General features: G+C 41.6%; 110 protein-coding genes and 1 riboswitch (2 of these 111 only partly in view). Of the genes, 69 read left to right on the top strand and 41 right to left on the bottom strand.

Going from position 1 to position 115,343, the window contains the following annotated elements; all coding sequences use genetic code 11:
- The 3 genes in view from mltG to dapF are tightly spaced (each overlapping or abutting the next) and all read right to left on the bottom strand, a layout consistent with a single transcriptional unit that may run on beyond the window.
- Nucleotides 1-42, bottom strand: partial view of an endolytic transglycosylase MltG gene (gene mltG, locus DCK90_RS03040; protein WP_108244693.1) — the start only. 1,002 nt of this gene lie to the left of the window's left edge; the window shows 42 of its 1,044 coding nt (coding positions 1-42); its start codon is at nt 40-42; the stop codon falls past the left edge of the window.
- Entirely contained in the window at nt 32-565 is a 534-nt protein-coding gene (locus DCK90_RS03035; protein WP_108244692.1) for a GNAT family N-acetyltransferase, read from the bottom strand. The genes mltG and DCK90_RS03035 overlap by 11 nt, the downstream gene beginning before the upstream one ends.
- Nucleotides 553-1,335 (bottom strand): diaminopimelate epimerase, encoded by a 783-nt coding sequence (gene dapF, locus DCK90_RS03030; RefSeq protein WP_108244732.1) that lies wholly within the window; start codon nt 1,333-1,335, stop codon nt 553-555. Before dapF ends, DCK90_RS03035 begins: the two co-directional genes overlap by 13 nt.
- Nucleotides 1,336-1,469: 134 nt before the next feature.
- Between dapF and DCK90_RS03025 the strand changes: the two genes are divergently transcribed.
- The 8 genes from DCK90_RS03025 (at nt 1,470) to DCK90_RS02990 (ending at nt 12,669) form a co-directional block, all read left to right on the top strand.
- Complete coding sequence (locus DCK90_RS03025; protein ID WP_108244691.1) at nt 1,470-2,870, top strand: S1C family serine protease; 1,401 nt, start codon at nt 1,470-1,472, stop codon at nt 2,868-2,870.
- 130 nt (nt 2,871-3,000) lie between these two features.
- A complete protein-coding gene (locus tag DCK90_RS03020; RefSeq protein ID WP_108244690.1) occupies nt 3,001-4,449 on the top strand; it encodes a glyceraldehyde-3-phosphate dehydrogenase in 1,449 nt (482 codons plus the stop codon).
- A 107-nt stretch (nt 4,450-4,556) separates the two neighbouring features.
- A complete protein-coding gene (locus tag DCK90_RS03015) occupies nt 4,557-5,162 on the top strand; it encodes a tRNA (guanine-N1)-methyltransferase (protein WP_108244689.1) in 606 nt (201 codons plus the stop codon).
- A gap of 97 nt (nt 5,163-5,259) precedes the next feature.
- Nucleotides 5,260-5,937 (top strand): tRNA (guanosine(37)-N1)-methyltransferase TrmD, encoded by a 678-nt coding sequence (trmD, locus tag DCK90_RS03010; RefSeq protein WP_108244731.1) that lies wholly within the window; start codon nt 5,260-5,262, stop codon nt 5,935-5,937.
- Nucleotides 5,938-6,058: 121 nt separating this feature from the next.
- Nucleotides 6,059-6,409 (top strand): 50S ribosomal protein L19, encoded by a 351-nt coding sequence (rplS, locus tag DCK90_RS03005; RefSeq protein ID WP_014031354.1) that lies wholly within the window; start codon nt 6,059-6,061, stop codon nt 6,407-6,409.
- A gap of 621 nt (nt 6,410-7,030) precedes the next feature.
- The gene (locus tag DCK90_RS03000; RefSeq protein WP_108244688.1) at nt 7,031-9,250 is read left to right on the top strand and encodes an NADP-dependent isocitrate dehydrogenase; all 2,220 of its coding nucleotides are present in this window, start codon (nt 7,031-7,033) and stop codon (nt 9,248-9,250) included.
- A gap of 145 nt (nt 9,251-9,395) precedes the next feature.
- Entirely contained in the window at nt 9,396-11,771 is a 2,376-nt protein-coding gene (locus tag DCK90_RS02995) for a TonB-dependent receptor (protein ID WP_108244687.1), read from the top strand.
- A 4-nt stretch (nt 11,772-11,775) separates the two neighbouring features.
- Nucleotides 11,776-12,669, top strand: a complete 894-nt coding sequence (locus tag DCK90_RS02990) for a DUF4249 family protein (protein ID WP_108244686.1) — start codon at nt 11,776-11,778, stop codon at nt 12,667-12,669.
- A gap of 6 nt (nt 12,670-12,675) precedes the next feature.
- On the opposite strand, the gene DCK90_RS02985 is transcribed toward DCK90_RS02990, so the two are convergent.
- Nucleotides 12,676-13,995: a GntP family permease gene (locus tag DCK90_RS02985; protein WP_108244685.1), complete on the bottom strand. Its 1,320-nt coding sequence runs from the start codon at nt 13,993-13,995 to the stop codon at nt 12,676-12,678.
- Nucleotides 13,996-14,052: 57 nt separating this feature from the next.
- On the opposite strand from DCK90_RS02985, the gene DCK90_RS02980 reads away from it, so the two are divergent.
- Nucleotides 14,053-14,289 carry a DUF6095 family protein gene (locus tag DCK90_RS02980; protein ID WP_108244684.1) on the top strand — a complete coding sequence of 79 codons (237 nt, stop codon included), beginning with the start codon at nt 14,053-14,055 and terminating at the stop codon, nt 14,287-14,289.
- Here DCK90_RS02980 and DCK90_RS02975 read toward each other — a convergent pair.
- Nucleotides 14,286-15,002, bottom strand: coding sequence for a DUF4294 domain-containing protein (locus DCK90_RS02975; RefSeq protein WP_108244730.1), 717 nt, complete (start codon nt 15,000-15,002; stop codon nt 14,286-14,288). The genes DCK90_RS02980 and DCK90_RS02975 overlap by 4 nt on opposite strands.
- Nucleotides 15,003-15,104: 102 nt before the next feature.
- Here DCK90_RS02975 and DCK90_RS02970 point away from each other — a divergent pair, with 102 nt between their 5' ends.
- Together DCK90_RS02970 and DCK90_RS02965 are read left to right on the top strand one after the other, a co-directional pair.
- Nucleotides 15,105-16,193 carry a M42 family metallopeptidase gene (locus tag DCK90_RS02970; protein ID WP_108244683.1) on the top strand — a complete coding sequence of 363 codons (1,089 nt, stop codon included), beginning with the start codon at nt 15,105-15,107 and terminating at the stop codon, nt 16,191-16,193.
- Between the two features lie 82 nt (nt 16,194-16,275).
- Nucleotides 16,276-16,824, top strand: coding sequence for an NUDIX hydrolase (locus DCK90_RS02965; protein ID WP_108244682.1), 549 nt, complete (start codon nt 16,276-16,278; stop codon nt 16,822-16,824).
- Here the strand turns inward: DCK90_RS02965 and hisS are convergent.
- On the bottom strand, nt 16,808-18,196 hold the full coding sequence (hisS, locus tag DCK90_RS02960) for a histidine--tRNA ligase (RefSeq protein WP_108244681.1): 1,389 nt from the start codon (nt 18,194-18,196) through the stop codon (nt 16,808-16,810). The genes DCK90_RS02965 and hisS overlap by 17 nt on opposite strands.
- A gap of 36 nt (nt 18,197-18,232) precedes the next feature.
- Entirely contained in the window at nt 18,233-18,706 is a 474-nt protein-coding gene (locus DCK90_RS02955) for a DUF6495 family protein (protein WP_108244680.1), read from the bottom strand.
- A 196-nt stretch (nt 18,707-18,902) separates the two neighbouring features.
- Here DCK90_RS02955 and DCK90_RS02950 point away from each other — a divergent pair, with 196 nt between their 5' ends.
- The gene (locus DCK90_RS02950) at nt 18,903-19,328 is read left to right on the top strand and encodes a DUF4168 domain-containing protein (RefSeq protein WP_159075748.1); all 426 of its coding nucleotides are present in this window, start codon (nt 18,903-18,905) and stop codon (nt 19,326-19,328) included.
- A gap of 76 nt (nt 19,329-19,404) precedes the next feature.
- Here DCK90_RS02950 and rplI read toward each other — a convergent pair whose 3' ends face one another.
- From rplI to rpsF, 3 genes are read right to left on the bottom strand one after another with little or no spacing between them, the layout of a single operon-like run.
- The gene (gene rplI, locus DCK90_RS02945) at nt 19,405-19,857 is read right to left on the bottom strand and encodes a 50S ribosomal protein L9 (protein ID WP_108244678.1); all 453 of its coding nucleotides are present in this window, start codon (nt 19,855-19,857) and stop codon (nt 19,405-19,407) included.
- Nucleotides 19,858-19,870: 13 nt separating this feature from the next.
- Nucleotides 19,871-20,167 (bottom strand): 30S ribosomal protein S18, encoded by a 297-nt coding sequence (gene rpsR, locus DCK90_RS02940; RefSeq protein WP_106145737.1) that lies wholly within the window; start codon nt 20,165-20,167, stop codon nt 19,871-19,873.
- 4 nt (nt 20,168-20,171) lie between these two features.
- Nucleotides 20,172-20,510 carry a 30S ribosomal protein S6 gene (gene rpsF, locus DCK90_RS02935; RefSeq protein ID WP_014031369.1) on the bottom strand — a complete coding sequence of 113 codons (339 nt, stop codon included), beginning with the start codon at nt 20,508-20,510 and terminating at the stop codon, nt 20,172-20,174.
- A gap of 234 nt (nt 20,511-20,744) precedes the next feature.
- Here rpsF and DCK90_RS02930 point away from each other — a divergent pair, with 234 nt between their 5' ends.
- A complete protein-coding gene (locus tag DCK90_RS02930) occupies nt 20,745-21,437 on the top strand; it encodes a LytR/AlgR family response regulator transcription factor (protein WP_108244677.1) in 693 nt (230 codons plus the stop codon).
- Here the strand turns inward: DCK90_RS02930 and priA are convergent, their stop codons facing one another.
- Genes priA through nadC form a run of 4 tightly spaced genes read right to left on the bottom strand, consistent with a single transcriptional unit; the run spans nt 21,438 to nt 26,166 of the window.
- Nucleotides 21,438-23,897 carry a replication restart helicase PriA gene (priA, locus tag DCK90_RS02925; RefSeq protein WP_108244676.1) on the bottom strand — a complete coding sequence of 820 codons (2,460 nt, stop codon included), beginning with the start codon at nt 23,895-23,897 and terminating at the stop codon, nt 21,438-21,440.
- Between the two features lie 3 nt (nt 23,898-23,900).
- On the bottom strand, nt 23,901-24,350 hold the full coding sequence (locus DCK90_RS02920) for a DUF2147 domain-containing protein (RefSeq protein ID WP_108244675.1): 450 nt from the start codon (nt 24,348-24,350) through the stop codon (nt 23,901-23,903).
- Nucleotides 24,325-25,308 (bottom strand): YihY/virulence factor BrkB family protein, encoded by a 984-nt coding sequence (locus DCK90_RS02915; protein ID WP_108244674.1) that lies wholly within the window; start codon nt 25,306-25,308, stop codon nt 24,325-24,327. The genes DCK90_RS02920 and DCK90_RS02915 overlap by 26 nt, the downstream gene beginning before the upstream one ends.
- Nucleotides 25,309-26,166, bottom strand: a complete 858-nt coding sequence (gene nadC / locus DCK90_RS02910; RefSeq protein ID WP_108244673.1) for a carboxylating nicotinate-nucleotide diphosphorylase — start codon at nt 26,164-26,166, stop codon at nt 25,309-25,311.
- Nucleotides 26,167-26,258: 92 nt separating this feature from the next.
- Here nadC and rlmH point away from each other — a divergent pair, with 92 nt between their 5' ends.
- Nucleotides 26,259-26,732, top strand: coding sequence for a 23S rRNA (pseudouridine(1915)-N(3))-methyltransferase RlmH (gene rlmH, locus DCK90_RS02905; protein WP_108244672.1), 474 nt, complete (start codon nt 26,259-26,261; stop codon nt 26,730-26,732).
- Nucleotides 26,733-26,832: 100 nt separating this feature from the next.
- On the opposite strand, the gene serA is transcribed toward rlmH, so the two are convergent.
- Nucleotides 26,833-28,725, bottom strand: a complete 1,893-nt coding sequence (serA, locus tag DCK90_RS02900; protein ID WP_108244671.1) for a phosphoglycerate dehydrogenase — start codon at nt 28,723-28,725, stop codon at nt 26,833-26,835.
- A gap of 159 nt (nt 28,726-28,884) precedes the next feature.
- On the bottom strand, nt 28,885-29,337 hold the full coding sequence (locus tag DCK90_RS02895; protein ID WP_108244670.1) for a methyltransferase family protein: 453 nt from the start codon (nt 29,335-29,337) through the stop codon (nt 28,885-28,887).
- 61 nt (nt 29,338-29,398) lie between these two features.
- On the opposite strand from DCK90_RS02895, the gene DCK90_RS02890 reads away from it, so the two are divergent.
- The 4 genes from DCK90_RS02890 to DCK90_RS02875 all read left to right on the top strand — a co-directional run bounded on the left by DCK90_RS02890 (nt 29,399) and on the right by DCK90_RS02875 (nt 34,525).
- A complete protein-coding gene (locus tag DCK90_RS02890) occupies nt 29,399-29,980 on the top strand; it encodes a non-canonical purine NTP diphosphatase (RefSeq protein WP_108244669.1) in 582 nt (193 codons plus the stop codon).
- 146 nt (nt 29,981-30,126) lie between these two features.
- Nucleotides 30,127-31,887, top strand: a complete 1,761-nt coding sequence (locus DCK90_RS02885) for a DEAD/DEAH box helicase (protein WP_108244668.1) — start codon at nt 30,127-30,129, stop codon at nt 31,885-31,887.
- A 75-nt stretch (nt 31,888-31,962) separates the two neighbouring features.
- Complete coding sequence (locus DCK90_RS02880; protein WP_108244667.1) at nt 31,963-32,745, top strand: carboxypeptidase-like regulatory domain-containing protein; 783 nt, start codon at nt 31,963-31,965, stop codon at nt 32,743-32,745.
- 97 nt (nt 32,746-32,842) lie between these two features.
- A complete protein-coding gene (locus tag DCK90_RS02875; protein ID WP_108244666.1) occupies nt 32,843-34,525 on the top strand; it encodes an alpha-amylase family glycosyl hydrolase in 1,683 nt (560 codons plus the stop codon).
- 3 nt (nt 34,526-34,528) lie between these two features.
- Here the strand turns inward: DCK90_RS02875 and DCK90_RS02870 are convergent, their stop codons facing one another.
- The 3 genes from DCK90_RS02870 to DCK90_RS02860 are packed head-to-tail and all read right to left on the bottom strand — an operon-like array spanning nt 34,529 to nt 36,138.
- The gene (locus DCK90_RS02870) at nt 34,529-34,909 is read right to left on the bottom strand and encodes a VOC family protein (protein ID WP_176620249.1); all 381 of its coding nucleotides are present in this window, start codon (nt 34,907-34,909) and stop codon (nt 34,529-34,531) included.
- 3 nt (nt 34,910-34,912) lie between these two features.
- Nucleotides 34,913-35,440, bottom strand: coding sequence for an SRPBCC family protein (locus tag DCK90_RS02865; RefSeq protein WP_108244665.1), 528 nt, complete (start codon nt 35,438-35,440; stop codon nt 34,913-34,915).
- Nucleotides 35,441-35,484: 44 nt separating this feature from the next.
- Nucleotides 35,485-36,138: a TrmH family RNA methyltransferase gene (locus tag DCK90_RS02860; RefSeq protein ID WP_108244664.1), complete on the bottom strand. Its 654-nt coding sequence runs from the start codon at nt 36,136-36,138 to the stop codon at nt 35,485-35,487.
- Nucleotides 36,139-36,232: 94 nt separating this feature from the next.
- Between DCK90_RS02860 and DCK90_RS02855 the strand changes: the two genes are divergently transcribed.
- The 8 genes from DCK90_RS02855 to purB all read left to right on the top strand — a co-directional run bounded on the left by DCK90_RS02855 (nt 36,233) and on the right by purB (nt 44,982).
- Complete coding sequence (locus DCK90_RS02855; RefSeq protein WP_108244663.1) at nt 36,233-37,915, top strand: CocE/NonD family hydrolase; 1,683 nt, start codon at nt 36,233-36,235, stop codon at nt 37,913-37,915.
- A 65-nt stretch (nt 37,916-37,980) separates the two neighbouring features.
- Nucleotides 37,981-38,988: a glycoside hydrolase family 43 protein gene (locus DCK90_RS02850; protein ID WP_108244662.1), complete on the top strand. Its 1,008-nt coding sequence runs from the start codon at nt 37,981-37,983 to the stop codon at nt 38,986-38,988.
- An 83-nt stretch (nt 38,989-39,071) separates the two neighbouring features.
- Nucleotides 39,072-39,521 (top strand): DUF305 domain-containing protein, encoded by a 450-nt coding sequence (locus DCK90_RS02845; RefSeq protein ID WP_108244661.1) that lies wholly within the window; start codon nt 39,072-39,074, stop codon nt 39,519-39,521.
- A 40-nt stretch (nt 39,522-39,561) separates the two neighbouring features.
- Nucleotides 39,562-41,319 (top strand): FAD/NAD(P)-binding protein, encoded by a 1,758-nt coding sequence (locus DCK90_RS02840; RefSeq protein ID WP_108244660.1) that lies wholly within the window; start codon nt 39,562-39,564, stop codon nt 41,317-41,319.
- A gap of 231 nt (nt 41,320-41,550) precedes the next feature.
- On the top strand, nt 41,551-42,306 hold the full coding sequence (locus tag DCK90_RS02835; RefSeq protein ID WP_108244659.1) for a DJ-1/PfpI family protein: 756 nt from the start codon (nt 41,551-41,553) through the stop codon (nt 42,304-42,306).
- Nucleotides 42,307-42,327: 21 nt separating this feature from the next.
- Nucleotides 42,328-43,023: an SIR2 family NAD-dependent protein deacylase gene (locus DCK90_RS02830; protein WP_108244658.1), complete on the top strand. Its 696-nt coding sequence runs from the start codon at nt 42,328-42,330 to the stop codon at nt 43,021-43,023.
- A complete protein-coding gene (locus tag DCK90_RS02825; RefSeq protein WP_108244657.1) occupies nt 43,020-43,592 on the top strand; it encodes an adenylosuccinate lyase in 573 nt (190 codons plus the stop codon). The genes DCK90_RS02830 and DCK90_RS02825 overlap by 4 nt, the downstream gene beginning before the upstream one ends.
- Nucleotides 43,593-43,638: 46 nt before the next feature.
- A complete protein-coding gene (gene purB, locus DCK90_RS02820; RefSeq protein ID WP_108244656.1) occupies nt 43,639-44,982 on the top strand; it encodes an adenylosuccinate lyase in 1,344 nt (447 codons plus the stop codon).
- 23 nt (nt 44,983-45,005) lie between these two features.
- Here purB and DCK90_RS02815 read toward each other — a convergent pair whose 3' ends face one another.
- The 5 genes from DCK90_RS02815 to DCK90_RS02795 all read right to left on the bottom strand — a co-directional run bounded on the left by DCK90_RS02815 (nt 45,006) and on the right by DCK90_RS02795 (nt 48,097).
- Nucleotides 45,006-45,821 (bottom strand): mechanosensitive ion channel family protein, encoded by an 816-nt coding sequence (locus DCK90_RS02815; RefSeq protein WP_108244655.1) that lies wholly within the window; start codon nt 45,819-45,821, stop codon nt 45,006-45,008.
- 138 nt (nt 45,822-45,959) lie between these two features.
- Nucleotides 45,960-46,499: a DUF4252 domain-containing protein gene (locus DCK90_RS02810; protein WP_108244654.1), complete on the bottom strand. Its 540-nt coding sequence runs from the start codon at nt 46,497-46,499 to the stop codon at nt 45,960-45,962.
- A gap of 113 nt (nt 46,500-46,612) precedes the next feature.
- Nucleotides 46,613-47,152: a DUF4252 domain-containing protein gene (locus DCK90_RS02805; RefSeq protein ID WP_108244653.1), complete on the bottom strand. Its 540-nt coding sequence runs from the start codon at nt 47,150-47,152 to the stop codon at nt 46,613-46,615.
- A 14-nt stretch (nt 47,153-47,166) separates the two neighbouring features.
- On the bottom strand, nt 47,167-47,601 hold the full coding sequence (locus DCK90_RS02800) for a hypothetical protein (RefSeq protein WP_108244652.1): 435 nt from the start codon (nt 47,599-47,601) through the stop codon (nt 47,167-47,169).
- A complete protein-coding gene (locus DCK90_RS02795) occupies nt 47,588-48,097 on the bottom strand; it encodes an RNA polymerase sigma factor (protein WP_108244651.1) in 510 nt (169 codons plus the stop codon). The genes DCK90_RS02800 and DCK90_RS02795 overlap by 14 nt, the downstream gene beginning before the upstream one ends.
- 213 nt (nt 48,098-48,310) lie before the next feature.
- Between DCK90_RS02795 and DCK90_RS02790 the strand changes: the two genes are divergently transcribed.
- Nucleotides 48,311-49,819 (top strand): S41 family peptidase, encoded by a 1,509-nt coding sequence (locus DCK90_RS02790; protein ID WP_108244650.1) that lies wholly within the window; start codon nt 48,311-48,313, stop codon nt 49,817-49,819.
- 32 nt (nt 49,820-49,851) lie between these two features.
- On the opposite strand, the gene DCK90_RS02785 is transcribed toward DCK90_RS02790, so the two are convergent.
- Complete coding sequence (locus DCK90_RS02785) at nt 49,852-51,714, bottom strand: TonB-dependent receptor plug domain-containing protein (RefSeq protein ID WP_108244649.1); 1,863 nt, start codon at nt 51,712-51,714, stop codon at nt 49,852-49,854.
- Nucleotides 51,715-51,783: 69 nt separating this feature from the next.
- Nucleotides 51,784-52,010: riboswitch (cobalamin riboswitch) on the bottom strand.
- A 55-nt stretch (nt 52,011-52,065) separates the two neighbouring features.
- On the opposite strand from DCK90_RS02785, the gene DCK90_RS02780 reads away from it, so the two are divergent.
- From DCK90_RS02780 to DCK90_RS02755, 6 genes are all read left to right on the top strand, one after another.
- Nucleotides 52,066-53,217 carry an ABC transporter substrate-binding protein gene (locus DCK90_RS02780; protein ID WP_108244648.1) on the top strand — a complete coding sequence of 384 codons (1,152 nt, stop codon included), beginning with the start codon at nt 52,066-52,068 and terminating at the stop codon, nt 53,215-53,217.
- Nucleotides 53,218-54,249, top strand: coding sequence for a FecCD family ABC transporter permease (locus DCK90_RS02775; protein ID WP_108244647.1), 1,032 nt, complete (start codon nt 53,218-53,220; stop codon nt 54,247-54,249).
- Nucleotides 54,249-55,028 (top strand): ABC transporter ATP-binding protein, encoded by a 780-nt coding sequence (locus DCK90_RS02770; RefSeq protein WP_108244646.1) that lies wholly within the window; start codon nt 54,249-54,251, stop codon nt 55,026-55,028. The genes DCK90_RS02775 and DCK90_RS02770 overlap by 1 nt, the downstream gene beginning before the upstream one ends.
- 61 nt (nt 55,029-55,089) lie before the next feature.
- The gene (gene rmuC / locus DCK90_RS02765; RefSeq protein WP_108244645.1) at nt 55,090-56,403 is read left to right on the top strand and encodes a DNA recombination protein RmuC; all 1,314 of its coding nucleotides are present in this window, start codon (nt 55,090-55,092) and stop codon (nt 56,401-56,403) included.
- Between the two features lie 10 nt (nt 56,404-56,413).
- A complete protein-coding gene (locus DCK90_RS02760) occupies nt 56,414-56,779 on the top strand; it encodes a 6-phosphogluconate dehydrogenase (protein ID WP_108244728.1) in 366 nt (121 codons plus the stop codon).
- Nucleotide 56,780: 1 nt separating this feature from the next.
- Nucleotides 56,781-57,326, top strand: coding sequence for an acyl-CoA thioesterase (locus DCK90_RS02755; RefSeq protein ID WP_108244644.1), 546 nt, complete (start codon nt 56,781-56,783; stop codon nt 57,324-57,326).
- Here the strand turns inward: DCK90_RS02755 and pgl are convergent.
- Both pgl and zwf read right to left on the bottom strand, forming a co-directional pair.
- Entirely contained in the window at nt 57,307-58,032 is a 726-nt protein-coding gene (pgl, locus tag DCK90_RS02750; protein ID WP_108244643.1) for a 6-phosphogluconolactonase, read from the bottom strand. The genes DCK90_RS02755 and pgl overlap by 20 nt on opposite strands.
- Before the next feature lie 83 nt (nt 58,033-58,115).
- Complete coding sequence (zwf, locus tag DCK90_RS02745) at nt 58,116-59,648, bottom strand: glucose-6-phosphate dehydrogenase (RefSeq protein ID WP_108244642.1); 1,533 nt, start codon at nt 59,646-59,648, stop codon at nt 58,116-58,118.
- Between the two features lie 165 nt (nt 59,649-59,813).
- Here zwf and gndA point away from each other — a divergent pair, with 165 nt between their 5' ends.
- From gndA to DCK90_RS02710, 7 genes are all read left to right on the top strand, one after another.
- Complete coding sequence (gene gndA, locus DCK90_RS02740) at nt 59,814-61,223, top strand: NADP-dependent phosphogluconate dehydrogenase (protein WP_108244641.1); 1,410 nt, start codon at nt 59,814-59,816, stop codon at nt 61,221-61,223.
- 18 nt (nt 61,224-61,241) lie between these two features.
- On the top strand, nt 61,242-61,757 hold the full coding sequence (locus tag DCK90_RS02735) for a DinB family protein (RefSeq protein WP_108244640.1): 516 nt from the start codon (nt 61,242-61,244) through the stop codon (nt 61,755-61,757).
- Entirely contained in the window at nt 61,754-62,605 is an 852-nt protein-coding gene (locus DCK90_RS02730; RefSeq protein WP_108244727.1) for a ChaN family lipoprotein, read from the top strand. The genes DCK90_RS02735 and DCK90_RS02730 overlap by 4 nt, the downstream gene beginning before the upstream one ends.
- A gap of 76 nt (nt 62,606-62,681) precedes the next feature.
- Complete coding sequence (locus tag DCK90_RS02725; RefSeq protein ID WP_108244639.1) at nt 62,682-64,712, top strand: S9 family peptidase; 2,031 nt, start codon at nt 62,682-62,684, stop codon at nt 64,710-64,712.
- 69 nt (nt 64,713-64,781) lie between these two features.
- Entirely contained in the window at nt 64,782-65,312 is a 531-nt protein-coding gene (locus tag DCK90_RS02720) for a YybH family protein (RefSeq protein WP_108244638.1), read from the top strand.
- Nucleotides 65,313-65,325: 13 nt separating this feature from the next.
- Nucleotides 65,326-66,174, top strand: coding sequence for a helix-turn-helix domain-containing protein (locus DCK90_RS02715; RefSeq protein ID WP_108244637.1), 849 nt, complete (start codon nt 65,326-65,328; stop codon nt 66,172-66,174).
- Complete coding sequence (locus DCK90_RS02710; protein WP_108244636.1) at nt 66,171-67,268, top strand: serine hydrolase domain-containing protein; 1,098 nt, start codon at nt 66,171-66,173, stop codon at nt 67,266-67,268. Before DCK90_RS02715 ends, DCK90_RS02710 begins: the two co-directional genes overlap by 4 nt.
- A 104-nt stretch (nt 67,269-67,372) precedes the next feature.
- Here the strand turns inward: DCK90_RS02710 and DCK90_RS02705 are convergent, their stop codons facing one another.
- The 4 genes from DCK90_RS02705 to DCK90_RS02690 form a co-directional block, all read right to left on the bottom strand.
- Nucleotides 67,373-68,776 (bottom strand): TolC family protein, encoded by a 1,404-nt coding sequence (locus DCK90_RS02705; protein WP_234414583.1) that lies wholly within the window; start codon nt 68,774-68,776, stop codon nt 67,373-67,375.
- Nucleotides 68,777-68,789: 13 nt separating this feature from the next.
- Nucleotides 68,790-72,062, bottom strand: coding sequence for an efflux RND transporter permease subunit (locus tag DCK90_RS02700; protein ID WP_108244634.1), 3,273 nt, complete (start codon nt 72,060-72,062; stop codon nt 68,790-68,792).
- Between the two features lie 20 nt (nt 72,063-72,082).
- Complete coding sequence (locus tag DCK90_RS02695; protein ID WP_108244633.1) at nt 72,083-73,165, bottom strand: efflux RND transporter periplasmic adaptor subunit; 1,083 nt, start codon at nt 73,163-73,165, stop codon at nt 72,083-72,085.
- 148 nt (nt 73,166-73,313) lie between these two features.
- Nucleotides 73,314-73,715 (bottom strand): hypothetical protein, encoded by a 402-nt coding sequence (locus DCK90_RS02690; protein WP_108244632.1) that lies wholly within the window; start codon nt 73,713-73,715, stop codon nt 73,314-73,316.
- A 246-nt stretch (nt 73,716-73,961) separates the two neighbouring features.
- Between DCK90_RS02690 and DCK90_RS02685 the strand changes: the two genes are divergently transcribed.
- The 3 genes from DCK90_RS02685 to DCK90_RS02675 all read left to right on the top strand — a co-directional run bounded on the left by DCK90_RS02685 (nt 73,962) and on the right by DCK90_RS02675 (nt 75,754).
- Nucleotides 73,962-74,546 carry a Crp/Fnr family transcriptional regulator gene (locus DCK90_RS02685; RefSeq protein ID WP_234414580.1) on the top strand — a complete coding sequence of 195 codons (585 nt, stop codon included), beginning with the start codon at nt 73,962-73,964 and terminating at the stop codon, nt 74,544-74,546.
- Nucleotides 74,547-74,611: 65 nt separating this feature from the next.
- Nucleotides 74,612-75,052 carry a carboxymuconolactone decarboxylase family protein gene (locus DCK90_RS02680; protein WP_108244631.1) on the top strand — a complete coding sequence of 147 codons (441 nt, stop codon included), beginning with the start codon at nt 74,612-74,614 and terminating at the stop codon, nt 75,050-75,052.
- 114 nt (nt 75,053-75,166) lie between these two features.
- Entirely contained in the window at nt 75,167-75,754 is a 588-nt protein-coding gene (locus DCK90_RS02675; RefSeq protein WP_108244630.1) for a hypothetical protein, read from the top strand.
- A 40-nt stretch (nt 75,755-75,794) separates the two neighbouring features.
- Here DCK90_RS02675 and carB read toward each other — a convergent pair whose 3' ends face one another.
- Both carB and rpmH read right to left on the bottom strand, forming a co-directional pair.
- A complete protein-coding gene (gene carB / locus DCK90_RS02670) occupies nt 75,795-78,647 on the bottom strand; it encodes a carbamoyl-phosphate synthase large subunit (protein ID WP_108244629.1) in 2,853 nt (950 codons plus the stop codon).
- 94 nt (nt 78,648-78,741) lie between these two features.
- Nucleotides 78,742-78,900 carry a 50S ribosomal protein L34 gene (gene rpmH / locus DCK90_RS02665; protein WP_072882462.1) on the bottom strand — a complete coding sequence of 53 codons (159 nt, stop codon included), beginning with the start codon at nt 78,898-78,900 and terminating at the stop codon, nt 78,742-78,744.
- A 169-nt stretch (nt 78,901-79,069) separates the two neighbouring features.
- On the opposite strand from rpmH, the gene DCK90_RS02660 reads away from it, so the two are divergent.
- The 4 genes from DCK90_RS02660 to DCK90_RS02645 all read left to right on the top strand — a co-directional run bounded on the left by DCK90_RS02660 (nt 79,070) and on the right by DCK90_RS02645 (nt 81,338).
- Nucleotides 79,070-79,585: a hypothetical protein gene (locus DCK90_RS02660; RefSeq protein WP_108244628.1), complete on the top strand. Its 516-nt coding sequence runs from the start codon at nt 79,070-79,072 to the stop codon at nt 79,583-79,585.
- A gap of 171 nt (nt 79,586-79,756) precedes the next feature.
- Nucleotides 79,757-80,086, top strand: a complete 330-nt coding sequence (locus tag DCK90_RS02655) for a PadR family transcriptional regulator (protein WP_108244627.1) — start codon at nt 79,757-79,759, stop codon at nt 80,084-80,086.
- Between the two features lie 3 nt (nt 80,087-80,089).
- Nucleotides 80,090-80,614 carry a permease prefix domain 2-containing transporter gene (locus DCK90_RS17080; RefSeq protein ID WP_234414578.1) on the top strand — a complete coding sequence of 175 codons (525 nt, stop codon included), beginning with the start codon at nt 80,090-80,092 and terminating at the stop codon, nt 80,612-80,614.
- A 64-nt stretch (nt 80,615-80,678) separates the two neighbouring features.
- Entirely contained in the window at nt 80,679-81,338 is a 660-nt protein-coding gene (locus DCK90_RS02645) for a peptidoglycan DD-metalloendopeptidase family protein (RefSeq protein WP_159075747.1), read from the top strand.
- Nucleotides 81,339-81,355: 17 nt separating this feature from the next.
- Here the strand turns inward: DCK90_RS02645 and DCK90_RS02640 are convergent, their stop codons facing one another.
- Both DCK90_RS02640 and DCK90_RS02635 read right to left on the bottom strand, forming a co-directional pair.
- Nucleotides 81,356-82,324 (bottom strand): lytic transglycosylase domain-containing protein, encoded by a 969-nt coding sequence (locus DCK90_RS02640; protein ID WP_108244625.1) that lies wholly within the window; start codon nt 82,322-82,324, stop codon nt 81,356-81,358.
- Nucleotides 82,325-82,371: 47 nt separating this feature from the next.
- A complete protein-coding gene (locus DCK90_RS02635; RefSeq protein ID WP_108244624.1) occupies nt 82,372-83,034 on the bottom strand; it encodes an alpha/beta hydrolase in 663 nt (220 codons plus the stop codon).
- 163 nt (nt 83,035-83,197) lie between these two features.
- On the opposite strand from DCK90_RS02635, the gene DCK90_RS02630 reads away from it, so the two are divergent.
- The gene (locus tag DCK90_RS02630) at nt 83,198-83,491 is read left to right on the top strand and encodes a GNAT family N-acetyltransferase (RefSeq protein WP_108244623.1); all 294 of its coding nucleotides are present in this window, start codon (nt 83,198-83,200) and stop codon (nt 83,489-83,491) included.
- 49 nt (nt 83,492-83,540) lie between these two features.
- On the opposite strand, the gene mtaB is transcribed toward DCK90_RS02630, so the two are convergent.
- Nucleotides 83,541-84,869, bottom strand: coding sequence for a tRNA (N(6)-L-threonylcarbamoyladenosine(37)-C(2))-methylthiotransferase MtaB (mtaB, locus tag DCK90_RS02625; protein WP_108244622.1), 1,329 nt, complete (start codon nt 84,867-84,869; stop codon nt 83,541-83,543).
- A 455-nt stretch (nt 84,870-85,324) separates the two neighbouring features.
- The gene (locus DCK90_RS02620; RefSeq protein ID WP_159075746.1) at nt 85,325-86,461 is read right to left on the bottom strand and encodes a BspA family leucine-rich repeat surface protein; all 1,137 of its coding nucleotides are present in this window, start codon (nt 86,459-86,461) and stop codon (nt 85,325-85,327) included.
- A gap of 514 nt (nt 86,462-86,975) precedes the next feature.
- Here DCK90_RS02620 and DCK90_RS02615 point away from each other — a divergent pair.
- The 9 genes from DCK90_RS02615 to DCK90_RS02575 all read left to right on the top strand — a co-directional run bounded on the left by DCK90_RS02615 (nt 86,976) and on the right by DCK90_RS02575 (nt 96,631).
- Nucleotides 86,976-88,274, top strand: coding sequence for an alpha-L-fucosidase (locus DCK90_RS02615; RefSeq protein WP_108244620.1), 1,299 nt, complete (start codon nt 86,976-86,978; stop codon nt 88,272-88,274).
- Nucleotides 88,275-88,282: 8 nt separating this feature from the next.
- Complete coding sequence (locus DCK90_RS02610) at nt 88,283-88,699, top strand: putative quinol monooxygenase (protein ID WP_199912639.1); 417 nt, start codon at nt 88,283-88,285, stop codon at nt 88,697-88,699.
- Between the two features lie 358 nt (nt 88,700-89,057).
- Entirely contained in the window at nt 89,058-90,077 is a 1,020-nt protein-coding gene (locus DCK90_RS02605; protein ID WP_159075745.1) for a hypothetical protein, read from the top strand.
- A gap of 77 nt (nt 90,078-90,154) precedes the next feature.
- On the top strand, nt 90,155-90,979 hold the full coding sequence (locus DCK90_RS02600) for a helix-turn-helix domain-containing protein (protein WP_108244618.1): 825 nt from the start codon (nt 90,155-90,157) through the stop codon (nt 90,977-90,979).
- A 103-nt stretch (nt 90,980-91,082) separates the two neighbouring features.
- Nucleotides 91,083-91,910: a 4,5-DOPA-extradiol-dioxygenase gene (gene ygiD, locus DCK90_RS02595; RefSeq protein ID WP_108244617.1), complete on the top strand. Its 828-nt coding sequence runs from the start codon at nt 91,083-91,085 to the stop codon at nt 91,908-91,910.
- Nucleotides 91,911-92,105: 195 nt separating this feature from the next.
- A complete protein-coding gene (locus DCK90_RS02590) occupies nt 92,106-94,151 on the top strand; it encodes an amidohydrolase family protein (protein ID WP_108244616.1) in 2,046 nt (681 codons plus the stop codon).
- A 106-nt stretch (nt 94,152-94,257) separates the two neighbouring features.
- A complete protein-coding gene (locus tag DCK90_RS02585) occupies nt 94,258-95,007 on the top strand; it encodes a DUF6090 family protein (RefSeq protein WP_159075744.1) in 750 nt (249 codons plus the stop codon).
- Between the two features lie 329 nt (nt 95,008-95,336).
- Complete coding sequence (locus DCK90_RS02580) at nt 95,337-95,906, top strand: Crp/Fnr family transcriptional regulator (protein WP_199912638.1); 570 nt, start codon at nt 95,337-95,339, stop codon at nt 95,904-95,906.
- 104 nt (nt 95,907-96,010) lie between these two features.
- Nucleotides 96,011-96,631, top strand: coding sequence for a hypothetical protein (locus DCK90_RS02575; RefSeq protein ID WP_159075743.1), 621 nt, complete (start codon nt 96,011-96,013; stop codon nt 96,629-96,631).
- 43 nt (nt 96,632-96,674) lie between these two features.
- Here DCK90_RS02575 and DCK90_RS02570 read toward each other — a convergent pair whose 3' ends face one another.
- Nucleotides 96,675-97,853: a GlmU family protein gene (locus DCK90_RS02570; RefSeq protein WP_108244612.1), complete on the bottom strand. Its 1,179-nt coding sequence runs from the start codon at nt 97,851-97,853 to the stop codon at nt 96,675-96,677.
- An 81-nt stretch (nt 97,854-97,934) separates the two neighbouring features.
- Nucleotides 97,935-98,207, bottom strand: a complete 273-nt coding sequence (locus DCK90_RS02565; protein ID WP_108244611.1) for a type B 50S ribosomal protein L31 — start codon at nt 98,205-98,207, stop codon at nt 97,935-97,937.
- A gap of 160 nt (nt 98,208-98,367) precedes the next feature.
- Here DCK90_RS02565 and DCK90_RS02560 point away from each other — a divergent pair, with 160 nt between their 5' ends.
- The 8 genes from DCK90_RS02560 to DCK90_RS02525 all read left to right on the top strand — a co-directional run bounded on the left by DCK90_RS02560 (nt 98,368) and on the right by DCK90_RS02525 (nt 105,556).
- On the top strand, nt 98,368-98,889 hold the full coding sequence (locus DCK90_RS02560) for a DUF4199 domain-containing protein (protein ID WP_108244610.1): 522 nt from the start codon (nt 98,368-98,370) through the stop codon (nt 98,887-98,889).
- Between the two features lie 42 nt (nt 98,890-98,931).
- Entirely contained in the window at nt 98,932-99,879 is a 948-nt protein-coding gene (locus DCK90_RS02555; protein ID WP_108244609.1) for a glycosyltransferase family 2 protein, read from the top strand.
- A 57-nt stretch (nt 99,880-99,936) separates the two neighbouring features.
- A complete protein-coding gene (locus DCK90_RS02550) occupies nt 99,937-101,643 on the top strand; it encodes a phospho-sugar mutase (protein WP_108244608.1) in 1,707 nt (568 codons plus the stop codon).
- A 3-nt stretch (nt 101,644-101,646) separates the two neighbouring features.
- The gene (locus DCK90_RS02545) at nt 101,647-103,473 is read left to right on the top strand and encodes an ABC transporter ATP-binding protein (protein ID WP_108244607.1); all 1,827 of its coding nucleotides are present in this window, start codon (nt 101,647-101,649) and stop codon (nt 103,471-103,473) included.
- A gap of 74 nt (nt 103,474-103,547) precedes the next feature.
- Nucleotides 103,548-104,090, top strand: coding sequence for an RNA polymerase sigma factor (locus DCK90_RS02540; protein WP_108244606.1), 543 nt, complete (start codon nt 103,548-103,550; stop codon nt 104,088-104,090).
- A gap of 33 nt (nt 104,091-104,123) precedes the next feature.
- Nucleotides 104,124-104,657 (top strand): hypothetical protein, encoded by a 534-nt coding sequence (locus DCK90_RS02535; protein WP_108244605.1) that lies wholly within the window; start codon nt 104,124-104,126, stop codon nt 104,655-104,657.
- Entirely contained in the window at nt 104,650-105,090 is a 441-nt protein-coding gene (locus DCK90_RS02530; protein WP_108244604.1) for a hypothetical protein, read from the top strand. Before DCK90_RS02535 ends, DCK90_RS02530 begins: the two co-directional genes overlap by 8 nt.
- Before the next feature lie 112 nt (nt 105,091-105,202).
- Nucleotides 105,203-105,556: a DUF6515 family protein gene (locus DCK90_RS02525; RefSeq protein ID WP_108244603.1), complete on the top strand. Its 354-nt coding sequence runs from the start codon at nt 105,203-105,205 to the stop codon at nt 105,554-105,556.
- A 60-nt stretch (nt 105,557-105,616) separates the two neighbouring features.
- Here DCK90_RS02525 and DCK90_RS02520 read toward each other — a convergent pair whose 3' ends face one another.
- Nucleotides 105,617-106,648 carry a WD40/YVTN/BNR-like repeat-containing protein gene (locus DCK90_RS02520; RefSeq protein ID WP_108244602.1) on the bottom strand — a complete coding sequence of 344 codons (1,032 nt, stop codon included), beginning with the start codon at nt 106,646-106,648 and terminating at the stop codon, nt 105,617-105,619.
- Nucleotides 106,649-106,707: 59 nt separating this feature from the next.
- Here DCK90_RS02520 and DCK90_RS02515 point away from each other — a divergent pair, with 59 nt between their 5' ends.
- The 3 genes from DCK90_RS02515 (at nt 106,708) to DCK90_RS02505 (ending at nt 109,840) form a co-directional block, all read left to right on the top strand.
- On the top strand, nt 106,708-107,919 hold the full coding sequence (locus DCK90_RS02515) for an RsmB/NOP family class I SAM-dependent RNA methyltransferase (protein ID WP_108244601.1): 1,212 nt from the start codon (nt 106,708-106,710) through the stop codon (nt 107,917-107,919).
- Nucleotides 107,920-108,041: 122 nt separating this feature from the next.
- On the top strand, nt 108,042-108,884 hold the full coding sequence (locus DCK90_RS02510) for an SDR family NAD(P)-dependent oxidoreductase (protein WP_108244600.1): 843 nt from the start codon (nt 108,042-108,044) through the stop codon (nt 108,882-108,884).
- Nucleotides 108,885-108,937: 53 nt separating this feature from the next.
- Entirely contained in the window at nt 108,938-109,840 is a 903-nt protein-coding gene (locus DCK90_RS02505; protein ID WP_108244599.1) for a helix-turn-helix domain-containing protein, read from the top strand.
- A 226-nt stretch (nt 109,841-110,066) separates the two neighbouring features.
- On the opposite strand, the gene DCK90_RS02500 is transcribed toward DCK90_RS02505, so the two are convergent.
- Nucleotides 110,067-111,659 (bottom strand): amidohydrolase, encoded by a 1,593-nt coding sequence (locus tag DCK90_RS02500; RefSeq protein ID WP_108244598.1) that lies wholly within the window; start codon nt 111,657-111,659, stop codon nt 110,067-110,069.
- A gap of 237 nt (nt 111,660-111,896) precedes the next feature.
- On the opposite strand from DCK90_RS02500, the gene purL reads away from it, so the two are divergent.
- Nucleotides 111,897-115,343, top strand: the 5' portion of a protein-coding gene (purL, locus tag DCK90_RS02495; protein ID WP_108244597.1) for a phosphoribosylformylglycinamidine synthase. 213 nt of this gene lie beyond the right edge of the window; the window shows 3,447 of its 3,660 coding nt (coding positions 1-3,447); its start codon is at nt 111,897-111,899; its stop codon lies off the right edge, out of view.

Raw genomic sequence — 115,343 nt, 5'->3', positions numbered from 1 at the left:
TCCGAGGACGGCCGTTGCCCAAAGTACTTTCTTAAGATTCATTTGTATTGATCTTTTGATACATTATTTCGTTCTTGAACCCTTGATTGGTTCTTATCCATTCCTTTTTAACGCCGATTTCTTCGAATCCCATTTTTTGAAACAAATGGATACTTGCCTCATTATCCTCTAAAATATTGGCGTAGAGTTGATGCATGTCCAAAGCTGAAAATGCATAATCGCACAAGAGCGACAAAGCTTCTGCACCAGCACCTCTATTTCTATCACCGGGCTCTACAATTATAATTCCGATTCCGGCCCGTCTGTGTTTAGGATCAAAATCGAACAAATCGATAAGCCCTATACATTCATCTTTCTCATTACTAATACATAATCTCAATTGCTTCACATCGTAGATATCTCTGTGGGCATTGTCCAAATACAATTGGAGCACCTTTTTGGAATAAGGTTTTAGCGTGCCGCTTACCTCCCAGACCGATGTATCGTTTTCCAATTTGTACAGAAAATCGAGATCGGTGGGCTCCAAGGCCCGCAAATAGACTTGTTTTCCTTTTAGATTGAGCATTCAATGGTTCCTTTAAATACCTGTATTGCAGGTCCTTTTAAAAAGATATTGCTGTACTTCCCATCCTTCTTCTCAAAAGAAATGGTCAAATCACCACCAATGGTATGGATATGGACTTCACTGGCAGCGGTTTTACCTGATTCGTGCATGGCCAAGGCCACGGCCGTTACCCCTGTACCACATGAAAAGGTCTCCCCTTCCACTCCCCTTTCGTAGGTTCGCACATCAAAAGCATTGTCGCTGGTCTGTTCCACAAAATTGATGTTGCTCCCAGACTCACCGTAAATTCCATAGCGGAGTCTCTTCCCTTCTTTTTGCACATCAAATTGCTTCAGTTCCTTCACCAATTGTACATGGTGCGGGGAGCCGGTATCCAAAAAACTATGGTTTTGTTTCTCGTGTATCTTATCTACATCTATCATTTTTAGATTGACGATGTCCCCCGCTACGGTAGCTTCATGAAGCCCATCTACCGCATTAAAAGTGGTCTTTTCTTCTATCACTCCCAAATAATGGGCAAATGCTACCAAGCAGCGGCCTCCATTGCCGCACATAGTGCTTTCGGCTCCATCTGCGTTATAGTAAACCATCTTAAAATCAGACACATTGTCATTTTCGAGCAGAATCAAACCGTCCGCTCCTATGCCAAATCTTCGGTCACAAAGCTCTGCCACAAGTTTGGTATTGTTTTTGGGAAATATATCCTGACGATTATCAATAATCACAAAATCGTTTCCCGTTCCTTGATATTTAAAAAACTGTAGTTCCATATACATCTACAAAGGAACAAATATATGGGATTCTTTAAGGTTTTTTTTGTAGTTAAAACAGCGTTAAACCGACCTAGCCAAAAATTGAAAACTTTTAATTTTGATAAAGCTTAATGTTAAATTGTTAATGAATTATGAAGAAAATAGCTAGTTTATTCCTTGTTTCCGTATTTGCAGGTGCAATTACGCTTGGAGCTTACAAATTATTTTTTGAGAAAGAAAGCTACAAATGGGTCACTGCACAAGAGGAAACGCCTTTTGTGACCACGAGTAACTTGGACACCTCTGCAAGAGGAGCCGGAATCAATGAGGTAGATTTCACCTCTGCGGCCGAAAAAACGGTAAATTCTGTGGTTCACGTTAAAAACATGACCATGAGCAGTAGAGGTTCATCCAATATTGCCGAGTTCTTTTATGGTTATGAACGTAAATCGACCCCGCAGGTAGGGACAGGTTCCGGGGTGATCATTTCTCCTGATGGTTATATTGTGACCAACAATCACGTAATCGCCAACTCAAGTCAACTTGAGGTGGTTCTCAACAACAATAAATCGTATGAAGCAGAAGTAATCGGAACCGATGCAGACTCCGATATCGCCCTGTTAAAAATAGATGCCGAAGACGCTTTGCCTTACTTGGCATTTGGAGATTCCGACAACGCTAAAATTGGTGAGTGGGTGCTTGCCGTTGGTAACCCGTTTAACCTCACCTCTACCGTAACCGCAGGTATTGTAAGTGCAAAAGCACGATCGCTTGCTCCTTCCGGTGCCCAATCCTTTATACAGACCGATGCAGCAGTAAACCCCGGAAATAGCGGCGGGGCCTTGGTGAACACCAATGGTGACCTTATAGGCATCAATACCGCTATTACTTCACAGACCGGCTCCTATATTGGTTATGCCTTTGCGGTACCGAGCAACATTGCCAAAAAAGTTGTGGAAGATATTATGGAGTTCGGAAATGTACAAAAAGGTCTTCTGGGAATTTCTGCAGCCAACACAAGGTCTCCATTGGCCATTGAAAAAGGGCTTGATGAACTAGAGGGAGTATATGTAGCAGGGGTTGAAGAAGATTCGGGTGCCGATGAAGCCGGTTTACTAGAAGGTGACATCATCAAAAAAGTGGATAACGTAGATATTGGCAAGTTCTCCCAACTTACAGGATACTTAAATTCAAAGAGGCCTGGCGATGTGGTGCAAGTGACATTGGACCGTGATGGTGAAAATCTGGTAAAAAATGTGACGTTGAAAAAACAGAACAGCGTTATTTTACCTGCTACATCTTTCAGGGTAAAAAACTTGACCAAAGAAGATAAAAAGAAGTTCGGTGTATCCAAGGGCGTTAAGATCATTGATGTTCCCCAAGGCTACTCTAGATATGGTTTGACCAACAAGGTTATTATTGAATTGGATGGTGAACCCATCGAGAATATTGATGATGCAAAAAAACAATTTGGCCAAATATCAAGATATGGACGAACCAGTTTCACCATGATCAATGAAAATGGTGAAAAAGAGCACATGATACTTCAGTAAAAAGTGCTAAAAAAACACTTAAAAGCGTCTTGAAAAGGACGCTTTTTTTTATATCCAATATGTTTTACGAAAACGTTTGAAATATATAATTTAGCCAAGAAATTAATGATCACAACCGCAACCATCATCCATGAACGACAATTTATCTTACGAAAAAGAACTTGCCTTTCAGGCAGATAGACGTAAAGCCACTACAGAATTTATAAAAATCATAAGCGACCTTTGGTACGATAAAGCCATTGAGGTGGTTCTCTTCAAAAATCAAATTATAGACAAGAACGTGAGCGACATCATCAACCTGCACGAATATGCGGGTGAGTTTGTCCAAAAACCTATGTCCATTTTTGATTCTGTGGAAATCTTACGGGCCATTAACGACCTTAACCTCCCTCCGGCCAAACTCGATATTGGCAAGCTGACCTACGAATACAATTCCAACCAAAACGCCCATTTAAATGTAAAGGCCTTTGTGATTGACAAACTTAAAGGCGCTCAAACCTCCAAAGCCATTGAACCAAAAGATGTGGTACTCTATGGTTTTGGACGTATTGGACGTTTGGTCGCACGCGAACTTATGGCCAAAACGGGCCGAGGCAGTCAATTACGGTTACGTGCCATCGTAGTCCGGGGTGAGATGAACAGGGAAGTTCTGGAAAAAAGAGCAGCCCTTCTTAAAACCGATTCGGTTCACGGACCATTTACCGGAACGGTGGATGTGGATGTGGAAAAACAAGCACTCATCATTAATGGTACCACGGTGAAAATCATCAACGCCAATCAACCTGAAGATATCGATTATACCAAATATGGCATTGGAGATGCTTTGATTATTGATAACACAGGGGCATTTAGGGATAACAAAGAACTATCCCGTCATTTAAAATCGAAAGGAGCCAGCAAGGTATTGTTGACCGCTCCGGGAAAAGAGGTCCCCAATATTGTCCACGGTGTAAACCATAAGGATTTTGACCCGGACAAGACAAAAATATACTCTGCTGCGTCATGTACTACCAATGCCATTACCCCTATCCTAAAGGTAATTGAAGATTCTTTGGGCATCAAAAAAGGGCATTTGGAGACCATACACGCCTATACCAACGACCAAAATTTGGTGGACAATATGCACAATAAATACCGTCGTGGCCGTGCAGCCGCACTCAACATGGTGATTACGGAAACAGGAGCGGGCTCTGCAGTCGCCAAGGCGCTACCATCGCTAAAAGGGAAACTGACCTCAAATGCCATTAGGGTTCCGGTTCCCAACGGTTCCTTGGCCATTCTTAACCTAGAAGTCAAAAACAAAACATCGAAAGAAGGCATAGATACCATCATTAAAAAATATGCGTTGGAAGGCGATTTGGTGGAGCAGATAAAATATGCGCTGAGCAACGAATTGGTCTCTTCGGATATTGTAGGCACCACAGCGCCATCCATTTATGATAGTAAGGCCACTATTGTAGCTCCCGGCGGAAAAAATGTGGTATTGTATATTTGGTACGATAACGAGTATGGTTATTCGCATCAAGTTGTACGATTGGCAAAATATATCGCAAAAGTTAGGCGTTATACGTATTATTAGTGGGGGACGAATTGTTCTTTGAACTGATTTTCTTTTTTTAAATTAGGTATATTGATGTAATTTCGCCTCACCCTTAATCTAAATTTAATACGAGAACATTATTGAACATGAAGCATTTACGCATTTTATTTGCCTTAGCCTTACTCATCCCAGCCCTGTCCGTACACGCACAGGAAGATGAATCAACAGAAGAAACTGACAACACCCTAAGGGGTCAGTTCGAAGAATTGGAACGTAAGTCGGGCAACTATCGGGCCAAAGGCATCCAATATGAGGTAGTTAAAATATCTGAACTGCACAAAACAAAAGAAAATGTCTTTGATTCTATCGATGCAGCCAATAAAACTATCAAGGACCTATCGGCAACCATCACCTCAAATGATGCCGAAATAGAAAGCTTAAATGGCAAACTGCAAGAAACCACCAATAAATTAAACAGTGTAACCGAGGAAAAAGACAGTATTTCTTTCTTTGGTATGCTTATTAGCAAAGGAACATACAATTTAATATTGTGGTCCATTATTTTTGGACTGTTGTTGCTCCTTTTGTTCTTTATCTATCGATTTAGAAATAGCAACTTTTTGACGCAGCAGGCCAAATCTGCACTTGCCGAGTTAGAGGATGAGTATCAAAACCACAGGAGAAGAGCACTTGAACGAGAGCAGAAAATAAGTCGACAGCTACAGGACGAACTGAACAAACAAAAAAAATAAGAATTAAGGCTTCCATTTCGGAAGCCTTTCTTTTATATAGCAGTTATTGCCAGCATTCACTACTTTTGCGGCAAATCAATACACAACAACAATGTCCATGCGGATAGACATTATCACCGTACTTCCCGAACTTCTAAAAAGTCCTTTTGAGGCTTCCATCTTAAAACGGGCCATAGAAAAGGATTTGGCAGAGGTGCACCTTCATAATTTGAGGGATTACACCACCGGAAACTATAAACAGGTTGATGATTACCAGTTTGGCGGTGGAGCTGGAATGGTGATGATGATAGAACCTATCGATAAATGCATTTCTCAATTAAAATCGGAAAGAGAATACGACGAAGTCATTTACATGACACCAGATGGCAACACCCTGAATCAGGGAATGGCCAATGAAATTTCCATGAAAAAGAACATTATTGTGCTTTGCGGACATTATAAAGGTGTGGACCAACGGGTGAGGGACATGTTCGTGACCCGTGAAATTTCTATTGGTGACTATGTGCTTTCCGGTGGTGAACTTGCCGCTGCCATTTTATGCGATGCCGTGATTCGATTGCTCCCTGGAGTATTGAATGATGAAACCTCTGCCCTGACCGATACGTTTCAGGACAATTTATTAGCACCGCCTGTGTACACCCGACCTGCAGAATATAAAGGAATGGAAGTCCCCAAAATCCTGTTGAGCGGCAACTTTCCAAAAATTGAGAAATGGCGGGAGCAACAAGCCATGGAGCGTACCCAAGAAAGAAGGCCCGACCTTTTGGAAAAATAAATCAAAAAGGCAAAAAACAACTTGCTATTTCTAAATATTAGATTACTTTTGCAATCTCAAAATCAACCTCTGACGAAATCCGTGTAAGTTGGTCTTGCAAAAACATTTAAAAAACATACAAATGGAATCCTTAATAAAATTTGTTGAAGACGAATTTGTTCCAAAAAAAGAATTTCCAAAATTCTCAGCTGGTGACACCATCACTGTGTATTACGAAATCAAGGAAGGTGAAAAAACTCGTACCCAGTTCTTTAAAGGTGTAGTAATACAACGTAGAGGAAGCGGTGCAACAGAAACTTTTACTATCCGCAAAATGTCCGGTACTGTAGGTGTGGAAAGAATTTTCCCAGTAAACATGCCAGCTTTGCAAAGAGTTGAAGTAAACAAAAAAGGTAAAGTACGTAGATCCAGAATCTTCTACTTTAGAGGTCTTACCGGTAAAAAGGCCCGTATTAAAGAAGTTAAAGGATAATCAATATCCTGTACAACATGAAAAGCGCCCATTTTGGGTGCTTTTTTTATGAACAATTGTTAATAACCTCGGTTCATATTATGTTGATTTTTAATGACTTGTAAAATTGCAAAAATTAATTTTCTGTTCTACTTTAGATGAAGATATGATTGTGATACCATCACGAACATATCGATTTAAAGTTGACGTTCTTTAAAACTGTGGATTCCCTTTTTAATTGGTAACACTACTGATCACAAAAGGAATTTTGACTTGGGAGGTGCTTTGGCAAAACCCAATGAGAAATAATAGATTTTATGTGCGGATGGAAGAGCAATTTCCCATTTTGATAAAATTTAGGAATGTAACAGTACACTTTGCGTAATGTAGATTAGTTGAAAAATTAAGAACATTGCAAAGCAAACGTCGAAAGGGCAAAAGATGTAATCAAATAGGTTACAGTTTTGGTACCACCAAACAAATCTTGAGTCCATTCTGAAAGCCATCTCCTTGGTAAAAACAAGGAAATGGCTTTTGTTTTTTAACAAATTATCACCAAAAACCCACACTTTTAGTCACTTCCGTTCGTTCTTCACCGTCCATATATCGTATATTTGCAACCGCTCAAACAAATACATATAAATGGCTAAACTTTATTATACCAAAACAGACGAGGCACCCGCCTTAGCAACATTATCCTTCTTACCCATTGTAAAATCATTCACCGAAACAGCCGATATCGAAGTAGAGACCAAGGACATTTCTTTGGCAGGTAGAATCGCCGCTATGTTTCCGGAATTATTGACCAAGGAACAGCAAATACCAGACGATTTGTCCATTTTGGGCGAACTTGCCAAGACTCCTGAGGCCAACATCATAAAACTTCCGAATATCAGTGCTTCCATTCCGCAGTTGAAAGAAGCCATTGAGGAATTACAAAAAAAAGGCTACAACCTGCCCAATTACCCCGACGAGCCTAAAACCGACGAGGAAAAAGCCATAAAGGCGAAATATGACAAAATAAAAGGTAGCGCTGTAAACCCAGTACTCCGCGAAGGAAACTCGGACAGACGTGCTCCAAAAGCAGTAAAAAATTACGCAAAGGCACATCCGCACACTATGGGCGAATGGTCTTCGGATTCCAAGACCCATGTGGCCACCATGTCCCACGGTGACTTTAAATCGAACGAAAAATCGTTGACGCTATCCAATGCAGACGAAGTCCGTATCGAATTGGTAGGTACAGACGGCAACACAACCGTGCTAAAAGATAAGCTGGCCCTTCTAAAAGGTGAGGTTATCGATGCCACAGTAATGAGCAAAAAAGCATTGGTTGAATTCTTGACCGAAGAAATCGCCGACGCAAGGGAAAAAGGCATCCTACTTTCTTTGCACTTTAAAGCCACCATGATGAAGGTCTCCGACCCCATCATTTTTGGACATGCTTTGGAAGTATATTTTTCTGAACTGTTTAAAAACTATAGCGACACTTTCGAAAAATTGGGAATCAATCCTAACGATGGATTGGAGACCCTGTTCGATAAAATTGGAAAACTACCGGAAGACCAACACAAAGAAATCGAAGGAGCTATCAAGGCAAGTATCGAAAACGGACCTGATTTGGCCATGGTAAATTCCGATAAAGGCATTACCAACCTTCATGTACCAAGTGATGTTATCATCGATGCCTCCATGCCTGCCATGATCAGAAACTCTGGTAAAATGTGGGATAAGAACGGAGAGCTTCAGGACACCAAAGCTATCATTCCCGATAGCAGCTACTCTGGAGTATACCAAGCTACCATCGATTTTTGTAAAGAACACGGTGCTTTCGACCCAACAACCATGGGAACAGTTCCCAATGTAGGTTTGATGGCCCAGAAAGCAGAGGAATATGGTTCTCACGATAAAACTTTTGAAATAGAGCAAGCAGGCACCGTAAAGGTGGTAAACGCTGCTGGTGAAACATTGATAGAGCATGTGGTAGAAGAAGGTGATATCTGGAGAATGTGCCAAGTTAAGGATGCGCCTGTTCAGGACTGGGTCAAATTGGCCGTTTCAAGAGCAAGGGCCACTGGAACACCTGCCGTTTTTTGGTTGGATGAAAACAGGGCACATGATGCCGAATTGATCAAAAAAGTGAACGTTTACCTAAAAGACCAAGATACATCTGGATTGGATATCAGGATTCTTTCCCCTATCGAAGCCACCAAGTTCACCTTGAAGCGCATGAAAGAAGGAAAAGATACCATCTCCGTATCCGGTAACGTATTGAGGGATTACTTGACCGACCTCTTCCCTATTTTGGAAGTTGGGACCAGCGCAAAAATGTTGTCCATTGTTCCTTTGATGAACGGTGGTGGATTATTTGAAACAGGTGCCGGTGGTTCTGCCCCAAAACACGTGGAGCAATTCTTGGAAGAAGGCCACTTAAGATGGGATTCCCTTGGTGAATTCTTGGCCTTGGCCGTTTCTTTGGAATTCTTCGGAGAAAAGAACAATAACCAAAAGGCACAGGTGCTTGCCGATGCACTGGACAAAGCAACCGAAGAATTCTTGAACCAGGATAGGTCACCATCTAGAAAAGTAAATGAAATAGATACCCGTGGAAGCCACTTCTACCTTGCATTGTACTGGGCGGAGCAATTGGCCAAACAGGACAAAGATGGGGAGCTAAAAACCATATTCTGCAAAGTGTACGATGCAATGTCCTCCAACGAGGATAAAATCGCTCAAGAACTGATAGACGCACAAGGCTCGCCAGTTGATATCGGAGGATATTATCTTCCAGACCCAGAAATGGCATCAAAAGCGATGCGACCCAGCGAAACTCTAAACACTATTTTGAGTTCCATTGGATAGTCAAAACAAACATACCTAAGAGTAAAAGGCAGCCGATTCATGGCTGCCTTTTATTTTACCCTTTACCAATGTTAAAATAAACTTCCGTAACTACATTCGTTTTTTCACCATTAGATAAATGTGTACTTTTAAAAAAATCAATCGAATGCCCAGACATCATCTTGCATTTTTGCTAGCCCTGTTTGGGCATTTTTTTGTGATCCAGGCCCAAGAGAGGTACACCCTTAGCGGCACAATCTTCGAAGCATCCAGCAACGAGTCCTTGATAGGGGTCACAGTGGCCGTTTCCGAGCTTACAACCGGGACTACCACCAACGAGTACGGTTTTTATTCCATAACGCTTCCCGAGGGAGAATATCAAATCATAGTGAGCTATCTCGGTTTTCAGGAAATTGTACAAACCATTACTCTGAACAAGAATGTGAAGCTAGACTTCAATTTGACCGAAAAAACAGAAGAACTTCAAGAGGTCGTGGTCACGGACAATGTGGAAAAACTGGATATCCGCAAACCCCAAATGAGCGTTACCTCATTGACATCCAACACCATAAAGGAGATTCCCGTGGTGCTAGGTGAATCCGATGTTATAAAATCGCTATTACTTTTACCTGGTGTTACTAGTGCAGGAGAGGCATCTTCTGGATTTAATGTTCGTGGTGGCGCAGCGGACCAAAACCTTATCCTACTAGATGAGGCCACCGTGTTCAATTCCTCCCACTTGTTCGGTTTCTTTTCCGTATTCAATCCTGACGCGATTAAGGATGTAAAACTTTTTAAGGGCGGAATCCCTGCAAGATATGGTGGACGGGTCTCCTCAGTACTCGATATCTTTCAAAAAGAAGGGAACAGCAAAGAGTTTAAAGTAAACGGGGGTATTGGTGCGGTCGCGAGCAGATTATTGATAGAGGGGCCCATTCAAAAGGACAAAACTTCTTTTCTAGTCGGCGGAAGGGCGTCCTATGCACACCTATTTCTTCCTTTATTCGATATAGACAACAAGGCCTATTTCTATGACCTTAACACCAAGATTACCCATAGAATCAATGAGAATAATAGTGTTTTTCTCTCCGGATACTTTGGTAGAGATCTTTTTAACGTCAGCGACCGTTTTGTGAACGAATATGGAAATGCTGTGGGTAATTTGAGATGGAACCACTTGTTTTCCGATAAGCTTTTCTCCAACCTTTCCCTTATTTATTCCGATTACTATTATGGCCTAGAGCTTGATTTTGTGGGCTTTGAATGGAACTCTGGTATCCAAAACTTTAACCTAAAGTATGACCTAAAACACTACTTGAACAACAAACTCCAGTTGAATTACGGGATAAACAGTATCTATTATGTATTCAATCCAGGGAAGATAATTCCCAACAGCCCAGATTCAGGTATCGTTGAAGATCAACTCACCAAAAAATACGCCAACGAAAATGCCGCCTATATTGATATAGAACATGAAATCACGGAAAACCTAAGCGTAGAATATGGACTAAGAGCAAGTCAGTTCAGCAGATTTGGGCAGGACGAGTTCTTTGTTTATGCCGATGACAATCCTGTGGATTTTGACCCTTTTACCCAAACCTATGGAGAAGCGAACCCCATAGACACCATTAGTCCTGGCCGTAGCGAAACCATGAAATCATTTTTTAATCTGGAGCCGAGGATTTCCATGTCCTATACGTTTAAGGAAAATAACTCCATAAAGGCAAGTTACACCCGGTTGGCACAATACTTACACCTAATTTCCAACACAAACTCTCCCACCCCCTTGGATGTATGGACACCCAGCGGTCCGTTTGTGGAGCCACAGCTTTTGGACCAATATGCCTTTGGTTATTTCAGGAATATCCAGGAAGGTGCATATAGTTTGGAAGCAGAAACATTCTACAAGACCATCCAAAATAGAATAGATTATATCGACGGCGCCAACCTTATTGCCAATGATGCGATAGAACAAGTCATATTGAACGGCGAGGCCAGAGCTTACGGTTTGGAGCTTTTGATTCGAAAAAATGAAGGTCGATTTACAGGCTGGTTGGCCTATACCCTATCGAAATCTGAGCAAAGGACTCCTGGAAGAACCACTTTGGAAACCGGAATCAACATGGGACAATGGTACAACACCCCATACGATAAAACGCACGACCTTTCCGTTTATGGCAGTTTTGAGCTTAATGAAAAATGGAGCTTCAATGCTAATTTTATCTATCAGACGGGGCAGCCGACCAATTATCCAATCGGTCAATTTGAATTTGAGGATATGACCGTGCCATACTACGGACTACGGAACAAAGAACGCTTACCTGATTACCACAGATTGGATATTTCTGCCATTCTGACCCCAATACGAAATAAGCGGAAAAAAGTTCAATCCGAATGGATATTCAGTATTTACAATGCGTACAGCCGCAAAAATGCAGCATCGATAAACTTTAGGGAAAATGAGGACACGGGAAGGAACGAAGCCATTCGGACATCTATTTTCGGAATCATCCCTTCCGTAACCTATAATTTTAAATTTTAACACCATGAAAAAGTTATTGGCTTATCTATTTATTGCGCTAATATTCGGTTCCTGTGAAGATGTTGTTGATGTCGGTTTATCGGAAACAGAGTCCAAGTTGGTGGTAGATGGTCTTTTGCGCGTGGACAAGGAACAGGAATTCATCAATGTGCGCTTAGGCCTAAAAGCCAGTAGTATTTTTTTCGAAGAAAATCAACCCGTGCAGGCAGAGAGCGTGATGATATCGTATGGCCAGTTGAACAGCGAAGGTGCCTTTGATGCTCTATCCACATCATCCTTGGTGGAAGAAACACCCGGCTCCGGAATTTATATCCCAGACCCGAATTTGCCTACGGACCAACGAATACGATCTTCGGCCGCTGAACTGGGGACCGTTTTTATATTAGAAATCAATTATCAAGATAGATACTACTTTGCCCAAACAGAATACGTACCGACCGTTCCTTTGGATAATCTGGAACAAGGAGACGAAGTCTTTTTCGATGAAGATCAAACTGAAATCATCGTGACCTTCACGGACGATGGCGAAGCGGACAATTTTTATGTATTCGATTTTATGTTCGGTGAATTTCAAACGGTAGAGGACGAATTCTTCCAAGGACAACAATTCCAGTTTTCCTTTTTCTATGATGACAAGACCGAACCCGGAGACCAGGTGACGGTCAGTATTTTAGGGGCAACACAAGGTTTTTACAATTATATGGACCTAGTGCTTGAGCAAACAGGAAATGGCGGAGGGCCTTTTCAGACACCTGTGGCCACGGTTCGAGGCAATGTTTTTGATATTACTGGAGCGGAGAGCGTTACCGTAATCGATGATGTGGAGAATCCCAATGATTTTGCACTGGGTTACTTTGCCGTAGTACAAGAATATAAACGCAACCTTATTATTGAATAGCGCCTTTTAGACAAACGCATAGATTATCAAAATCATCAAAATACCAACTACACCCTGAACCAAGGTCCCCAAAGTGTGTCCACGCAACGCTGTTTTAACCTTCATATGGGAGAACTGTGAAACCACCCAAAAATAACTATCGTTGATATGTGAAACCGTCATGGCCCCTGCTCCAATTGCCAGAACAGCCAAGGCCTTATCAGTAATGGAAACCAAACCAAAAGTTTCCAATAGCGGTGCAATGATGGCAGATGTGGTAATGATGGCAACCGTGGAGGAACCTTGAGCCGTTTTGAGCACTGCTGAAATTGCAAAAGCAATTAAAAGTCCTCCCATTCCAGTGCTGGACTCCAAATTAATGATGGATGCAATGTCCATAGTTCTCAAAATAGCACCAAACGCCCCTCCTGCTCCAGTTATGAGGACAATGGCTCCCGCTTGCTTGAACGCTTCGGGCACCCATTCCTTTTTCTCTTCCGAAGGAACCTTTTTGCCCAACGCAAAAGCAAAGAAAACCCCGATCAACAAGGCGATTACCGGACTGCCCAAAAAGTTGAAAACTAAGAAGACTGTACCTTCTCCAAAGGGATGGGTCGGATAGTCCACAACAGATTTCATCGCAATCAGAACTATCGGAACCAGTAACGGTAAAAAAGCTTGAAAAGGTTTCACGGTGGACGTAACCTCCTTCAAGTCCTCCTTTTCTTCGAGCATTTCTTCTTCCTGTAAAGATTTCCCTATAAATTTTGCCCAAAAATATCCAGAAATGGAAACAGGTATGGCTACCAAGAGTCCGAAGATCAATACCATTCCCAAATCCGCATCTAGCATGGCAGCAGCGGCCAAAGGACCCGGTGTAGGAGGCACAAACACGTGGGCCGAATAAAGTCCTGTGGCCAGGGCAATGGCAAAAACAAGTACCGGAATCCCTGTTTTTTTACTGATGGCCTTATTTAATGAAGAAAGTATAATGTACCCCGAATCGCAATACACGGGAATCGAAATCACAAATCCAGCTAAATTGATGGCCAACGGAGAATTCTTTAACCCGATAAGTTTTAAAATACTATTGGCCAATACCTGTGTGCTTCCCGTTTTTTCTAAGTAAATACCGATTACCGTCCCGAATGCAATGACCAATCCAATGCCTGAGAGGGTACTTCCAAAGCCCTCTGCCATAGTGGACATGATAGTTGCCGGTGCAATTCCCAACAGAAAACCTGAAGCCACAGCAGCAATGGTCAGTGAAAAAATAGGGTGCATTTTAAATTTTACAGTGGCAACAATAATAAAGAGGACAACAACGCCAAGAACAAGAATTTCCATGGTCAATTTTTAGTGCTATATCCTCTAAATATAAGCTAATATTCCTACTTTGGCCTTATGAAGCGAACCAACAAAGAACTTCTGGTAAAAGGAGTAAAATCATTTGGCTACACCGTACTTGCCATGTTTATGGGGCCATTTTTGATTTATGAAGCATTTAAAAATGAAGGACATCCCTTTTACTGGCCCGTTTTGATTTTAGGAATTGTTTGCGCCATTTTGGCTATTTGCCTAGGGTTTAGGTCGGTGGGCATTGTAATGGATGCTGTTTTCGGAAAAAAACAAAAAGATTAATTTCCCGTATTGGGTGATTGGTTCTTCCATTTGTTTGAAAGTTGGGCATAATCGTAGTCTAAGACAGATTTTTGCCGCTCCAACCTACTGGCCGCAAAGGCCCGCTGCAATATATCCTCTATCAAATAATCCTCGTGCACCTCTTCCGGACGAAACTCTTCCTTCAAGCTGATTTTAAACAAACTAGCAGTGGTATTGTACCAAAACGCACGCCACCCGTTCCTCAGATCTTTGACCAGATCAAAGGCGGTGGTTCCTGTTTGACGATGAATTAATTTTACCAAAATCTGACCTTCCGTTCGGGTCAATTTTTTAAGTTCCTCGGAGAATTCCCCTTCGATATATTTTTGGACCTTCCGAGTGTAACGCCTTTGGTGCCTTGGTTTTTTAATGTGTTGAAGACTATCGTTCAGTTCCACCAATCGTTCGGCCGCCAATTTGGCGTATGGGTATACCTTCAAGGTTTTTCTTCTAAGAATGTAGTAACGTAATTTATCCTCTCGACTGGCAAAGTCAAGTTTTCCGAAAATATAGACCTCCTCCAACTCAATGGAGCTCATCAAAATGGAATCCCCTTCGAACCTAACATAGTAGTCCTCTATGGAATCGTTGGCAATCGAATCCATCGGAGTTTTAATAGAGTCTTTCGATTCTTGGGCCCATCCGAAACCATTAATCGTTAAGAAAATAACTAAAAAACAGATACGTAGCATCATATTTCTTTGTCAAAAGTCTTGCCAAAAGTAAGTATAAAGGTATGATTTGGCTATTAAATAAAAGTGAATATTCTTAAGTTTGTGTTCTAAATCAGATACATGTCAAAAGAGAAAATCATTAACGAAAAATCCCTTGAATTTTTAGAAAAATACCTGAACAATCCATCTCCAACAGGATATGAATGGGAAGGTCAGAAAATTTGGATGGACTACGTAAAGCCGTATGTAGATGAGTTTATCACGGATACTTATGGCACCGCCGTAGGTGTAATTAATCCAGATGCAAAATATAGGGTGGTCATCGAAGGGCATTCCGATGAAATTTCTTGGTACGTCAACTATATTACCGATGATGGATTGCTTTATGTAATCAGAAATGGTGGTAGCGACCATCAAATTGCTCCATCAAAATGGGTGGACATCCATACTAAAAACGGTATTGTGAAAGGAGTATTTGGATGGCCTGCCATTCACACCAGGAACAAGGAAAAAGAAGAGTCTCCAAAATTGGACAATATTTTTATCGATATAGGTGCCAAGGATAAGGAAGAAGTAGAAAAAATGGGCGTTCATGTGGGTTGTGTTATTACCTACCCCGACCAATTCCATATTTTGAACAAGGACAAATTTGTTTGCCGTGCCTTGGACAACAGAATGGGTGGTTTTATGATTGCCGAGGTTGCGCGCCTGCTCAAGGAGAACAAAAAGAAACTTCCTTTTGGATTGTACATTACCAACTCGGTCCAAGAAGAGATTGGGCTTCGTGGTGCTGAAATGATTACGCAGACCATTAAACCCAATGTGGCCATTGTAACCGACGTTTGCCACGATACCACTACCCCGATGATCAACAAAAAGACCGAGGGAGAGACCAAAATTGGCGATGGACCAGTGATTTCCTATGCTCCTGCGGTGCAGAACAAATTACGTGAGCGTATCTTGGAAACAGCTGAATCAAATAAAATTCCATTCCAGCGTAATGCATCATCTCGCTATACAGGAACGGATACCGATGCTTTTGCCTACAGTAACGGCGGTGTAGCCTCAGCTTTGATATCGTTACCGTTGCGCTACATGCATACCACGGTAGAAACAGTACATAAGGATGATGTGGAGAACGTTATCCGTTTGATTTATGAGACATTGTTGAATATTAAGGAGGGAGAAACCTTCAGTTATTTTGATTAACTGATTATTATCCATCATACGGATATTAAAATTTGTTGCCTCGAAACTTCTTCGGGGCGACTTTTTTTTATCTTTATGTGATATGGATGAGCACGTTGACATTTTGGACGAACATGGAAAACCAACAGGGGAATCCTGTTTAAAATCTGAAGCACACCGCAAAGGTTTGTTGCACCCTACCGTTCACATATGGCTGTACACCTCAGATGGCCGTGTTTTAATTCAACAACGTGGCAAAGATAAATCTACGCACCCTTTACTTTGGGATGTTTCTGTGGCCGGGCATGTTTCCGCCGGGGAAGAAATTGTTGCTGCTGCCATTCGTGAAGTAGCGGAAGAAGTTGGACTTACCATTTCAGAATCGGATTTGGAACCTTTGGGCACTTTTAAGGCCATTCACAAATTATCCGAGGACTTTATTGATGCTGAACTGCACCATATCTTTCTGTGCCAGCTCAGCATTTCCCTCAACCAGCTCATTAAACAGGAAAGTGAGGTTGAAGATTTAGCCTTGGTTCCTCTATTCAAATTTGCTGAGGAAACCTGGGGCTTGGCCAGTGTCGGCAAGTACGTACCGCACGGACCGACCTATTATAAAACTATCATCAAGGAAATTAAAAGTCGGACTTGATTTTTTCCGCAAATGCTTGAAGCGAGTCCAACTGATAGTCAAATTGGTCACCCGTCTTCATATTTTTGACCACAAATCTACCGTCGGTCAACTCTTGGTCCCCTAAAAGAATCACATAGGGCACTCCTCTTTTGTCGGCATATTTGAACTGCTTCTGCACTTTGGTGTCCGTAGGGTACAAATCTGCCCTAAGCCCCTCTTTACGCAGTCCTGAAACCAGTTTTAAGGCCGCTCTCCCTTCTTTTTTTCCAAAGTTGAGGCAAAGTACGTCCAATGAAGTATCCAAGCTGTCAGGGAACAGGTTCAATTCTTCCAAAACCAAATAAATACGGTCCAATCCAAAACTGATGCCTACCCCGCTCACATCTTTCAGACCAAAAATACCGGTAAGGTCATCGTAGCGGCCACCACCACCAATAGAACCCATTTGTACGCCTTCGGGAGCAGCTACCTCAAAAATGGCACCGGTATAATAATTAAGCCCACGGGCAAGAGTAACATCCAATGTATGGCTGGCCGATTGAAGCCCAACCATGTCCACGGTGGAAATAATCTCTTTCAGTTCGGAGACACCCAACATTCCAATTTCGGAATCGGCAAGGATAGATTTCAGTTTTTCCAATTGTTCGAACGCGGTTCCCGTCATCTCAAAAAGAGGCTGAGCCTTAGCAATGGCGGCTTCAGAAATACCTTTTTCCATCATCTCGCTCTTCACCTTCTCCTCGCCTATCTTGTCCAATTTGTCCAAGGCCACGGTAAAGTCCACCAACAAATGTTTGGCACCGATTACTTCTGCGATTCCTGATAGTATCTTTCTATTGTTGATTTTGATCGTGGCCCCTTTCAGGCCCAAATCAGTAAAAACGGCATCGTACAACTGCACCAATTCAACTTCTTGAAGTAGCGAATCTGCACCTACCACATCGGCATCACATTGGTAAAACTCACGAAAACGCCCTTTTTGCGGACGGTCTGCACGCCACACAGGCTGGATTTGATACCGCTTGAACGGAAAGTCAATCTCATTCTGATGCATCACCACATATCGTGCAAATGGGACGGTAAGGTCGTAGCGGAGTGCCTTTTCAGAGATTTTCGGGGTCAATGAAGCTGAATTCTTTGAACTGTAGGTCACATCATCCACTTTGGAAATAAAATCACCCGAATTCAATATCTTGAAAATCAAGCGGTCGCCTTCATCCCCATATTTGCCCATTAGCGTCTCCGAATTCTCAAAAGACGGGGTCTCAATAGGTTGAAAACCATAAGTTTCGAAATGCTTTTTTATGGTTTGGATGATATAGTTACGTCTGGACACCTCTGCAGGTGAAAAATCGCGGGTTCCTTTAGCTATGGATGGTTTGTTCGCCATGTGATTTTAAATTCTCGTGCAAATATACGCTTTTGGTCAGTGTTCCATAATCTGGTCAAACCACTGGTACAACTCTCCTTTAGTGATAACGGCACCTTGTTTAATGATTTCAAACTTGTCCACATTTTTATCTTCCCCATAAGCCTTGGAAGCCGATAGATATTCCACAAAATCAGATTGGTAGTTACGCTTGAACCAGCCAAAACCTATCTCGGTCCTCAAATCGATTTCAGGGTTTAAAATCTTGACAGAGAGCAACTTCATTTCCTTCTCCGTAAGATGGAAAAGATGCATATGTTTTTCCGATACATTTTCAAGATACTCGACCTTGTTCAATACACCTTCCCAGATAAGGTCGCTAAAAACGTCGATTTCTTCCTCTGCCACCTCTGGTTTTTCCCTTTTTAGGTTTTCCCACTCATCGGCTGTGATGGATTGGGTTGCCAAAAAGTTGATAAACTCCGGGTGTAGCTCTTCTAATTGCTCTTTTGTCAAACGTCTGTACTTCATCCTGCAAAAATAAAAAGGCTTATGATAAGCACCGAATTTATGGCGGAGAATTATTCGATTGTACCTTCAGCTTTAAGTATATATTAACCTCTATTCTTTGGTAAGCCCTTATAAATACTTTAGCTTCGGAAATTAACATGTATTAAAAGAAGATAAAATGACATTTTTAAAATCGATGAAAACGTTCATGGTTTGCATGGCAACCCTTGGTGCGACCGTTTTTTCCCAAATCAACGCGCAAGAGCAGGTAGAGGTTAGCGACACAGAACTGAACAAGATAGCTTCTGCTTTCCAGGATATCCAGAAAGTGAATATGGAAGCACAGCAAAAAGTAATGAAAACTGTGGAAGAAAGTGGTTTTGAAGCCAATAGGTTTAACGAAATGTACCAAGCAGCGGCTTCTCCCGAAAAAACTGTGGATGCCAGTGACGAAGAAAAAGAGCGTTTTGGCAAGTTAATGAACGAAATACAGGAGATGCAGGTAGGTTTTACCCAGCAAATCGAGCAAATTATAAGTAATGAGGGGTTAAGTATGGAAAGGTACCAAACCATAGCCATGGCATTGCAAAGTGATACCGAACTTCAGGGACGATTAAGAGCGGCTTTGGAACAGCAGCAATAGCCTGTTGGTCTTAAATAATATCATAAAAAAACCCGAGCAAATTGCTCGGGTTTTTTTGTTTAATGTATTATGAAGTTTAGTTAGCTTCCGCAACTACTTCAAAAGGGAATTCTACTACAACTTCCCTGTGCAATCTAATAATAGCCTCGTAAGGACCAGTTCTTTTGATAGCCCCACCTTTAATATTGATGAATTTCCTATCGATTTGTTGTCCTTCTTTGTCCAAAGCAGCAGCAAGGTCGATATTGGTAACAGAACCGAACAATTTATCTCCGGCACCTGCCTTTGCAGCAATCTTAATCTCCAATTGCTTCAATGCATCGGCAATTTTGGTAGCCTCGTCAATAACTTTTTTCTCCTTGTGAGCTCTTTGCTTAAGGTTTTCTGCCAAAACTTTTTTGGCCGAAGGTGTAGCCAAATCGGCCAAACCTTGAGGGATAAGGAAGTTTCTGCCGTAACCGTTCTTTACGGTAACGATATCATCCTTAAATCCCAAATCCTGTACATCTTCTTTTAGAATAAGTTCCATTCTCTGGTGTTTTTTATTTCAACATATCGCCAACATACGGCATTAACGCTAGGTGACGGGCACGTTTAACGGCCTGTGCCACTTTTCTCTGGTATTTCAAAGAAGTACCTGTTAGTCTTCTTGGAAGCAATTTACCTTGCTCGTTCACCAACTTCATCAAGAAATCAGGATCTTTGTAGTCAATATACTTGATACCTGATTTTTTGAACCTACAATACTTCTTTTGCTTGTTGGTCTCAATGTTAAGCGGGGTCAAATACCTGATTTCCCCGTCTTTTTTTGCTTTTGCTTGTTGCTCAATAGATGCCATACCCTTATGCCTTTGCTTTTAGTTTGTTTCTTCTTTTCTCCGCCCAAGCAATTGCATGCTTGTCCAATTTAACGGTCAGAAAACGCATAATGCGCTCATCTCTTCTAAATTCCAATTCGTAAGGGCCGATGGCCTCACCTGGAGCTTGGAATTCGAACAAGTGGTAAAATCCACTTTTCTTGTGCTGAATGGGATAGGCCAATTTTTTAAGTCCCCAATCTTCTTTGGAGACCATTTTGGCACCATTCTTAATCAAGAAATCCTCAAATTTCTTGACTGTTTCCTCTATCTGTGTTTCAGACAGAACGGGATTCAAAATGAAAACAGTTTCGTAATGGTTCATTATAATATATTTTTAAAGGAGCGCAAAATTAATAATATTTCTTTCTCCTTGCAAGAAAAGTAAAAAAACTTCGTTTAAGTACATGAGTTATCAACATTAAAAACCTTTTAAACCTAAATAACACATATGGCAATTTACACAACAAAATAGACCATGTTTACATCTTTTGTTGCTCTTAACCGTGTTTTTTATGTACTTTGCCGATGATTTAAAACCCTACAAATCACCCCATTCATGAAATTAAAAAGTATAATTGTAGACGATTCTTCCATGCAGCGCATGGCCGTTGCGAAATTGGTCAACAATCACCCACACCTAGCTTTGGTTGCTGAGTACAGCAATGCCATTGAAGCCAAAAATGGCCTAAAAAACCACGATATCGATCTTATCTTTTTAGATGTTGAAATGCCGATTATCAGTGGTTTTGACCTATTAGAGGCCCTAGAGAACCCACCACAGGTTATCCTTATTACCGGTAAACCTGATTATGCACTTAAAGCGTTCGATTACGACGTTACCGATTACCTTCACAAACCCATAACCTTGGCCCGTTTTGAAGCTTCCGTAAAAAGAGCCGTTGCCAAATACGAGCAAATGAACAGGGTAGATGAAGACGAGGAACACATCTTTGTAAAGAGTAACCTGAAAAAACGCAAGGTTATCTTGAACGATATTAAATGGATAGAAGCGTTGGGTGATTACATCAAATTGGTGACCGATGAAGCCAATATTGTAATCCTTTCCACTATGAAATCTTTCGAAAAGCAATTGCCTGACGAAAAATTTCTACGTATTCATAAATCTTACATTGTGAATCTGGAGAAAATCGAGAAATTCAACAGCAAAAATGTTGAGGTAGGGGGCAGACAGATTCCTTTAAGTAGAAACAAAAAGACAGAACTGGCGGAAGCCCTGGCAAACGTATAATTATATGTGGTCCACATTGTAGACCAGTCTTACACTTTTATACTTGGAAATAGCATTAAAGGATTTCTCAATTCTTTTAATGCTATTTTTTGTTTGTGCCAAAGGCTGTTTTTGAGGAATCTTGATCATTATATTTTTCAGATAATCCCTTCGGATTCGAGCCACAGGAGGGTACTCTGGACCAAGAATGTTACGGCCGAGCACATTTCGCAAAGAACCCGCCAACCAATCCGAAGCCTCGTTCAATTTATTGAAATCCTTGTCCTTTAAAGTAATTTTAATGAGCCTCACCAAAGGCGGATACTTAAACTGTTCCCTCTCGTAAAACTGTTCCTCAAACATTTTATCGTAATTGTTCGTGGTCACCTGCTGTAGAATTTGATGGTACGGATTGTAGGTCTGAATAAGCACCTTGCCCCGTTTTTGGGTACGCCCTGCCCTACCGGCCACCTGCGTCAACATTTGAAAACTACGTTCATGAGCACGAAAATCGGGAAAATTGAGCATGGAATCAGCGTTCATTATACCTACCAAGCTTACATTTCTAAAATCCAATCCTTTGGTCACCATCTGTGTGCCCACCAAAATATCCATTTCTTGATTTTCAAAAGATGAAATGATTTTTTCATAAGCATATTTGCCACGTGTGGTGTCCAAATCCATACGTCCCACCGAAACATCGGGAAACAACTGCTCTAACTCCTGTTGGATCTGTTCCGTACCAAAACCTTTGTTGTCCAAAGTTGAACTACCACAGGCCAAACAGGCCTGTTGCAATGCCATATGGTAACCGCAATAATGGCAACGCAGTTGATTTCTGTGTTGGTGATAGGTTAAACTGACATCGCAGTTTGGGCATTGTGCCACATGGCCACAGGTAGTGCATTCGACAACCGGAGCAAAACCCCTCCTATTCTGAAAAAGAATAATCTGCTCCCCTTCTTCCAATGCTTCCGTAATCGCTTTGATAAGGATTTCCGAAAAATGCCCTTTCATCCTACGTTTACGTGTGGCCTCCTTGATATCCACCAAGTTGATGTCCGGCATCAATACTTCACCATATCTCTGAGAAATGCTGGCGTAGCCATATTTACCGGTTTTAGCATTGAACATACTCTCAATACTTGGTGTGGCAGAGCCCAAGACTATATGAGCCTTGTGCAATGAAGCCAAAACCACGACGGCATCCCTGGCATGGTAACGAGGAGCAGGATCAAATTGTTTAAAGGAAGTTTCGTGCTCTTCATCCACGACCACTAAACCCAACTTGGTAAACGGAAGGAATAAAGATGAACGTGCACCAATTACAATCTGCGCCTTTTCAGCGTTCTCCAACACGTTGTTCCACACCTCTACCCTCTCGTGAATACTATATTTTGAATGATAAACGGATACTTGATGGCCAAAGTAATGCCTCAGTCTATTGATCAATTGTGAGGTCAATGCTATTTCCGGGAGCAAATACAAGGCTTGTTTGCCTTCCTCCAAACATTTTTGAATCAGTTTTACATATACTTCTGTTTTTCCCGATGATGTAACTCCATGCAACAAAACAGGTTTTTTCTCTGAAAAGCCATCATTGATAGCTCCCAAAGCCTGATGCTGATATTCATTTAAATCCACATGTTTGGATGCTTCGGAACGCTCATCGAACTCTACCCTATCTTTTCGGATATGGTATTCATCCAGAATGTGTTTGTCGATAAGTGATTTTATCACCGCTCTGGATGCCCTGCTCTCTTCTTCCAATTCGGCAATGGCAATGGGTTTGTTTCCTTTTTTTGATTTCAGTTGAAAAAGGGACAGTACTACTTGACTTTGCTTGGGTGCCCGGGTAAGTTCGTTCAATAGGTCGGCCAACTGTTCCTCATCATCATATTTTTCCGAAAGCTTTACATATCGGACCAACTTAGGCTTGTATTGTTCGTATAATTCTTCTTTTTGAAGCACAACCCCTTTGTGGACAAGCGTATTGATGAGCTTCAATACATTTTTCTTATCAACGATATCGCTGACCTCGGAAATTTTTAAAGCGGTTTGATGCTGAAGCGCCTCGAAGACCAAAAATTCGTCGTCGGTAAGTTCTGCTTCGTCAACATCAGCTTTTTTATTGGGCAAAATCAGTGTTTCGCTTTCCAACATAAAAGCACTCGGCAGGGCACTCCTAATGACTTCTCCCAAAGTGCACATGTAATATTTGGCCACCCATTCCCAATGCTTCAACTGCACTTGGGTCACAACAGGTTGTTCATCAAGAATTTGATAAATTTCTTTGGGTTCGTAGGCTTCGGGGGCATTCTGGTGCACCCTATAGGCTAACGCAGTATATATTTTTGATTTACCAAAAGGAACGGCCACGCGCATTCCTCCCTCTATATAATCCGCTTCAGCCTGGGTAATTTTATATGTGAAGAGTCTTTCCAAAGGAATGGGAAGAACAACATCCAAAAAATAATCCATACATTAATTCTCTTCTACCCTATGCCATGTTTGGGTGCGGTGCAAAAATGCCAAATATCCTCTTACCTTCAATCGATTTTCGTTATCCTCATCCAACCATACCTTTCCCCGAAAAGTCATTGCCTGTTCTGGGTCAAATAGACTATCGCCTTTGTAGACACCATCTTTATGTTCCTCAAAATCATCCATGATCTTCATGCCGAGAATCGGTTTGTTCTTCTTCTCGCCATCACATTTAGTACATAGGGCACCTTTTTTACCTTCTTCCAAAATTTTTACCACCTTGGCATGGAGCATCCCATCCTCCTTATAGATTTCGATAATGGCCTTTTCCACGCCATTTCTATCATCGATGGTCTTCCACTTTCCAAAAACGGTTTGCGAGCATGTTATCTGGCAAAACAGAAAACACAGTGGATATATCCAATTATTCCTCATTTTTCTGCCTTTCATGACGTTTTTTTAGTGAGTTTAAGGTTGCGTTCAGTTCAAAACCCAATAATAAGATATTGGAATTTAACCAAATAAACACCATTAAAATCAATAATCCGCCCAATGCTCCATAAAGTTCATTATATCGGGCAAATTTATCTACGTAAATACCGAAAAGATAGGACGTGAGGAGAAACAAGAGAGTTGTCATTAAGGCTCCTGCTGAAAAAAAACGGGCATTTCTCCCCTCAGCAGTTCCAAAATAGTACAGTATCGCAGTTGTTAAATAAGATAGAAACAAGAAAAACAGCACTTTGGCGATTTGTATGCCCACTGTATCCCCTTTTTCCACATCGTAGTCCACCAGTCTTCTTCCGAGATACTCGCTGGTGTATTCCACAATGTAAAATTCGAAATACACAAAGGCAACGGCCCCCACAATCAATAAAATGGAAAGAATCAATCCCACCATAAGCGCATAGGCATATTGACGAAAAAAGTTACGGGTAAGCTCTACGTGGTACGAATTCTCGAACCCTCCAAAAATGGCATTTACGCCATTGGCTACCAAAAAAATGGACAAAATAAAAGCGGATGACAATAAGCCTCCCTGCTTTTGGTCTTTGATCTGTTGATATATCTCCCCAAAATAGTCACTCGTAGCCGAAGGCAAGAAAGACTCCAAAAAGTCCAAAAATTGGGCGTCAAAATTAGCATTGCCGACACTTACATACGGAATTATAAAAGGAATCAGCGTCACCATAAAGATAAGCAACGGAAACAATGCCAAAAACAGGCTAAAAGCGATGGAACTGGCTCTTGATGAGAGAGTTCCTTTTACGATTCCAACCAGATACATTTCAACAAGGTCATACAAAGAGAGCCCTTCAAAAGCTTTGAGCTTTATCTTTTTCATGAATCGGACAAACCAATTAATGACAGGTATTTTTTCTAACTGCTCTTCGATGCCTGCTGACATTTAAACGGCTTTTAGGCTTAAATCCATATTGTAAACGGAATGGGTGAGGGCGCCAGAGGAAATATAATCCACGCCACATTCGGCATATTTCCGAATCGTGTCCTCGGTGATTCCCCCCGAAGACTCGGTAAGACACCTATCTCCTATTCTTTTGACGGCCTCTCGGGTCTCGTCGTAATCAAAATTATCCAAAAGGATACGGTAGACGCCTTCGGATTTCAATATTTCATCTACCTCTTCCAAATTTCTGGCTTCTACTATAATTTTTAGGTCTTTCCCGTTTTCTTTTAAATATTCCTGTGTTTTTTGAATGGCCTTTGTAATTCCTCCTGCGAAATCAATGTGATTATCCTTCAACATAATCATATCATACAAGGCAAACCTATGGTTCTCTCCTCCTCCAATCTTTACAGCCCACTTTTCCAAGGCACGTATACCCGGAGTAGTCTTGCGTGTGTCCAAAATTTTGGTCTCAGTTCCATCCAGAAGGGACACAAAATCTTGGGTCTTGGTAGCAATGGCACTCATACGTTGCATAGCGTTGAGCACGAGCCGTTCTGCCTTTAAAATGCTTTGGGAGCTGCCCTCCACATAAAAAACGATGTCTCCGTACTTCACCTGCGCACCGTCATCCAGTAAAACCTCCATAGTCAGGTCTGGGTCGATATAGTTGAATACTTTTTTGGCAAATGCTACCCCAGCGATCACACCTTCATCTTTTACAAGAAGTTTTGCCTTTCCTTGTGCGGACGGGGGAATGCAAGCCAAGGAGCTATGGTCTCCATCACCAACGTCCTCTCTTACGGCATTGGCAATGATCAAATCCAGTTCGTTTTGAAATTGTTCTTCGGAAATCATCCAATTGAGCTTTTAACGAAAATAGTAAAAACATTGTTCGTTGTCCATGACTTCCGTGCCCATAATTTAAACCGAAACGTTTATTTTTGGGCATGCAGATTACTTTGATTGCCATTGGAAAAACCGATAAGTCTGAACTTGAAGAACTTATAACTGTTTACGAGAAACGGCTAAAGCATTATATTAAGTTTCAAATTGACATTATTCCGGACATAAAAAACCGTAAAAATCTTTCCGAAGCTCAGCAAAAGGATAAGGAAGGTGAACTTATTTTAGGACAGCTTCAACCTACGGACACTTTAATTTTACTCGACGAAAAAGGCAAACAATACAGTTCGATGGACTTTGCCCAATTTCTTCAAAAAAAGATGAACAGCGGCATTAAAAACTTGGTTCTTGCTATTGGAGGCCCTTATGGATTTAGTTATGCCGTCTACGCCAAGAGTTCGGGCAAAATAAGTTTGTCCAAAATGACCTTCTCCCACCAAATGGTACGATTGTTCATTGTGGAACAAATTTATAGGGGATTCACCATTCTCAGGAACGAACCCTATCATCATCAATGAATTGGATAAAAGACCGCTACGCTTTAAGAGACAAGACAAAAGACTTTTTCCTGATTATTTGATCATTACATCTTGGCTCTTTACCCTTATGTCTAAGAAACTAGTAAAGCACCCTAAACTTGATGGTGTTCTCAATTTTCTTGAGCGCCTTGATTACGTCTTTATCATATTCCTTGTCCAAATCGGTGATCACATAACCCACTTCACTATCGGTAGAAAGATACTGACCAGAAATGTTCAGCCCGTATTGTGCCAATATCTCATTGATTTTGGCCATAATGCCGGGAACATTTCTATGAATATGCAAGAAACGATGAGCTTTGTTCTGTTTGGGCAATCGAATATTTGGAAAGTTCACTGCATCTACGGTATTTCCCGTATTGATGTAATCCATGATTTTATTAGGCACAAAGTCCGCGATGTCACGTTGTGCCTCCTCGGTACTACCACCAATATGTGGGGTAAGTATAACGTTGGAAAGGCCTTGCAAAGGGGTTTCGAACTCACCGTTGCTACGTGGCTCGGAAGGATATACATCTACTGCCGCGCCACCCAATTTTCCGCTTTTTAGGGCAGAGGCCAAAGCATCAATATCAACAACAAAACCTCTGGATAGGTTGATGAGCTTTGCTCCATCCTTCATTTGGTTGATCTCACGCTCACCAATGAAGTTTTTATTGGCTTTATTGTCATCCACATGCAGGGTAACCACATCGGAAACATTCAGCAAATCTTCCAAGGTGTTACATTTTACGGCGTTTCCAATAGCCAACTGGTCATCAACATCATAATAATAGACTTTCATTCCCATGGCCTCGGCCAAAACCGACATTTGCTTACCAATGTTACCGTAACCTACAATTCCAAGGTTTTTACCACGGACTTCTTGTGATCCTGCCGCAGTCTTGTTCCATTCACCGTTGTGGATTTCAGTACTTCTTGGGAAGATACTGCGCATCAACATAATAATCTGCCCTATCGCAAGCTCCACTACGGAACGGGTGTTGCTATATGGTGCATTGAAGACAACAACGCCCTTCTTTTTACTGTAATCTAAATCTATTTGGGTGGTTCCGATGCAAAATGCACCTACCACCAATAGTTTATCGGCCGCATCCAAAACTTTTTGGGTCACCTGTGTTTTGGATCTGATTCCAAGTACGTGAACTCCTTTGATGCGCTCAATAAGTTCATCTTCGGAAAGACTGGTTTTGATCAGCTCTACTGAAAATCCTTCTTCCGAAAGATTGTCAAAAGCTGCAGTGTGAACATTTTCCAGTAAAAGGATCTTAATTCTATTCTTGGGGTATGATAAGTTTCTTGGCAAATCGTTTATGTATAAAAATTCATCTAAATTCGGTGTCACGTGGTCGGCATTATTCGTCGCCTTTTCGCGATGCACGTTTTCGGTGTAGGCGAAAAACTTATGGGCAATTCCGGCCTCGCGCATTACATAATCGCTGTAGCCGTCGCCAATTACTTGGACCTCGCCTTCCAAGCCCAAATTCTTTAAACATTCTATTTTTCCGTTGTGTGCGGCCAAAACATTTGTTTCGTCAAAACCGATAATATTTCCGTCGGCATCAAACTTAAATGTGTTGGCATACACCCTGTCGGATGGAATGTTGTATTCTTCAACAATGGGATCGATAAATTCCTTGAAGCCGCAAGAAATCACATAGATGTCTTCTGCAAACTCATGAAAAAACTGCTTGTTCGACTCTATCGATTTTGAGATTTTTTGCCGGAGCTCTTTTACCAAGTCCTCTAAATCACTCTTATTGGCGCTTAACAACCGAATTCTTCGCTCCAAGGATTCCGTGAAAGAAATATCCCCATCTATTCCTAAATTGGTGATTTTCTGTATCTCCGCCACAATTTCATCTCTTTTTGGATTGCCTTGAAGGGTCATTTCAGCCAAAACATCCAACGCCTCAACACGTGTGAGCGTACTATCAAAATCGAACACATATTTGCGTCCTGTCTCTACCATGGGTCGTTTCAAAAAAAATTAAAGTGTAAAATTAAACATTAATTCTATCCTTAGAATCGGAAGTTGCTAAAAACCTTACACATTTACGGATAAATCAAAAAACTATTACGATTTGTTTTAAATGAGACCCAAAAAAGTGAATTTTTCAATTTCCTTTTCTTAAAACCACCGTCTTGTGAGCTTGCAATAGATGTTATATTCTTGACCAAAGACTTTTTTAAGAGCCTCTTCTTCGGGTTTGATCTGAAAATGGTTCATGTAAGAAACAAAACCCGCTGCAACCAAAGTATTGAACGCGTTTCCCAGATGGAGACCATAGGCCAACAAAAAAAGCAACATGCCCAAATACATGGGGTTACGCGTAAAATTATAGATGCCATTGGTGACCAATTCGGATGCTTTACTTGGATTCAATGGGTCCGTCGTAGTTTTTTTTATTACAAACTGAATCACGGAAATCAAAATTACTGCTATACCAAGACCAAAAAGCACCATCATAAGCCAGTGTTTCCCGAAAAAATCGAACTCACCAACCGGTAAGAATCTGTCCAAAACATACATAAAACCTCCAAAAATCAACATCACCAAAGCAGGTGGCACTTTCATTTTCATAGAAACTTGGTTAAAACTCGAAATTACTACTTTTGAAACTCAAAATAGAACCCTTTTTGATTTGAAATTAGTTTTTGCCACGCATAATGACCATAAGTTGAAGGAAGTTCAACAATTGCTTCCCAAAACCATTGAACTATTATCCTTAAAGGATATTGAGTGCTTCGACGAAATTCCAGAAATCGGAGATACCCTTGAGGAAAACGCCAAAATCAAGGCGGATTTTGTAACCCGCACCTATGGTTTGGATTGCTTTTCGGACGACACAGGTTTGTTGGTCGATGCCTTGAATGGAGCTCCAGGAGTCTACTCCGCAAGATATGCAGGGGAACAAAAGAATGCCGAGGATAATATGACTAAGTTATTATCCGAGTTGGAAGGTGAAAACAACCGCTCAGCACACTTTAAAACCGTGGTTCATTTAAACCTAAAAGGCGAAAGTTTCACATTTGATGGCATTGTTGAAGGACAAATTACCTCGGAACAGTATGGAGAAGGTGGTTTTGGCTACGACCCCATTTTTAAACCTGATGGTTACGACAAAACCTTTGGGGAACTGTCTCCCGAGACCAAAAACGCTATCAGTCACCGAGGTAGGGCCGTACAAAAATTGGTGGAGTTCTTAAAAAAGAAGGCAACTTAGCTTGCACCGATCAAAATAAGTGTACCTTTGCCGCTTTATTAACGCCGCCGGTATGGGCAAGGTGTTGTGATGGGCTTGAACGGGAAATACTAAAAATCGCTCTATACAACACAAACATATTTGCGATTTAAGGTATTTACACCGCTATGACAAAATTTGAAGCCTTGGGGTTGGACAAACCCCTATTGGATGCTATTTCCGACCTTGGATTTGAATCCCCCTCTGAAGTACAAGAAAAATCAATCCCAATTTTATTAGATCAAGAAACCGATTTGGTTGCCTTGGCTCAAACAGGAACGGGTAAAACCGCTGCGTTTGGATTTCCAATGATCCAAAAGATCCAATCGGAAAGCAGAACCACCCAAGGATTGATTCTATCTCCCACTAGGGAACTCTGTTTACAGATTACCAACGAATTAAAACTTTATTCTAAATACGTAAAAGGACTCAATGTTGTCGCTATTTATGGTGGCGCCAGCATTACTGAACAGGCCAGACAGATAAAAAGAGGGGCTCAGATTGTTGTTGCCACTCCTGGTCGAATGAAGGATATGATCGGCCGAAACATGGTAGACATTTCCAAAATTGATTATTGCGTATTGGACGAAGCCGATGAAATGTTGAACATGGGCTTCTATGAAGATATCAAGGACATTTTGTCCAACACTCCGCAAGAAAAATTCACTTGGCTTTTTTCAGCGACCATGCCCAAGGAAGTGGCCACAATCGCTAAAAAGTTCATGCACAAACCTGTTGAAATTACTGTGGGAACAGTAAATGCAGGTGCTTCAACTGTACAGCACGAGTATTATGTGGTAGGCGGTCGTGACCGCTACGCTGCCCTTAAACGTTTGGCAGATGCCAATCCAGGAATTTTTTCTGTAGTGTTCTGTAGAACCAAAAGAGACACTCAACGTGTTGCCGAAAAATTGATTGAAGATGGTTATAATGCCGGTGCCTTGCATGGAGATTTAAGCCAAAATCAGCGTGATTTGGTGATGAACTCGTTCCGTAAAAAGCAGGTGCAGATGTTGGTCGCTACCGACGTTGCCGCCCGTGGTATCGATGTGGATGATGTAACCCACGTAATCAACTATCAATTACCTGACGAGATCGAAACCTACACCCACCGAAGTGGACGTACGGGACGTGCCGGGAAGTCTGGAATTTCCATGGTCATCATTACTCGTTCGGAATTGAGAAAAATCAAGGCCATTGAAAGTAAAATCAAGCAGGATTTCATCAAGAAAAATATTCCTGATGGTATTGAAATCTGCGAGATTCAATTGTACCACTTGGCCAACAAAATCAAGGACACCAAGGTCAATCAAGAAATTGACAGCTACCTTCCTGCCATTAACGATGTTTTGGAAGGTATTGATCGCGAAGAGCTTATCAAAAAAATATTCTCCGTAGAATTCACTCAATTCTACAATTATTATAGCAAGACCAAAGACCTTAATAGTCAAGATGCCGATAGAGGAAATGGTACATCCAAAGGTGATATACCAACGGAAGGTTCCGTTCGATACTTTATCAATGTTGGGGAGCGCGATGGTTACGATTGGATGAGCCTGAAAGATTTCCTTCGTGATACCTTAAACTTGGAAAAAGAAGATGTCTACAATGTGGATACCAAGGATTCTTTCTCCTTTTTTAATACAGATGCCCAGCTTACTGAATTTATCCTTCAGACCTTCACCGACTTTAAATTGGAAGGACGCTTCATAAATGTGGAAGTTTCCAAAAATCCAGGCGCTGGCGGAGGTGGAAAAGGTGGCAAAAAACGTCGTGGTCGTAAAGGCGGTGGCGGCGGTAACCGAAGAGGTGGTAACAAGTCATATAAAGGAGGAAAAAAAGGAGGCTACGGTAAAAAAGGAGGTAAGAAAAAACAGGGCTTTTATTAGTTAATTCTATATTAAATGGTAAGTCCCTCCTATTTATTTTTCTTTGTTTAGTATTTTTATACCTACAAAGATTGCATGAGAAGAGTACTACTTATACTATTGTCCCTATTTCCATTACTTGGTGTATCGCAAATTGAAGGCGATGAAGCTCAAGAGGTAAGGGATTTTACCGCTACGGTAATCAATGCCCAAACGGAATATCCCTTGGAAAGTGTGCACGTGGTTAACCTTAATCAAGTTAAAGGAACCATTACCAATCAGGATGGAAAATTTACCATTCCTGCTGCGGTAAATGATACGCTATACTTCTCCTATCTCGGTTTTAAAACTCAAAAAGTGAGGGTCACCAACGATATGTTCCGATTTGGAGATACCGAAATTGCCCTTACCGAACTGGCCTATGCACTCGAAGAAGTGGTGGTAACCCCGTATCAACTTACCGGATATTTGGAAATAGATGTAAAGAACCTTCCGGTAAACAATGCATATCAGTATAGTATCTCCGGATTGAACACCAGTTACGAGGCTGGTAACAAAAGTCCAAGTGCCGTTACCAAAGTGCTGGGCGCTATTCTTAACCCTGCCGACTTGTTGCGTAACCTTTTTGGCAAAAAACCAAGGCAGATGCGCAAGCTTCGCCAAATTAAGGAAGATGACAATATCCGAGATCTTTTGGCCTCAAAATTTGACAGGGAGACCCTTACCGAGCTCCTTCAATTGGAAAAAGTGGATATTGAGGACATCCTAAACAACTGTAACTATTCAAAATCCTTTATTAAAACAGCGAACGATCTTCAAATTTTAGATGCGATTTCGAGCTGCTACGAAGAATATAAAGTACTTAACCGTACTCAATAATCACCACGATAATATTAGTCTCGGGTTGTTTAAAGTGGATATAAATAAATTTTATATTTACCAAGGCATTTTATAGCTTTAAACAAATTCCCAATTCATGAAAAAACTCCTTGTTGTTTTGTTCTCGATACCCTTATTTATTGGCTGCAAAAAAGTTAAAAAAGAGCAGGAAATTACACAGGTAGTTGTGGAGGAAGCCCCAAAAAAGGAGGTGCCCTTTGTTTGGAAAGGTGCCAATATTTATTTCTTGTTGACCGATCGCTTCAATAATGGAAACCCCAACAACGACATCAACTTTGACCGAACCGAGGAAACCGCTGTTCTGAGGGGATTTGAAGGAGGAGATATCCAAGGAATTACAAAAAAAATTGAAGAAGGATATTTTACGGATCTGGGAATCAACGCAATCTGGTTTACACCGATAGTAGAGCAGATTCATGGTGGGACCGACGAGGGAACTGGGAAAACTTATGGCTATCATGGCTATTGGACAAAAGATTGGACCGCTATCGACCCTAATTTTGGAACAAAAAACGACCTTTCCAAACTCGTAAAAACAGCACATAGCAAAGGAATTCGGGTGATTATGGATGTAGTCCTCAACCATACCGGGCCCGTTACGGACAAAGACCCTGTTTGGCCAGACGATTGGGTAAGAACCGGACCCACTTGTGAATTTACAACCTATGAGAACACCACGGAATGTACGCTTGTAGCAAATTTACCCGATATTCTTACCGAATCCGACGAACCCGTAGAACTGCCCGATGCTCTCTTGGCAAAATGGAAAGATGAAGGCCGTTTGAGCAAGGAACTCGATGAACTCCAGTTGTTTTTTGAACGTACGGGCTACCCAAGGGCCCCACGCTACTACATTATCAAATGGCTTACAGATTACATTAACGAATTTGGGGTTGACGGCTTTCGAGTTGACACCGTAAAACATGTCAATGAAAATGCTTGGGCCGACCTCCATAAAGAGGCGGACTACACTTTTGAAATGTGGAAAAAGAAACATGAAAACAGCGTATTGGACGACAATCCTTTTTACATGGTCGGGGAAGTCTACAATTATGGCATATCCAGTGGAAGAGATTTTGATTTTGGGGACAAGAAAGTGGATTTCTTTGATTATGGATTCAAAAGTCTTATCAACTTTGAGCTAAAGTATGATGCGGACAATGATTATGAAAGCATTTTTAAAAAATACAGTAAGTTACTCCATACCAAATTACAGGATAAAAGCGTACTCAATTATTTGACCTCACATGATGATGGTGCTCCGTATGATAAGGACAGAACAAAACCATTTAGAACCGCCAACGTGCTGTTGCTAACCCCAGGGGCATCACAGATATATTATGGTGATGAAACAGCACGCAGCTTGACCATTGAGGGAGCAGAAGGCGACGCTACCCTACGCTCCTTTATGAACTGGCAGGATTTGGACAGCTTGCCCGAAACCAAAAAAATACACGAGCATTGGCAAAAGCTGGGGCAGTTTAGGGCCAATCACCCCGCTATCGGTGCCGGCAAGCACAAACGTTTGGCCAAATCACCCTATGTATTTTCCAGAACATATGAAAAAGGAGATTACCGTGATAAGGTGGTGGTTGGGTTAGATTTGCCAAAAGGTAAAAAGTCACTATGGGTAAAGGGCTTTTTTGGGGACGGTACCATATTGTACGACACCTACTCCGATACCGAGGTTACCGTAGCCAATGGAAAAGTTATTCTGGAAAATGATTTTGATATTGCCCTGCTGGAACTGGTTGAGTGATCTTTATTGTCTAGAATGAAGTGCAATTCGATTGCCCTCTGAATCCAAAAACACGGCCATATAACCTATTTCCTTGTTTATTTGGGTCTTGGACTGAACAATTTTTCCGCCGTTCTGTTCAATACGGTCAAGTTCGTTCTGAACATCCAAGCTATTAAAGTATATCAATGTTCCCACACTATCACTGGGTTTGTACCAATCCTTGTTTTGGATTAACGAACCTGCAGCCCCAGGTTTTCCATGATCCGCAGGAAACCAGCCCATTTTTGTGCCCCCAAAATCCTGTAAACTTATCTCTACCTTAAAAACGGCTTCATAAAACGTTTTGGCTCGTTCCATATCTGCAACCGGAATCTCAAACCAACCAACCATATTGTATTCCATAACTCAATTGCTTTCTAAAATTTCTTTCAAACTTGCCAATCCTTCTTCAAAATCCTTTCCCACGGCCTTATCCATGCTCATGAACAGCATCATAATACTCATTGGGAATACATTCTTTCCTGAAAAACCCCAGATAACCTTGGTTCTATCACTGCCGACCTCTACGGTTTCTATATAAGCATCCGATGTGGATTTAAACGGCTTTAAAAACCTGAGTTCGGTTTCAATACGTTTGCCTTCAACAATTTTGGTTATTTCCTGCTCCCCTTCTCCTACTTCTTTATTCCCTTTCCAATAGCTAATTGCACCCACTTGACCATCTGTTCCTGTAAATTCCTGATGCATATTGGGGTCACGTTTTCCCCATGGCGACCACTTATCCTGATTTTTTAAAGATTTGAGATATTCAAAAACAACATTTTTGGGCCGTTTAATTTCGATGGAACGGGAAACATTATAGTTTTTTGGTGCAATGGCGGCCAGCAGAAGTACCAAGGCCAGTACCGCTACGATAATATAAAGGACTAACATAATTACGTAATTGATTGATTAACAACTAAAAGTACAAAAATAATTTACTCTACCAGATATCTTTTTATGATACCATTGACGTCCTTTATCGATTTTTTGGTCCAATCCAATCGTTTTTCAAGCATCTCTATATCAGATAATTGCCAATCCACATGGGAATTCCGCACTTTTTGGGCCAGTTGCTGTATGATGATAGCTGCGGATACGGAAACATTCAAACTCTCCGAAAAGCCCACCATCGGGATTTTTAAAAACCCATCTGCTTGTTGCATAACCTCTTCGGACAATCCCTTTCTCTCAGTTCCAAAAAAGATGGCGCATTTTTGTTTCGGAAAAAAATCGGGAAGCAATGTGGAATCGTTGTGGGGCGTGGTAGCGATAATTCGATAACCATCTTCCCTCAATGTAGAAATACAATCCGTAACCGTTTTATAACGATACACATCCACCCATTGTTCGGCTCCCATGGCAATATTCTTGTCCAAACGTTTGCCAAAACGATTTTCTACCACATGAAGGTCCTGCACGCCAAAGGCATCACAGCTGCGTAGAATGGCACTGGTATTGTGTAGTTGATACACATCTTCAACTGCAATGGTAATATGTCGCGTTCGTTGTTGAAGAACATCCAAAAAACGTTGTTTGCGTTCTTCTGTGAGGTAAGTTTCCAGATATGTCAACAAATCATCATCAAACATAAAACCAAGATAGGAAAAATTGGAATTTCTATTTCTTGAAAGATGGAATTGCTATCTTAGGTTCTGCCATTAATTGACAAGCATTAAAAACTTAATGAGAAAACTCATATTTATCCTGATTTTCCTTTGCGGTTTCTCTGCAATATTTGCCCAAAATTCGATACAAAACAACAATGTTTACAATATTCAGGACAGCGTATCCATACCAACCCGTGACTATATTGATATTTCTGCAACAATAGTCCAAAACAAAAAGAACAAGACGCCTCTGCCCGCAATACTATTTTACACCACTTATCACCAGGGGGAATCGGACCAATACTTTGCTAAACTATCTGCGGACAAGGAATATGTTGGTGTGGTTGCCTATGCACGTGGAATAAGGACGGATGTAAAGAATTATGCGCCTTATGAACATGAAGCTACAGATATTTATGATATCATTGAATGGATAAGCAAGCAACCGTGGTGCAATGGAGATGTTGGTATGTACGGCGGAAGCTACACCGGTTTTTCGCAGTGGGCAGCCATGAAGAGCCCCCACCCTGCATTAAAAACAATTGTTCCACAAGTAGCTGTGATGCCTGGTTACGACACTCCCATGGAAAACAACGTACAAATGAATCTAGGCCTCTACTGGCCCCATGCCAATATCTACAAAAAGGAGCCTATAAGAAGAAGTCTGCCTTTTGAATGGTTTGAAAACGGCATTGCTTTTAAAAGCATGGACAGCTTGGCCGGATATAAAAATTTTATTTTTCAAAAGTGGTTATCACACCCATCATATGATGAGTACTGGCAATCCATGGTACCTACACCAGAAGAATATGCCAATATCGACATACCCATTTTAACGACAACCGGCTACTATGATGACTCACAAGTCGGGGCTCTCCAGTACTTTAAAAATCATAATAAGTACAATATAAATCCTGAACACTATTTGGTGATAGGCCCATATGATCATTGGGGCGCCCAACGAAAACCATCCCAAGACCTGATGGGCTATAAAATCGATAGCGTGGCCAACATCAATATGATGGAATTGGCATATAGCTGGCTGGATTATATTTTAAAGGGCAAAACCAAGCCAGAAATTTTAAAGGACAAGGTAAACTACCAGGTAATGGAAACCAATCTCTGGAAACATGCGCCTTCCTTGGGAAAAATAAACAACGATACCTTGACACTTTATTTGGATGATACTTCTTTGAATACCCAGAAACCCCAGAAGAAGTCATTCAAAAAACAAACCGTGGACTTTGCCGATAGAGAAAATCAAAATAACTATTACACGCCTCAAATTATTTTTGATTCTCTTGATGCAAGCGGGGGACTTATCTTCAAAACCTTGCCTTTTGAAACAGAATTTTCTATAAATGGCTCATTTAGCGGAAACTTGTCCGTGACCATGAATAAAAAGGATATGGATGTTTCTTTGGCCCTGTACGAGCTGAAGCCTGATGGTAATTACTTTTTTCTTACGCGGTATGTCGGTAGGGCAAGTTATTCCCAAGACCCTACAAAAAGGAATCTCTTGGTTCCGTATCAAAAAGAAAATATAGCTTTTGCCAATACACGATTTGTAAGTAAAAAAATTGGTAAAGGCAGCCAACTTGTTATATTGCTTAATATTAACAAACATCCTTTTGAGATTATAAACTACGGTTCTGGCAAACCTGTTTCGGAAGAAACCATAAAAGATGCGCATGAACCATTGCAAATAGACTGGCATAATGATAGTTACATAAAAATACCTGTATGGAAAAATCATTAAAGACCCGTTGACAAACAACAAACAAGAAAATCACTAGTACTACTTATAAATATTAAAAAACAACCATGCACCTCAAAATTATTCTAACCACACTCCTTGCTGTATTAACCTTGCCTCTAATAGCCCAAAATCAAGAACAAAAAGGCAACAACCCAATTTTTGATGGCTGGTATGCCGACCCCGAAGGAATCGTCTTTGGAGATACCTATTGGGTCTACCCCACCTTTTCGGATGATTACGATAAGCAACTTCATTTTGATGCCTTTTCCTCAAAAGATTTAGTAAATTGGGAAAAGCACGAACGTATTTTGGACACAACCAAAATCAAATGGTTGAGACAGGCACTTTGGGCTCCTTCAATCATTGAAAAAGATAGCAAGTACTACCTATTCTTTGGTGCCAACGACATTCAACGGCCCGGAAGAAGCTCCTACGACCCCAATAACGACATCAACCATTATGGAGGCATTGGTGTGGCCGTTGCGGATAACCCTGCCGGACCTTTTGAAGATTATTTGGGTGAGCCATTGATTTCCGGCTTCTATAACGATGCACAACCTATCGACCAATTTGTTTTTAAGGATGTGGACGGCACCCATTATTTCTTCTATGGTGGATGGAGCCATTGCAACTTAGGAAAACTCAACGAAGATTTCACGGGCTTTGAGCCTTGGGACGATGGAAGCCTGTTCAAGGAAATCACCCCAGAAGGTTATGTGGAAGGTCCGTTTATGTTTCTGCGCAATGGTATGTATTATTTTATGTGGTCCGAAGGAAACTGGACCGATAGAAGTTACAAAGTGGCCTACGCTATGGCAGATAAGCCAACGGGGCCTTACAATCGTATCGGTACCGTCTTGGAAACAAATGAAGGAGATATCGCCACGGGTGCAGGGCACCATTCCGTAATCAATAAACCGGGAACGGATGAATGGATCATAGTCTATCACCGCAGGCCCATTCCCAACAAAGACCGTGACCATCGCGTAACCTGTATGGACAAAATGGAATTCAATCCAGATGGCACTATAAAACCGATTAAGATAACTTTTGAGGGAATAGGGGCAAACTAATTAGTTTATATCAGTTTTATTGGTGGAGGAAAGGTAAAATCTTTCACAGGAAAGGATTGTAAAAACAACTCAATAAAATTGATATGAAAAATTATACCAAATTTACATTGATGCTTATCTGCTCGGCTATATCAATGTACATTACCATGTATTTCAACACCTATGAACTGAGCCATGTTTTTTTTAGTTGGACAAGAATGTACATGACTTTTATTGGTATAGGAGGTATGGCCATTATTATGTTCTTGTTCATGAAAAACATGTATTCGAACAAAACGAAAAATCTAACGATTGTTCTGGGCAGCTTAATACTGATGTCTGTTTCCACATATTTGGTAAGAAAACAAGTTCCCATTGAAGATGTTAAGTGGATGAAGGCCATGATTCCCCATCATTCCATAGCCATTTTGACGAGTACCAGGGCTGAGCTCAAAGACCCTGAAGTAAAACAATTGGCCCAAGAAATTATTGAAGCACAAAGAAAAGAAATCAAGGAAATGAAATTGATGATCAAACGCCTTGACAATGAATAACAACTAATATAAAATATATCTAAAAGTTGGTAGAAACTAAATGGCCGATAAACGCAACCTTGGAATAATAGGAGTTGGTCCACGGGGTGGACACGCCTTGGAGTGCTTGGTCGCTCAATTAATTAAGAAAAATAGTTTTAAAAACTTTAATTTTACCCTCTTTGAGGCCTCCGGGAATTTTGGTGATGGCCATGTGTACGACACCACCCAATCCGGTTCCAATTGGATAAACATCACCGAACGCATCTTGGAACTCAATGAAAGAAAAGAAATCAATGAAAAAGGATTGTCCGTTCCTGCGTTCCCTTCCTATCATGACTGGATAGACCATAATATATCCAAGGAAGTTGATGCCTATCCTCCTCGCCGTAAAATCGGTAAATATCTAAATCAAAGGTTCTGCTCGCTAATTGACCCCTTAGTAGAAAAAGGATACGCCACCTTACATATCGAAGAAGTGCATGAGCTTCAATTCGTAGAAAACAATAAAATCAACATTTGTACAAGCAATAATATCTACAGTGATTTTGACGAAATTTTGCTAACAATTGGGCATCAACCCACCAAAATTTCCGAACAACTTGCCGAATGGAAGGATCATGTAGACAACCACAACGGAATCAGTCTCTTCCAAGACGCCTATCCTCTTTCTAATATCCTATCATGTAAACATCTTGATTCGAAAAGTGTTGTTGCGATAAGAGGTTTTGGTCTTACCATGATTGATGTGGCGAGGCGAATCGGTAAAGAATTTGGAGATTTTCAAATCGAGAACGAAAAAACCCGGAAATGCACTTATGTTCCGACCCAAAAGATTAAAAATCTATTGGTTCCTTTTTCGTTGGATGGTCTACCTCCCGTTCCAAAATCCTTAAATAAAAAAATAGACGATTGGTTTGCACCTTCGGCAACTCAATTGGAAAATTTTGAAATCCTAATCGGAAACAGAAAGACACAGAAAACCGCTGAGAATATTGATTTTCTGCTTGATGCATTCGCCCCGATTGCTGCTGAGATTTTCTTGAAACTGCCAAAGAGTATCAACCCACAACAACTTGAACAACCCAGAATAGAAAGCATCATTAAAAATTGGTTACAAAATCCTACTTTGAATGACCCTGCTATTGTGTCCCAAAACGAATCTGTGGATTCCATGATGAACCTATTTGTGGATATGGCCACTGGCCAGCAAGCAATCAGTTTGGATTTTTGCATTGGACAGGTTTGGCGGCATTGCCAACCTTCGATGTACAAACAACTTTCTTACAATGCATGCTCGGACAATGTGTTTGCCGAGATTGTAATGTTGGATGAGTCTACAAAAAGGTATTCCTACGGACCACCTGTGGAGGCTATTCAACAATTGATTGCTTTAAATAAGGCCGGAGTGTTGAATTTGGATTTTGTGAACAATCCAAAAATTGAAATGGTAAATGAAGGTTGGAGATTAGCAAATTCCAACAAGTTAATAACCGCCAACATTATGGTTGACTCAGTTCTGGACCAGCCCAAAATTAAGGAAGTAACATCTTCCTTAGTAAGAAATATGCTTTCGGACGGGATGATACAAGCGGTTCATGACGAACTAGGTGTTGTAACGGATAATCACGGGTATGTATTGGACTCCTCCGAGAACACCTTGCCCATTGCGTTACTAGGTCGGTTGGCCAAAGGGACTGTTATTGGTGTGGATGCGATACTGGAATGTTTTGGGCCGCGAATCACACAGTGGGCGGAACAAGCTGCAAATAATCATAGTGCATGGATTCAAATGCAAAAATCGGAAGATAACGGATAAAAAGCTGGTAGATTTGGTAAGGCTGAAACTTCATGCAAATCAAAATGTATCCAACAAAAAACCTGAATCCACGAAAATCATTCAAAAATTTGATGGAGCTTATTTGGACACCGCATGCAGATTTTAAAAAATTTATACTTTTCTAAAATGTTCTTAAACCAGTTTAATTTTTATTCAGGTTTTGATAGGTAGCTTTGTGACAGATAAATTAAACCCAATCAAAATAGATATATGAAAACTCCTCTGGTTCTATTGCTCGCTGTTTTACTTTCTAGCTGTAATACCAATAAGTCAAAAAACTCAGTTAATGGCGAAGAATCCGAAAATCAGTCCACCACAATCCAATCGGATACATTGACCAAACACCTAAAACCATTCAAAGAAGACTTGCCCACCATTGGACTTTTAATGTATAACGGAGTGCTTCAAAGTGAAGTTGTAGCAACCTCTGACGTATTTGCAAAACCGACAGCAGATGGAGAACAACTCTTTAACGTAATCACAATAGCCGAGACAGAAAACCCGATAACCACCGAAGAAGGCATGCATTTTATTCCCGATTACACGTTTGACAATTGTCCTAAATTGACCGCATTGTTTGTTCCCAGTGCCTACGATATGTATGCTCAAGTACACAATGAAAAAATTGTGGAATTCATCAAAAGAAAAAATGAAGAAACCCAATACACCGTAAGTAATTGTGCCGGCGCGCAGCTGATTGGTAAATCCGGAATTGCGGACGGCAAGAAAATTGTAACTTGGATAGGTGGTGGTGAACAGCTTCAAAAGGATTATCCCAACCTAAAAGTTCAGAACGATAGTTTGGTAACTTTTGTAAAAGATGGTAAGTTTTACTCCTCCAATGGTAATTTGGCCAGTTATATATCGGCATTGAATCTTTTGGAAACGATGACAAGTAATGAGCATCGGGCATTTGTTGAAAGCTATTTATATTTGGACCGTCTTCAAAACTGGAAAGAAGACTAGTTTTGAAAAAAAGCCAAAAATATGTCCAAACCAAAAATTGTAGTACTCACAGGAGCAGGAATGAGCGCCGAAAGTGGGCTTAAGACCTTTCGTGATGAAAACGGGCTTTGGGAAGGGCATGATGTAATGGAGGTTGCCTCTCCACAAGGGTTTGCCAAAAATCCGGAACTCGTTCTTGAATTTTACAATCAACGAAGACGACAATTATTGGATGTTTCTCCGAACAGGGGACATTTATCCCTGGCAGAACTGGAGCAACGTTTTGATGTGAGCATCGTTACCCAAAATGTGGATAATCTTCACGAACAGGCCGGTAGCTCGCACGTAGTACACTTACACGGGGAATTGTTCAAGGTTAGAAGTACTGTGAATGAAAACCATGTTCTAGATTGGAAAAAGGACTTGGTGTTAGGCGATCTAGACGATAATGGTCATCAATTGCGACCACATATCGTATGGTTTGGTGAAATGGTCCCTATGTTGGAAACTGCGGCCGAGATTACCCAACAAGCAGAGGTTTTGATTATCGTGGGCACTTCAATGCAGGTCTACCCTGCGGCAAGTTTGATTCATTATGCGCCAAAACAAACACCGATATACTTTATTGACCCCAAACCCAATATCAGGTCTGTAGATTTTGATAACCTTACTGTAATACCGAAAACAGCCTCCACCGGAATTCCCGAGCTCGTAAGCCAACTTAACCGCAATACATGACCCGGGAGCAACTCCATATAGTCCTTGATTCCGGTAGAATTTCCAAACAGCAAATTGATGGGTTGGTCCTTCAATTGGAAGATGAGCCCCTGTTGGTCAAAGTGCTTTATCAGAAGGTTTTGATTGAGGACAAAGAGGGTACGTTCAATGCCAGTTGGACCTTTGACCACTTGATGCGAAAAAAACTGAACCTTATCCTTCCGTTTATGGATGACTTCGTCAATGGCCTTTCAGAATTAAAATCCGAATCCTGTATCCGACCCATCGCCCATGTGTGCGAAATGTTATGTGAGGCCTATTTCAAAAAAAAGAATCCAGAGTTTGTTCAAAATATGACCAATGACCACTTGGAAAAAATAATGACCGCTTGCTTTGATTGGCTCATTGGCCCCATGAACATGGCACCTAAGGTTTTTGCCATGACAAGTCTGTACTATCTAGGTCTGAAATTTGATTGGGTCCATCCCGAACTCAAACTAGTTCTGGAAGAAAGCTATGCCAATGGCAGCACTGGATACCAAAACCGGGCAAAAAAAACTCTGGATAAGTTGGCCAAAATGGGTGTCTAAACCGCAACGTTTAAGTATCTTTGACCCTTTCAAAATTTTCTGTACCATGTCGCTGACACAACTGAACGCCATTTCGCCGATTGACGGTAGATATAGAAACAAGACCAAAGCCTTAAAAGACTATTTTTCGGAAGAAGCCCTTATCAAATACCGTGTACTGGTAGAGATTGAGTATTTTATCGCGCTTTGCGAGATTCCTTTACCACAATTGGCTGATTTTAATACGGCGTTATTCCCGGAGCTACAGAAAATCTACCAAGAGTTTTCTACGGAAGATGCACAGGCCATCAAGGATATAGAAAAAACCACCAACCACGATGTCAAAGCGGTGGAATACTTTATCAAACAAAAGTTTGATGCGCTAAACCTTCAAAAATATAAGGAGTTTATCCACTTTGGACTGACATCGCAAGACATCAACAATACAGCTATTCCATTATCTATCAAGGAAGCTATAAACGATGTATACATACCGTCCTATCTGGATGTTTTTGAAAAGTTGAAAGAGCTTGCCAAGGAATGGGAAAACATTCCCATGTTGGCCAGAACGCACGGTCAACCGGCGTCCCCTACCCGTTTGGGCAAGGAAATCGATGTTTTTGTAGAGCGTTTCAAGGAACAGTTCAATTTATTGAACGATATACCCAGTGCGTCAAAATTTGGAGGTGCTACTGGAAACTACAATGCTCACAAAGTTGCTTATCCAACCAATGATTGGAGAGCCTTTGGAAAAAAGTTTGTGCAGGAAAAGCTAGGCTTGCACCACTCTTTCCCGACGACGCAAATTGAACATTACGACCATATGGCCGCTTTGTTCGATTGTCTTAAGCGCATCAACACGATTTTAGTTGATTTGGATAGGGATTTTTGGACCTACATATCCATGGATTACTTCAAACAGAAAATCAAAAAAGGAGAAGTCGGTTCATCTGCCATGCCGCACAAGGTAAATCCAATCGATTTTGAAAATTCAGAAGGAAATTTAGGATTGGCCAATGCCATTTTTGAGCATTTATCGGCTAAACTGCCTATATCTAGATTGCAACGTGACCTTACGGACAGTACGGTACTGCGTAATGTTGGAGTCCCTTTTGCACATACCATTGTTGGGTTTCAATCTACTTTAAAAGGGTTGAACAAGTTGGTATTGAACCAAGCCAAGTTTGAACAGGATTTGGAGGACAACTGGGCCGTTGTTGCGGAAGCTATCCAGACCATATTAAGAAGGGAAGGCTACCCAAACCCATATGAAGCTTTAAAAGGTTTGACACGTACCAACGAGAAAATCAATCAGAAATCCATCGCTGATTTTATTGAAACACTAGAAGTTTCGGATGAGATCAAAGCCGAACTGAAACAAATCACCCCAGCGAATTACACCGGGGTTTAATGTCTTTAGTGAAGGGAGGATAATCAACCTTCTTTTTGCACCTGTACGCGATGCGGGTAAGGAATTTCGATACCTGCTTCGTCAAGGGCTATTTTACAATTTTCGTAGGTGTTAAAATACACATCCCAGTAATCCTCTGGCTTGCAGAAGGGACGAACGGCAAAATTCACGGAGCTGTCAGCCAATTCCAACACATTGACCGATGGGGCAGGGTCCGTGAGTACTTTTTTATTTGAGGTCAATACTTTCAACAGCACTTCCTTTGTCCTTTTAATGTCCTCATCGTATCCTACTCCGATTACTGTGTCGACCCGCATTTTACCCTCTGCTGTATAATTGATGATGTTTCCGTTGGCAATGGCGCCATTTGGAATTATCGCGAGCTTGTTTTGGGGAGTTATGAGCTTCGTGGTAAATATTTCGATGCCCTTTACCCTACCCAATACATCTTGTGCCTCGATAAGGTCTCCTATTTTATACGGTTTAAAAATCATGACAAGCACCCCGCCAGCAAAATTGGATAGGGAACCTTGAAGTGCAAGGCCGATGGCAAGACCGGCAGCGGCTATTACCGCGGCAAAAGTGGTGACATCCACTCCCAGTCTGGAAATTACTATGATTATCAAGAATACTTTTAGCGCCCAGGAGAACAGGTTCAGTAAAAATTTCTGGAGGGATTGATCATATTTGCTTTTGGACATGACCTTTCGGGTTCCTTTGATGATTTTGTTCACCACCCACATACCCACCAAGTAAATGATGAGTGCGGTTACGAGCTTAGGGCCAAATTCTTTTGACAGCTCAATTCCATAATCGAACCATTCTTGTGCTTTTTCCATGAGGTTTTGGTTTTGTTAGTTTTCTTATAATGAGACACTAAGATACTAAACAAGGTCACTCGTTTATTCGTTTAAAACATTGGAAAAACAAAAAGGGCGACAAACGTCGCCCTTCAAAATTTTATATTTTGATAAATCCTAGCCTTTTAGAAAATCCCCAATTTCGCCCAGCCCTTCACCTTTGTAGTCGGATTTTTGAATGGCCTGCATCAATTGGATAATATGCGCTGGGTTCATGTTTTTACCCAGTACGCGGACAAGAGCAAAGCCTTTATCCTCGCTATCTCCGTAAATGATCACCTCATCAATGGCATCTTCATCACCTAGATACTTAATGACTCCCTTGCCATATTTTGAATTGATTTTCATCAACTCCACAAAGTCATCTCCCTTGAGTATCTCGCGTACTTTTTTCTTTTCCGATTCATATTCGACCTGGTTCTCGGAATTCTTTTTAAAAGCCAATAGATTGAATTTTCTGAGGGATTCGATGGCTTCCTTTTGCGTTGGGTTCAATTCCTCCTCGTTCAGCTTTAAAATACTTGCCGGAACATCTATGGAAAGAAAGTTAGGATTCTCCGAATTGTCCACATAATATTCCTGTAAACTTGGCTGAGAAGCACATGAAGCGAAAAGTACCGCCCCGGCCACCAACATGGTTTTAATGATCTGTTTCATCTTTTCTATGTTTTTGATTGATTCTGAAATCTAAAAATCGATTGACAATAATAAGTTGGGAGTTTCTGTGTTTTGTTACAATTCCCTACCTACTATTGTCAACCGTAGTATGCTTAATTCTTCTTGCCAGCTTCGTTAAGCTCTTCGGGCAAGTTCATCTTTTTGGTCAATGAGCCAATTTTGTTCAGGTCAATATCCCCTGTAAGTGATAGGATTACCGTTTCAAACTTTCTACCATTTGCCTCTACATCGCCCAAGCCTGTTACGAACATCAACAGTTCGCTCACGTGGTCGGCATCACGTCCTTCTTTAATGTAGAATTTCACATTGGCATCTTTGTCCTTCACTCGCATCAACTCTTCCATTTTAGAAGACCTTAGATAGCTATCCACGGAAGATTTCATATCACTACCGATTTTTTTGTCCTCTGTAGTAAACACCTTCAAACTTTTTAAGCTACTTGCAATATCCATAAAGTCCTGTGCTTCGGGGTCATCCACCTCCACATCGATTTTTGCAAGCAGATTAAACATGCTTTTGTTTACCACTACGGATGTGACCTCATCCAAATCTTCAAACTTGTCAAAAAGGGATTGTGAAAACCCTGTCAAAGGCAAAGCTGCCATTACTGCGATTAAAATATACTTCTTCATCTTGTTTCGTTTTTTTAATTGTTGTTGTAAATTTTCTCTTTTGCTTCTTCGAACTCTTTTAGATAGGCCACCTTTTCTGTGCCCTTGTTAAAATTTTCCGCTAAGAGTTCAAAAGCCTTTTTGGTTTCTTGGTAAGCGTATGCTGCTTTTTGTTCCTCCAAACGTTTTGTTTCTTGGTACTGATTACCAAAATAAATACCGAAGGTCAAAACTACTGCCGCCGCAACGGATAGCCACTTGTAATAGTTTACTCTAGGTTTTAATGGAACCTGCTTGGTGTACTTTTCTTCCTTCGCCATGGAAAAGTAACTGAACATAGGCCTGTACTGTTCCAAGTGAGGTGCGACCTCGTCTTGTGCAAAATACTCCCTAAGTGTTCTTTCTTCCTCCACTGTCGCAGTGGCCTCGAAATACTTTTCCAATATTTTTTCTATGTTACCCAATTCCATAGCTGTGTTTTTTTATTAATTCGTCCCTTACTGTTTTTCTCGCCCTCGACAGTGCCACGCGCACCGCTGTGGGTTTCATATCCAAGAGTTCGCATATCTCTTCGAACTCATATTGCTCTACATCCCGTAGCTGCAATATCATTTTTTGTTGTTCTGGCAGTTTCTTCATAATTCGTTCCATCCAACTTATGCTGTCCTCTGCTTCCAATTGCTTTTGTAAAGAGGTGGTTTCATCGCTATAATTGCTATGGACCAATTTTAGGTTTCCTGCTTGCTTGGACTTTAAACGGTCCAAACAAAAGTTTTTGGTCATCGTCATGGCAAAGGCCTCTACATTTTTGTACTTTGACATGGACTCGTTCTTTGACCAAAGCTTCAACAAAATTTCTTGGGTGGCGTCTTCAGCTTCTTCCCTGGAAACCAACAGTCGCTTTGCGAGCCTGTACAGTTTGTCCTGAAAGGGCAAAACCACATTTAAAAATTCTGTTTGTTTCATTTGGTTGTCTTAGTTGTTTTTGTGTCGTTACTACCGACCTACACTATCCAGACGATACATATCGAAAATTGTTACAAAAAATTTGCTATCTGCCTATATAAACCTATTTTGCAAAGGAAATTTGCATGGTTTACCATGTAATTTTACTCAATCCAACCTACACCTCTGATAAATTTGGAACAAAATTTGAGTAAATTCAATAAAAATTAAGCTATGAAAAAGTATTATTTCCTGTTTTTAGGATTGTCCTTGTTGCTGGCATCCTGTAGCAATGATGACAACGGCATTAAACCTGGTCCAACCCCCGACCCGGACCCAACTGCAGATGTTGCTGCTCAGAACTTTATGTGGCAGGCCATGAACCTATGGTATTTTTGGCAGGGCGATGTTCCCGATCTTGCTGATGATAGGTTCTCCACCAATGCCGAATACACCGCATTTTTAGAATCTTATCCCGACCCAGAGAATTTTTACTACAGTATATGTAATGATCATGAGAGAATAGTTGGGGAAGAAGCTGCCATAGACCGATTCAGTTTTGCTAACGAAGATTATAAAGAACTTGTAAACAGCCTCTCTGGTATTTCTCAAAGTAATGGCCTGGAATTTAGATTGTCTTATATTGGAAATACCAACGATGTCTTTGGTTACGTACTTTACGTTTGGCCCGGTTCAAATGCATCAACCAAAGATATACAAAGAGGTGATTTTTTTACTAGGGTAGATGGCATTCAATTGACAGATAGCAACTACACCGAACTCTTATTTGGCAACAACAGCACATATACCTTGGGCATGGCCACAGTTGAAAACGAAACTATTTCCAACAATGATAAAGAAGTTCAACTTACCAAAATAGAGAACCAAATAGAAGACCCTATCTTGATTGCGGAAACTCTGGATGTGAACGGCACTAAGGTTGCTTATTTGATGTACAATCGCTTTTTAAGCAGTTTTAATGAAGATTTGAATGATGCTTTTGCAAAATTTAAGACGGATGGTGCTACAGAGTTGGTGTTGGACATGCGTTACAATCCTGGTGGCAATGTAAACACTTCTCGCCTTTTGGCCAGTATGATCTATGGTACCAAAACACAAGAAGTTTATATTAGGCAACGTTGGAACTCAAAAGTCCAAGCAGCATTTAGCGATGCTTCCCTCACCGACTATTTTGAAAGCAACACTCCCCCTCCTGCTAACAGCCCTATAAACTCATTAAACCTGAATAGAGTATTTGTTATTGCAACAAATGGTTCTGCTTCGGCAAGCGAATTGGTCATGAACGGCCTTGAACCTTATATAGATGTTATCCACATTGGTACAACCACTCGCGGAAAAAATGAATTTTCCATTACATTGGTCGATGATCCAGACCAAGACCTCCCTTTTCTTTATTCTTCCAGTAGAGAAGGTGACATAAATCCAAACAATAGTTGGGGAATACAACCCCTTGTTGGGCGGAACGAGAATGCAGATGGATTCTATGATTACACGAGCGGTCTAGTTCCAGATATTACCCTTGGTGAAGATTTGACCAACCTTGGTGTTTTGGGTAATGTAAACGAGCCGCTTTTAGCCCGTGCCCTTCAAGAAATTTCTGGTGGTTCTGCGAAAATAGATTTTACTGTGAGAATGCCTGCTGAGTCTTTTACCTCTTCTAGGTTGCACACTCCCGTGAAAGACAATATGTATTTGGACAAGCCATTGAAATTTAACAAGTAATTAAAAAAGCGGCCAATTGGCCGCTTTTTTTTTTAAAGGTTTAGGTTGAGACCCACCCTAAAGTTTCGTCCTCGGGTCGTGAATCCGAGCAACTCCCTGTAATCTTCGTTCAACAAGTTATCCGCATTCAAGAATACATTAAGTTTATTCTGTATCAGTTCGTGCCTAACGGAAAAGTTCAATAATGAAAACGGTTCCAAGGCAATGTCCGAGTACGTTGCAAAGTCTGTGTCAAAACGCTCGCCCGTATACGCATAGGTTAGAGAGGCATCCGTACTTGCACAAAACTGGTACCATAAAGATACATTGGCCTTGTGCTTTGGAATACGAATAGCATTGTCACCTTTTCTTTCTGTAAAAGTATAGTTGGCGTTGACACTAAAATTATTCAAGGGCAACCAAGTAGCTTCTACCTCTACCCCATTGGCATCAATTTCATCGGCCACATTAATGCTCATAAAATTGGCATCGTATCCAATGGCATTGGTTTCATTTCTATCAAAATAAACTGTGCTGATTCGGAAAGTACTATCAAGTTTAAATTCAATACCCCCTTCAATGGTCGAGTTTTCTTCAGGCTCCAATTCTGGATTACCACCAAAAGCACCAAACAACTGCGTTAAATTAGGTGTGATGTACGATGTAGCATACGAACCCATCAGCTTCACATACCCATTTTCCGTATCAAACACATAAGATGGATTCACGTTGTACACAAAATGATTTCCATATTCCGAGTGAGTGTTCAGTCTTGCACCCGCGTTCAAATTCAATCCAAAATCTAAAACATACACCACATTGGCATAAGGGTCAACAATAGTAAAATCCACTTCATCAGCAAAGATGGCCTCGTCCTTAATATAGTTCAACCCTAAAATGGTGTGGAACTGCTCTCCAAAAACATATTTGTTGTACACATCCAACACCCAGTTGCTTCCCTCGGTGATACTTTCACCAAAGGTGTCATTGGCCACAGACTCATAATCCGTATAGGCTGTATTCAAGTGAATGGAACCTTTACCATAGCCAAATTCCGATGACAACCCTACTCGCTGTTGCTCATTTTCGCCCAAATTATCAGCTTCTGCCATAGTAGCATCATACTCGTTCCTAAACTTGGTCTGGTTTCCGTACACCTGCACCCCAAAATTTTCGGCAAACTGATAGCCCAGCTTCACATTGGTGCTGAAGTGCGAAAAAACATCCTCTTCATTTTCTGGGGTCACCGCCGCGGATAGCCCACTTTTATATCGGTTAGAAAAATCGACCCCATAATTGAACTTGCCCAAAGTTCCGTTCACATTCGCGGAATTTTGAATGCTTCCGATATTATAATTCTGGTCATCGGCAGTTTGATTGGTCCCTACACTCGTTTCAAAATTACCTGCAATCTTCTTTTCGGAGCTCTTTTTTGTTGTGATGTTGATCACAGCCGTTACCGCATTCGTACCATAAAGCGTACTTGCCGCTCCTTTAATAATTTCAATGGATTCGATAGTGTTTGGTGACAACAATCGAAGGTCATATTCTGCGGAAAATGTAGATGGATCCTGTACACGAACACCATCGATAATAATCAAAACCTGACGACCACGACCACCTCGGGCATACACCCCTAGAACATCACCGTCCCTACCACGGCTCCCAGCAATCTCGATTCCGCTTTTGGTATTGATGATTTCCGCAACGGTCCTGCCCTGGTTGCGCTGCATTTCCTCTGCAGTAATTTTGATGACCGTTTTACCGGAGTTTTCACGTTTCAACTCAAATTTTGAATCGCTTACCACAACCTCATCAAGTTGCTGCATTCTAAGTGAATCTTGCTGTACATTTTGCGCAAAAATTCCTTGCCCCGCCAAGACAGCGGTAATTAACCATAAATGATTTTTTTTCATTTCGTTTAATTGAATAAACGGGAGAATAGTATGATGCCCATACGTAAACTTTTATCCCGAAAGTTTAACATTGATTGTTTGAATATGGCAGGTCTCCTGGCTTTTGTATTGTTGCTCGCCCTTCCCATTCAACAAATTGAACAGTGGGCATGTAGAAAAGCAACACCCTCTTTCTTTACGAGGTGCCAAAACCAGTTTGGCATACATTTACAGTTGCGGGAACAGCTCCGGTATTGCACCGGATTCCCTTTTAATCCCACGAAAACTCCGTGCGAACCAAAATTCGGGGTCAAAACTAATCAATCTGTTTAATCTTTTTCCGCAAAAATTAAATAATCTTACTTTTGACTCATGGCAAAAAAACAACGGTCAATTTTATTCCTGAGCCTTCTTCTGGTTGTTTTAATGGGGTGCAAACAAGTAGAAAAAAAGCAACCGGTTCAAAACCAAGAACAAGCCTCAAGTATTGCACATGCAACCGGTTTTACCGTACAACATGAAGGTGATATCACCATTATTGAAGTCTCCAATGCTTGGCCAGGTTCGGACAGTTTCAAATATGCACTGGTACCAAAGGAAAAATTGGCGACAATGTCCTTTCCAAGGGATGCCTATGATGCCATTATCGGAACACCGATAGAAAAAGTGGTGCTCACCTCCACTACACATATTCAACCGTTGCTACAGCTCGGCGAACTGAACACTGTGGTCGGTTTTCCCAATACGGATTACATTTCTTCCCCGGAGGCTCGAGAACTGGTAGAAAGTGGGCAAATCCAAAATTTGGGCATGAACGATATGCTCAATACCGAAATAGTGCTCGCCTTGAAGCCGGAACTCATCGTAGGGTTTAGCATCAATAATGAGAATAATGCCTACGAAATCATCAAGAAATCGGGAACACCAGTAGTCTACAACGGTGACTGGGTGGAACACACCCCCCTGGGAAAAGCGGAATGGATAAAGTTCTTCGCGCCTTTCTTTGAAAAAGAAGCCTTGGGCGATAGTATTTTTGCATCCGTTGCATCATCATATCAAAAGGCCAAAGAAATCGCCCAAAAGGCACAAAGCAAACCAACTGTTTTAACTGGCGGATTATACAAAGATGTTTGGTACGTAGCTGGTGGCAAAAGTTGGATGGCCAAGTTTTTAGACGATGCCAATTCCGATTATCTCTGGGCCAACAATACTGAAACGGGCAGCATAGGGCTCAGTTTGGAATCGGTTTTGGAGAAGGCGCAAGGTGCTGAATTTTGGTTCAATCCATCTGCAGTGACCACTTACACCGAATTGGCCGAGGCCAATCCACATCACCAAGAGTTCGATGCCTATAAAAACAAAAGCGTCTACTCCAATGCCATTGACAAAGGCGAAACTGGAGGACTCATTTTTTACGAGTTGGCTCCTCACCGCCCCGATTTGGTGTTAAGAGACCTTATCAAAATATTACATCCGGAAGTATTGCCCAAACACGAACTGCAATTCATTAAACCGTTACCGTAAATGCAAGGTTCCAGAACATATCGGTTCTCTTTTATACTGATGTTGCTGGCCTTGCTATGTTCGTTGCTTTTGAACATAAGTTCGGGGTCGGTCACCATACCTTTTCCAGATACAATGTCCACCTTGTTGGGAGAAACTCCGGAAATTGCTTCTTGGGAATACATCATATGGGATTATCGGGTACCAAAAGCGTTTACCTCCATTTTGGTCGGAGCCGGACTTTCGCTGAGCGGACTTTTAATGCAAACCCTGTTCCGGAATCCCTTGGCAGGTCCGTTTGTATTGGGAATCAGTTCGGGGGCAAGTTTAGGTGCCGCTATTCTTTTGATGGGCACCTCTATTTTTGCAGGGTACACTTCCTTATCATTTTTGGGAGACATCACCCTTTCGATGGCTGCAAGCATAGGTAGTTTTTTGGTGCTCTTGACAGTTATGATTGTGGCCCAACGGGTTAAGGACACCATGGCCCTGCTTATTATTGGGTTGATGTTCGGTAGTATAACCTCAGCAATCGTGAGCGTTCTTGCCTATTTTTCCAGTGCTGAGGATTTACAACGGTTCAATTTTTGGTCCTTCGGAAGCGTCGGCAATCTATCCGTAAACCAACTGCTTTTGTTGGGAAGCATCGTAACTGTGGGTATTTTGTTAAGTATTGTCTCCATAAAATCGTTGAACGCTTTTCTTTTGGGCGAGAATTATGCCCAAAGCCTAGGGGTATCCTTGAAAAAATCCAGAATGACCATTATCATCGCAACAGGGTTATTGGCTGGCGGAATCACGGCATTTGCTGGACCCATTGCTTTTGTAGGCTTGGCCGTACCCCATTTGACCAGACAGATTTTTGATACCATGGAACATAAAGTATTGATTCCCGCTGTAATGCTCTACGGCGCCATTTTAATGCTGCTGTGCGATACTTTGGCGCAACTGCCCAACTCTGCCAGTGTTTTGCCCATAAACGCAATCACATCCTTGGTTGGGGCTCCTGTGGTGATATGGCTTTTGGTCCGTAAACGTAAAATGATGTTCTAATGGCAAAAACAGGGAAAAATATATTGTCCATTAGCGATGTATCCATTGGTTACGGTACTAAAACTGTTGCAAAAAACATCAATTTTGATTTGGAGGCTGGAATGCTCTGCGGTGTTGTTGGTGTTAACGGTATCGGGAAATCAACCTTGCTCCGGACATTGGGCGGATTCCAAACCAAACTTTCAGGAGATATAATCTTAAATGACAAACCACTGGAAAAATATACCTCGGCAACCTTATCCAAAGAACTCAGTGTGGTTTTGACAGAACCCCCTGCTTCCAAAAATCTCACGGTACAAGAATTGATTGCGTTGGGACGTCAGCCTTATACCAATTGGTTGGGTACTATAAACAGAAAGGACAAACAACAAATTCAGGCGAGCTTGGATGCCTTTTTACTGAACGAACTCCGAAACAACAAATGCCACGAACTTAGTGATGGACAGCTACAACGGGTTTTGGTGGCACGAGCAATGGCACAGGACACTTCATTGATTCTGTTGGATGAACCCACCACGCATTTGGATTTGTACCACAAAGTGCAGATTTTAAAAATGCTTCAAGAACTGGCGCACCACAAACAAAAGACCATCCTGTTCACCTCCCACGAAATTGAATTGGCCATTCAGTTATGTGACCGAATATTGATTTTGGACGGAAAGGACCATCCCTTCGGAGACCCTTGTCAACTTATTGAACAAAAACACTTTGATACGTTATTTCCTTCGGAAATGGTACAATTTGACCATGAAACGGGAACTTTTAAAGTGAATAAGTAAGTACACTTTCCATTTCGGCATCAATCGGAATCCGTTATCTTTATCCTTCAGAAAATTTTTAATGGGCGCAGAACTTATCTACATTATTATAGGCTTCATCATCACATTGGCCATTGGGCTCTTTGTGGGGGTGTATATTCAAAAACTGAAAACCAAGTCTACCGAGAGTGTCTGGCAAGACAGGGAAATCAAATCCAAAGAAGTGGAAGGTGCTTTAAAGGAGGAATTAAAGGAGGTTCAAGCCAAAAAATCAGAGCTGGAAGTTGCCCTTGCCCGTGAAGAATCCAAATCTGACAACCTGGAAGAAAAACTGCTGGAACAAAAACAAGAACTGGAAAAACTTCAGGAAAAGTTCACCAAAGAATTTGAGAACCTAGCGAATAAGATTCTTGACGAGAAGAGTGAAAAGTTCACCAAGAGCAACAAAGAAAACATTGACAACATCCTGGACCCCCTCAATAAAAAAATTAAAGAGTTTGAGGAAAAAGTGGTGAAATCCCAGCAGGAAAACTTTGGTCTGCACGCTGCCTTAAAACAACAATTACTTGATTTACGCAGCCAGAACCTTAAAATTACCCAAGAGGCCGAAAACCTGACCAAGGCCTTAAAAGGAGACTCAAAAATACAGGGGAATTGGGGCGAAGTAATCTTGACCCGCATTTTAGAGAAATCCGGGCTCACCAAAGATAGAGAATACACGCTACAGGACAGTTTTAAGGACGAGGATGGAAAACGATACCAAACCGATGTGCTGATTCATTTACCGGATGGTAAGAAAATGATCGTGGATAGCAAGGTGTCCATTGTTCATTTTGAACGATATGTATCGGAAGAAGACGAGAAACAACGGGAAATCTACTTGAAGCAACATATCGATTCCATTAAAAGGCACGTAGAAGAGTTGAGCAAGAAAAACTATCAGCTTTTGATTGACGAAAGCCCGGATACCGTTTTTATGTTCATTCCAACAGAGCCTGCTTTTGCAATCGCTTCGGCCTTTGAGCCCAATCTGTACGAGGATGCCTTTGTGAAGGATGTGATCATCGTGACTCCATCCACACTGTTGGCGGCCTTAAAGTTGGTGGACAACCTTTGGAAAAACGACAAACAAAAGCGATTTGCCATTGAAATTGCCACCGAAGCTGGCAAATTGTACGATTCTTTTACCAATTTGACCGATGAACTTTTAAAGATCGGTAATCAAATCGGAACGGTACAAAACACCTACCAGAGCACAATGAAAAAGCTAACAGGGCGTGGCAACCTCATCAAACGGGTGGAAAAATTAAAATCCTTGGGAGCCAAGGCCAGTAAGAGTATAGACGATAAACTGCTCAAGCGCGCATTGGATGATGACCTTGAGGAACTTAACTAAAAACGCTACCATGAAAAAATTCCTGACCATTTTTATAGTTGCCGTAGTTGTTGGCATTGTGGGGTATTTTGCCTTTATCTATTATGTGCCCTATAGCGAAGGTTACCGTTCCGGGGAACTTATTAAGTTCAGTCGAAAAGGCGTAATAGTAAAAACGTGGGAAGGACAAATCAGTCAGGGATTATCGGGTACCAATGTATTTTCATTCTCCGTAGAAGATGGTGAGCAGGAAATCATAGAAAAAATGAAAGAGTTCCAAGGGCAGTACATCAAAGTGACCTATAAAGAACGCTACTCTACCTTTTTTTGGTTGGGCGACACCAAATATTTTATCACAGAAGTAAAATCAGAGAAATCACCGATTTTTAGGAATTAATATGAAAAAATTTAAATCATCCAGAGAAAGTAGGGTTTCCATCACCGAACTCATGCTCCCCTCCCACTCCAATTTTGGTGGCAAGGTGCACGGTGGACACATTCTTAATCTTATGGACCAAATAGCCTTTGCCTGCGCCTCTAAACATTCTCAAAGCTATTGTGTGACAGCTTCGGTAAATCGGGTTGATTTTCTAAATCCTATCGAGGTTGGGGAATTGGCTACGTTGAAAGCTTCCATCAATTATACCGGTAGGACCTCAATGGTCGTGGGCGTGCGTGTAGAGTCTGAAAATGTAACAACAGGAGAAGTCAAACATTGTAACTCCTCCTATTTTACTATGGTTGCCAAAGGAAAGGATGGCAAGAACAAATCCATACCTGGTCTTATCCTAAAAACAAAACAAGATATCCGTCGTTTTGCCCGAAGTAAGGAACGTAAGCAATCTGCATTTAAACGCGATAGCAAATATGAATCGAACAACTTTAAAGTCAACGAATATCTTGAGTTTCTAGAGGGAGAAAACGTTAAGATGGATTTTGATTAAGCTTCGCTGCAGCCTCCTCATCCAAGAACCAAACGAGATTTCCTGAATCCGGATTCACCAAAGATGCCGGGTACGCGTCAGAACCTTCGGTTTTATCCACAATAGCTTCTACCTTTTCGGCTTTGGATGCGCCGGTGACCAAAAAAGCTACTTCTTTAGCCGTATTGATAACTTTACCATTTATGGATACCCTTTTTTGACCAGAGTCCGGATGAGTGGCCACCACACAATGGTCCTTGGCATCCCACAAATCGATTTCGTGTGGAAATATGGAGGCCGTATGTCCATCGTCCCCCATGCCCAATATCACCAAATCAAATTGGGGCACTCCTTCTATCCTATCTAAATTTATTTCCAATAGGTTCGCATATCGCATCGCTTCGTTCGCTGGGTCCTTTTCACCCAAAATGCGGTGTATGTTTTCCTCAGGAACGTCAATTTTGGAAAACAAGTGCTCCACCGTCATTTTATAGTTACTTTCATCATCGGAGGGAGGAACACAACGTTCGTCTCCCCAATAAAAATGTACCTTGCTCCAATCCACCTTGCCTGCAAAATTATCGGCCAGCACATCAAACACAATTTTTGGGGTGCTCCCTCCGGATAAGGCCACGTGAAATGTTTCTTTATCTTTTAACTGGTCTACCAAATAATTGGAAAATTGCTCGGCGACCTCTTGTTTATCCTTATATATTTTTAAATCCATTCTGAATTAATTAGTTGTTCTCGACTGCCCGCCCGCCTGCGGCGGGCGCTCGAACTGACATATTTTTTCCTAACTCCTAAAAACTAGCAAATCACACAATACCCTGGATCATCTGCCAAGTTCTCCGAAGGGTTTCTCCAATAGCCCTCCTCTTCGATTAAATCGTCTGCATTTTCGGGTCCCCATGCACCTGCGGCATAACCGTACATTCTAACGTCCTTACCTTTTTCCCAGTAGTTCAAAATCGGGTCTACAAATTCCCAGGCCGCTTCTACCTCATCGGCACGTGCATACAACGTAGCATCGCCTTGCATGGCGTCCAACAACAAACGTTCGTAGGCTTCCATCACATAGGTTTCGGCTAAACTCGAGTAGTAAAAGTCCAAATTGGCACGCTCCACCTTGAAGCCCTGCCCTGGTACTTTTACCCCAAACTTAATCAGGATTCCCTCATCAGGTTGGATACGGATAATCAATTTATTATCCATTTCCTGCATTTCTGAACCCTTAAAAATTTGATGGTGCGGTTTTTTAAAGTGAATTACGATCTCGGTCACTTTGGTCGGCATACGCTTAGCAGTTCGAACATAAAACGGAACACCGTGCCAGCGCCAGTTGTCAACAAAAAATTTAATGGCTGCGTAAGTTTCCGTAGTAGAATTGGAATCCACTCCATCTTCTTCCCTATATCCCTTTACATCTTTCCCATCTATTTTGGAAGCTACATATTGAGCCCTGATGGTATGATCGAAAAGTTCTTGCTCATCCGTCATTATTCGTAATGACTTCAAGGCCTTTACTTTTTCATTTCGGATTTCCTCCGCATCTGCTCCGATTGGTGGTTCCATTACTACCAACGAAACCAGCTGAAGCAAATGGTTTTGGAACATATCGCGTAGTGCGCCGGATTTATCGTAATAACCGCCACGCTTTTCAACTCCTACACTTTCGGCATTGGTAATCTCCACATGCTGAATATAGTTTCGGTTCCATAACGGTTCAAAAATACTATTGGAAAAACGGGTCACCAATAGGTTCTGTACCGTTTCTTTTCCCAAGTAATGATCGATTCGATAGATTTGATGTTCTTTAAAATATTTATGGAGACCTTTGTTCAATTCCTGGGCAGTTTCCAAACTATATCCGAATGGTTTTTCAACAATCAATCGTTTCCAACCATTGTTTTGGGTATTCATGCCGACATCGCTCAAGCATTGCGATACCGTCTCGTACAATGTAGGCGGTGTGGACAAATAATAGATAATGTTCCCAGAGGTGTTGTGCTTTTCCTTTAGAGCTTCAACACGCTTCCTAAGCGGACCATAATCGGTCTCGTAACTATCCCCAAGGTCCTCATAATACAGCTTTTCGGCGAATCCTTTTACCTTATCTTCGCCCAGGTCCTTTATCTTTTTGGTTAAATATTCGCTCTCGTACACCACCCTGTCCCTAAATGTCTCATCGGACATATCGCTACGACTTACACCAAGCACCGCAAAGTTTTCTGGCAATTGATTGGCCAAGTATAGGTTAAACAATGAAGGAATTAATTTTCTAGCAGTCAAATCACCCGACGCCCCAAAAATCACGAGCATTTGATTATCGGTCTTTTTCATAGTATTTTTTCTTTTCTGGCAAGTTTTGTTCTCGTTGACAAATTCACTTTAATATGATGTCAATATTTTTGAGCATGACGAATATAAGGTTTATTTTAGGTTCCTAATTCAATAAACATCAACCTTAGTGATGTCTTAACACCTAAGAAGAAGAAAAAATATAGAATGGCAGACACGTATGATTTTGGCCTTGTGGGCCTTGGAGTAATGGGACGTAATTTTATTTTGAATGTAGCCGATAATGGATTTTCTGCATTCGGAAACGATTTGGATAAAGAAAAAGTGGACGCTTTGATCAAAGAAGGGGGCAATACCGATAAAGTGAATGCCTCTTCCGATGTTAAAACCTTTGTTCAGTCGTTAACAACTCCCCGAAAAATAATGTTATTGGTACCTGCAGGCAAAATTGTGGACAGCGTCATCGAAGGCTTATTACCGCATTTGGATAAGGGGGATATCATCATTGATGGAGGAAATTCCTTTTATACCGATACGGACAGACGTGAGGCTTACTTAAAGGAAAAAGGCATCAACTTTTTTGGAGCAGGTGTTTCAGGCGGTGCAGAAGGAGCCAGAAAAGGACCAAGCATCATGCCCGGTGGCTCAAAAGAGGCCTATCAACACGTTAAACCAATTTTTGAAGCGGTTTCTGCAAAATATAAAGGGGAACCATGTGTGGCCTATTTAGGACCGAAATCTGCCGGAAATTACGTAAAAATGGTGCACAATGGTATCGAATACGGTTTGATGCAGTTGACTTCCGAGATTTACGACATCCTGAAAAAAGCAGGTGGACTTACCAATGATGAGCTCCATAAAACATTTTCCAACTGGAATGAAGGTCGATTGCAATCCTTTTTGGTGGAAATCACCTCCGAAATCTTTGAACAAAAAGATGACCTTACCGATGGCGACCTCGTGGATATGATTCTGGACAAGGCCAAACAAAAGGGAACCGGAAAATGGACCTCCCAAAATGCCATGGACCTCGGAATTCCCGTGCCAACCATCGATATGGCGGTGAGCATGCGCGAAATATCCGCACTAAAGGATGAACGTATCAAGGCCGACGAATTGTATGACCGCCCTACCCCAACCGTCGTGGACAAGGCTGATTTTACATCCAAAGCGGAACAGTCCTTATATTTTGCCTTCATTATTACCTATGCACAGGGCATGCACCAGTTGGCCGATGCCTCCAAAGAATATGGTTATGAGCTGAAACTGGGCGAAATTGCCAAAATATGGCGTGCAGGCTGTATTATCCGTGCCGCCCTATTGGCCGATATTACAGATGCCTACCAAGCGGAAAACGACTTGCAGAACTTATTGCTCTCCCCATCTTTTGTAGACAAGGTAAAGAGCACTGTTGATGCTGCAAGGGAGTTGGTGAGTTATGGCGCTTCCAATGGGATTCCACTGCCAGGTCTCTCCAATGCACTTACTTATTTTGATGCGTACACAAGCAGCCGTTTGCCCCTAAACTTGATTCAGGCACAACGCGATTATTTTGGTTCGCACACGTATGAGCGTTTGGATCGCGAGGGTATTTTTCATACCGAGTGGGGAAAGTAATCATCGTTATAATATGATATGTCCGTAAAAAGTTGGGTGTTTATATTGGTAATCGGCGTTTTCATCTCCTGTGCTCAAAATAAGAATGATGAAAACATCAGGGAAATTATATTATCCCAATTGAAAAACACCCACAATACCCAAGAATGGTTTGCCCCTACGGAAACTGCGCTTAAAGGATTGACTTACGAACAAGCAATTTGGCAGGATAGTACCGCTAATCATTCCATCGCAGAACTGGTCACCCACGTAACGTTTTGGAACGAGATGAACCTAAAATCTTTCAATAATCTTGAAGTTTCTGATAAAGCAGTCAAGAATGATGAAACTTTTCAAGTCCCAACCGAAGAAGAGTGGTCAATAACCTTGAAGCGACTGGATAGCATCCAAACGGAATGGGAAACTGCCGTAGAGCAAGCTGACCTTATCAAAATTCAAGACTGGGCGGAGGAAATCACCAATATGAGTGCCCATACAGGTTATCATACAGGTCAAATTGTGTATATCAGAAAACAAAAAGGATGGTGGAAATGAGAAAAACGGTTCTATTATTTTCATTTTGCCTGAGCTTTCTGACCGCATCGGCCCAAAAAGAACCCTATGTGATTTATAATGCAAAGGGGAAAAAGGTCTCGTACAAAAAAATGCTCAAGACCTTGGAGAAAAAGGATATAGTACTCTTCGGGGAGTTGCACAACAATCCCATCGCCCATTGGTTGCAATATGAACTTACAGCCGATCTGCATTCCAAACGAAAACTCATTCTCGGTGCTGAAATGATCGAAGCCGACAATCAAGATGAGCTCAACGATTATTTATCGGGTAAAATAGACTACAAAGCCTTGGATTCCACCGCGCGACTCTGGAACAACCACAAGACCGATTATGCCCCACTGGTCGACTTCGCCAAGGACAGTAGTTTGGTTTTTGTGGCCTCCAATGTTCCCAGACGCTACGCCAGTATGGTGTACAAAGGTGGTTTTGGAGCCTTGGATTCACTCCCTGCGCAAGAAAAGAAATGGATCGCACCTTTGCCCATTGCTTATGAGCCTGAATTGCCAGGGTATCAAAACATCCTAAAAATGATGGGCGACCACGGAAGCCCGACCTTGGTAATGGCACAGGCTATTAAAGATGCTACCATGTCCCACTTTATTCTTCAAAATTATAGGGAAGGTTCCTTGTTCCTTCATTTTAATGGCGCCTACCATTCAAATGATTATGAGGGAGTTCTTTGGTATTTACAATTGCACCGACCCCAATTGAATTACGGAACCATCTCAACGGTTATGCAAGAGGATGTGCACACCCTGGAAGATGAAAACAAAAGTATTGCTGACTTTGTTATTTGTGTGGATTATAACATGACCACCACCTATTGAATCTTACTACTTTTTGAGGGTTATGTTTCAACTAGGGATAATTTGCTTATTTTTAGGAAACTAATTAACCAACCTCATGAAAAATTTACTCGCTGCATCATTTTTGTGCGTAGCCATTTGCTATACAGGATTCGGTCAAGTGCAATCCAATCTGGAATTGTTGGACATCTTCAACATGGAGCAAGTGACAGACCCTCAGATTTCTCCAGATGGGTCCAAAATCATCTATGTTAGAAACTTTAAGGATGTGATGACAGACCGCAATCTGTCCAACCTCTGGATCATCAATTTTGATGGCTCCAACAATCGGCCATTAACCACAGGGAACCACAACGATTTTTCGCCAAAATGGTCCCATGATGGCAAAAAGATTGTTTTCAAATCCAATATGGCGGACGATAAAATGAAGCTCTACCTCATGTGGCTGGACACAAAGGAAACTATGGCGCTCACCAATACACCACAGTCACCCGGCTCCGTCTCATGGTCGCACGATGATAAATTCTTGGCCTTTAACATGTTTGTGCCCGAAGCTAATAAATCCATCATAAAAATGCCTGGAAAGCCGGAAGGCGCCAAATGGAACGACCCACCAAAGTACATCGATAAAATGAATTATCGTGGCGATGGCGCTGGATATTACAAAGGCGGCAGCTCTCAATTGTTTACTTTGCCCATAAGCGGAGGAACCCCAAAACAGCTCACTTTCTCCGAGTTTGACCACGGCGGGCCTATTTGGGCAAAAGATGGTAACCATTTGTTTTTTAGTGCCAACTTCCATAAAGATGAAGAATTTGAACCCGCGGATAGTGAAATCTACTCGATTAACGTAAATACTGGCGATACTACTGCCCTTACAGAGCGTTACGGCCCCGATTCGCATCCAGTTCTGTCTCCAGATGGTTCCAAAATCGCATATCTCGGCTATGACGACCGTCTGCAAGGCTATCAAGTTACCCGTTTGTATGTTATGGATACCGATGGCTCGGATTCTCAACTTATATCTGGTGATTTTGACCGCGATGTGGAGGATATGGCGTGGAACAGCAAAGGCAATGGGCTTTATTTTAGCTATACCGACCAAGGTATGGGCAAGTTGGGCACCATGTCCCTATCAGGAAAGGTAGATGAAATTACTGATGGATTAGGGGGGCTTTCCCTGGGAAGACCTTATAATGGCGCTAGCTTCTCCGCTTCAATCAACAATAAATTTGCCTATACCATGGGCGATACCAGTCATCCATCGGACTTGGCAGCAGCAGACACCAAAACCACCAAAAGGCTCACCAACGTTAACGAAGACCTTTTCTCCTTCAAGAAATTGGGCAATGTGGAAGAAATGTGGTGGGAATCATCATACGATCAACGAAAAATCCAAGGCTGGGTCGTAACTCCACCCGATTTCGACCCATCGAAAAAATATCCAATGATTCTTGAAATCCACGGTGGACCATTCACCAGCTACGGTGCGGTCTATTCGGCCGAAATACAGGCATATGCTGCCGAAGGCTACGTGGTACTCTACACCAATCCTCGTGGCAGTACCAGTTATGGCGAGGAATTTGGAAATCTCATCCATCATGATTACCCCAACCACGATTATGAAGATTTAATGTCCGGCGTAGACGCTCTTTTGGAAAAAGGCTACGTGGATGAAAAGAACTTGTTCGTTACCGGTGGTTCAGGTGGCGGTGTGCTTACTGCATGGATTGTGGGCAAAACAGACCGATTTAAGGCGGCTGTAGTTGCCAAACCCGTAATTAACTGGACGAGCTTTGTACTGTATGCTGATGGAGTTCAGTTTTTCTCCAAATATTGGTTTGGTAAAAAACCTTGGGAAGACCCAGAAAATTATATCAGACGCTCTCCCCTCACCTATGTTGGCAATGTAACCACTCCCACCATGCTTTTAACGGGAGAAGAAGATTACAGAACCCCAATAGCGGAATCCGAACAGTTTTACGCAGCCCTAAAGTTGGAAAATGTGGAAACGGCCATGGTCCGAATCCCTGGTGCCGGACACGGTATTGCCAATAAACCCAGCAACTTGATTGCAAAAATTGCAGCTGTATTGGCTTGGTTTGATAAATATAAAGAGGACGAGTAAATTTTAAGAAGTATTTGATATAGTTCCCCCGCACATAAAAATGCGTAATAACCCATCAACTATATCATTATGAAAAATCAATTTGTACGTAGTATCATAGCAGTACTGACCATTGTTTTTGCAGCAAGTTGTGAGCAACCTGCTCCTGAGGCCAAATCAGGTAAAGAGTATTCAGCACAAATTCAAAAAATCATTGAGGAGAAAAATGAAAAAATCCAAGAGTACTATGCTTCTGGAATGATTGACTCCGCTGCTGCGCATTTTGCCGATAACAGCATTCAGTTTATGCCCAATCAGCCAGCCGTTGTCGGAGTTGAAAACTACAAGGCCGCTTGGAAGCAAAATATTCAATTTGGAAAATGGGAATTCGACCTCAACACACAAGAAGTAAAGGCCAGTGGTGACTTAGCCACCGAATACGGGAAATACACCATGACATTTACCCCAAAAGAAACCTCTCCCATACCCGCAATGGAGGACAAGGGCAACTATATGGTGCTCTGGGAAAAAGTGGAAGGAGAATGGAAAGTGGTCTGGGATGCCCCGGTAACCGAGCTTCCGATGCCAAGTCAGGCTCCAGACTCAACCATTGTTGAGTAAAACACGCTCCTAAATGATCCAACGGTTACACATACCCAAAAACCCAGCACTTTCGCAAGTAGTACAGTTTATGACCTATGTGGAGTTGACCCGAGAAGACATATTGGAAGGTAGAACCGCTATATTTCCAAACGCCACTACCAATATGCTATTCTCTTTGGACGAGGACATACTCGTTAACCGAACATCATCTTCCAATTCTATTTATACCTCTTGCAGTACCACGGTATTTTTTAAACCTTATGTTGGGATGAAATTCATGACGGTTCAGTTTAGCAGTTTCGGACTTTCCTATCTTAAAAAAATACCCGCTTTCGAGCTATTGGACACCTTGAGCAATCTCGACATTATATTCACAACAAGTGATATCGAACGTATCTCCTCCCAGTTGAAGGAATGTGAAACCATTGGAGAAAAGTTTGTTGTTTTGGAGAGGTTTGTTAGCCGAAAAATAGGACTGCCGGAAGTAGACCCCCGACTCCCCTACGCATTACAACTTTTGAATTCCGAACACTCCATTTCCATTGATGCTTTGAGTCAATCCCTTTGCATTTCAAATAGAGGTCTCCAAAAGTTGTTCAAAAAGCATATTGGGATGAGTCCAGTTTATTACCGAAAAATTATTCGCTTTAATAAGGCGGCCCAGTTACTCCTGAACGATTACGAAAATTCTTTAACAGAGACCTCATATACCTGTGGTTACTTTGACCAGGCCCACTTTATCAAGGATTTTAAAGAATTCGGGGGCATCTCCCCTTCTGAGTTTTTACGTTTAAAATCAGACAGTTCGGATTTTTACAATTATAGGATTTCAGAACCCCATACCTTGGACGGCATCAAACAACAGGAAATCAATATATGAAAACCAAAACATCCATAATTCTCTTTTTGAACTTTGCGATAATTTGCATTCAGTATTCGATAGGTCAACAAAAAGACAAAGTAGAGGGACTCTCCAACCTCATTGGAAAGTTATATGTCAATGGCACCCTGCATGGAGGGGTTCTAGTGGCGGAAGGTCAAGATATCCTTTATCGAGATGCTTGGGGACTGGCCAATATAGACCAGCACACCGCTTTGACCGTTGACGAGAAGTTTACCATCAACAGTATGGGTAAAATGTTTACATCGATACTTATTTTACAGCTTGTAGAAGAGGGAAAACTAGACTTTGAGGATAAACTAAGTGATATGCTCCCTGAATTTCAGCACAAGAGAGTCAAAGACATTACGCTGCACCATCTTTTGGCACACCGCTCAGGAATACGGGATTATGGATTATTACAAATGGCAGGGCAACTTCCCTATAATTTGACACGAGATCAAATGTTTGCGGAAATTGGCAAAATGGATTTAAAGTTTGAACCCGGTTCCAAATTCAACTATAGTAATTCAGGCTATATGCTTTTAGGTGCAATCATAGAAAATAACCGTGGGAAATCGCTGCAAGAAGTTATGCAAGAGCGAATTTTTGAACCACTTGGAATGCGGAACACTTCCATGATTTATACATATGATCTTGATGAATTGCCACAGTACTTTTTACAAGATGGCACTATTTATCAAGAAGACGATGTGGTCATCTACGGAGGTGACGGTGCCGAAGTTTCCACCATGGACGATATGCATACTTTTATGATGGCCCTTGGTTCTGATACATTGTTGTCAAAAACTATGTGGGAGCTAGCATTTACCCCACACTCCTTTCCGAATGAAGTTCCTGAAGATGCTTGGCCTCCGCCACATCAAGATCCCTATGGATATGGTTTTAGTATTATGGAATTACCTTTTGATGGCGAAACAACCGCTAGAGCAGTGGGACATGGTGGAGCAGGTTTGGGAAGTAATTATGCACTCCGCTTTTTGGAGAGTAAACGTATTATAATCAACTGGAACAATATTTTTAAGAACCCGATACTTTTTGATGTCATAACCTATTTGGCAACCAGTAATTAAACACCTTCGTTTAAAAATCAGAAGCCCGGTTCACAAATGTAAACCGGGCTTCATTTTGGGTAAATCAATAGCCAAGGCTGTAGGTAAAACTATCAATTTGGGACTTAATTCCAGCCACCGCCCAAGGCGCGGTACATATTTACCTGGGCCAACAACTGGTCTTTTTTGGTCTCTACCAGTTCCATTCGGGATTCCAAGGCCTCCCGCTGCGCCAAAAGCACTTCGATATACTCTACCCTTGCAGATTGGAACAAACGTGTGGAAAGGTCAATGGATTCCGTTAGGGCCTGTACTTGACCATCCTTTAATTCATAACTCTTTTTCAAGTTATCAATATTGGACAACTGATTGGCCACCTCGATATAGGCATTCAAAATGGCTTTTTCATATTCAAAAACCGCTTGCAACTGTTTGTCAGTAGCATTTTTATACTGCGCTTTGAGAGCATTTCTGTTTATTAAGGGAGCTACCATATCACCAATGGCCGAATACAATACGGATTCCGGTGTAGTGGTCAGGTACTTGGTATCAAAAGCTTCCAATCCTAAGCCTGCCTTTATGGTAAACTGCGGATAGAAATTGGCTTTGGCTGCTTTTGTATCCAATTTTGCTGCAGCAAGTTCAAACTCTGCGCTACGCACATCGGGCCTGTTCTGCAACAACTGTGAAGGTATGCCGGCATAAATGGTATCAATCGGCGTATCAATAAAGTTGTCGGATGGCCTTTGAATATGTTGTGGCGTGCGTCCCAACAAAAAGTTCAATCGGTTTTCCGCCTCCACAATTTCCTGCTGTATCTCATACTTATGGCTTTGGTTTTTCATGACTTCAGCCTGAAAACGCTTAACCGCCAATTCGGTAGCACGGGCAGCCTGCTTTTGCAGTTTTACCATGCGTAATGCGTTCTGTTGAATCTCCAAGTTCTGGTCTATGATGGACATTTGGTTGTCCAAAGCCATCAATTCATAATAAGAATCGGCAATTTCCGCAACCAGATTGGTTACCATAAAGTTTTTACCTTCTATGCTGGACAAGTAGTCATACACCGCGGCTTTTTTCTCGTTGCGAAGTTTCTTCCAAACATCGAGTTCCCAAGTGGCGAAGGCCCCGACCATATAATTGGTCAGGGGTTCGGGGAACTCTTCGCCTTCCTTCACCTCATGGTTTTTTTCTACCGCACCATTTCGAGTGTACTCTCCCACTTTCTCAACTTCGGCACCAGCCTGAAGGTTGACAAATGGCAAATACTCACCTTTCTTGGCCTGAATCCTATTTTTGGCCATGTCAACCCCTTGCAACATAATATTCAACTCTTGGTTCTTCACCAAAGCCGAATCTATCAAGGCAATAAGGTTTGGGTCTTTAAAGAACGACCTCCATTCCATCAAACCGGTATTCGTAGTATCGGAGGATTGATTTTGATAGGCCTCTGGAACCGCTACATCCTCGTCCCTTATCTCACGAGTGGGTACACAGGAATAAACAGCAATCAGCGTTATAACTCCCATTAAAAGTGATTTACTAAACTTCATCTTGGTTGCCTTTTTTGTTTTTATTTCCATTTTTTTGGGTCGTCATTTTTTTCAAACGTTGATTCATCAAGCGCAGACGGGCCTTCAATTTAAAAACTGTGTCGTTTCGATGAAAAAACTCTTCCGACATTGGTTCATCATGCTGATCTTTGATCAAACTCTTGCCATCCGCCATTTTTGCAAATATGAAGTATAGGCCGGGAATCAATAACACCCCAAATAACGTTCCTACAATCATACCTCCCATTGCCGAACCACCAATGGTCTTATTCCCTATGGCACCTGCTCCTGTTGCAATTACCAAGGGGATCAACCCGGCAATAAATGCAAAAGATGTCATCAAAATTGGACGAAAACGCTGTCTGGCACCTTCTATGGCGGCATCAAGTATGGTAGAACCTTCGCGACGCTTTTGTACGGCAAATTCCACGATCAACACAGCATTTTTACCGAGAAGCCCCACCAGCATTATAATACCTATCTGTGCATAGACATCATTGGCCAGTCCCATTGCCTTCAAAAGGAAAAAGGAACCGAAAATACCAACGGGAAGCGACAGGATAACCGCCAGGGGCAGTAAAAAGCTTTCGTATTGGGCCGCTAATACCAAATACACAAAAATGAGTACAACTATAAAAATATAGAGCGATTCATTTCCTCGCTGGGCCTCATCATAGCTCAATCCTTCCCATGCAATATCGTACCCCCTTGGCAATGTTTGCTCTGCAACCTCTTCAATGGCCTTGATAGCGTCCCCGCTCGTAAAGCCCGATGCGGGCAAACCACGTATGGCCGCTGAGTTATACAAATTGTAACGTGTAATCTCATTGGGGCCCAACTTCTTTTCCATGGTCATAAACGCTGAGTAAGGAACCATCTCCCCTTCTTCACTTTTTACAAAGAGTTTTTCCAGGTCTGATGGCATACCCCGATATTCGGGAGCAGCTTGAGTGTAGACCTTGAAGAACCTTCCAAAACGGATAAACCCTTGTTCATAAGTACTACCGATCAAAATGTTCAGGTTTTCCATTGCTTTACCAATGGATACCCCTTTCTGCATAGCTGCCTTATTATTGATTTTCAACTCATACTGTGGATAGTTTGCCGCATAGAAAGTGAAAAGGCCCGCCAATTCATCTCGCTCGCGAAGGGCATCCATAAATTCGTTGTTGATACGTTCAAACTCATGATAATCGGTACCGTTTGTTTTATCCAATAAGCGCATGGAAAATCCACCGGAGGAACCAAAACCCGGTACCGCTGGTGGCTCAAAATATTCGATAACCGCGCCCAAGTCCTTTGTCTCTTCCTCCAATTCTTCCATGATCTCGTGAACGGAATGTTCTCTTTGCGACCATGGTTTAAGGTTGATCAAACAAGTACCGGCATTGGAACCACGACCTTCGGTCATGATTTCATAACCTGCCAAAGAAGAAACGGATTCCACACCTTCTGTTTCTTCGCAAATGGCCTGAAGTTTTCTGGCAACTTCATTGGTTCTCTCCAAAGTAGCTCCTGGGGGTGTTTGGATGATAGCATAGATCATTCCTTGGTCCTCATTGGGAATAAATCCGCCCGGAAGTACTTGATTTGTGAAGAAAATACCGGCACAAAAAGCAATCAAAACACCAAAAGTGACCACTCTACGGTTAACGATTTTGCTCAATATCCCGATATACCTCCCTGTTAGTTTCTCGAACCTTCGGTTAAACCAATCTATAAATCTATTGATGGGAGATTTTCTTCTGGGTTTTCCGTGATTGTTCTTCAACATCATAGCGCAAAGCACGGGAGTCAATGTAAGTGCTACCAAAGCCGAAATTATAATAGATCCCGCCATGGTTATGGAAAACTGCCTGTAGAACACCCCTACCGGGCCCGTCATAAAGGAAATGGGTATGAACACGGATACCATCACCATGGTTATGGCAATAATCGCCCCTCCTATTTCTCCCAATACTTCATAAGCGGCCTTATAAGGTGTCAGGTTCTCTTTTTCCATCTTCATATGGACTGCCTCCACCACCACAATGGCATCATCTACCACAATACCGATGGCCAAAACCAGGGCAAATAGTGTGATGAGGTTAATGGACAATCCAAAAAGCTGCATCACAAAGAATGCACCGATGAGGGATACGGGCACTGCTATAATCGGAATCAATGTGGACCGCCAATCCCCCAAAAAGAGGAATACCACTACTGCGACCAGAATGAAGGCATCTCTTAACGTATGCAAAACCTGTTCTATGGAGGCATCTAAAAAGTTGGACACATCATAACTGATTTTATAATCAATTCCAGGGGGCATTTCTGCTTCAAGCTCAGTCAGTTTTTCCTTAACAGATTTAATGACGTCACTACCATTACTGCCAAATGTTTGTTTCAAAACAATAGAGGCGGATGGTTTTCCATCAAGATTGGAATAAATATCAAAAAATTCGCTTCCTAGTTCCACATCAGCTAAATCACCAAGCTTCAACATCTCCCCCTCTTCATTGGCTTTTATGATGATGTCCTTATACTGATCTGGTTCGTTGTACCTGTCCTGATAGACCAATACATACTCCAATGATTGTGCTCGCTTTCCAGAACTTCGTCCCAGACGGCCAGGTCTTGCCAGGATACTCTGTTCCTCCATAGCCTTCAGGATTTCCTCGGCCGACACATTGTAAGCTCGCATACGGTCTGGTTTTAACCAAACCCGCATCGCAAACTTTCGGCTACCGAGGATTTGGGCACTGGCTATACCATTGATACGCTGTATTTCTGGGATCATTTTGGTATATGCGTAATTGTACAGGAACTTTTCGTCGTTGTTTTTGGCATCGCTGTACAGGTTGACATACATCAGCATACTGGGTTGCACAGGGGTAATGATCACTCCTTCTCGTTGCACCAGTTCTGGCAACAACGGCATTACTTGGTCTACCCTTGTCTTTACCCGAACCACGGCTTGGTTGGGGTCGGTGCCCGGTTCAAAAATCACTCTTAAAGTTCCCTCTCCAGCACTTGTTGCATCGGACGCGATATACCGCATACCCTGTACCCCATTTATTGAGGTTTCCAAAGGAATAAGGGTTGATTTCACCAACACATCAGCACTTGAACCAGGGTAAGCAATAAAAATATTGACCGTGGTAGGGGCGATTTGTGGGAACTGCGAAATGGGCAGTTGTTTTATGGCCAACAGTCCTGTAAATACAATTATGACAGAGATCACAATCGCCAATACAGGTCTGTGTATAAATCTTTTAAACATGTTTAAAATTTATGGGATTGTTACTCAGAATAAAGGTCTAGATGAGAAAGTATGGATTCCGGCTTTTCGAACTCGTAATGGATTTTTTCTCCGTTTCTAACCATACGGATGCCCTCCAAGAGCACTTTGTCTTTCAACGAAAGTCCTTTTTCTACCACAAAAAGATGTGGCAATTCGGCACCAACTATAATTTCACGTTGCTGTACGGCATCGTTCTCATCAAGAACAAAAACAAACTTTTTGTCCAGAACTTCAAAAGTTGCTTTTTGGGGGATCAACATAGCGTTTGCCAATGGCACCCTCATTAAGATACTTCCTGTTTCGCCATGTCTTAAAATCCCATCAGGATTGGCAAACGTTGCCCTAAAGGCTATGTTTCCTGTTTCGTTGTTGAACTCGCCCTCAATGGTTTCGACCACTCCGGGTTGGTTGAACTTTTTGTTGTTGGCCATTAAAAGTTCCACCTGTTGTTTCTCGTTCTTCTTAGCACTGGTAATGTAATCCAGGTACTCGGCTTCGGGCACATTGAAATATACCCACATTTTGGAATTATCGGACAGTTTGGTCAATAATTCCCCTTCATCCAAAAGACTACCTTCCCTAACTTCCAGATGGTCCATTATACCGTCAAATGGAGCGCGGATGTCTGTAAATCCCAAATGGGTCTCGGCCAAACTCACTTCGGCCTTTGCCCTATCAAACTCTGCTTTGGCCATTGCCAATTCGTTGGCGGATACTACGTCACCATCAGCCAATAACTTGGTATTCTTATATTCTATTTCGGCCACTTCTGCTTCGGCCTTGGCCTTTTGTAAATCGGCCTGATATACATTTGGCATAATATGGAACATTCGTTGCCCCTTTTTTACATGTTGTCCCTCATCCACATAAATGTGCTGTAGGTACCCTTTTTCCAAGGCCCTAAGCTCTATATGCCTAGTGGAATGGATTTGACATACATAATCTTTGGTGATGGATGTGTCCATTTGTATTGGACTGGACACGAGATATTTGGTTTCTTCCTTGTTTTCGTGTTGTTTGGATTCGCAGCTCACATAGCACATCGCTACAAGCAAGCCGATGAAGATAGAAAATCTCCTCATAGTTTTACTGGTTTAAAAAATGTTTAGAAATGGTCAAGGGAAGTCCGAATCCACTTAAAGGGACCTGCCCTTGGTTATTGATTGATACCCAAAGGGATGCTGAAGATTACAAAAGAACACAAGGCTCTTTATGCAAAAAAGTGGAAGTCTAAATTCGGAAAACTTGAAATCTAACGTGCTTCTTTATGGATGAAGAGGATTTGGGATGTTCGAGCCCAAAACTTGTGTTAGATTCCAAAAACAATTGCCCCCAAGAGGCGCAAAATAAATTGGCAGTAAAAATACTGCCATACTCAAAAGAAAAACTATGTGATGATACTTCTTCCTCACGTTCGTCCTTTTCTTCTATATCTATTTCAGCACAGTGTCTTTTTTCGTGCCCTAGCTGCAATAGGTTAAAGGTAGCTGAGGAATGGTGATTCTCTAAGTTTTGAAGATAGCAGACATTGTCCGCAACTGAAGATTGTTGCGAATCAGCATATAAATTTATGAATCCCCCCAACAATAGGAGAAAGAGTGGAAACAAATATTTTGCGAATGCCTTTTTCATTTCGGGGAACAAAGCTATGTTACCCAGACTTCTCGAGCAAATAGTAGTTGTTAATTATGGTTAAAATCGATTAGTGGGCTATTTTTCTTGATGAAAATTTTGTAAACGATGGCAAAAAATCAGAATTAGGTAAATTGTATTTTTAAATTACCTCACGGTGACAACTTTATTATTGATGATTTGAATGAAAAATCACTCAGATTGAATCTTTTCCATTAATTTACATTTAAAAGTTACCATTCCATTTTGAAAGCTACCGAACACCCTTTTTACCACCATCTAAAAAAATATGTTTCTTTCGAGGATGCCGATTTTCCAAAAATGCTTTCCTATTTTGAAACACTTACTTTGGGCAAAAAGGAAATAGCAATGCAAGCTGGCAATCCTTGCAACCATAATTACTTTGTGATGAAGGGTTGCCTACACATGTATTTTACTACAGAAAAAGGTACGGAACGTACTGTTCAGTTTGCCTTGGAGGGTTGGTGGCTGACCGATTTTTTGGCTTTCCAAAACCGTAGCAGTACGGATTTCAACATACAAGCCGTGGAAAAAAGTCAGGTTTTATCCATTTCCAGCGAACAACAAGAGTTGTTGTTAGAGGAGTTTCCAATGCTAGAGCGCTATTTTAGAATTATTTATCAAATTGCTTATGGAGCATCATTGATCAAGGTCAAATATCTCTATGATTTATCCAAAGAGGAAATTTACCTTCATTTCACCGAGCATTTTCCTGAGTTTTCCCAAAGTGTGCCACAATATTTAATTGCCTCCTTTTTAGGGTTGACACCAGAATATGTAAGTGAGATACGGGCCAAGAACCGTTCTTAAACCCGTTTAAGTTTTCTGCCTTTCAACTGGAATACCTTAGCACCATCATTCTAAAAGATATTATTATGGAAAAAAGAATTCAAATTGATGCGGTGGAACCTTTGGCCTTTAAAGCCATGTTTGGCCTGGAAAAATATCTGCAACAGAGCCCACTCGACAAAATTCATTATGAATTGATAAAAATTAGGGCTTCGCAACTCAACGGATGTGCCTTTTGTTTGGATATGCACACTAAAGATGCCCTAAGGTTGGGCGAAGACCCTACACGGATATTTTTGCTTGATGCATGGTGGGAAACCGATCTGTTTTCTGAAGAAGAGAAGGTAATCCTAAAAGCTACAGAGGAAATTACCCTAGTGCATAAAAATGGGCTCAGTACCGAAACCTATCGAAAAGCTACCAAGCTGTTCAATGAAAATTACATTTCACAAATTATAATGGCCATTGTTACCATAAATGCGTGGAACCGTATCGCGATAAGCACCCATAAACCTATACAGAAATAAGTGTTTTCGGCAAATAATCTTGAGGAGGCCCCATTGTGGGCCTCTGTTTGTTTAGCACATATCAAACAAATATATCCTATATTAGTGTGTCCTAAATACCTCTAAAACTATTACATGAGAACCCAATTTGCTTCTATATTTGTTTTGTCGATACTTTTCTGTTCAGCATGCAAAAACTTCAAGGCAAAAGAAAACGATTCCGAACCAAAAGATGAAAATTTCAATACCATTGGGGTCAATAACGAGTATCAAATAGAAATTCCTCGTTTTATGAATGGCACTACGGGTTTGAACGAAGAAGCATCTTTGCAGTATCAAAGCTTGCGCCATGAGGCTTACCTGCTTATAATTGATGAACCTAAATTAGGTTTTGAACAGGTATACCGTGATTTGGAGCAATATGACGATAAGCTCTCCGTATTACAAAACTATAGGGATGCCCGTATTCAAATACTTTCCAGAACAACGAAAATCATTAATAAATTCAATTCAAAACCCTTTAAAATAAATGGACTAGATGCGGAATTTTTGGAACTCGAGGCCAAAGTGAATGGTGTGAACGATGAAATTTTCTATTTTCTAACCTTTGTTGATGGGGGTGAAAAGGTTTATATGATAATGGCCTGGACCCTTAAAAACAGAAAAGAGGAACATAAAAAAACCTTTAAAACGATTGCCGAATCTTTTGAACTTATTGATTAGGAAACCGCTTTAAAGGCTTATAATGTAGTGATACAGTCTATTACTTGCTCAGATACATCTTTCTTCTTGCATACAAGTTATAGAACTCATCATCTTTTAGGCTATCAATGAAAAGTATGCTCTCTCCGGTACTCTTCATCTCTGGCCCCAAGTTTTTGTTCACATTTGGGAATTTATTGAAAGAGAACACGGGCTGTTTGATTGCATATCCATCCAAATGCGGCTTAAAGTCAAAATCCTTGACTTTTTTCTCGCCCAACATTACTTTGGTGGCATAGTTAACATAAGGCTCCTTGTAAGCTTTTGCTATGAAAGGGACTGTACGCGATGCCCTTGGGTTCGCCTCAATGATATACACGATATCATCTTTTACTGCAAACTGAATGTTGATCAAACCTACCGTATTGAGCGCCAAAGCAATCTTTTTGGTATGGTCTTTTATCTGTTGCAACACAAATTCACCCAAGTTAAATGGTGGCAATGTGGCGTTAGAGTCTCCCGAGTGGATTCCACAGGGCTCGATGTGCTCCATGATTCCGATGATATAAACATCCTCCCCATCGCAAATGGCATCTGCCTCAGCTTCGATGGCTCCGTCCAAATAATGGTCCAAAAGCAACTTGTTGTTCGGTATTTTGCGCAACAAATCCACGACATGGGCTTCCAACTCTTCTTTATTGATCACAATTTTCATGCCCTGACCGCCCAAGACGTAGGATGGTCTCACCAACAATGGAAACTTTAGCTCATCTGCCAAATCCAAGGCCTCGTCAGCTGTTTCCGCTACCCCAAATCTTGGGTACGGAATATCATTGTTCTTTAACAAAGTGGAGAAACTACCCCTATCCTCTGCCAAATCCAACGATTGGAAACTGGTTCCAATAATGTTGATGCCGTATTTATCCAGCTTTTCAGCCAATTTCAATGCGGTCTGACCTCCCAACTGAACAATTACACCTTCCGGCTTTTCGTGTAGAATGATGTCGTATATGTGTTCCCAGAATACCGGCTCAAAGTAGAGCTTGTCCGCAGTATCAAAATCCGTGGAAACAGTCTCTGGGTTACAGTTGATCATAATAGTCTCGTAACCACACTCAGCAGCAGCCAACACACCGTGCACGCAGCAGTAGTCGAACTCGATTCCTTGGCCGATACGGTTTGGACCAGAACCTAGTACCACAACCTTCTTCTTGTCGGTCACCACACTATCGTTGGCCACGTAGCGTTCGCCGTCGGCAGTTTCTATCTCCTCTTCAAAAGTAGAATAGTAATACGGAGTAACAGCTTGGAACTCTGCAGCACAAGTGTCCACCAACTTATACACTCTGTTGATGTTCAAATCCATACGCTTGGTATGTACTTCGCTCTCCCAACAATCCAGCATGTGAGCGATTTGTCTGTCCGCAAAACCTTTTTGTTTAGCTTCCAACAACAGGGCTTTTGGCAAGCTTTCTATGGTATATTTTGATATTTCTTGCTCCAGATAGTGCAATTCCTCATATTGTTTAAGGAACCACATATCTATCTTGGTGATTTCGTGGATACGTTTTAATGGAATTCCCAGTTGAATGGCATCGTAGATGACAAAAACCCTATCCCAGCTCGGCACTCTTAATTTTTCGATAATGGTTTCGTAGTCCTTATAACCCTTTCCATCGGCACCTAATCCATTTCGCTTGATTTCCAAGGACTGTGTGGCTTTGTGCAAGGCTTCTTGGAACGAACGTCCAATTCCCATCACCTCTCCTACGGATTTCATCTGTAGACCAAGGGTTCTGTCAGACCCTTCAAATTTATCGAAGTTCCAACGTGGTATTTTTACGATTACGTAGTCCAAGGTCGGCTCGAACAAAGCAGATGTGGATTTGGTAATCTGGTTATCCAACTCATCTAACGTATAACCGATGGCCAATTTGGCCGCTATTTTTGCAATCGGATATCCAGTGGCCTTGGATGCCAATGCAGACGAACGAGAAACCCTTGGGTTGATCTCGATGGCGATAATATCTTCTTTTTCATCTGGACTAACGGCAAACTGTACGTTACATCCACCTGCGAAGTCCCCTATACTACGCATCATATGAATGGCCATATCCCTCATACGTTGGAAAGTACTATCTGAAAGCGTCATGGCCGGTGCTACGGTGATAGAGTCTCCGGTGTGGATACCCATCGGGTCCATATTTTCAATGGTACAGATGATTACTACGTTGTCGTTTTTATCACGCAACAGCTCCAACTCGTATTCTTTCCAGCCCATCAAGGCCTTATCTATCATTACTTCGTGGATGGGAGAAACTTCCAATCCATGGCTCAACATATCATCAAAATGTTCCGGATCGTAAACGATACCTGCTCCAGCCCCACCAAGGGTAAACGAAGCTCGAATCACCAAAGGGAAACCAAATTCCTGGGCGATTTCCTTTCCTTTTAAGAATGATGTAGCGGAAGCCTGAGGTGGCATCCCTACCCCTATTTTAAGCATGAGTTCCCTAAACTTCTCACGATCTTCAGTAATATTGATGGCATCGATATCAACACCAATAATCTCCACGCCAAAGTCTTCCCAAATACCTTTTTCGTCAGCTTCTATACAAAGATTCAATGCTGTTTGTCCTCCCATTGTCGGCAAAACGGCATCAATATTCGGGTGTTTTTGAAGAATTTCTATGATTGATTTGGTTGTTAACGGTTTTAGATAAACATGGTCTGCCATGGCAGGGTCCGTCATAATTGTAGCTGGATTGCTATTTATCAAAATGGTTTCGATTCCGTCCTCGCGCAGGGAGCGAAGTGCTTGGGAACCAGAATAATCGAACTCACATGCCTGACCGATGATGATCGGACCAGAACCAATAATCAAAATGGAATTTAAATCTTTTCTTTTCGGCATTTTCTTTAGGGGTTTCTCGTTATTTGCTTATATGTCAAAAAAAAGGTGTTACCTAGAAAAGTAACACCTTTAATTTAAATAATAGATACTATCATTATTTTTTATGTCTTGGCTCAGAGGAAACAGTTAATCTCTTTCTTCCTTTGGCTCTTCTTCTCGCAAGAACTTTTCTACCATTGGCAGTCGCCATGCGCTCCCTAAAACCATGCTTGTTTCTTCTCTTCCTTTTTGACGGCTGATACGTTCTTTTCATTTCGGAACTCTTTAATGGATTTTGTTGATGGGAAAATTCTTTTCCCTAAAAAATTCTGGGCGCAAATATACAAAGACTTTTTACTTTGACAAGCCCAAACTTAAAATATTTAATTAACTTTTTAGTACTTTTGCCAGCGCTTAACGTAAGGTAAAAATCACTAGACAATATGTTCAATAAAAATATCAAGCTTGTTATTGCCGTTCTGATCATTGCTTATGCCGTATACCAATTCGTAGAAGGCAATATTGGCAATGGAATTGCTTTGGTCTTGCTTTCCCTCGTGTTCATTTTCTTATACTTTAGAAACGAGTTTATCCTTTTGGCCTTTCTTAAAATGAGGAAACAGGATTTGGAAGGAGTTCAAGGCTGGCTTGATAAAATTAAGAACCCCGAATCCGCTTTGATCAAAAAACAGGTGGGATACTACAATTACTTGCATGGTATTATCTATTCACAAAAAAACCTGACCCAAGCCGAGAAGTACTTTAAAAAAGCCTTGAAATATGGTTTGACAATGGATTACGACGTGGCCATGGCTAAATTAAGCTTGGCGGGCATTGCCATGCAAAAGCGTAGAAAGCGTGAAGCAACCCAATTGTTGAACGAAGCCAAGAAATTGGACAAGAACAACATGCTTACCGACCAGATCAAGATGATGCAGCAACAGATGAAGAAGATTTAAGAGGTTTTCTTTTTCACTCTCACTCTCCTATTTCTTTTCTTTTATATTGATGGGTGTATTACAATAGTAGTATAAGTGCTTGATTTGCCCACAACAACCCTTTATAAAATATTTTAACTACAATGTAGTTTATTAAAAACTATTAACTACATTTACGGTAAATATATTGAAATGAACAAAGCAACACTTGGGGAATTTGAGGAGATTGTTTTACTGATTGTCGCCATTTTGAACGGTGATGCCTACAGCGTGGCCATTATCTCGGAAATTGAAGAGCGGTTGGACCGGAATGTTAGCTTGGGAGCCATACAGACCGTTTTAAAAAGACTGGAGAAGAAAGGTTTGTTGAAATCAGATCTTGGTGATGCTACGAATGAGCGGGGCGGAAAACGAAAACGTCTCTATGAAATTACCGCGGAGGGACAAGAATTACTAGACCTGACAAAAGCCCAAAGAAATTCCCTTTGGAATGCCATACCCAAGCTATCATTCAATTTTTAAGCAATGAACCCAAAAGAACATAAGCCGTTACCAATTGCATTGGCATTCTTTAACTGGTACTGCCATCCCGATTTTCGAGAAGAAATTGAGGGAGATTTAATGGAGCGCTTCAATAGGTATTGCTTAAAATATGGGTACGCCAAAGCAAACAGACTCTTTGTAAAGGATGTCCTTTTTCTATTTCGCCCAGCCATCATTGGAAATATTTATCACTTAACACATACAGATACTATGGAACTTACACATCAAAACAAACGACTTATCACTATTTTGGCCATTGCCTTGCCCATTCTTCTTATCCCGTTCATCGCTATGGGTTTTACCAACGAAGTTAACTGGTCAGTTTTCGACTTTCTCGTGATAGGTGTTCTATTGTTTGGCGCAGGACTGGTGCTTGAACTTATTTTGAGAAAGGTCAAAACCTTAAGTTATCGCATTATCTTGGGCATTGCATTGTTCGCGGTCTTACTTTTGGTTTGGGTAGAACTTGCCGTTGGCATTTTTGGAACACCATTGGCCGGTAGCTAAAAAAATAAATTACAGAGCCCTTCACTTTAACTATTTCGTCTGTACCTTGATGTGTTTTTCAATTATGTACTATCCCCTCTGCCTTAATGGCGTTAACATCTACCCCCTATTTGGTAATTTCTTGATAGGTGCGCCTTACATCTTTGATTTTTCTTCCAAAAACCCAAAAACACTGGAATACAACCTTTTTGATTTTAAGGAATTCAACGATGTTATTTTTGATGAATTGAAGGCCACTTCTTATCAATGGGGTATAGGCAGGTATTTGGAAGAGCGAAAAACACTCCTACGCGCCTACCCTAACATTATAGAGGAAAAACGGTATTACCATCTTGGACTTGATATCGTAGTACCGTACGATACGGCAATGTACACACCTTTGGACGCCGAAGTTTACAAAACAGGGAAAGAAACCACCGTAGGCAATTACGGGGGCTATATCATCCTAAAGCATGATGTCAACGGCGTAGTTTTTTATTCTTTGTATGGCCATTTGAAAACGCCGCACCTAGTCAGCGAAGGTGAAAACATTAAAGCCGGTCAAAAATTCTCGCACATAGGCAAAGAAAGTGACAGCGGCGGTTGGTTTTGCCATGTGCACCTTCAAATTCTCACCCAATCAGCGATGGATGCCGGATATTCCGATTGGGGATACATTTCGCCAGGATTACTGCCAAACGTGGAAACATATTTCCCTTCGCCTTACTTTTTGTTCAAATACTAAAAATGTAAGTCAAGAATTTACTTCCCGGTACTCCCCACTCGGTAATATCCTTTGTTCGGGATTTCGATAGTGTATTTTTTTCTGGAAGAATTGTTCAAGTGCGGCTCGCGCAACCATGGGTTATGGCGCTTCAACACTTTGTAGTTGATTTCGTAAAGCTCTGCAAAATCTGCCCAGTTGGTCACGGCGGTATCTATCTCAACCGTAAAGGTGGGTACTTTTTCGTACATATCGTCCTCCTCCAATTGAAAACCATATTTGTCACGATTGGAAATAATTTCCTTTATGGCCAAAATGCGGAACACATAGCGGCCAGTCTCCTGCCCCAATAGCAAGTCGTAATAATCATCCACCTGCTGAATGCCCATATATTTTTGAATCCCCGCAGGTCCGGCATTGTAAGCAGCTGCGGTCAAAGTCCAGCTTCCAAATCGGTCCTTCCACTTGTTCAAATAATCACAGGCCACTTGGGTAGCTTTTTCAACATGATAGCGCTCATCTACATTATCGTTTACTTCAAGACCGTACTCTCTACCCGTACCTTTCATTATCTGCCAAAAACCGGTTGCGCCGGCTGGGGAAACAACATTCTCCAATCCGCTTTCGGCAACGGCCAAATATTTAAAATCGTCAGGAATACCGTTCTTCTTCAAAATCGGCTCAATGATTGGAAAGTATTTGTTGGCCCGCTTCATCAACAATAGGGCATTGGACTGCCAATAGGTATTTACCAAGAATTCTCGGTCTACACGCTCCATAATCTCAGGGTCTTCCTGTGGCACGGTTTCCCCAGCAAAGTTTAAATCTTTGGGAATCTCAATGGCACTAATTTGATAGGTGTCAGCCACATTTTTATCCGTAACCTGCGGCTCGGACACCTTTTCTACTGGCTTCTCTTCTACTCCATCAGACTGCACAGCAAAAATTAAAGTGCTCACTACAGCTATTAATCCAATAAATGCCAATATATTTTTTAAGTGTTTCATGTCTTCCCAATTTTATGTTACGTAAAGATACTATTATAAAGACGAAATTATTCCAAAATAATTGTGGGGAGATGCTCATTAAACCATCTAGCTCGATGGATTATCATCGTATGTGTACCATTTTTTACCACGGTACACTCCTTTATATTGACCATAGGAAAAACAGCATCACGCTCCCCTTGGATATGTACAACATTTGGAGGAGGTACCTCTTGCTGCCAATTCACAATTTGGTCTATGCACCAATCAATATAATATTTGTCGCGAATGGATAGATATTTCTCGTATAAATGAAGCCTTTTGGTCACCGTTTCGCCAAAGGCATATTTGGCCAATAATTCCACATTGTTGACCAAACTAGTAGGCAAAAGTTTGTGAACTTTGGTGTATTTGGCAAAAATCATTCTTTTGGGCAGTTCGTGCCTGCTTTTTACGGAAGACACCACGATTACTTTTTTAACCGGGATGATTTTGGCCATTTCCTGCACCAACATACCACCAAACGAAACCCCCAACAAAACAGGGTTGGGCTCATTGATCTCTTCGCACATCTTTTGGGCATAGTCCATCAGGCTCATTCCCTTTTCGGGAACAAACCATTGCAGTTTATGTACGCTAAATTGATTTTCCGGCAGCTTGATCTCATCAAATATGGAAACGTTGGCAGCCATTCCTGGCATAAGGTACACATGGGTTCTATTATCGGACATATGACACCAAATATCGCTAAGCACTAGGAAATTAGCAATATTTTGACTAATTTTGTATCCCTTTTGCAGCCAACCCCGCTTAACGAGCATATTTTTTTAATCAGGGGAATATAGAAATGCCTTTTTGGCATTTCTGAAGGTCATTTAAAAAAACAAGTACTATATGACAACATTGGAAATCACTGACAATAGTTTCTTGCGTCAATTTGAAACTACGGTCAATGGGCATTTAGCCAAAATTGAGTACTCTTCACAGGAGCGTAAGGTATTTTTGACAAAGCTGGTTATTCCAGAAGAAATTACTGAAGAGGGTTTTAAAGAGGATTTCATCAAAGCGGTATTGAACGAAATCCAAGAAAGCAACCTTAGAGTTGTTCCAACAAGCCCACAGATTGCAGGTTTTCTTAGAAAAAACAGGCAATACAAAGAAATGTTACCAGTAGGTATCCGAATTTGATCTAACCAATCATCAGAAAAGCATGAACCTCCTCAACCGGGAGGTTTTTTTATGCAGTTACCTCATTGGATACAAACTCGAACCGTACCAGACCATCGGCATCAATATCGGTAAGCTCCACTTTATGTAAGGTATTCACCAAATTAGGGTCCCAAGGTGCTTTTACCTTTACGTAGTTTTCAGTAAATCCGTGGATGTAGCCCTTTTTATTTTCGCCTTCGAACAATACAGTTCGTATAGTGCCTAATTGACTCTCGTAGAACGCTCTTCGTTTTTTGGCTGATAAGCCCCTCAGCATCTTACTGCGTTTACTACGCACTTTTTGGGGCACCACATCATCCATTTCAGCAGCAACTGTGTTATCCCTTTCAGAATAAGTGAACACATGTAAATAGGAAATATCCAAATCGTTCAGGAAATGATAGGTCTCCAAAAAATGCTCGTCGGTCTCGCCTGGAAAACCAACAATCACATCTACCCCAATACATGTATGGGGCATCGCATTTTTGATGCGATTTACCCTATCCACGTACAAATTGGACAAATAACGACGACGCATCTTTTTTAAAATATCATCGCTACCGCTCTGTAACGGTACATGAAAATGAGGCACAAAAGAATTGCTCTGGGCCACAAAATCGATGGTCTCGTTCTTGAGCAGGTTGGGTTCAATGGAAGAAATACGAAGTCGGTGGATTCCTTGAATGGTATCCAAGGCCTTTACCAAATCCAAAAAAGTATGTTCGTGCTTCTTGTTACCGAACTCTCCTTTTCCGTAATCACCAATATTGACGCCCGTCAACACAATCTCCTTGATATCCTGCGATGCGATTTCCCGAGCATTGTTCAGAACATTCTCCAACGTATCGCTGCGAGAAATACCACGTGCCAGCGGAATAGTGCAATAGGTGCATTTATAGTCACAGCCATCCTGAACCTTCAAAAACGCTCGGGTACGGTCGCCAATGGCATAACTGCCCACGTAAAAATCGGCATCCTCAATTTCACAGGAATGTACTTCACCTTTATCATTTTTGGTAAGATCGTTCAGGTAATCGGTTATTTTGAACTTTTCAGTAGCTCCGAGTACCAAATCCACACCATCCACTTCTGCCAGTTCCTCCGGTTTTAATTGTGCATAACAGCCAACTGCAGCCACAAAAGCATCAGGATTTGCCTTTTGAGCTTGTTTAACGATGGTCTTAAATCGCTTATCGGCATTCTCCGTAACCGAACAGGTATTGATCACATACACATCCGCCTCTTCCGAAAAGTCCACACGCTCAAACTCCTCCTTTTCAAAACCTCTGGCAATCGTAGAAGTTTCGGAGAAATTGAGTTTACAACCAAGCGTGTAAAATGCGACTTTTTTGCTCATATACCTGCCTTGTGATTAAGGGGCGCAAAGATAGTGATTTGTTGGGAGTTATCGCAACGGTTGGGTGAAAGGTGAAAGGTGAAAGGTGAAAGGTGAAAGGTGAAAGGTTAAGGGTTAAGGGTTAAGCGAAAGTAATGGTTCGATTGTTGGATTATTGGATGGTTCGATGGTCAGTTACCATCTTGACACGAATTCCACGAATTTTCACTAATTGAATGCCGGGCCCTGAGCGGAGTCGAAGGGCTGTTCAGCATTTATGTCGTAGGTAATAGGTTCTCGACTCCCCTCGAACTGACAATTGTGACCTGTTTATTGTTTATTGTTTGTTGTTCACTGCCAACTGCCTACTGAGTCCTGAAATCTCATTTCCCACTATTCATATCTAAATACTAAAAAGAAAAAACCGGAAAAGCACTTGGCCCTCCCGGTCTTTGCATTATAAATATCTTTTTGTGTTAATTACAGTTTTTTAAACCATCCCATTCGAATTCCCAATTGTTTGGCTCACTTGATAAAGTAGTAAAAGCTGCAAGTCCACTGGCATCGTTAAAGCATACATGCAAACCTTCAGCACCTAAAGTTACATTGGGTTGTACCTCTTGGCCCGCCCAGCCAATAAGCGTGTTGGAAAAATTAAGTGCGGACATTCCACTATTGTTCAGCATATTCAGCATATTTAATACACTACCAATATCCCAACCACCTAAATCTTGATCAAAAGAAGTGGCACCAGAGAACATGTTTTTCATACTTATAGCTTTCGAAGTATCCCAACCACTTAAATCTCCGTTAAAAGAAGTAGCTCCTTTGAACATATCGGTCATATGTGTGACATTTTTGGTATCCCAACTACTGATATCCCCGTTAAAGGATGTGGCCCCATCAAACATACCTATCATATCTTTAACTTTACTCGTGTCCCAACCACTTAAATCTCCGTTAAAAGAAGTAGCATCCTTGAACATGAAACCCATACTAGTTACACCAGAAGTGTCCCAACCACTGATGTCCATGTTAAAGGAGCCCACCCTAAAGAACATACCGGTCATATCGGTTACGTTGGAAGTGTCCCATCCGCCAATTTCCCCATTATCTGTAAAGGCATGTGAGAACATATAGGCCATATTGGTTATGGTGGAAGTGTCCCAACCACTGAGGTCGCCACTTATGTGCCACGCACCTTGAAAGGTTTTTTCCAAACTGGTTACCTTACTAAGGTCCGGGGCATCTGTAGCGGTGTATAACATTTCGGTGCACCACCTAAATGCACAAGATAAATCCTGCCATACTATATTGCCCCATTGTTCCATACCTACCAATTTTTTCCCTTCATCATCTGAGAACTCAAAAACGGTGTTCATATTAAATGCTGGGAACTTCCCTTGTATTGCAACCCGGTAGACACCCGGGTCCGAGTAAATGTGTTCAAACATATTGATGTCAGGTACCTGATTAATACACTCTACGGTACCATCGCCCCAATCTATGGTGAAGTCATAGTCATAATCGGAATTGGCCGCAATATAAATGGCCTCCTCGGGAGCGGTGGTCTCCCATTTGGTTATAAATGAAGTGGTGTCCTTTTCTTCCATTACAATGATTGCCTTTTTTAACAATTAAAATCAAAGCAAATTCAGGAATTATATCGAAATCTTGACTGCTAATTGACGTATGCCCTGTTTGAGTTGACGGATGATACGTTTGGATTGACGAAGAATTCGGGTTAAGGGTTAACGGTTAAGGGTTGAGGGTTGAGGGTTGAGGGTTGAGGGTTGAGGGAAAATAATAGTTGGATCATTGGATGGCTGGATGATTAGAAGTATGGTCCCTGAGCGGAGTCGAAGGGACATTCTTGTTCGATTGTTGAATGGTTCGATAGTTGGTCTTTAGGAAAGCGTTCTCGACTGCGCTCGAACTGACAAGTGATAATTATTGACTGCCTTCTGATTAACAGCCACCGTTAATTGCATGTTCCTCATTGATAACTGTTAATTGTCTATTGTTCATTGTAAACTGCCAACTGACTCCTGACTTCTGACTTCTACCCTCTGCATTCTGACATCTTTTAAGTACCTTGTTCGTTCATACCAACCGTAAAACAACACCATGAAAAAAATAGCACTCCTCATCTTTTTTGTTCTAATCGCCAATCTATCTGTTGCGCAAGAATACCAGCCCACCAAAGAAAACCTTGAAAACCGGGAATGGTACCAAGACGCCAAATTCGGTATGTTCATTCATTGGGGCGTGTATTCCGTTTTGGGCCAACACGAATGGGTGATGGAAACTGAATCAATTGACGTAAAAACCTATGAGAAACTGCCCGCCTTTTTCAATCCCACCGAATTCGATGCTGAAGAATGGGTGTTACTGGCAAAATCGGCAGGTATGAAGTACATCACGATTACTTCCAAACACCATGATGGCTTTGCCATGTTCGACAGTAAATTATCGGATTGGAACATTATGGACCGTACTGTTTACCAAAAAGATATCATCAAACAAATGGCCGAAGCCTGTAAAAAGCACGATATAAAGTTATTTCTGTACTACTCGCAACTGGACTGGCACCATAACGATTATTATCCAAGGGGTGACACAGGGGAAAAAGCGGGACGACCAGACCATGGGAATTGGGAAAGCTATTTGGATTACATGAACGGTCAGCTCACAGAACTCTTGACCAATTATGGTGAAATAGGCGGTATTTGGTTTGACGGCTGGTGGGACAAGAAAGAAGCCGATTGGCAACTCAGAAAAACGTATGATCTGATTCATGAACTGCAACCACAGGCCATGATAGGTAGCAACCACCACCAAGCACCCAACCCTGGGGAGGATTTTCAAATGTTTGAAAAAGACCTGCCTGGAGAAAACAAAGGTGGTTATAGTGCCGAAGCAACCGTTGGAAAGCTCCCCCTTGAAACCGCGGAGACCATGGCGCACCGTTGGGGTTTTTCTTTACAGGACAAAGCATATAAGTCATCCAAAGAACTGATTCAGTATTTGGTGAAGGCCGCAGGATACAATTCCAATTTTTTGCTCAATGTAGGCCCAATGCCGAACGGTAAAATTCAGCCTGAGTTTGTAAAGACCTTAAAAGTTATCGGAGATTGGACAGATACCTACGGTGAAACCATTTACGGGACAAGAGGCGGCCCTATTTCGCCGCAGAGTTGGGGCGTATCTACCCAAAAAGAAGATAAAATCTATATTCACATTATGGATTGGAAAACGGATAGTTTCCTTTTCCCAACAATTCAGGGTGAACTAAAATCTGTTTTTGATTTTCAAACAAAGAAGAAATTGAAACATGAGACCAATTCTTACGGAACCCTGGTGCAGCTTCCTGAAGGACGGGATTATGGCCAAGCAGATTTTGTGTTGGAAGTGACTATCAAATAATAGCTACCATGAAGAAGTTATGTGTTATATCGGCCCTCATCATAACCCTTGTTTCGTGTGAGAACAAAGAGAATGCAGATACAACCATGGATTACAACAACATGATTGTTAGGATTGCGGAGCTGGAAATTGTGGAAGAGCAGCTTAAAAATTACCTTACCGAACTCAACATAGAAGCTAGGGCATCCATGGAAAGGGAAAGTGGCGTTATTTCCATTTTCCCCATGTCCGATAAAGAAACTCCCTCAAAAATTACAATAGTTGAGATATATGCCGACAAGAGCGCTTATGAAGCCCATTTGGAAACACCACATTTTAAAAAGTATAAAACCACTACAGCTGAAATGGTAAAATCTTTAAAACTGATTGACATGGGCGCTGTTGATTTGGAGAGCATGCCCTTGATTTTCGAAAAATTAAAATAGTGTCTACCCAAAAAGACATGTACCCCTTTTAACCAACACAAACATTCAACTTTTTAACTTTTAAGACATTACATCTAATTTGAATCAAAAAATCACTCCGAATCATTAAATTCCCTAATTTAGTGGCCGCTGGTAATTTCCAGCGATTCTGCGCAAATGTAACCCCATTACATTTTAACCCATTTTGGGTGTATACGTCACGGCCTATAACCGATTGACGGGTTTACTATATATTTTAATTTTTAGAAACTTATTTAAAATGAAAAGGGGCATCAAATTAATTCTAATCACCCTAGGTTTTCTAGTGTTGATCATCGTTATACAATTTCTGGTGGTTAAAAAATTGGATGGCAAAATCATGGAAGCAACTCATTTTGCCGAAATTTCAGAGAATCAAGGTATACCCAAAAAGCTACCTTCAGTTTTTCTGGACAGTTCCAGATTTTTTCTCAAAATCCCTTTGATATCCAAAGACACCATATTGGCCTATTGCGACACCGGAGGTGGGTTTACAATGGTCCTGCCACGAATCACCGAGCAAGAAGACATAGAACCACATGTAAAAACAGGCCTTTTAAAAGGGGTGATGCCCTTTGATTATGTCCTATTCAATGATATCGTGGATAACCCAGACCTGCCTCGCCCCTATCCTATGCGGAATTTTGTTATTCGAACACCTTTTAACGCTGTTAAAGAACCCTTTCTAGTAATTCCTCCAATGGATGGTGAACTAAAAATGGTATCGGAAAAACTGCCTCAAATGGATGCCTTTCTTGGACAGGGCTTTTTTATGGGGAAATCCTGGACCCTAGACTATCCAAATCAAGAGATTTGGAGCAACACACCTTTGGGAGCAAAGGATTTATCTAACCCCGATGTACAAAAAATAGGATTAAAAAAGAACGAACAAGGTTCGGTAGTTTTTGGACACCCTAGCATGGAAATTCTGGTGGCCGGGGAACCGATTGACGTATTATTTGATACCGGAGCCAGTTTTGTGCTCTCCGATCAAGGTAAAAAACAGTTTAACACTCAGTCGGAAACCATGAGCGGTTCTTTTATTGCCGCCTCTATTTTTGACCAATGGAAACAACAACATCCCGATTGGAAAATCTATCCTGCATCGGATTTGGACAGGGATATCATCGAAGTGCCCGAGGTAAAAGTGGGAACCCATATAGTAGGTCCAGTGCTCTTTGCCAGAAGAAAAGATGAAATTTGGTCGGAAAGTATGGTACATTCCATGGACAAAATTGTAAAAGGAGCCATAGGAGGTTCCATGTTAAAACACTTCAAAGTAACCATTGATTATAATTCACAATTGATCAAGTTTGACCATACCCCAAAAATCACTACATCAACTACCGATATCGAATAAATTAAGCCAAGATTGTTTCATTTTGATGTAACTTCGTTAGATGCTATTTTCTTTATCGAAGATAAATTAATTCAACCTTGGACCAACTGTTCAAAATATTTAGATACACTACCGAAGATGCCAAAGCTTTAGAGAACAAGCAAGTAGAAACGCATGTCCACGATTTTGAAGAGTTGATCATTGGAGCCAAGGGCAAGATTTCGCATTTTATTGATTTTGAGGACGAAACGGTCTACGCTCCATTCGTTAGTTTTGTGACCAAAGGAAAGCCACACTTACTACGCCCCGAAGCACACCATGGGGAGTGTGACCTTTGGGTTATCCGTTTCCGCAGTGAGTTTATGTCCGAGGTGATTTTTAAGATGTACGGTTATTTTCATAATCGTGCCAACGTCACGCTTCCCGGAGATCAATGTTTTGATAGGCTCATGGTATTATGCCAGATGATGTACGATGAAACCCAACGTCCCAACCCCGGTCTTATAGTTATCAAGCAATTATTTATGACGCTGCTTACCATCATCAACCATGAAAGGCCCACGAATATTAAATCCGATTCTGCAAACTCCGCCTCAGAGACCTATACTCATTTTCTGCATATTTTGGAAGATAACTTCCGACGGAACGTTAAAATTTCATTCTATGCTGAAAAGCTTTTTATGAGCGAGCGTAACCTCAATATTGTATGTCAGGAGGTCATGCAGCAAAGTGCAGGCGAAATTATTGAGACACGAAAGCTGAACGAAGCAAAAAACCTTTTGGTGAACAGTAATAAAACAATTGCCGAAATCGGATTTGAGATCGGATACAACGAAAAAGCCTATTTTTCCAAGGTCTTCAAACGAAAAACAGGTTACACACCAACCGTTTTCCGAAAAGAAATGAAACAGCTCATTTCTTAAAAGTACAACGTTTCTTCCCAAACGTATTACCCACTACCTCTATATATATCCAACCTTTGTGACAGAAACATACCATATAAACAGGGTATGCAGGTATACTCCAATGACAGATTTAGAAACTTTACGCTCTCTTAACCAGAGTCTGCCTTTTACGCAGAAAATGCCTGTTTTGTTTTTGGGGCATGGGAGCCCAATGAATGCCATTGAGGAGAATGAGTTTGTTGCAAGTTTCAGACAATTGGGAAAGGAAGTAATCAAGCCCAAAATAATTCTTTGTATTTCAGCACATTGGGAAACCAAGGGTACCAAGGTAACTGCCATGCAGAATCCTCCAACAATCCACGATTTTGGTGGTTTTCCGCAAGCACTCTTCGATGTGCAATATCCTGCACCTGGAAGTCCGGAATTGGCAAGAGTTACCAAACAAATCATTACCAAGACAGATGTGGAGCTGGATACACACTGGGGTTTGGATCATGGTGCATGGAGCGTCATCAAGCACATGTATCCAAATGCAGATGTACCTGTAATTCAGCTAAGCTTAGATTACACAAAGCCTCCCAGATATCATTACGAATTGGCGCAACAACTGGAAACCTTGAGACACAAAGGAGTTCTAATTGTGGGAAGTGGTAACATAGTACATAACCTTCGCAAGGTAAAATGGGATAAATTGAACGATACCTATGCTTGGGATTGGGCCGAAGAAACCAATGAAAAAATAAAATCCTTCATAGTCGACGGAAATCATCAAGCACTAATAGACTATGGAAAACAAGGCACCAGTTTTGCCCTGTCCATTCCAACGCCGGAACACTATTTACCCTTGATCTATATATTGGGACTGAAAGACAAAAAAGAGTCAATAGACCTGTTCAACGATAAAACCGTCGGAGGTTCCATTGGGATGCTTTCGCTTAAAGTTGAATAATTATTTAATAATAGAGTCCATCATATGATATAAGCTCTTAAAAGTATTTGCCTCTTTACTTTGATTGATGATGGGGCCCCCAGTTAGCCAACGTACCAGTGGCGCTGGGGGTTTTCTGTTTTTAAATACCAAGAACTTCTCAATAAATAAACCATCAAAATTCGTTAACTTCAACGTCTAACTTAAACCAACCCAATGAAACTACGATTAATTCTTGCTGGCCTTATAATTTTGGCTGGCTATTCCTGTAAAACAGAACCAACCTCTTCCTTGGCCGATTATCAAGGGGAAGAAAACTATTCCGTGATCATGGGCGAGGCCAAAGTGGGCTATTTAAAAGCCGAAACTTCTGGTGACACCATCAACATCGATTACGATTACAAAAACAATGGCCGTGGTCCAACCATGAAAGAAACCATTGTGCTCAACGCCGAAGGCTACCCGATAAGCTGGGAAGTAACCGGTAACACCACTTTTGGAAATGCTGTGGACGAGCAATTTTCCCTTGAAGAAAATGAAGCCTCTTGGACGGACGCCACCGGCTCTGGAAATGCTTCTGTGGATACCGCACAGCTTTACGTAAACCAATTTGGCAGTCCCTACTCAGCTGTGCTAGCTGCCCGTTTATTGATGGATGCTCCGGAGAACACGCTGCCAGTGCTTCCGGCCGGCAACCTTACATTAACCAAAATGGAAGGCCTTACCTTGCCGAGTTCAACTGGGGAGGGCGAATTGGCCTTGACCACCTATGCACTGTCCGGTGCCGAAATGAATCCATCTTACTTTATTATGGATGACAGCGACCGCTTCTTTGCCTACATCTCCCCTCGATATATTGTGGTGCGCGACGGCTACGAGGCCGAAGAAAAAGACTTACGTCAATTGGCGGAGAACTATTCTGCGGAGCGCTACGAGAAACTTCAAAAAGAATACGCCAACAACTACGATAAAAAAGTTCGTATTAAAAATGTAAAGGTGTTCGACCCGAAGAACCTATCCCTTACCGAAGCTGTATCCGTAGTTGTGGAAGGCGAAAAAATTACGGCCATTGAAGCTGCCGATGCCACCGGAGAAGACGAAGTCATTATCGAGGGCAATGGCGGAACCTTGGTGCCCGGTCTCTACGAAATGCACGCACATACCGGTGACAACGGTGCCCTATTGAATATTTTGGCAGGTGTTACCTCGTTCCGCGATATGGGGAACAACAATGAAGTACTCTCCAAATTGATTGAAAAAATTGAAAGCGGCGTTCTTGCCGGCCCCCGTGTGACCCGAATGGGCTTTATAGAAGGAAAAAGTGAATATAATGCCAATAACGGTATTTTGGTCGCTTCCGAAGAAGAAGCTCTGGCCGCTGTGGACAAGTATGACAGCTTAGGTTTTTACGGCGTAAAACTCTACAACAGTATGAACGGGGATTGGGCGCCGGCCATCGTAAAAAAGGCGCACGACCAAGGCCTGTTCGTGGCAGGCCACGTACCTGCATTCTCCAATGCAAATGCCATGCTACGCGCTGGGTTTGACGAAATGACCCACATTAACCAGACTATGTTAGGCTGGGTATTGCAACCAGATGAAGATACCCGTACCCTTTTGCGTTTAACGGCCATGAAACGTTTCCCAGGGCTGGATTTGAACAGCGATAAGGTACAAGAGACTATGGATTTGTTCGTGGCAAACGAAACTGCCATGGACCCTACCTTGGCCATTCATGAGCGTTTGATGCTCTCCCGAAACGGTAAGGTCACCCTTGGTGCCTTGGATTATGTGGACAACATGCCGCCCAACGAACAACGTAGCCTAAAGGTTGCTTTGGCCCAGATTGCGAATGACGAAGAGGACAAAGCATACCGTGAAGCCTATGACAAAATCGTTGAAACCTTAAAAATGATGAAGGACAAAGGCATCTTAATTGTACCCGGAACCGATTTGGGCGGAGCCTTTAACCTGCACCGCGAACTGGAATTGTATACTGAACAATTGGGCTACACTCCTGCCGAAGTATTAAAATTGGCCAGCTACGATATGGCCGAGTACTTGGGGCACGATAGTTTGGGAAGCATTGAAGAAGGCAAATTGGCCGATTTTTTCCTGGTACCAGGGAATCCTGTGGAAGATATTAAGGCCATAAAAACCATTTCCATGGTTTCACGTGGTGGAACGTTCTATTTCCCATCCGAAGTGTATCCGGCATTCGGTATAACCCCATTTACCGAAAAGCCAGAAGTAAAAGAATAAAAGCCTTCCCAAATAATTCACAAATGGTCAACGCAAATGCGTTGACCATTTTTTATTCCCTAATTACATAAAAATCATATCTTTAGAGAAACCAACCTCTCTTGTCTTGTTTAGATTTTTCCGTACCATACGATTACGCTTGCTAGGCGAAAATAAAATCAGTAAATACCTGCTGTATGCGCTAGGGGAAATCATTTTGGTGGTGATAGGGATATTGATTGCCCTTCGCATCAACAACTGGAACGAAAACAGGAAGCTGTACCAAGAAGAAAAAGCCACCATTGCCAGCCTTAAGCTCGAGTTCGAAAAAAATCTTGGCACTCTTAATGGGGATATTACCGCCTTACAAGGCATTATCGAGGCTTGTAATAGCTTACTGGAACACACAGGCCCGGATTACGAGTATGGTGCCCTGCCAGAGGTGGACAGTCTGGTAAGTGTGACCTCCCGAATGTCCGTTTGGGACCCGAGTCTTTATACTTTGGGCAATATTAAAAACTCGGGAAAGCTATCCAGCCTATCCAATGAACATCTAAAAGTATTATTGATAGAATGGGAAACCTTTTACGCCAATCTATTGGACTGGGGCGACTTTTATGTGAATAGGGGCAACACATATTTTGATTATCTGTTGCACAACTCCCTGAACCGAAACCTGTTTGCCGGGGCCCCGTTTCAACTCAGCCCCTCCAAATTTGAACGGAACAACGAGGAACTGTTGCTAAAACCGGAATTCGAAAATTACATTACCAACCGTGTTTTTATCAATGGATTTATGTTAGGTTTTTACCAAGAAGCCAAAGCACGCTTAACGGCCATTATTGAACAGTGTGCGATGTATGAGAATGTACAATAAGATTTAATAAATTAAATAACCCAGCAGCTCTTTCTCTCCCACTTTAAGACACCTCTCCGACCAAATGGTGTGGCCCCATGCCCTAAAAAATAAACAGCTACCATTTCTTGACAGAAGGCTACAAAAGAAAGATTTTCTATGAAAACGCTGTACAGTTTTTACAGTTGGAAGAATAAAGTTTAAATAGAAACCAAGGTAGAAAAGCATAAAAACCCAACCTTTCGTATGTAAACTCTTTCGATTGATACAAGGTTAGATTCGCGATTTTATACTCAATTCAAATAAGATAGATTGGAGGGAATTCTTAAAAATTCCACTATCTTTTGAAAATGACTTCAGTTTTATTCAATTATATTAAGGAAAGAATCCATATCTCGCAAGAAGACTTTAATCGCTTTTCATCATATTTTAAATTAAAAGAATTCCAAAGAAAAGAAACCATCCTGAGAGAGGGAGAGCTTTGCTCAAAACTGTATTTTGTCAATGAAGGGTGTTTGCGTTTTTTTCATCTCAATGATGAAGGGAAGGAACTAACCAGATATTTTGCATTTGAAGGTAAGTTTGGCACCAATCTTACAAGCTTTATCACGAATGAACCATCAAAGGAGAACATCCAAGCCATAAAAAAATCTTCAGTGCTATACATCACCAAAAGGGATTTTTATCATTTGGTTGCAACTGAGCCTTCTATAAATTTTATTTATAGGGATATTCTGGAAATGGCCTATATCACATCCACCAAAAGGATCTACAATTTTCAAGGTGAAGATTCGCTACAAAGATTAAAATGGTTGATGAAATACCAGCCATTAATATTGTCCAAACTATCGAATAAAATGATCGCCTCTTATTTAGGAGTAACCCCATACACGCTAAGTCGTTTAAAATCAAATATTTAAATGTTGCTATAGGGCAACTTTTATTCTTGTACCTATATATAGTTTTGTCCAAAATTATTGACTAGGTTATGAAGTATTGTCGTTTATGTCTTGTTTTGGTATTCGTGATTTTTGGCAAAAATCCCGATGTTTTTAGCCAAAAACCTGAACCTCCAATCCCTGTTGAGGTTATGATAGGACACAAAGAGGTGTATTCCCAAACGGTGATTAAAAAATATTTTAGTCCCAGTCGTAGATTTGATTTTTTTGGCTTAGCAACCTACACAGCAAACTATGAAAATGATGTTGAAAGCAATAGGTCAATTATTATTTCCCAAGTTGGGTATAACTTTAAGAATGGCTTCGGTGTAATGGCTGGTGTAGACTTTAACTCTTTTGCTGGCTTTTATCCTATTTTAGGTCCAAAACATAGTTTTGCCAACAAAAACATTTTAGCGGTCACAAATCTATCTTTTTTTATGAATGACGGTTTGGATACCAAACTTTTTGGGTTGTATGAATATCACCCAGATATAAGTCCAAACCTAAGGTTTTATAGTAGGCTCCAGTTTATTCACAACTTTAGTATCAAATACAGTGAACATAACATTAGCTATGCTTATTTAAGAGCTGGTGTTCAACGAAAAAATCTGATTTTTGGTTTTGGTGCCAATTTCAACTGGGTTGGGCCAAATAAAATACACGACAATAATTTTGGACCATTTGTTAGATGGGAGTTTAATTAATACCAATTACCAACAAGCTCGCGCTAGATAGACTATTGAATTTTTAAAAATTCCGCCACTTTTGGGTGACCTCAAAAACATGTTCCAAAATTTGGGCCTCGGTTTCGTTGAATTCCATGTTGCGGCGCTTCATCATAGCCTCCGCAACCTCAAATGCCTTATTAGTTCTAAAAGTGGTATAGGTGCCCGTTGCACCGCCCCAACTAAAACTAGGGATAAAGTTTCTGGGGAATCCACTTCCAAAAATATTGGCGCTAACACCAACCACCGTACCTGTATTGAACATGACATTAATACCACATTTACTGTGATCTCCCATCATCAGCCCACAAAATTGAAGTCCTGTTTTGGCAAAACCCTCAGTTTTGTAGTTCCAAAGTCGAACTTCGGCGTAGTTGTTTTTTAAATTAGAGGTATTGGTGTCCGCCCCAATATTGCACCACTCCCCTAACACGGAGTTGCCCAAGAAACCATCGTGCCCTTTGTTGGAATTAGCGAACAGCACGGCATTGTTTACCTCGCCTCCGAGCTTGCACCCTGGTCCTGCAGTAACCGCTCCGTATATTTTGGCTCCCATTTTTAAAATAGCGTTTTCACAGAGGGCCAATCCACCACGAACCATGCAACCTTCCATCATCAAGGCGTTTTTACCTATGTAAATGGGACCCGTAGAGGCATTTAAAATGCAAAATTCCACTGTGGCTCCTTCCTCTATAAAAATGTTTTCAGGGCTCTTTACTTGATTCGTATCGGGTATGGGTTGACTTTTTCTTTCTTTGGTAATCAAGTCAAAATCAGCCTGAAGGGCCGCTGCATTATTGGAAAAGATATCCCAGGTATTTTTTATGGTCAATACCTCTTCATCAAAAGGAATAGCAGTGTATGCCGATTCTTCGAAGCTTATTTCCAAGTTTTCAGTTACGTAAGCGATATAGCCCTCTTCGCCTATCAAAGCTTCACCCAACCTTAAAGTCTTGATGGCCTCTACCAAACTTGTATTGGGCAGATAACTACCATTGATCATAGTGTTTACAGCAGTAGCCGTCAAAGGGTACTTTTTCGAAAGATATTCTTCCGTTTGGTGGCTCATAGGTGCATTCAACCATTTTTCCCATTTTTCGCTAATGGTCATAATGCCCACCCGAATCTCTGATACAGGACGTGTAAATGTAAATGGAAAAAGGTCTTCACGGTGGTTACCGTCGGAAAGGATATAGTTCATAGCTCTGCTTTGAATACCAAAAATAAAAAACGCCCTCGAAAAGCATCGAGAGCGTCCATATATTTCGTTAAAAAGTATGACCTACTCGGCTTCTTTCTTATCTTCTTTCTTGAACTTCTTGTATTTGTTCTTGAACTTGTCAATTCTACCAGCGGTATCGACCAATTTAGTCTTACCTGTGTAATATGGGTGAGAAGTTCTTGAAATTTCCAATTTTACCAAAGGATATTCAACACCATCAACCTCGATGGTCTCTTTTGCTTCGGCAGTGGACTTGGTAAGGAACACATCATCGTTGGACATGTCTTTAAAAGCAACCAATCTATAGTTTTCTGGGTGTATATCTTTTCTCATCGTCTTAAATGCTTAATCTCAGAATTTTCAGGGTGCAAATTTAATGATTTCTTTGAGACCTCCAACTTAAAATCACTAAAAAAATAAAGTTAAATTTATATGTAACAAAAATAAGCAATCTATAACTAACCTTCTATAAGCAACACTAATTTTAAAAATCATGGAAGAACAACAACCAAAAACTGGAAAATTTGCACTGAACTATGGACTATTGTTAGGTCTAATTTCCGTCGTGTTCGGCGTAATGCTCTACACTCAAAAAATGCACTATGAGACAAATACGGCGGTAGTAGTCATCTCTATTGTCATCTTAGCCGCTATTATTTTTGTCGCCGTCAATGCCTTTAAAAAAGCAAATGGTGGGTATTTGACAATTTCGGAAGCTTTAAAAGTGGGCGTGGGAGTTGCCCTGGTTGGCGCCATAATTACTTTGCTCTATCAATTTGTGCTCACCAACTTTATAGAGCCCGACTTTATGGACAAGGCCATGGAACTCGCCAAACCAAAAGCTATGGCGCAAAACCCGAATATGACCGAGGAGCAATGGGAACAAGGCGTGGAAATGCAAAAAGGTTTTGCTTGGATCCAATATCCAGTTATTTTGATAATGAACACGGTACTAGGTCTAATTTTAGGTTTAATTACCGGTTTGATTTTGAAAAAGTCCAAAGCGGAATACTAAAACAAAAAATGCTACTTTTGGAGGGAATTCCAGAATCGAACAATGCAGATTTCCATTGTAATTCCTTTACTCAACGAGCAAGAATCGCTTAAAGAACTACATGATTGGATTGTACAAGTAATGCAATCCAATCATTTTTCTTACGAGGTTATTTTTATTGATGATGGTAGTACCGACACATCTTGGGAAACCATTTTGGAGCTATCCAATATCAACAAAAACGTAAAAGCTATCCGTTTCCTCAAGAACTATGGAAAATCGCAAGCGCTCCACGCCGGCTTTAAAAGTGCCGAAGGTGAGGTAGTAATTACTATGGATGCCGATCTACAGGACAATCCCGAAGAGATTCCCGAACTGTATCGAATGATCGCACAAGAAAGGCACCATGTAGTATCAGGCTGGAAAAAGAAACGCTACGATTCCGTCATCACCAAAAATATACCGTCAAAGCTATTCAATTGGGCTGCTCGGAAAACATCCGGGGTAAAATTGCACGACTTTAATTGCGGTCTAAAAGCTTTTGACAACAAAGTAGTAAAGACCATCGAGGTTTCGGGTGAAATGCACCGATACATTCCCGTTTTGGCCAAAAATGCAGGTTTCTCCAATATTTCCGAAAAAGTGGTACAGCACCAAGCCAGAAAGTATGGCTCTACCAAATTCGGAGCAGAGCGTTTCATCAACGGGTTTTTGGACCTGATCACCATTTGGTTTGTATCCAAATTCGGACGGAGGCCCATGCACCTCTTTGGCGCTTGGGGTGTTCTTATGTTTATGGTAGGGTTCGGATTCGCCCTTTATTTAGGTATAGACAAGCTCTTTTTAAACCCTTTGGGTCGCTTGATAACCCAACGTCCCCAATTCTATATTTCATTGACCGCTATGATTATCGGAACCCAATTGTTCTTGGCGGGTTTTCTTGGAGAAATCATGGTACGTTCCCGAAAAAATGACACCCGATACAATATCTCCGACAAAATTAATCTTTAAGCACCAACAAACCTTTTAAAGTTTGTATTTTTAAGCATCTAAACAACGATAAGCACTATGGATTCCATTACCAAAACAGCGCAATCTTGGTTGACTGATTTTTTTGATGAAGACACCAAAAAGGAAATCAAGCATTTGATAGACAATGACACCGAAGAACTTAAAGAACGTTTTTATAAGGATTTGGAGTTCGGTACCGGTGGCATGCGCGGTGTTATGGGCGTTGGAACCAATAGGATCAATAAATACACCTTGGGAAAGAACACTCAAGGACTCAGTAATTACCTTAAAAAATCGTACACCGACGACGATATCAGAGTTGTGATTGCCTATGATTGCAGACATAACTCCAAAACCTTGGCAAAAACGGTGGCAGAAGTATTCTCCGCCAATGGAATTCGAGTTTATTTGTTTTCGGATTTAAGAACTACGCCAGAACTTTCTTTTGCCGTAAAGCATATTGGATGCCACGCAGGAATCGTATTGACGGCATCCCATAATCCCCCAGAATACAATGGTTACAAAGTATACTGGGCCGATGGCGGCCAGATTGTGCCTCCGCAGGATAGTGAGATTATTGCCGAAATCAACTCCCTTTCTTTTGAGGACATCAAATTTGATAAAAATGAAAGTCTCATCCACTCAATTGATAGGGATGTGGACGATGCCTTTTTTGAAGCTTCGGTAAAGAACGGTAGTTTTGATGCCAAGGGGAAAGACGATTTTAAAATCGTTTTCACCTCCTTGCACGGGACCTCTATCACTGCAATTCCAGAAGTATTGAAGAGGGCCGGCTATAAAAATGTTACCATTATAGAGGAGCAGGCCAAGCCAAACGGAGACTTCCCAACTGTGGAATCACCCAATCCCGAAGAGCCAGAAGCCTTGTCCATGGCCATTGCCAAAGCGGAGGAAATTGGTGCCGATATGGTAGTGGGCACCGACCCTGATAGCGACCGTTTGGGCATTGCGGTTCGTAACCTCGAGGGCAAAATGGAGCTTTTGAACGGGAATCAGACCATGGTGCTTATGACGAAGTTCCTTTTGGACCAATACAAGGAAAAAGGATTTAAGGGTAACGAATTTATTGCCACAACCATTGTTTCTACCCCAATGATGCAGCAAATGGCCAAATCCTACGGGGTTGAGTTCAAAACAGCATTGACCGGGTTTAAATGGATCGGTAAAATGATCAAGGACTTCCCTAACTCTACCTTTATTGGAGGTGGAGAAGAAAGTTTTGGATATATGGTCGGGGATTTTGTGCGCGACAAAGACGCAGTGACCTCTACCCTATTGGCCTGTGAAATCGCCGCAAACGCAAAGGCAAACGGTAGTTCTTTTTACAAAGATTTGATTGATGCTTATGTGGATTTCGGTTTCTATAAGGAAAAGTTGATATCCCTCACCAAAAAAGGAATGAGTGGTGCGGAGGAAATCAAGCAGATGTTGAAGGATTTCAAAGAAAATCCAGTGGACACCGTTCAAGGATCCAAACTATTGTACATTGAAGATTACAATACTTCCATTGTTAAAAATGTACAGACCGGCGAAGAATTTACGCTGCATTTACCTAAGTCCAATGTGTTGATTTATGAAACAGAAGATGGCACCCGAATTGCAGCCCGACCCAGCGGAACTGAACCAAAAGTGAAGTTCTACATCAGCACAAATGCAAAATTGGATAAGGCAGCGGATTATAAATCCGTAAATTCGCAGTTGGAAACCAAAATAGAAGGCATCCTATCTGAGCTGAATTTATAGTGAATGAACTACTTTAAAAAGATTCTCCGGTTTGCGAAACCATATCGCAGATACGGTATTCTGAATATTTTCTTTAATATTCTATATGCATTGTTCAGTGCGTTGTCCTATGCTGCACTTATTCCAATGCTCAATGTTCTTTTTGATAAGACCAAGCAAGTAAATCAACCTCCAACGTACGAAGGCATTGGTAAGCTAAAGGATTATTTTGAAGGATACATGAACTATCAGGTGACCCAACTTTCAGGTGAAGACCCCATGAAGGGGCTTTTGCTGGCGGTGGGATTGATACTTTTTTTGTTTCTCTTTAAGAATATCTTCAATTATATGGCGATGTACTTTATCACCTTTTTACGGAATGGTGTGCTCAAGGATATCCGCAACAAGATGTACCAAAAAATCGTAGACCTTCCTATCTCCTATTTTTCAGAGAAAAAGAAAGGAGACGTAATTGCAAGGATCACCTCGGATGTTCTGGAAATACAGCACTCCTTCCTCTCTATTCTAGAGTTGATCGTGCGTGAGCCCCTGACTATTCTTTTTACAATTATAGTGATGTTCATCATCAGTGTGAAACTCACCATTTTTGTGTTCATTTTTATTCCAATTGCAGGAATGATCATTTCACGTATCGGAAAATCACTGAAAAAAAAATCAGATAGGGTACAAAAAGAACAAGGCGAATTTCTATCCATAGTCGAAGAAACTTTGGGCGGACTTCGCGTCATCAAGGCATTTAATGCGGAATCCAAGTTCTACGGTACTTTTAAGAATTCCACATCTCGGTTTTTTAGGTTCTCAAATTCTTTATTGAACCGCCAGAACCTATCATCCCCAACAAGCGAATTTCTTGGAATTGTGGTCTTTGGAGTCCTTCTCTGGTTTGGAGGGCGAATGGTACTTTTAGAAGGAAGCTTGGATGCTGCATCATTTATTTCCTATATGGGGTTGGCATTCAATATCTTGACTCCTGCAAAAGCCATCAGCAAGGCATCTTATGCCGTTAAAAAAGGGAATTCAGCCGCCGAAAGGGTTCTTGAGATACTTGAATCTGAAAATCCTATCAAGGATATTGATGGAGCCAATGAAAAAATGGATTTCAACTCTGGCGTAGAACTCAAAAACATATCCTTCAAATACGAAAATGATTATGTCCTGAAAGACTTCAACCTAAAGGTTGACAAGGGCAAAACTATCGCCTTGGTAGGCCAGTCCGGTAGTGGTAAAAGTACCGTGGCCAATTTGGTGACTCGTTTCTACGACGTCAACAAAGGGGAAATCCTGATTGATGGCACCAACATCAAAAACATCACGAAGAAATCACTACGTGGACTCATGGGATTGGTCACCCAAGACTCCATTCTTTTTAACGACACCGTAAAGAACAACATAGCTCTAGGCAAGGAAAACACCTCGATGGACGAAATTATGGAGGCCGCCAAAGTAGCCAATGCACACGATTTTATCATGGATTTGCCCAATGGCTACGAAACCAATATTGGTGACAGCGGAAACAAATTGAGTGGCGGACAAAAACAACGCCTTTCCATCGCTAGGGCGGTACTCAAAAATCCTCCGATAATGATCTTGGACGAGGCCACCTCCGCTTTGGACACCGAAAGTGAGCGATTGGTACAAGATGCGCTGGAAAATATGATGAAGAACAGAACCTCCATTGTTATAGCTCACCGTTTGTCCACCATCCAAAATGCCGATACCATTGTGGTAATGAACAAGGGTGAAATTGTAGAACAGGGCACTCACGACGAATTGATGAAGTCAGCCAAAAACTATAAAAAATTGGTGGAGATGCAGTCCTTTTCTTCATAAAGTGCAGGCTTACTGCTTACTGAAAATTAAACCTTTTCACCTTACCTTAGTCTAAGCATCAAACAACAAGAACATTGATTGCTGAGGAAACCTTAGTCCAAGAACTACAAAAAGAAGAAAGTCGAGCAAAGGCATTTGAAGTGTTGGTGAATACTTACAAAGAACGCTTGTATTGGCATATTCGAAGGATAGTGCTAGACCACGACGATACGGACGATGTACTTCAAAATACCTTTATAAAAGTTTACAGAAACATCGACAAATTTAAAGGCGACAGCAAACTCTATTCTTGGATGTACCGGATTGCCACCAACGAATCTTTGACATTTTTGAAACAGAAATCGAAAAAATTGGGGTTGAGCGACCAAGAACTAAAAGAGCGGATGGTAGAAAACCTTCAGGCCGATGTATATTTTGAAGGTGACGAGATTCAACTCAAATTACAAAAGGCGCTGGCAACGCTTCCGGACAAACAAAAGTTAGTATTCACCATGAAGTATTTTCAGGAAATGAAGTACAAGGATATTGCGGTAGCCCTGGATACCTCCGAAGGTGCCTTAAAAGCGTCTTACCACTTGGCAGTAAAAAAAATAGAAACGTACCTCAAAGAAAATTAAACCTTTGGCTAAATTAGAAGTCATACCACAGTAATGAAAAAGGATAAAAAAAATAGTTTTAACACTCCGGAAGGCTACTTTGAGAGCTTTAATGACCGTCTGATGGACAAAATCAAAGCGGAAGAAGCTCATGAAAATGGTGGCATTATCCCAAAGACTGATGGTTTTGCAGTTCCCGATGGCTATTTTGACCAAGTTGAATCTAGTATCCTTTCCAAAACTTCCCGAAAAGAAGTCAAGGTTATTCCGCTTATATCAAATAGAAACTTTTATTATTCTGTTGCCGCCATAGCTGCCATTTTTATATTGATTTTTAATATCACTGGAAACCCGACCTCCGAACCCATCACGTTTGATGATTTGGCCAATGCCGAGATAGAAGCTTATTTGGAAAATACTGAATTTGAAATGACCTCTTACGAAATTGCCGAAGTTGTTTCTTTGGAAGAAGTTGAACTGAACGATATTTTGGTCGATGACTTGGAAGATGACATTATTCTGGAATATTTGGATGAGTATGTGGATGAAATTGAAGAATTAAATTTAGAATACCCTGATTATGAATAAGAAAGCACTTGCACTTTATATTTTATTGTTCGGTACCTTTTTGGCTCATGCACAAGGACCTGTTCGAGACCGCATTAAGACCCTTAAAGTGGCATTTATTACGGAGCACGTAGGTTTAACCTCGAAGGAAGCCCAAGAATTTTGGCCCATCTATAACGATCATGAAGAAATCATGGAGGATATCCGTAGAAAAGAGCGTGCAGAGTTGCGTAACAATATTGCCAATGCACAAGAACTCTCCACTAACGAATCTGAACAATTATTGGACAACCTTATCGCCCTACAATTCAATAAACAAAAGGCGGAACAAGAGTTTTTATCCAAACTACGAACAGTAATCCCCGCCAAGAAAGTACTTTTATTGGTCAAGGCCGAGGAAGACTTTAAAAGACAGATGATTCAACAGTTCCGCAAACGGCGCGGAAGAGATTGATTAATTACATGAATAAGTATAAAATATAGGAAGCCTTCGGGCTTCTTTTTTTTGATTAAACCTTTTTAATTGGGTGTGGTCTTATTACTAGAAACCATCAAAATCCAATGTTATGAAACAAATGAAAACATTTTTGGTTATCGCTGCCTTCTTGGGAACTGTACTTGGCGCCCAATCGCAGACAAGAACTGTAGTAAGGGTGTATCCAAAACAGGGCACCGTGGTTAGAACGGTTTCTAACCCAAGAGTTATTGTTCACAAGAAAACCAGCTTTTACCTCGCCGACGGTGTTTGGTACAAGGCCCGTGGAAAAAGATATGTTGTTACTTCCGCTCCACGTGGGATAAGAGTAAAAACTTTGCCCCGAGGTAGTAAAGTAGTATATAGAAATAGAAGAAGATTGTATCAATACCAAGGTACTTGGTACAAGAGAAGCGGCAACCACTACGTAGTGGTAAGCGTATAGTTTTTGATTGATTTGTTTTTAGTTAGTTATTTTAAGGGCGGCGATGTTATCGCCGCCTTTTTATTTAAAATCCAATTTGGCTATCCGTTTACTTCCCGCTGCAAACGCCGTGGAATCGTTTAAAAAGCGAATGGTAAAGAAAGGTTCTTCGCTCATTTGCTTCCAAGTCTCACCTCCATCTGAAGAATATGAGATTCCGGTAAATCCAACCGCCACCAATACTTTACCACCTGAATTGGGAACAAACTGCACACAACTTTTATACCCAGGTTCCTGACCATCGGCAATCAATTGCCACGTTTTGCCGCCATCCGTTGTTTTTATCTTGTTGCCCTTGTTAGATTCTGGCGCTGTATAATCGCCTCCTATGGCAAAACCAGTATTCTCATCAAAAAAGTCCATGGAATAGATGCCTTGGGTAGGTTCGCCCGAAATTATCGGGGTCTCCTGTATTTCCCAAGTTATGCCCTTATCGCTAGAATAATAAATTCTACCTTCCGTAGTACCGATCCACACCTTATTGCCTTGTACAGCAATATTACTGTTACTGGCAGCAAAAGCACCTTCTCCTTCAATACCTTCCGGTAAATCGGAACATTCCAATTTGGTCCAAGTAACACCCCCATCTCTTGTAATTATGATAGAAAGACAGCCATCTACCGTATCGCCCACGGCAATCCCTTCGGTATCGTTCCAAAAGGCAAGACTGTCATAAAAAACACCTTCCCCCTCTTCGGTATAAACCAATTCCATTTGTCCATTGTCACCGGTCTTGTACAATAATGCAGGGCTTTCGACGGAAAGCATGAAAAAATCTTCAGAAGTCCCACCGACGGCCCTAAAACTTGGTGCAATGGAATCGTGATATTTAGTGCTGGTTCTAACTTGTCCAGAATTCACATCGACCGTTCCATAGACTCCGTTACTACCTGCAAAGGCCAATGTTCTACCATCCAAAAATGTGATGGCACGTACACTTACGGAATCTTTATAAACGGGGGTCACGTCTACAGATTGAAAAACTTGTTTTTTAGGCTCTTGGGAACAAGACGCCAGAATCAAAATGGTTAAAAGGGCAAGAATCGACCTCATCGTATTTATTTTCTTCAAAAGTAAGGAGAAATCATACCTTTGCAACCTTATTTTATATGATGCGTTTACACAGGAACTTGGTATTTGCCGTAATTGATGCCCTTCACATGATTTTTAACGAAGGGGAATATGCTGATAAGGTGATTGAAAAAGTATTGCGCTACGATAAGCGTTGGGGCTCTCGAGACCGTGGGTTTATCGCCGAGACCACATACGATATTGTTCGATGGAAACGCCTCTATTCAGAAATCGCTGAGGTTCACGAACCGTATAGCCGGGAACATTTATTCCGACTCTTTGGTGTTTGGTGCGTTCTTAGGGGTATTCGCATTCCAGATTGGAAACAATTGGAAGGTACACCAGAACGCCGCATTAAAGGTAGATTCGATGAACTTTCCAAAATTCGAAAAATAAGGGAATCCGTGCCGGATTGGATGGATGAACTCGGTGAAAAATCTTTGGGAACTGAACTTTGGACCAAAGAGCTTGCCGCTCAAAATCAACAGGCCGATGTAATTTTACGGACCAATACATTAAAGGTCCCAAAACCCCAATTAAAATCCTTTTTGGCCAAGGAGGAAATTGCCACAGAATTTATTGAAGGCTACCCCGATGCCCTAAAACTAGTGGAACGCCAGAATGTGTTCGTGACACAAGCGTTCAAAGACGGGCTTTTTGAAGTGCAAGATGCTTCGTCACAGTTGGTGGCTCCATTCTTGGAGGTTGAACCGGGACAACGTGTGGTGGATGCGTGTGCGGGAGCCGGAGGAAAATCCTTACACTTGGCCTCGCAAATGCAGAACAAAGGTCAATTGATTGCTTTGGATATTTATGAGAGCAAATTGAAAAAGCTCAAAAAGAGAGCTAGAAGAAATGGCGTCCACAATGTGGAAACCCGTGTGATCGACTCCAACAAAGTCATCAAAAAACTCCATAACAGTGCCGATAGGGTTTTGTTGGATGCCCCCTGCTCCGGTTTGGGCGTCATCAAAAGAAACCCCGATTCCAAATGGAAATTGGAACCTGAGTTTGTGGACCGAATTATGGGTGTTCAGCAAGAAATTCTTCAGAATTATAGTAAGATGGTCAAAAAAGGCGGGCAAATGGTCTACGCCACCTGCTCCATTCTTCCACAAGAAAATTCAGAACAGGTCAAAACATTTTTGTCATCCGAGAATGGCAAAGAGTTTGAATTTGTCAGGGAAAGAAACGTTTTTGCTTCTGAAACGGGGTTTGACGGCTTCTATATGGCACTACTAAAAAGGAAATAAAAGTTTACTTTTTATATCTCAACCGGATTTAGACTACAACAATCATAGATTAGGCTACATACCTTCCCACTACTAAGGGCAACTTTGCTGTGTCAATTCATAACAACAAAAATTCTAAGAAAATGGACACAAAAAAAGTATGGTTGGTTACGGGTGCATCAAAAGGGCTGGGACTTGTTTTGGTGAAAACATTATTAGACCAAGGCTATTCGGTTGCAGCTACCTCTAGAAGTTTAGCAAATCTTAGCGAAGCTGTCGGTAGTTCGAAAAGATTCCTACCTATCCAAATGGACCTCATGAACGAGGAAAGTGTGGAAACAGGCATTTCCAAAGCAATTGAAACTTTTGGCCGGCTTGATGTCATTGTAAACAATGCTGGCTATGGACAGAATGGTACACTGGAAGAAATTTCAGATGAGGAAGCACGACAAAATTTCGATGTGAATGTATTTGGTCTTTTAAATGTTATCCGCAAATCCATGCCACAACTTAGATCTCAACGATCAGGACATATTTTCAATATTGCATCCGTTGCAGGCATCGTCGGAAATTTTCCTGGTTTTGGTATCTATTGCGCGACCAAATTTGCAGTTGTGGGTCTTACGGAGGCCTTATCGGTGGAGGCAAGCCCGTTCGGAATCAAAACAACCTTGGTATATCCCGGTTATTTTAGAACTGAATTTCTTTCTGACGATTCATTAAAACTGGCACGTAACCGTATGGACATTTATGCCCAAGCTCGTGAATCTGAGCGTATGCACAAAGAGGAGATTGCCGGAAACCAACTTGGAGACCCCGAAAAAGCTGCGGAAGCCCTTATATCCAGGGCAGAGAGCAAAGAACCTGCTTTACACTTATTTTTGGGCAGCGATGCCTACGGCATGGCAAATGAAAAGTTGAAGACCTTGGCAGACGCACTAGAAGCCAATAAAGAGTTGAGCTATTCTACCGATTTTAAAAACTAGTTTGTAATTTAAAACGGGCAAGGCAAGACCTTGCCCTTAAATTAGTGTTGAAGATGAATACATTTCAAACCTTGAGCGAGTTCCATAAGTTTTGTGCACTACCAAATCCAGAGCATCCTCTGATTAGCCTAATAGACTATGGACAAGTTGACTATCAAACCATAGAAAGTCAAATTACATGGATGCAAAGCTTTTACAGTATTGGTTTAAAACGTGATATACAGGCCAAAGTTAGATACGGCCAGCAGGAGTTTGATTTTGATGAAGGGCTGCTATCTTTTATAGGACCAAGGCAGGTTCTGCAGTTTGAAATGTTACCGACAGAGAAAAAGCCTTCAGGTTGGCTATTGCTTATCCACCCCGATTTTTTGTGGAACACCCCCTTGGCCAAGACCATTAAAAACTATGAGTTTTTCGGGTATGCCATAAACGAAGCCTTATTTCTTTCGGACAAAGAAGAGCGTACCATTACCGATATTTTACTCAACATTCAACATGAGTATAGGTCCAATATGGACAAGTTCAGTCAAAACATTATTGTCACCCAACTCGAATTATTGCTCAATTATGCAGAAAGATACTATCAAAGACAATTCATTACCAGAAAAATCAATAACCACGAGATTTTGGTTAGGTTGGAGGATCTTCTCGACCTCTATTTCAATGGAGAAGATGTCATCAATAAAGGAATTCCGTCCGTCCAATTTATAGCTGACAGCTTACATGTTTCATCCAGTTACCTCAGCAGTTTGCTCAAAATGCTGACAGGCCTGAGTACCCAACAGCACATACACGAAAAACTTATTGAGATAGCTAAAGAAAAATTATCCACTACACAACTTTCTGTAGGTGAAATAGCCTATACTTTAGGGTTTGAGCATTCACAATCCTTCAGCAAACTTTTCAAGACAAAGACAAAACAGTCTCCTCTGGCTTTCAGAGCCTCGTTCAATTAATTGCCTAAAAATGAATGCTATTCGAGAAATTTATACAGTTTGTATTGAACAACCTATGGATTCCTGCTTTCGCAGGAATGGCATCAATCAATGGCAATAAACTGTCATTATATAAGGAGCACAAAGACTGAAGTTTGTATTTTGTCCCATTTGCCGGATTTGTCACATCGAGCGCAGTCGAGATGTGTTTATGTTCTCGACTGCGCTCGAACTGACAAAGAATTAATTATTGTTTTACCGTTGGGTAATCTACCCCCAACTGCTCCAAATACGTATCGTATTTGGTTTCATCGTAGTAGAACTCCTCCAATGCGGGTCGAAACATATCTTGTTTATCCTTGTTCAAGAACGTAGGTGGCATATCATCCGCAGAGATCATCGGCTCATATTTAGTCTCTTTGGTCTGTTCATTGTTAAAATAATCCCATGCTTGGGTCAGCAACTCTGGCTTCAACAAGAAATCCATTATGGTCATAGCCTCTGCTTTGGCTCCTGCAGTAGCCCCTTTATGGGCGATAGGTGTTGCCATGGCAATCGCATTCGCCCAATGGTGACCGGGCAATCCGGGTATGTTCGAAGGAAAACGCATGGTTACTGTGGGGACTTTCCAAGAAATGTCGCCAATATCATCGGAACCACCACTAACAGGCTCCAATACTGGAAGGCCCAGTTCAGATAGTTCGGTCGGAAGCCCTTCTATTTCCTTGGATTCGACTTCGGTCTGTACAGCCTTCGCAAGTTCTTGGTCCGCTTCGGTCCATGTAGGCAGCCCTACGCTTTTGATATTTTCATACATGGTCTCGGCGATAACTTTGTTATAGTGCCTTGGCCATGCCGTACCCAATACTCTTGATGTCATCGTAGTTCCCGTCATCATGGCCGCCCCTTTGGCAATATCGTTGGCCTCGGCATACATTTCCATGATTCCCTCATAAGTAATATCCCTAAAATAATACCAGATTCCCGCTTTGGAAGGGACTACATTGGGCTGATCACCGGCATCGGTAAAAATGGAGTGAGAACGCTTCAACGGATGTAAATGCTCCCTTTTATAGTTCCACCCCACGTTCATTAGCTCTGCGGCATCCAATGCACTACGACCTCTCCAAGGTGCACCTGCAGAATGTGCGGCTTCACCTTCAAACATATATTCCACGGAAATCAGTCCAGTTCCTCGGGTGGGTCCCCATGAAACACTCAAATTGCTGCTCACGTGGGTAAAAATGCACATATCAATATCGTCAAAAAGACCATCGCGTACGTACCATGCTTTCGCGGCGACCAATTCCTCGGCAATGCCAGGCCATAAAATCAAAGTGCCTCCGATTCCCTCTTTCTCCATCACCTCTTTTACGGCCAATGCCGAGGTAATGTTTAAGGGAATACCTGCATTATGTCCCTCGCCATGTCCAGGTGCGCCCTCAACCAAGGGTTTATGGTAGGCTACCCCAGGGGTTTGCGATGCTTTCGGTATACAATCCACATCGCTTCCCAAAGCAATAACAGGGCCATCCCCGTTGCTCCACGTAGCAAACCATGCCGTTGGAATATTGGAAATGGAATGCTCTATGGTAAATCCGTTTTCTTCCAAAATACCGGTGAGATATTTGGAACTCTCTTCTTCTTGAAAACCAAGTTCCGCAAAACTAAAGATTTTATCCACCATAACTTGCGTCTGCTTTTTATTGGCTTCCACAATGGCTTCAACCTGAGCTTTGAATTTTTTGACTTGACTTTTGGAGTACTTTTTTTGTGCTGATGATGTGACTACACCCGCGAACAGCATCATCCCGAATAACAGGATTTTGGTTGTTTTCATAAGGTTGGTTTTGAGTTAGCTATTATTGTTCTAATATAAGGAAAACTACCTCAATGAGTTTAGTTTAAAAGGCGCTATAGGCATACTTTTGGGGATTTGATAAAAATATACTTCTGATTTTTTCAACCAAATAAGCTATCAACATTGGTTAGTTAACAAAACAGCTCTGCAGTAGGATGAATTACGGCACAAAATCGTATTTTTGCACTTTCTTAAACCGTTCAACTCAAAGATTGTATGATCCATTTTTTTGGGGACAAGGCTACCAAGGTTTTTGCCGTCCAAACCGCTCAGGAAATCACTCAGGAAGATACTAATAAACTGACATGGTTGTTTGGCAACCAGCCTAAAATTGAAGCGGCGTCCATAGACGCCTTTTTTGTTGGGCCACGGGCTGCAATGGTTACTCCTTGGAGTACGAACGCCACTGAAATCACCCAGAATATGGGCATTGAAGGAATTGTTCGGATTGAAGAGTTTCATGCGGTTGAAAAAGATTATACCGACTTTGACCCCATGCTTTCCCAGAAATATAGATCACTCGGACAGGATATTTTCACCATTGACATTGTTCCAGAATCCATTAAAGAAATCGATGATATTGGTTCTTACAATGAAAAAGAAGGATTGGCATTGAGTAAAGAAGAGGTTGCTTATCTCGAAGGACTTGCCACCAAATTGGGGCGCAAGTTGACGGATTCCGAAGTCTTCGGGTTCAGTCAGGTAAATTCTGAGCACTGCAGGCACAAAATTTTCAATGGAACTTTTGTGATCGATGGAGAAGAAAAGCCCTCTTCCCTATTCAAATTGATCAAAAAAACCTCCGAAGCGCATCCAAACGATATTGTTTCGGCTTATAAAGATAATGTGGCCTTCATCAAAGGTCCAAAAGCAATACAGTTTGCACCCAAAAGTGCGGACAAACCTGATTTCTACGAAGAAAAAGAATTTGATTCTGTGCTATCCTTAAAAGCGGAAACCCATAACTTCCCAACAACTGTGGAACCTTTCAATGGAGCTGCCACTGGTTCAGGAGGAGAGATTCGTGATCGTTTAGCAGGAGGAAAAGGATCCCTGCCTTTGGCAGGAACTGCGGTTTACATGACTTCCTACTCCCGTTTGGAGGAAAACCGTCCATGGGAAAAGGGAATGAAAGAAAGGGATTGGTTGTACCAAACCCCAATGGACATTCTCATTAAAGCATCCAATGGCGCATCCGACTTCGGAAATAAATTCGGTCAACCCTTGATCGCAGGTTCCGTTTTAACGTTTGAGCATCAAGAAGAAGCACGCAAATTAGGATTCGATAAAGTAATCATGATGGCCGGGGGTATCGGGTACGGTAAAACCGACCAAGCTTTAAAAGATACGCCGAGCAAGGGAGACAGAATAGTTGTTCTTGGTGGTGATAACTACCGTATTGGTATGGGAGGAGCTGCTGTATCCAGTGCGGATACTGGGGAGTTTAGTTCCGCCATTGAGTTGAATGCGGTGCAACGTTCCAACCCCGAAATGCAAAAAAGAGCTTCAAATGCCGTTCGTGGATTGTTTGAAAGTCATGATAACCCTATTGTTTCCATTCACGATCACGGTGCTGGTGGACACTTGAACTGTCTGTCGGAATTGGTAGAAGAAACAGGAGGAACCATCGATACAGATAAATTGCCCGTTGGTGACCCAACACTGTCAAAAAAAGAATTGATTGGGAATGAATCCCAAGAGCGCATGGGATTGGTAATCGGTGAAAAAGATTTGGACCTATTGGACCGGATCTCGGCCCGTGAGCGTGCCCCTATGTACAATGTGGGCGAGGTGACCGGTGACCACACCTTTAAATTCACTTCAGGTGAAACCGGTGAAACCCCGATGAACTTGGAACTTTCCGATATGTTCGGAAGCTCCCCAAAAACCATAATGGCCGATAAAACGGCACAGCAAAAATATCCCCCACTCTCCTATTCTTTGGAACACTTCCACGATTATTTGGAGCAAGTACTTCAATTGGAGGCCGTAGCCAGCAAAGATTGGTTGACCAACAAAGTGGACCGTTGTGTGGGAGGGCGCGTAGCCAAGCAACAATGTGCAGGACCATTACAGTTACCTTTGAACAACTGTGGTGTGATGGCCCTCGACTTTAAAGGCAAAGAAGGTCTAGCCACCAGTATAGGGCACTCCCCTGTCTCAGCTTTGATTGACCCTGTCGCAGGAAGCAGGAACAGTGTAGCCGAATCCTTGACCAATATTGTTTGGGCTCCTTTGAAAGACGGATTAAAATCCGTTTCCCTATCCGCGAACTGGATGTGGCCCTGTAGAAACGAAGGGGAAGATGCCCGTTTGTATTCGGCAGTTGAGTCTTTATCGGAGTTTGTAATTGATTTGGGCATCAACGTGCCCACAGGAAAGGATTCACTTTCCATGAAACAAAAATACAAGGATGGTGTTGTATTATCTCCCGGCACGGTGATTATTTCTGCTGCGGGTAATTGTAGCAACATCAACCAAGTAGTTGAGCCTGTTTTGCAGAAAGGTGGTGGGGATATCTATTACATTAACTTATCTAAAGACAACCACAAATTGGGAGGCTCTTCCTTTGCACAGATATTAAACGGTATTGGTGATGAAGCTCCTTCCGTATTGGATGCAGGTTATTTTAAGACTGCTTTCAATACTTTACAGAATTTAATCAAGAATGGTCAAGTTTTAGCCGGTCACGATGTGGCTTCAGGCGGTTTGATCACTACACTCTTGGAGCTTTGCTTTGCTGATAATGATTTGGGTGCCAATTTGGATTTGTCCGACATCGGCGAACAAGATATCATCAAACTATTGTTCTCTGAAAATATAGGTGTTGTTTTCCAAGCCAAAGATGATTCAGTGGAAAATGAATTGAAATCTGCGGGTGTTGAATTTGCTAAAATCGGTATTCCATCATCAGAAAGCACCTTGAAAATCAAAAACAAGGGCATCGAAATAGGCTTGAATATCGCCTCATTGCGAGACACTTGGTTCAAAACGTCTTATTTGTTGGACAACAAGCAAACTGCTAATGGTTTGGCCAAGGACCGTTACGATAATTATAAAGTGCAGCCGTTAGAATACAGTTTTCCATCAGAATTCAGTGGTGCTCTGCCAGAAACCCCAAAAGTAAACAGACCCAAAGCAGCCATTCTACGCGAAAAAGGAAGCAACTCGGAACGTGAAATGGCCAATGCTATGTACTTGGCCGGCTTTGATGTCAAGGACGTTCACATGACAGACCTCATCTCAGGAAGAGAAACCTTGGAAGATATCCAATTTATCGGTGCCGTTGGTGGGTTCTCCAACTCCGATGTTTTGGGAAGTGCCAAAGGTTGGGCCGGAGCTTTTAAATATAATGAGAAAGCCAATAAAGCCCTAAAAGATTTCTTTGCCAGACCTGATACCTTGTCCGTTGGGATTTGCAACGGGTGCCAGTTGTTCATGGAATTGGACCTTATTAATCCAGAACACGGAACGCATGGTAGAATGACCTATAACGATTCGCATAAACACGAAAGTAATTTCACCTCGGTTAAAGTTCAAGAAAACAACTCGGTAATGCTTTCTAATCTAGCAGGTAGCACATTGGGTGTTTGGATCAGTCATGGTGAAGGAAAGTTCATTTTGCCTCACGCTGAGGATCAATACGACATCGTGGCCAAATAT

This window comes from Muricauda brasiliensis (assembly GCF_003057865.1).
GTDB lineage: Bacteria > Bacteroidota > Bacteroidia > Flavobacteriales > Flavobacteriaceae > Flagellimonas > Flagellimonas chongwuensis.
The sequence above is the reverse complement of the archived record's forward strand: the minus strand, read 5'-3'. Positions and strand labels throughout refer to the sequence as shown.

Excerpts from the sequence above, each read along its gene's own strand:
- DCK90_RS02815 (WP_108244655.1), bottom strand. The coding sequence starts at position 45,821 with ATGGAAAAAGCACAAGAATGGTTCGATTATGGAATTGAGCTGTCAAAA.
- DCK90_RS02995 (WP_108244687.1), top strand. The coding sequence starts at position 9,396 with ATGCCCAGACATCATCTTGCATTTTTGCTAGCCCTGTTTGGGCATTTT.
- rmuC (WP_108244645.1), top strand. The coding sequence starts at position 55,090 with ATGGGCGCAGAACTTATCTACATTATTATAGGCTTCATCATCACATTG.
- DCK90_RS02515 (WP_108244601.1), top strand. The coding sequence starts at position 106,708 with ATGCGTTTACACAGGAACTTGGTATTTGCCGTAATTGATGCCCTTCAC.
- DCK90_RS02845 (WP_108244661.1), top strand. The coding sequence starts at position 39,072 with ATGAAAAATTATACCAAATTTACATTGATGCTTATCTGCTCGGCTATA.
- trmD (WP_108244731.1), top strand. The coding sequence starts at position 5,260 with ATGCGGATAGACATTATCACCGTACTTCCCGAACTTCTAAAAAGTCCT.
- DCK90_RS02550 (WP_108244608.1), top strand. The coding sequence starts at position 99,937 with ATGGATTCCATTACCAAAACAGCGCAATCTTGGTTGACTGATTTTTTT.
- DCK90_RS02620 (WP_159075746.1), bottom strand. The coding sequence starts at position 86,461 with ATGGAAGAAAAGGACACCACTTCATTTATAACCAAATGGGAGACCACC.
- DCK90_RS03025 (WP_108244691.1), top strand. The coding sequence starts at position 1,470 with ATGAAGAAAATAGCTAGTTTATTCCTTGTTTCCGTATTTGCAGGTGCA.
- DCK90_RS02700 (WP_108244634.1), bottom strand. The coding sequence starts at position 72,062 with ATGTTTAAAAGATTTATACACAGACCTGTATTGGCGATTGTGATCTCT.
- DCK90_RS02590 (WP_108244616.1), top strand. The coding sequence starts at position 92,106 with ATGAAACTACGATTAATTCTTGCTGGCCTTATAATTTTGGCTGGCTAT.
- dapF (WP_108244732.1), bottom strand. The coding sequence starts at position 1,335 with ATGGAACTACAGTTTTTTAAATATCAAGGAACGGGAAACGATTTTGTG.
- DCK90_RS02705 (WP_234414583.1), bottom strand. The coding sequence starts at position 68,776 with ATGGGAGTTATAACGCTGATTGCTGTTTATTCCTGTGTACCCACTCGT.
- DCK90_RS03000 (WP_108244688.1), top strand. The coding sequence starts at position 7,031 with ATGGCTAAACTTTATTATACCAAAACAGACGAGGCACCCGCCTTAGCA.
- rplS (WP_014031354.1), top strand. The coding sequence starts at position 6,059 with ATGGAATCCTTAATAAAATTTGTTGAAGACGAATTTGTTCCAAAAAAA.
- DCK90_RS02520 (WP_108244602.1), bottom strand. The coding sequence starts at position 106,648 with ATGAGGTCGATTCTTGCCCTTTTAACCATTTTGATTCTGGCGTCTTGT.
- rlmH (WP_108244672.1), top strand. The coding sequence starts at position 26,259 with ATGCAGATTACTTTGATTGCCATTGGAAAAACCGATAAGTCTGAACTT.
- DCK90_RS02710 (WP_108244636.1), top strand. The coding sequence starts at position 66,171 with ATGAAAACCAAAACATCCATAATTCTCTTTTTGAACTTTGCGATAATT.
- DCK90_RS02855 (WP_108244663.1), top strand. The coding sequence starts at position 36,233 with ATGAGAAAACTCATATTTATCCTGATTTTCCTTTGCGGTTTCTCTGCA.
- DCK90_RS02965 (WP_108244682.1), top strand. The coding sequence starts at position 16,276 with ATGGATGAGCACGTTGACATTTTGGACGAACATGGAAAACCAACAGGG.
- nadC (WP_108244673.1), bottom strand. The coding sequence starts at position 26,166 with ATGATTTCCGAAGAACAATTTCAAAACGAACTGGATTTGATCATTGCC.
- DCK90_RS02915 (WP_108244674.1), bottom strand. The coding sequence starts at position 25,308 with ATGTCAGCAGGCATCGAAGAGCAGTTAGAAAAAATACCTGTCATTAAT.
- hisS (WP_108244681.1), bottom strand. The coding sequence starts at position 18,196 with ATGGCGAACAAACCATCCATAGCTAAAGGAACCCGCGATTTTTCACCT.
- DCK90_RS02500 (WP_108244598.1), bottom strand. The coding sequence starts at position 111,659 with ATGAAAACAACCAAAATCCTGTTATTCGGGATGATGCTGTTCGCGGGT.
- mtaB (WP_108244622.1), bottom strand. The coding sequence starts at position 84,869 with ATGAGCAAAAAAGTCGCATTTTACACGCTTGGTTGTAAACTCAATTTC.
- DCK90_RS02930 (WP_108244677.1), top strand. The coding sequence starts at position 20,745 with ATGAAATTAAAAAGTATAATTGTAGACGATTCTTCCATGCAGCGCATG.
- DCK90_RS03015 (WP_108244689.1), top strand. The coding sequence starts at position 4,557 with ATGAAGCATTTACGCATTTTATTTGCCTTAGCCTTACTCATCCCAGCC.
- DCK90_RS02875 (WP_108244666.1), top strand. The coding sequence starts at position 32,843 with ATGAAAAAACTCCTTGTTGTTTTGTTCTCGATACCCTTATTTATTGGC.
- priA (WP_108244676.1), bottom strand. The coding sequence starts at position 23,897 with ATGGATTATTTTTTGGATGTTGTTCTTCCCATTCCTTTGGAAAGACTC.
- DCK90_RS02825 (WP_108244657.1), top strand. The coding sequence starts at position 43,020 with ATGACCCGGGAGCAACTCCATATAGTCCTTGATTCCGGTAGAATTTCC.
- DCK90_RS02850 (WP_108244662.1), top strand. The coding sequence starts at position 37,981 with ATGCACCTCAAAATTATTCTAACCACACTCCTTGCTGTATTAACCTTG.
- DCK90_RS02660 (WP_108244628.1), top strand. The coding sequence starts at position 79,070 with ATGTTCAATAAAAATATCAAGCTTGTTATTGCCGTTCTGATCATTGCT.
- gndA (WP_108244641.1), top strand. The coding sequence starts at position 59,814 with ATGGCAGACACGTATGATTTTGGCCTTGTGGGCCTTGGAGTAATGGGA.
- DCK90_RS02570 (WP_108244612.1), bottom strand. The coding sequence starts at position 97,853 with ATGAACTATATCCTTTCCGACGGTAACCACCGTGAAGACCTTTTTCCA.
- DCK90_RS02955 (WP_108244680.1), bottom strand. The coding sequence starts at position 18,706 with ATGAAGTACAGACGTTTGACAAAAGAGCAATTAGAAGAGCTACACCCG.
- DCK90_RS02535 (WP_108244605.1), top strand. The coding sequence starts at position 104,124 with ATGAAAAAGGATAAAAAAAATAGTTTTAACACTCCGGAAGGCTACTTT.
- DCK90_RS02865 (WP_108244665.1), bottom strand. The coding sequence starts at position 35,440 with ATGTTAGTCCTTTATATTATCGTAGCGGTACTGGCCTTGGTACTTCTG.
- DCK90_RS02615 (WP_108244620.1), top strand. The coding sequence starts at position 86,976 with ATGAAAAAAATAGCACTCCTCATCTTTTTTGTTCTAATCGCCAATCTA.
- DCK90_RS02790 (WP_108244650.1), top strand. The coding sequence starts at position 48,311 with ATGAAAAAGTATTATTTCCTGTTTTTAGGATTGTCCTTGTTGCTGGCA.
- DCK90_RS02725 (WP_108244639.1), top strand. The coding sequence starts at position 62,682 with ATGAAAAATTTACTCGCTGCATCATTTTTGTGCGTAGCCATTTGCTAT.
- carB (WP_108244629.1), bottom strand. The coding sequence starts at position 78,647 with ATGCCGAAAAGAAAAGATTTAAATTCCATTTTGATTATTGGTTCTGGT.
- DCK90_RS02560 (WP_108244610.1), top strand. The coding sequence starts at position 98,368 with ATGGAAGAACAACAACCAAAAACTGGAAAATTTGCACTGAACTATGGA.
- rplI (WP_108244678.1), bottom strand. The coding sequence starts at position 19,857 with ATGGAACTTATTCTAAAAGAAGATGTACAGGATTTGGGATTTAAGGAT.
- DCK90_RS02860 (WP_108244664.1), bottom strand. The coding sequence starts at position 36,138 with ATGTTTGATGATGATTTGTTGACATATCTGGAAACTTACCTCACAGAA.
- DCK90_RS02730 (WP_108244727.1), top strand. The coding sequence starts at position 61,754 with ATGAGAAAAACGGTTCTATTATTTTCATTTTGCCTGAGCTTTCTGACC.
- zwf (WP_108244642.1), bottom strand. The coding sequence starts at position 59,648 with ATGAAAAAGACCGATAATCAAATGCTCGTGATTTTTGGGGCGTCGGGT.
- DCK90_RS02755 (WP_108244644.1), top strand. The coding sequence starts at position 56,781 with ATGAAAAAATTTAAATCATCCAGAGAAAGTAGGGTTTCCATCACCGAA.
- DCK90_RS02605 (WP_159075745.1), top strand. The coding sequence starts at position 89,058 with ATGGAAGCAACTCATTTTGCCGAAATTTCAGAGAATCAAGGTATACCC.
- DCK90_RS02555 (WP_108244609.1), top strand. The coding sequence starts at position 98,932 with ATGCAGATTTCCATTGTAATTCCTTTACTCAACGAGCAAGAATCGCTT.
- DCK90_RS02835 (WP_108244659.1), top strand. The coding sequence starts at position 41,551 with ATGAAAACTCCTCTGGTTCTATTGCTCGCTGTTTTACTTTCTAGCTGT.
- DCK90_RS02775 (WP_108244647.1), top strand. The coding sequence starts at position 53,218 with ATGCAAGGTTCCAGAACATATCGGTTCTCTTTTATACTGATGTTGCTG.
- DCK90_RS02810 (WP_108244654.1), bottom strand. The coding sequence starts at position 46,499 with ATGAAACAGATCATTAAAACCATGTTGGTGGCCGGGGCGGTACTTTTC.
- pgl (WP_108244643.1), bottom strand. The coding sequence starts at position 58,032 with ATGGATTTAAAAATATATAAGGATAAACAAGAGGTCGCCGAGCAATTT.
- DCK90_RS02975 (WP_108244730.1), bottom strand. The coding sequence starts at position 15,002 with ATGCTACGTATCTGTTTTTTAGTTATTTTCTTAACGATTAATGGTTTC.
- DCK90_RS02655 (WP_108244627.1), top strand. The coding sequence starts at position 79,757 with ATGAACAAAGCAACACTTGGGGAATTTGAGGAGATTGTTTTACTGATT.
- DCK90_RS17080 (WP_234414578.1), top strand. The coding sequence starts at position 80,090 with ATGAACCCAAAAGAACATAAGCCGTTACCAATTGCATTGGCATTCTTT.
- DCK90_RS02635 (WP_108244624.1), bottom strand. The coding sequence starts at position 83,034 with ATGTCCGATAATAGAACCCATGTGTACCTTATGCCAGGAATGGCTGCC.
- DCK90_RS02695 (WP_108244633.1), bottom strand. The coding sequence starts at position 73,165 with ATGAGGAGATTTTCTATCTTCATCGGCTTGCTTGTAGCGATGTGCTAT.
- DCK90_RS02565 (WP_108244611.1), bottom strand. The coding sequence starts at position 98,207 with ATGAGAAAAGATATACACCCAGAAAACTATAGATTGGTTGCTTTTAAA.
- DCK90_RS02505 (WP_108244599.1), top strand. The coding sequence starts at position 108,938 with ATGAATACATTTCAAACCTTGAGCGAGTTCCATAAGTTTTGTGCACTA.
- DCK90_RS02770 (WP_108244646.1), top strand. The coding sequence starts at position 54,249 with ATGGCAAAAACAGGGAAAAATATATTGTCCATTAGCGATGTATCCATT.
- DCK90_RS02990 (WP_108244686.1), top strand. The coding sequence starts at position 11,776 with ATGAAAAAGTTATTGGCTTATCTATTTATTGCGCTAATATTCGGTTCC.
- DCK90_RS02580 (WP_199912638.1), top strand. The coding sequence starts at position 95,337 with ATGACTTCAGTTTTATTCAATTATATTAAGGAAAGAATCCATATCTCG.
- DCK90_RS02895 (WP_108244670.1), bottom strand. The coding sequence starts at position 29,337 with ATGAAAATGAAAGTGCCACCTGCTTTGGTGATGTTGATTTTTGGAGGT.
- serA (WP_108244671.1), bottom strand. The coding sequence starts at position 28,725 with ATGGTAGAGACAGGACGCAAATATGTGTTCGATTTTGATAGTACGCTC.
- DCK90_RS02720 (WP_108244638.1), top strand. The coding sequence starts at position 64,782 with ATGAAAAATCAATTTGTACGTAGTATCATAGCAGTACTGACCATTGTT.
- DCK90_RS02805 (WP_108244653.1), bottom strand. The coding sequence starts at position 47,152 with ATGAAGAAGTATATTTTAATCGCAGTAATGGCAGCTTTGCCTTTGACA.
- DCK90_RS02840 (WP_108244660.1), top strand. The coding sequence starts at position 39,562 with ATGGCCGATAAACGCAACCTTGGAATAATAGGAGTTGGTCCACGGGGT.
- DCK90_RS03035 (WP_108244692.1), bottom strand. The coding sequence starts at position 565 with ATGCTCAATCTAAAAGGAAAACAAGTCTATTTGCGGGCCTTGGAGCCC.
- DCK90_RS02970 (WP_108244683.1), top strand. The coding sequence starts at position 15,105 with ATGTCAAAAGAGAAAATCATTAACGAAAAATCCCTTGAATTTTTAGAA.
- DCK90_RS02645 (WP_159075747.1), top strand. The coding sequence starts at position 80,679 with ATGTACTATCCCCTCTGCCTTAATGGCGTTAACATCTACCCCCTATTT.
- DCK90_RS02525 (WP_108244603.1), top strand. The coding sequence starts at position 105,203 with ATGAAACAAATGAAAACATTTTTGGTTATCGCTGCCTTCTTGGGAACT.
- DCK90_RS02680 (WP_108244631.1), top strand. The coding sequence starts at position 74,612 with ATGGAAAAAAGAATTCAAATTGATGCGGTGGAACCTTTGGCCTTTAAA.
- DCK90_RS02885 (WP_108244668.1), top strand. The coding sequence starts at position 30,127 with ATGACAAAATTTGAAGCCTTGGGGTTGGACAAACCCCTATTGGATGCT.
- DCK90_RS02630 (WP_108244623.1), top strand. The coding sequence starts at position 83,198 with ATGACAACATTGGAAATCACTGACAATAGTTTCTTGCGTCAATTTGAA.
- DCK90_RS02675 (WP_108244630.1), top strand. The coding sequence starts at position 75,167 with ATGAGAACCCAATTTGCTTCTATATTTGTTTTGTCGATACTTTTCTGT.
- DCK90_RS02760 (WP_108244728.1), top strand. The coding sequence starts at position 56,414 with ATGAAAAAATTCCTGACCATTTTTATAGTTGCCGTAGTTGTTGGCATT.
- DCK90_RS02545 (WP_108244607.1), top strand. The coding sequence starts at position 101,647 with ATGAACTACTTTAAAAAGATTCTCCGGTTTGCGAAACCATATCGCAGA.
- DCK90_RS02530 (WP_108244604.1), top strand. The coding sequence starts at position 104,650 with ATGAATAAGAAAGCACTTGCACTTTATATTTTATTGTTCGGTACCTTT.
- ygiD (WP_108244617.1), top strand. The coding sequence starts at position 91,083 with ATGACAGATTTAGAAACTTTACGCTCTCTTAACCAGAGTCTGCCTTTT.
- DCK90_RS02830 (WP_108244658.1), top strand. The coding sequence starts at position 42,328 with ATGTCCAAACCAAAAATTGTAGTACTCACAGGAGCAGGAATGAGCGCC.
- rpsR (WP_106145737.1), bottom strand. The coding sequence starts at position 20,167 with ATGGCATCTATTGAGCAACAAGCAAAAGCAAAAAAAGACGGGGAAATC.
- DCK90_RS02800 (WP_108244652.1), bottom strand. The coding sequence starts at position 47,601 with ATGGAATTGGGTAACATAGAAAAAATATTGGAAAAGTATTTCGAGGCC.
- DCK90_RS02780 (WP_108244648.1), top strand. The coding sequence starts at position 52,066 with ATGGCAAAAAAACAACGGTCAATTTTATTCCTGAGCCTTCTTCTGGTT.
- rpmH (WP_072882462.1), bottom strand. The coding sequence starts at position 78,900 with ATGAAAAGAACGTATCAGCCGTCAAAAAGGAAGAGAAGAAACAAGCAT.
- DCK90_RS02870 (WP_176620249.1), bottom strand. The coding sequence starts at position 34,909 with ATGGAATACAATATGGTTGGTTGGTTTGAGATTCCGGTTGCAGATATG.
- DCK90_RS02610 (WP_199912639.1), top strand. The coding sequence starts at position 88,283 with ATGAAGAAGTTATGTGTTATATCGGCCCTCATCATAACCCTTGTTTCG.
- DCK90_RS02735 (WP_108244640.1), top strand. The coding sequence starts at position 61,242 with ATGTCCGTAAAAAGTTGGGTGTTTATATTGGTAATCGGCGTTTTCATC.
- DCK90_RS02980 (WP_108244684.1), top strand. The coding sequence starts at position 14,053 with ATGAAGCGAACCAACAAAGAACTTCTGGTAAAAGGAGTAAAATCATTT.
- purB (WP_108244656.1), top strand. The coding sequence starts at position 43,639 with ATGTCGCTGACACAACTGAACGCCATTTCGCCGATTGACGGTAGATAT.
- DCK90_RS02785 (WP_108244649.1), bottom strand. The coding sequence starts at position 51,714 with ATGAAAAAAAATCATTTATGGTTAATTACCGCTGTCTTGGCGGGGCAA.
- DCK90_RS02715 (WP_108244637.1), top strand. The coding sequence starts at position 65,326 with ATGATCCAACGGTTACACATACCCAAAAACCCAGCACTTTCGCAAGTA.
- DCK90_RS02985 (WP_108244685.1), bottom strand. The coding sequence starts at position 13,995 with ATGGAAATTCTTGTTCTTGGCGTTGTTGTCCTCTTTATTATTGTTGCC.
- DCK90_RS02880 (WP_108244667.1), top strand. The coding sequence starts at position 31,963 with ATGAGAAGAGTACTACTTATACTATTGTCCCTATTTCCATTACTTGGT.
- DCK90_RS02920 (WP_108244675.1), bottom strand. The coding sequence starts at position 24,350 with ATGAAAGGCAGAAAAATGAGGAATAATTGGATATATCCACTGTGTTTT.
- DCK90_RS02795 (WP_108244651.1), bottom strand. The coding sequence starts at position 48,097 with ATGAAACAAACAGAATTTTTAAATGTGGTTTTGCCCTTTCAGGACAAA.
- DCK90_RS02690 (WP_108244632.1), bottom strand. The coding sequence starts at position 73,715 with ATGAAAAAGGCATTCGCAAAATATTTGTTTCCACTCTTTCTCCTATTG.
- DCK90_RS02640 (WP_108244625.1), bottom strand. The coding sequence starts at position 82,324 with ATGAAACACTTAAAAAATATATTGGCATTTATTGGATTAATAGCTGTA.
- rpsF (WP_014031369.1), bottom strand. The coding sequence starts at position 20,510 with ATGAACCATTACGAAACTGTTTTCATTTTGAATCCCGTTCTGTCTGAA.
- DCK90_RS02510 (WP_108244600.1), top strand. The coding sequence starts at position 108,042 with ATGGACACAAAAAAAGTATGGTTGGTTACGGGTGCATCAAAAGGGCTG.
- DCK90_RS02950 (WP_159075748.1), top strand. The coding sequence starts at position 18,903 with ATGGCAACCCTTGGTGCGACCGTTTTTTCCCAAATCAACGCGCAAGAG.
- DCK90_RS03020 (WP_108244690.1), top strand. The coding sequence starts at position 3,001 with ATGAACGACAATTTATCTTACGAAAAAGAACTTGCCTTTCAGGCAGAT.